This window comes from Microbacterium wangchenii (assembly GCF_004564355.1).
Classification (GTDB): domain Bacteria; phylum Actinomycetota; class Actinomycetes; order Actinomycetales; family Microbacteriaceae; genus Microbacterium; species Microbacterium wangchenii.
In genome coordinates this window covers 3092183-3203162 of record NZ_CP038266.1, presented here as the reverse complement: position 1 = coordinate 3203162, position 110980 = coordinate 3092183, and the positions used below count along the sequence as shown (strand labels likewise).

General features: G+C 70.8%; 117 protein-coding genes and 1 tRNA gene (2 of these 118 cut by a window edge). 77 read left to right on the top strand and 41 right to left on the bottom strand.

Features of this window, described 5'->3' with window-relative positions:
• Positions 1-1136: the 5' portion of an FAD-dependent oxidoreductase gene (locus E4K62_RS15590; RefSeq protein WP_135069054.1), read on the bottom strand. Its footprint begins 382 nt before the window's first position; the window shows 1136 of its 1518 coding nt (coding positions 1-1136); the start codon lies at positions 1134-1136; its stop codon lies off the left edge, out of view.
• A gap of 174 nt (positions 1137-1310) precedes the next feature.
• Between E4K62_RS15590 and E4K62_RS15585 the strand changes: the two genes are divergently transcribed.
• The 4 genes from E4K62_RS15585 (at position 1311) to E4K62_RS15570 (ending at position 4196) form a co-directional block, all read left to right on the top strand.
• Positions 1311-1664: a hypothetical protein gene (locus E4K62_RS15585; RefSeq protein WP_135069051.1), complete on the top strand. Its 354-nt coding sequence runs from the start codon at positions 1311-1313 to the stop codon at positions 1662-1664.
• Between the two features lie 31 nt (positions 1665-1695).
• Complete coding sequence (locus tag E4K62_RS15580; RefSeq protein ID WP_135069048.1) at positions 1696-2271, top strand: TetR/AcrR family transcriptional regulator; 576 nt, start codon at positions 1696-1698, stop codon at positions 2269-2271.
• 96 nt (positions 2272-2367) lie between these two features.
• Entirely contained in the window at positions 2368-3510 is a 1143-nt protein-coding gene (locus tag E4K62_RS15575) for an ABC transporter permease (RefSeq protein WP_135069046.1), read from the top strand.
• Complete coding sequence (locus E4K62_RS15570; protein ID WP_135069043.1) at positions 3507-4196, top strand: ABC transporter ATP-binding protein; 690 nt, start codon at positions 3507-3509, stop codon at positions 4194-4196. The genes E4K62_RS15575 and E4K62_RS15570 overlap by 4 nt, the downstream gene beginning before the upstream one ends.
• Positions 4197-4237: 41 nt before the next feature.
• On the opposite strand, the gene E4K62_RS15565 is transcribed toward E4K62_RS15570, so the two are convergent.
• From E4K62_RS15565 to E4K62_RS15550, 4 genes are all read right to left on the bottom strand, one after another.
• The gene (locus E4K62_RS15565; protein WP_187270475.1) at positions 4238-5458 is read right to left on the bottom strand and encodes an epoxide hydrolase family protein; all 1221 of its coding nucleotides are present in this window, start codon (positions 5456-5458) and stop codon (positions 4238-4240) included.
• Positions 5459-5588: 130 nt separating this feature from the next.
• Positions 5589-6539, bottom strand: coding sequence for a helix-turn-helix transcriptional regulator (locus tag E4K62_RS15560; protein WP_240742719.1), 951 nt, complete (start codon positions 6537-6539; stop codon positions 5589-5591).
• Complete coding sequence (locus E4K62_RS15555; RefSeq protein ID WP_135069040.1) at positions 6526-7158, bottom strand: MEDS domain-containing protein; 633 nt, start codon at positions 7156-7158, stop codon at positions 6526-6528. Before E4K62_RS15555 ends, E4K62_RS15560 begins: the two co-directional genes overlap by 14 nt.
• A 192-nt stretch (positions 7159-7350) precedes the next feature.
• Positions 7351-8361, bottom strand: coding sequence for a redoxin family protein (locus E4K62_RS15550; RefSeq protein WP_240742718.1), 1011 nt, complete (start codon positions 8359-8361; stop codon positions 7351-7353).
• A gap of 198 nt (positions 8362-8559) precedes the next feature.
• Here E4K62_RS15550 and E4K62_RS15545 point away from each other — a divergent pair, with 198 nt between their 5' ends.
• The 5 genes from E4K62_RS15545 to E4K62_RS15525 all read left to right on the top strand — a co-directional run bounded on the left by E4K62_RS15545 (position 8560) and on the right by E4K62_RS15525 (position 11702).
• Positions 8560-9480, top strand: coding sequence for an alpha/beta fold hydrolase (locus E4K62_RS15545; RefSeq protein ID WP_135069033.1), 921 nt, complete (start codon positions 8560-8562; stop codon positions 9478-9480).
• Positions 9481-9605: 125 nt separating this feature from the next.
• Entirely contained in the window at positions 9606-9776 is a 171-nt protein-coding gene (locus E4K62_RS15540; RefSeq protein ID WP_135069030.1) for a CsbD family protein, read from the top strand.
• Between the two features lie 210 nt (positions 9777-9986).
• Positions 9987-10736, top strand: coding sequence for a hypothetical protein (locus tag E4K62_RS15535; protein WP_135069027.1), 750 nt, complete (start codon positions 9987-9989; stop codon positions 10734-10736).
• Entirely contained in the window at positions 10714-11127 is a 414-nt protein-coding gene (locus tag E4K62_RS15530; RefSeq protein ID WP_135069023.1) for a phage holin family protein, read from the top strand. The genes E4K62_RS15535 and E4K62_RS15530 overlap by 23 nt, the downstream gene beginning before the upstream one ends.
• Positions 11124-11702, top strand: coding sequence for a DUF3618 domain-containing protein (locus E4K62_RS15525; protein ID WP_135069020.1), 579 nt, complete (start codon positions 11124-11126; stop codon positions 11700-11702). Before E4K62_RS15530 ends, E4K62_RS15525 begins: the two co-directional genes overlap by 4 nt.
• A gap of 68 nt (positions 11703-11770) precedes the next feature.
• Here E4K62_RS15525 and E4K62_RS15520 read toward each other — a convergent pair whose 3' ends face one another.
• Positions 11771-13219 carry an HNH endonuclease signature motif containing protein gene (locus tag E4K62_RS15520; protein WP_135069017.1) on the bottom strand — a complete coding sequence of 483 codons (1449 nt, stop codon included), beginning with the start codon at positions 13217-13219 and terminating at the stop codon, positions 11771-11773.
• 216 nt (positions 13220-13435) lie between these two features.
• Here E4K62_RS15520 and E4K62_RS15515 point away from each other — a divergent pair, with 216 nt between their 5' ends.
• On the top strand, positions 13436-14314 hold the full coding sequence (locus E4K62_RS15515; RefSeq protein ID WP_135069013.1) for an SMP-30/gluconolactonase/LRE family protein: 879 nt from the start codon (positions 13436-13438) through the stop codon (positions 14312-14314).
• A 37-nt stretch (positions 14315-14351) separates the two neighbouring features.
• Complete coding sequence (locus tag E4K62_RS15510) at positions 14352-14972, top strand: TetR/AcrR family transcriptional regulator (protein WP_135069010.1); 621 nt, start codon at positions 14352-14354, stop codon at positions 14970-14972.
• Between the two features lie 4 nt (positions 14973-14976).
• Here the strand turns inward: E4K62_RS15510 and E4K62_RS15505 are convergent, their stop codons facing one another.
• Together E4K62_RS15505 and E4K62_RS15500 are read right to left on the bottom strand one after the other, a co-directional pair.
• Entirely contained in the window at positions 14977-16296 is a 1320-nt protein-coding gene (locus E4K62_RS15505) for an MFS transporter (protein ID WP_135069007.1), read from the bottom strand.
• Positions 16297-16411: 115 nt separating this feature from the next.
• Complete coding sequence (locus tag E4K62_RS15500; RefSeq protein WP_135069004.1) at positions 16412-16810, bottom strand: PaaI family thioesterase; 399 nt, start codon at positions 16808-16810, stop codon at positions 16412-16414.
• A gap of 153 nt (positions 16811-16963) precedes the next feature.
• Between E4K62_RS15500 and E4K62_RS15495 the strand changes: the two genes are divergently transcribed.
• From E4K62_RS15495 to E4K62_RS15440, 12 genes are all read left to right on the top strand, one after another.
• Positions 16964-17701: an enoyl-CoA hydratase/isomerase family protein gene (locus E4K62_RS15495; RefSeq protein WP_135069001.1), complete on the top strand. Its 738-nt coding sequence runs from the start codon at positions 16964-16966 to the stop codon at positions 17699-17701.
• Positions 17698-18558, top strand: coding sequence for a 3-hydroxyacyl-CoA dehydrogenase family protein (locus tag E4K62_RS15490; RefSeq protein WP_135068999.1), 861 nt, complete (start codon positions 17698-17700; stop codon positions 18556-18558). Before E4K62_RS15495 ends, E4K62_RS15490 begins: the two co-directional genes overlap by 4 nt.
• Positions 18555-20663, top strand: a complete 2109-nt coding sequence (gene paaZ, locus E4K62_RS15485) for a phenylacetic acid degradation bifunctional protein PaaZ (RefSeq protein ID WP_135068996.1) — start codon at positions 18555-18557, stop codon at positions 20661-20663. The genes E4K62_RS15490 and paaZ overlap by 4 nt, the downstream gene beginning before the upstream one ends.
• Positions 20660-21061 carry a hydroxyphenylacetyl-CoA thioesterase PaaI gene (gene paaI, locus E4K62_RS15480; protein WP_135068993.1) on the top strand — a complete coding sequence of 134 codons (402 nt, stop codon included), beginning with the start codon at positions 20660-20662 and terminating at the stop codon, positions 21059-21061. Before paaZ ends, paaI begins: the two co-directional genes overlap by 4 nt.
• A 19-nt stretch (positions 21062-21080) precedes the next feature.
• Complete coding sequence (gene paaK, locus E4K62_RS15475; protein WP_135068991.1) at positions 21081-22400, top strand: phenylacetate--CoA ligase PaaK; 1320 nt, start codon at positions 21081-21083, stop codon at positions 22398-22400.
• Positions 22401-22468: 68 nt separating this feature from the next.
• Positions 22469-23446: a 1,2-phenylacetyl-CoA epoxidase subunit PaaA gene (paaA, locus tag E4K62_RS15470; protein WP_135068987.1), complete on the top strand. Its 978-nt coding sequence runs from the start codon at positions 22469-22471 to the stop codon at positions 23444-23446.
• Positions 23446-23751: a 1,2-phenylacetyl-CoA epoxidase subunit PaaB gene (gene paaB / locus E4K62_RS15465; RefSeq protein ID WP_135068983.1), complete on the top strand. Its 306-nt coding sequence runs from the start codon at positions 23446-23448 to the stop codon at positions 23749-23751. Before paaA ends, paaB begins: the two co-directional genes overlap by 1 nt.
• Complete coding sequence (gene paaC / locus E4K62_RS15460; protein ID WP_135068980.1) at positions 23748-24599, top strand: 1,2-phenylacetyl-CoA epoxidase subunit PaaC; 852 nt, start codon at positions 23748-23750, stop codon at positions 24597-24599. Before paaB ends, paaC begins: the two co-directional genes overlap by 4 nt.
• Positions 24593-25078, top strand: a complete 486-nt coding sequence (paaD, locus tag E4K62_RS15455; protein WP_135068978.1) for a 1,2-phenylacetyl-CoA epoxidase subunit PaaD — start codon at positions 24593-24595, stop codon at positions 25076-25078. The genes paaC and paaD overlap by 7 nt, the downstream gene beginning before the upstream one ends.
• On the top strand, positions 25078-26247 hold the full coding sequence (paaE, locus tag E4K62_RS15450) for a 1,2-phenylacetyl-CoA epoxidase subunit PaaE (RefSeq protein WP_135068976.1): 1170 nt from the start codon (positions 25078-25080) through the stop codon (positions 26245-26247). The genes paaD and paaE overlap by 1 nt, the downstream gene beginning before the upstream one ends.
• Before the next feature lie 8 nt (positions 26248-26255).
• Entirely contained in the window at positions 26256-27026 is a 771-nt protein-coding gene (locus E4K62_RS15445) for an enoyl-CoA hydratase/isomerase family protein (protein ID WP_135068974.1), read from the top strand.
• A 53-nt stretch (positions 27027-27079) separates the two neighbouring features.
• Complete coding sequence (locus E4K62_RS15440; protein WP_135117039.1) at positions 27080-27529, top strand: MarR family winged helix-turn-helix transcriptional regulator; 450 nt, start codon at positions 27080-27082, stop codon at positions 27527-27529.
• Positions 27530-27545: 16 nt separating this feature from the next.
• On the opposite strand, the gene E4K62_RS15435 is transcribed toward E4K62_RS15440, so the two are convergent.
• The 3 genes from E4K62_RS15435 to E4K62_RS15425 form a co-directional block, all read right to left on the bottom strand.
• Positions 27546-28211: a GntR family transcriptional regulator gene (locus E4K62_RS15435; protein ID WP_135068970.1), complete on the bottom strand. Its 666-nt coding sequence runs from the start codon at positions 28209-28211 to the stop codon at positions 27546-27548.
• A gap of 81 nt (positions 28212-28292) precedes the next feature.
• Positions 28293-29468: a 4-hydroxybenzoate 3-monooxygenase gene (locus E4K62_RS15430; RefSeq protein WP_135068968.1), complete on the bottom strand. Its 1176-nt coding sequence runs from the start codon at positions 29466-29468 to the stop codon at positions 28293-28295.
• Between the two features lie 40 nt (positions 29469-29508).
• Positions 29509-30294 carry an IclR family transcriptional regulator gene (locus E4K62_RS15425; RefSeq protein WP_135068966.1) on the bottom strand — a complete coding sequence of 262 codons (786 nt, stop codon included), beginning with the start codon at positions 30292-30294 and terminating at the stop codon, positions 29509-29511.
• 146 nt (positions 30295-30440) lie between these two features.
• Here E4K62_RS15425 and E4K62_RS15420 point away from each other — a divergent pair, with 146 nt between their 5' ends.
• The 6 genes from E4K62_RS15420 (at position 30441) to E4K62_RS15395 (ending at position 36362) form a co-directional block, all read left to right on the top strand.
• Positions 30441-31961, top strand: coding sequence for an MFS transporter (locus tag E4K62_RS15420; protein WP_135068964.1), 1521 nt, complete (start codon positions 30441-30443; stop codon positions 31959-31961).
• A gap of 9 nt (positions 31962-31970) precedes the next feature.
• Complete coding sequence (locus E4K62_RS15415; protein WP_135068962.1) at positions 31971-32741, top strand: IclR family transcriptional regulator; 771 nt, start codon at positions 31971-31973, stop codon at positions 32739-32741.
• A 221-nt stretch (positions 32742-32962) separates the two neighbouring features.
• Positions 32963-33712 carry a 3-oxoacid CoA-transferase subunit A gene (locus tag E4K62_RS15410; RefSeq protein ID WP_135068960.1) on the top strand — a complete coding sequence of 250 codons (750 nt, stop codon included), beginning with the start codon at positions 32963-32965 and terminating at the stop codon, positions 33710-33712.
• Complete coding sequence (locus E4K62_RS15405) at positions 33709-34389, top strand: 3-oxoacid CoA-transferase subunit B (protein WP_135068958.1); 681 nt, start codon at positions 33709-33711, stop codon at positions 34387-34389. Before E4K62_RS15410 ends, E4K62_RS15405 begins: the two co-directional genes overlap by 4 nt.
• Positions 34386-35555: a thiolase family protein gene (locus E4K62_RS15400; protein ID WP_135068956.1), complete on the top strand. Its 1170-nt coding sequence runs from the start codon at positions 34386-34388 to the stop codon at positions 35553-35555. The genes E4K62_RS15405 and E4K62_RS15400 overlap by 4 nt, the downstream gene beginning before the upstream one ends.
• A gap of 21 nt (positions 35556-35576) precedes the next feature.
• The gene (locus E4K62_RS15395; RefSeq protein ID WP_135068954.1) at positions 35577-36362 is read left to right on the top strand and encodes an IclR family transcriptional regulator domain-containing protein; all 786 of its coding nucleotides are present in this window, start codon (positions 35577-35579) and stop codon (positions 36360-36362) included.
• 30 nt (positions 36363-36392) lie between these two features.
• Here the strand turns inward: E4K62_RS15395 and E4K62_RS15390 are convergent, their stop codons facing one another.
• On the bottom strand, positions 36393-37862 hold the full coding sequence (locus tag E4K62_RS15390) for a DHA2 family efflux MFS transporter permease subunit (RefSeq protein WP_135068952.1): 1470 nt from the start codon (positions 37860-37862) through the stop codon (positions 36393-36395).
• A gap of 126 nt (positions 37863-37988) precedes the next feature.
• Between E4K62_RS15390 and E4K62_RS15385 the strand changes: the two genes are divergently transcribed.
• The 4 genes from E4K62_RS15385 (at position 37989) to E4K62_RS15370 (ending at position 40440) form a co-directional block, all read left to right on the top strand.
• The gene (locus E4K62_RS15385; protein WP_135068950.1) at positions 37989-38618 is read left to right on the top strand and encodes a TetR family transcriptional regulator; all 630 of its coding nucleotides are present in this window, start codon (positions 37989-37991) and stop codon (positions 38616-38618) included.
• Complete coding sequence (locus E4K62_RS15380) at positions 38615-39124, top strand: gluconokinase (protein WP_135068948.1); 510 nt, start codon at positions 38615-38617, stop codon at positions 39122-39124. The genes E4K62_RS15385 and E4K62_RS15380 overlap by 4 nt, the downstream gene beginning before the upstream one ends.
• Positions 39125-39129: 5 nt before the next feature.
• A complete protein-coding gene (locus E4K62_RS15375) occupies positions 39130-39624 on the top strand; it encodes a metallophosphoesterase family protein (protein WP_135068946.1) in 495 nt (164 codons plus the stop codon).
• A gap of 108 nt (positions 39625-39732) precedes the next feature.
• Positions 39733-40440, top strand: a complete 708-nt coding sequence (locus E4K62_RS15370; protein ID WP_135068944.1) for an SDR family NAD(P)-dependent oxidoreductase — start codon at positions 39733-39735, stop codon at positions 40438-40440.
• Between the two features lie 16 nt (positions 40441-40456).
• On the opposite strand, the gene E4K62_RS15365 is transcribed toward E4K62_RS15370, so the two are convergent.
• Together E4K62_RS15365 and E4K62_RS15360 are read right to left on the bottom strand one after the other, a co-directional pair.
• A complete protein-coding gene (locus E4K62_RS15365) occupies positions 40457-41836 on the bottom strand; it encodes a dihydrolipoamide acetyltransferase family protein (protein ID WP_135068943.1) in 1380 nt (459 codons plus the stop codon).
• A 1-nt stretch (position 41837) separates the two neighbouring features.
• On the bottom strand, positions 41838-44015 hold the full coding sequence (locus E4K62_RS15360) for an alpha-ketoacid dehydrogenase subunit alpha/beta (RefSeq protein ID WP_135068942.1): 2178 nt from the start codon (positions 44013-44015) through the stop codon (positions 41838-41840).
• A gap of 163 nt (positions 44016-44178) precedes the next feature.
• Between E4K62_RS15360 and E4K62_RS15355 the strand changes: the two genes are divergently transcribed.
• Both E4K62_RS15355 and E4K62_RS15350 read left to right on the top strand, forming a co-directional pair.
• On the top strand, positions 44179-44721 hold the full coding sequence (locus tag E4K62_RS15355; protein ID WP_135068941.1) for a VOC family protein: 543 nt from the start codon (positions 44179-44181) through the stop codon (positions 44719-44721).
• Between the two features lie 14 nt (positions 44722-44735).
• Positions 44736-45410 (top strand): GntR family transcriptional regulator, encoded by a 675-nt coding sequence (locus E4K62_RS15350; protein ID WP_135068940.1) that lies wholly within the window; start codon positions 44736-44738, stop codon positions 45408-45410.
• A gap of 6 nt (positions 45411-45416) precedes the next feature.
• Here the strand turns inward: E4K62_RS15350 and E4K62_RS15345 are convergent, their stop codons facing one another.
• The 3 genes from E4K62_RS15345 to E4K62_RS15335 are packed head-to-tail and all read right to left on the bottom strand — an operon-like array spanning position 45417 to position 48026.
• Positions 45417-46601: an acetyl-CoA C-acetyltransferase gene (locus E4K62_RS15345; RefSeq protein ID WP_135068939.1), complete on the bottom strand. Its 1185-nt coding sequence runs from the start codon at positions 46599-46601 to the stop codon at positions 45417-45419.
• Complete coding sequence (locus tag E4K62_RS15340; protein ID WP_187270403.1) at positions 46598-47251, bottom strand: CoA transferase subunit B; 654 nt, start codon at positions 47249-47251, stop codon at positions 46598-46600. The genes E4K62_RS15345 and E4K62_RS15340 overlap by 4 nt, the downstream gene beginning before the upstream one ends.
• Before the next feature lies 1 nt (position 47252).
• Entirely contained in the window at positions 47253-48026 is a 774-nt protein-coding gene (locus E4K62_RS15335; RefSeq protein WP_135068938.1) for a CoA transferase subunit A, read from the bottom strand.
• Positions 48027-48146: 120 nt separating this feature from the next.
• Between E4K62_RS15335 and E4K62_RS15330 the strand changes: the two genes are divergently transcribed.
• Together E4K62_RS15330 and E4K62_RS15325 are read left to right on the top strand one after the other, a co-directional pair.
• Positions 48147-48935, top strand: coding sequence for an IclR family transcriptional regulator (locus E4K62_RS15330; protein WP_135068937.1), 789 nt, complete (start codon positions 48147-48149; stop codon positions 48933-48935).
• A 115-nt stretch (positions 48936-49050) separates the two neighbouring features.
• The gene (locus E4K62_RS15325) at positions 49051-50619 is read left to right on the top strand and encodes a CoA-acylating methylmalonate-semialdehyde dehydrogenase (protein ID WP_135068936.1); all 1569 of its coding nucleotides are present in this window, start codon (positions 49051-49053) and stop codon (positions 50617-50619) included.
• 21 nt (positions 50620-50640) lie between these two features.
• Here the strand turns inward: E4K62_RS15325 and E4K62_RS15320 are convergent, their stop codons facing one another.
• The 3 genes from E4K62_RS15320 to E4K62_RS15310 form a co-directional block, all read right to left on the bottom strand.
• A complete protein-coding gene (locus tag E4K62_RS15320; protein ID WP_135068934.1) occupies positions 50641-52230 on the bottom strand; it encodes a hypothetical protein in 1590 nt (529 codons plus the stop codon).
• Positions 52212-52955: an ABC transporter ATP-binding protein gene (locus tag E4K62_RS15315; protein ID WP_135071447.1), complete on the bottom strand. Its 744-nt coding sequence runs from the start codon at positions 52953-52955 to the stop codon at positions 52212-52214. Before E4K62_RS15315 ends, E4K62_RS15320 begins: the two co-directional genes overlap by 19 nt.
• Positions 52956-53059: 104 nt before the next feature.
• The gene (locus tag E4K62_RS15310) at positions 53060-53656 is read right to left on the bottom strand and encodes a DnaJ family domain-containing protein (RefSeq protein ID WP_135068931.1); all 597 of its coding nucleotides are present in this window, start codon (positions 53654-53656) and stop codon (positions 53060-53062) included.
• A gap of 120 nt (positions 53657-53776) precedes the next feature.
• Here E4K62_RS15310 and E4K62_RS15305 point away from each other — a divergent pair, with 120 nt between their 5' ends.
• From E4K62_RS15305 to E4K62_RS15290, 4 genes are read left to right on the top strand one after another with little or no spacing between them, the layout of a single operon-like run.
• Positions 53777-54853, top strand: coding sequence for a LacI family DNA-binding transcriptional regulator (locus tag E4K62_RS15305; RefSeq protein ID WP_135068929.1), 1077 nt, complete (start codon positions 53777-53779; stop codon positions 54851-54853).
• Positions 54840-56465 (top strand): xylulokinase, encoded by a 1626-nt coding sequence (locus E4K62_RS15300; RefSeq protein WP_135068927.1) that lies wholly within the window; start codon positions 54840-54842, stop codon positions 56463-56465. The genes E4K62_RS15305 and E4K62_RS15300 overlap by 14 nt, the downstream gene beginning before the upstream one ends.
• 27 nt (positions 56466-56492) lie before the next feature.
• Complete coding sequence (gene araA / locus E4K62_RS15295) at positions 56493-58004, top strand: L-arabinose isomerase (RefSeq protein ID WP_135068924.1); 1512 nt, start codon at positions 56493-56495, stop codon at positions 58002-58004.
• A 1-nt stretch (position 58005) separates the two neighbouring features.
• On the top strand, positions 58006-58959 hold the full coding sequence (locus tag E4K62_RS15290) for an aldose 1-epimerase family protein (protein WP_135068922.1): 954 nt from the start codon (positions 58006-58008) through the stop codon (positions 58957-58959).
• Between the two features lie 6 nt (positions 58960-58965).
• On the opposite strand, the gene E4K62_RS15285 is transcribed toward E4K62_RS15290, so the two are convergent.
• The 3 genes from E4K62_RS15285 to E4K62_RS15275 form a co-directional block, all read right to left on the bottom strand.
• Positions 58966-59538, bottom strand: a complete 573-nt coding sequence (locus E4K62_RS15285) for a hypothetical protein (protein ID WP_135068920.1) — start codon at positions 59536-59538, stop codon at positions 58966-58968.
• A gap of 10 nt (positions 59539-59548) precedes the next feature.
• Positions 59549-59968: a DUF4383 domain-containing protein gene (locus E4K62_RS15280; protein WP_135068918.1), complete on the bottom strand. Its 420-nt coding sequence runs from the start codon at positions 59966-59968 to the stop codon at positions 59549-59551.
• Positions 59969-60091: 123 nt separating this feature from the next.
• Complete coding sequence (locus E4K62_RS15275; RefSeq protein ID WP_135068916.1) at positions 60092-60334, bottom strand: hypothetical protein; 243 nt, start codon at positions 60332-60334, stop codon at positions 60092-60094.
• A gap of 186 nt (positions 60335-60520) precedes the next feature.
• On the opposite strand from E4K62_RS15275, the gene E4K62_RS15270 reads away from it, so the two are divergent.
• The 4 genes from E4K62_RS15270 to E4K62_RS15255 all read left to right on the top strand — a co-directional run bounded on the left by E4K62_RS15270 (position 60521) and on the right by E4K62_RS15255 (position 63186).
• The gene (locus E4K62_RS15270; protein ID WP_135068914.1) at positions 60521-61129 is read left to right on the top strand and encodes an NADPH-dependent F420 reductase; all 609 of its coding nucleotides are present in this window, start codon (positions 60521-60523) and stop codon (positions 61127-61129) included.
• Positions 61130-61151: 22 nt separating this feature from the next.
• Positions 61152-62054 (top strand): alpha/beta hydrolase, encoded by a 903-nt coding sequence (locus E4K62_RS15265; RefSeq protein ID WP_135068912.1) that lies wholly within the window; start codon positions 61152-61154, stop codon positions 62052-62054.
• Between the two features lie 72 nt (positions 62055-62126).
• The gene (locus E4K62_RS15260) at positions 62127-62558 is read left to right on the top strand and encodes a MarR family winged helix-turn-helix transcriptional regulator (RefSeq protein ID WP_240742906.1); all 432 of its coding nucleotides are present in this window, start codon (positions 62127-62129) and stop codon (positions 62556-62558) included.
• A gap of 61 nt (positions 62559-62619) precedes the next feature.
• Positions 62620-63186, top strand: coding sequence for an asparagine synthase (locus E4K62_RS15255; protein WP_135068908.1), 567 nt, complete (start codon positions 62620-62622; stop codon positions 63184-63186).
• Positions 63187-63274: 88 nt separating this feature from the next.
• Here E4K62_RS15255 and E4K62_RS15250 read toward each other — a convergent pair.
• Positions 63275-63347: transfer RNA gene (locus tag E4K62_RS15250), tRNA-Arg, on the bottom strand.
• A gap of 158 nt (positions 63348-63505) precedes the next feature.
• Between E4K62_RS15250 and E4K62_RS15245 the strand changes: the two genes are divergently transcribed.
• Positions 63506-63871: a VOC family protein gene (locus E4K62_RS15245; protein WP_135068906.1), complete on the top strand. Its 366-nt coding sequence runs from the start codon at positions 63506-63508 to the stop codon at positions 63869-63871.
• 25 nt (positions 63872-63896) lie between these two features.
• On the opposite strand, the gene E4K62_RS15240 is transcribed toward E4K62_RS15245, so the two are convergent.
• Complete coding sequence (locus E4K62_RS15240; RefSeq protein WP_135068904.1) at positions 63897-65249, bottom strand: 6-phospho-beta-glucosidase; 1353 nt, start codon at positions 65247-65249, stop codon at positions 63897-63899.
• The gene (locus E4K62_RS15235; RefSeq protein WP_135068902.1) at positions 65246-65995 is read right to left on the bottom strand and encodes a DeoR/GlpR family DNA-binding transcription regulator; all 750 of its coding nucleotides are present in this window, start codon (positions 65993-65995) and stop codon (positions 65246-65248) included. The genes E4K62_RS15240 and E4K62_RS15235 overlap by 4 nt, the downstream gene beginning before the upstream one ends.
• A 108-nt stretch (positions 65996-66103) precedes the next feature.
• Here E4K62_RS15235 and E4K62_RS15230 point away from each other — a divergent pair, with 108 nt between their 5' ends.
• The 5 genes from E4K62_RS15230 to E4K62_RS15210 are packed head-to-tail and all read left to right on the top strand — an operon-like array spanning position 66104 to position 71115.
• Positions 66104-67162, top strand: coding sequence for a carbohydrate kinase family protein (locus E4K62_RS15230; protein WP_135068900.1), 1059 nt, complete (start codon positions 66104-66106; stop codon positions 67160-67162).
• Between the two features lie 54 nt (positions 67163-67216).
• Complete coding sequence (locus tag E4K62_RS15225) at positions 67217-68569, top strand: ABC transporter substrate-binding protein (protein ID WP_135068898.1); 1353 nt, start codon at positions 67217-67219, stop codon at positions 68567-68569.
• Positions 68562-69476: a carbohydrate ABC transporter permease gene (locus E4K62_RS15220; protein WP_135068896.1), complete on the top strand. Its 915-nt coding sequence runs from the start codon at positions 68562-68564 to the stop codon at positions 69474-69476. The genes E4K62_RS15225 and E4K62_RS15220 overlap by 8 nt, the downstream gene beginning before the upstream one ends.
• A gap of 11 nt (positions 69477-69487) precedes the next feature.
• A complete protein-coding gene (locus E4K62_RS15215; RefSeq protein WP_308195151.1) occupies positions 69488-70291 on the top strand; it encodes a carbohydrate ABC transporter permease in 804 nt (267 codons plus the stop codon).
• A 14-nt stretch (positions 70292-70305) separates the two neighbouring features.
• A complete protein-coding gene (locus E4K62_RS15210; protein WP_240742717.1) occupies positions 70306-71115 on the top strand; it encodes a glucosamine-6-phosphate deaminase in 810 nt (269 codons plus the stop codon).
• Positions 71116-71150: 35 nt separating this feature from the next.
• Here E4K62_RS15210 and E4K62_RS15205 read toward each other — a convergent pair whose 3' ends face one another.
• The gene (locus tag E4K62_RS15205) at positions 71151-71597 is read right to left on the bottom strand and encodes a MarR family winged helix-turn-helix transcriptional regulator (RefSeq protein ID WP_135068892.1); all 447 of its coding nucleotides are present in this window, start codon (positions 71595-71597) and stop codon (positions 71151-71153) included.
• A 44-nt stretch (positions 71598-71641) separates the two neighbouring features.
• On the opposite strand from E4K62_RS15205, the gene E4K62_RS15200 reads away from it, so the two are divergent.
• Positions 71642-73474, top strand: coding sequence for a DUF2207 domain-containing protein (locus E4K62_RS15200; protein ID WP_240742716.1), 1833 nt, complete (start codon positions 71642-71644; stop codon positions 73472-73474).
• Between the two features lie 11 nt (positions 73475-73485).
• Here E4K62_RS15200 and E4K62_RS15195 read toward each other — a convergent pair whose 3' ends face one another.
• The gene (locus E4K62_RS15195; protein ID WP_135068890.1) at positions 73486-74922 is read right to left on the bottom strand and encodes an HNH endonuclease signature motif containing protein; all 1437 of its coding nucleotides are present in this window, start codon (positions 74920-74922) and stop codon (positions 73486-73488) included.
• A gap of 136 nt (positions 74923-75058) precedes the next feature.
• Positions 75059-76402, bottom strand: coding sequence for an aminotransferase class I/II-fold pyridoxal phosphate-dependent enzyme (locus tag E4K62_RS15190; RefSeq protein WP_135068888.1), 1344 nt, complete (start codon positions 76400-76402; stop codon positions 75059-75061).
• A gap of 113 nt (positions 76403-76515) precedes the next feature.
• Here E4K62_RS15190 and E4K62_RS15185 point away from each other — a divergent pair, with 113 nt between their 5' ends.
• From E4K62_RS15185 to E4K62_RS15160, 6 genes are all read left to right on the top strand, one after another.
• Positions 76516-77358, top strand: a complete 843-nt coding sequence (locus E4K62_RS15185) for a transporter substrate-binding domain-containing protein (RefSeq protein WP_135068886.1) — start codon at positions 76516-76518, stop codon at positions 77356-77358.
• Between the two features lie 10 nt (positions 77359-77368).
• Positions 77369-78103: an amino acid ABC transporter permease gene (locus E4K62_RS15180; RefSeq protein WP_135068884.1), complete on the top strand. Its 735-nt coding sequence runs from the start codon at positions 77369-77371 to the stop codon at positions 78101-78103.
• Positions 78096-78866, top strand: coding sequence for an amino acid ABC transporter ATP-binding protein (locus E4K62_RS15175; RefSeq protein ID WP_135068882.1), 771 nt, complete (start codon positions 78096-78098; stop codon positions 78864-78866). The genes E4K62_RS15180 and E4K62_RS15175 overlap by 8 nt, the downstream gene beginning before the upstream one ends.
• Positions 78867-78949: 83 nt before the next feature.
• Positions 78950-79951 (top strand): dimethylarginine dimethylaminohydrolase family protein, encoded by a 1002-nt coding sequence (locus E4K62_RS15170; RefSeq protein WP_135068880.1) that lies wholly within the window; start codon positions 78950-78952, stop codon positions 79949-79951.
• Entirely contained in the window at positions 79948-81597 is a 1650-nt protein-coding gene (locus E4K62_RS15165) for a thiamine pyrophosphate-binding protein (protein ID WP_167747810.1), read from the top strand. Before E4K62_RS15170 ends, E4K62_RS15165 begins: the two co-directional genes overlap by 4 nt.
• The gene (locus E4K62_RS15160) at positions 81597-82838 is read left to right on the top strand and encodes a M20 family metallo-hydrolase (RefSeq protein WP_135068876.1); all 1242 of its coding nucleotides are present in this window, start codon (positions 81597-81599) and stop codon (positions 82836-82838) included. Before E4K62_RS15165 ends, E4K62_RS15160 begins: the two co-directional genes overlap by 1 nt.
• Positions 82839-83192: 354 nt before the next feature.
• Here E4K62_RS15160 and zapE read toward each other — a convergent pair whose 3' ends face one another.
• Complete coding sequence (gene zapE / locus E4K62_RS15155; RefSeq protein WP_135068874.1) at positions 83193-84215, bottom strand: cell division protein ZapE; 1023 nt, start codon at positions 84213-84215, stop codon at positions 83193-83195.
• A gap of 61 nt (positions 84216-84276) precedes the next feature.
• Positions 84277-85110, bottom strand: coding sequence for an SgcJ/EcaC family oxidoreductase (locus E4K62_RS15150; RefSeq protein WP_135068872.1), 834 nt, complete (start codon positions 85108-85110; stop codon positions 84277-84279).
• A gap of 31 nt (positions 85111-85141) precedes the next feature.
• Between E4K62_RS15150 and soxR the strand changes: the two genes are divergently transcribed.
• Positions 85142-85609, top strand: a complete 468-nt coding sequence (gene soxR / locus E4K62_RS15145) for a redox-sensitive transcriptional activator SoxR (protein WP_338036956.1) — start codon at positions 85142-85144, stop codon at positions 85607-85609.
• On the opposite strand, the gene E4K62_RS15140 is transcribed toward soxR, so the two are convergent.
• Entirely contained in the window at positions 85599-86180 is a 582-nt protein-coding gene (locus E4K62_RS15140; protein ID WP_135068868.1) for a sugar O-acetyltransferase, read from the bottom strand. The genes soxR and E4K62_RS15140 overlap by 11 nt on opposite strands.
• A 129-nt stretch (positions 86181-86309) precedes the next feature.
• Between E4K62_RS15140 and E4K62_RS15135 the strand changes: the two genes are divergently transcribed.
• The 3 genes from E4K62_RS15135 to E4K62_RS15125 all read left to right on the top strand — a co-directional run bounded on the left by E4K62_RS15135 (position 86310) and on the right by E4K62_RS15125 (position 88206).
• Complete coding sequence (locus E4K62_RS15135; protein ID WP_135068866.1) at positions 86310-86750, top strand: GNAT family N-acetyltransferase; 441 nt, start codon at positions 86310-86312, stop codon at positions 86748-86750.
• Positions 86747-87310 carry a GNAT family N-acetyltransferase gene (locus E4K62_RS15130; protein WP_135068864.1) on the top strand — a complete coding sequence of 188 codons (564 nt, stop codon included), beginning with the start codon at positions 86747-86749 and terminating at the stop codon, positions 87308-87310. The genes E4K62_RS15135 and E4K62_RS15130 overlap by 4 nt, the downstream gene beginning before the upstream one ends.
• A gap of 62 nt (positions 87311-87372) precedes the next feature.
• Positions 87373-88206, top strand: a complete 834-nt coding sequence (locus E4K62_RS15125; protein ID WP_135068862.1) for an aldo/keto reductase — start codon at positions 87373-87375, stop codon at positions 88204-88206.
• 9 nt (positions 88207-88215) lie between these two features.
• On the opposite strand, the gene E4K62_RS15120 is transcribed toward E4K62_RS15125, so the two are convergent.
• Entirely contained in the window at positions 88216-88956 is a 741-nt protein-coding gene (locus E4K62_RS15120; protein ID WP_308195152.1) for an SDR family oxidoreductase, read from the bottom strand.
• Positions 88957-89097: 141 nt separating this feature from the next.
• Here E4K62_RS15120 and sigJ point away from each other — a divergent pair, with 141 nt between their 5' ends.
• A complete protein-coding gene (gene sigJ, locus E4K62_RS15115; protein WP_240742715.1) occupies positions 89098-89979 on the top strand; it encodes an RNA polymerase sigma factor SigJ in 882 nt (293 codons plus the stop codon).
• Here sigJ and E4K62_RS15110 read toward each other — a convergent pair.
• The 6 genes from E4K62_RS15110 to E4K62_RS15085 are packed head-to-tail and all read right to left on the bottom strand — an operon-like array spanning position 89963 to position 93381.
• Complete coding sequence (locus E4K62_RS15110; RefSeq protein WP_167747809.1) at positions 89963-90430, bottom strand: DMT family transporter; 468 nt, start codon at positions 90428-90430, stop codon at positions 89963-89965. The two genes, sigJ and E4K62_RS15110, sit on opposite strands and share 17 nt — an antisense overlap.
• The gene (locus E4K62_RS15105) at positions 90313-90912 is read right to left on the bottom strand and encodes a DMT family transporter (RefSeq protein WP_167747808.1); all 600 of its coding nucleotides are present in this window, start codon (positions 90910-90912) and stop codon (positions 90313-90315) included. The genes E4K62_RS15110 and E4K62_RS15105 overlap by 118 nt, the downstream gene beginning before the upstream one ends.
• A gap of 8 nt (positions 90913-90920) precedes the next feature.
• Positions 90921-91142, bottom strand: a complete 222-nt coding sequence (locus tag E4K62_RS15100) for a hypothetical protein (protein ID WP_135068856.1) — start codon at positions 91140-91142, stop codon at positions 90921-90923.
• 26 nt (positions 91143-91168) lie between these two features.
• On the bottom strand, positions 91169-91582 hold the full coding sequence (locus E4K62_RS15095) for a VOC family protein (protein ID WP_135068854.1): 414 nt from the start codon (positions 91580-91582) through the stop codon (positions 91169-91171).
• Positions 91583-91622: 40 nt separating this feature from the next.
• Entirely contained in the window at positions 91623-92612 is a 990-nt protein-coding gene (locus tag E4K62_RS15090) for a DNA-3-methyladenine glycosylase family protein (RefSeq protein ID WP_135068852.1), read from the bottom strand.
• A gap of 58 nt (positions 92613-92670) precedes the next feature.
• Positions 92671-93381 carry a winged helix-turn-helix domain-containing protein gene (locus E4K62_RS15085; RefSeq protein WP_135068850.1) on the bottom strand — a complete coding sequence of 237 codons (711 nt, stop codon included), beginning with the start codon at positions 93379-93381 and terminating at the stop codon, positions 92671-92673.
• Positions 93382-93907: 526 nt separating this feature from the next.
• On the opposite strand from E4K62_RS15085, the gene E4K62_RS15080 reads away from it, so the two are divergent.
• From E4K62_RS15080 to E4K62_RS15035, 10 genes are all read left to right on the top strand, one after another.
• Positions 93908-94933 (top strand): LacI family DNA-binding transcriptional regulator, encoded by a 1026-nt coding sequence (locus E4K62_RS15080; protein WP_135068848.1) that lies wholly within the window; start codon positions 93908-93910, stop codon positions 94931-94933.
• A 117-nt stretch (positions 94934-95050) separates the two neighbouring features.
• On the top strand, positions 95051-96361 hold the full coding sequence (locus E4K62_RS15075; RefSeq protein WP_135068846.1) for an ABC transporter substrate-binding protein: 1311 nt from the start codon (positions 95051-95053) through the stop codon (positions 96359-96361).
• Positions 96362-96465: 104 nt separating this feature from the next.
• Positions 96466-97437: a carbohydrate ABC transporter permease gene (locus E4K62_RS15070; RefSeq protein ID WP_135068845.1), complete on the top strand. Its 972-nt coding sequence runs from the start codon at positions 96466-96468 to the stop codon at positions 97435-97437.
• Positions 97438-97448: 11 nt separating this feature from the next.
• The gene (locus tag E4K62_RS15065) at positions 97449-98363 is read left to right on the top strand and encodes a carbohydrate ABC transporter permease (RefSeq protein ID WP_135068843.1); all 915 of its coding nucleotides are present in this window, start codon (positions 97449-97451) and stop codon (positions 98361-98363) included.
• A complete protein-coding gene (gene yicI / locus E4K62_RS15060) occupies positions 98363-100594 on the top strand; it encodes an alpha-xylosidase (RefSeq protein WP_135068841.1) in 2232 nt (743 codons plus the stop codon). Before E4K62_RS15065 ends, yicI begins: the two co-directional genes overlap by 1 nt.
• Entirely contained in the window at positions 100591-102027 is a 1437-nt protein-coding gene (locus tag E4K62_RS15055) for a GH1 family beta-glucosidase (RefSeq protein WP_135068839.1), read from the top strand. The genes yicI and E4K62_RS15055 overlap by 4 nt, the downstream gene beginning before the upstream one ends.
• A gap of 21 nt (positions 102028-102048) precedes the next feature.
• Positions 102049-102603: a P-loop NTPase family protein gene (locus E4K62_RS15050; RefSeq protein ID WP_135068837.1), complete on the top strand. Its 555-nt coding sequence runs from the start codon at positions 102049-102051 to the stop codon at positions 102601-102603.
• 107 nt (positions 102604-102710) lie between these two features.
• A complete protein-coding gene (locus E4K62_RS15045) occupies positions 102711-103010 on the top strand; it encodes a GNAT family N-acetyltransferase (RefSeq protein ID WP_135068835.1) in 300 nt (99 codons plus the stop codon).
• Positions 103011-103294: 284 nt separating this feature from the next.
• Positions 103295-103537 (top strand): hypothetical protein, encoded by a 243-nt coding sequence (locus E4K62_RS15040; RefSeq protein WP_135068833.1) that lies wholly within the window; start codon positions 103295-103297, stop codon positions 103535-103537.
• 1 nt (position 103538) lies between these two features.
• Positions 103539-103964, top strand: coding sequence for a hypothetical protein (locus tag E4K62_RS15035; RefSeq protein ID WP_135068831.1), 426 nt, complete (start codon positions 103539-103541; stop codon positions 103962-103964).
• 18 nt (positions 103965-103982) lie between these two features.
• On the opposite strand, the gene E4K62_RS15030 is transcribed toward E4K62_RS15035, so the two are convergent.
• On the bottom strand, positions 103983-104243 hold the full coding sequence (locus tag E4K62_RS15030; RefSeq protein ID WP_205805784.1) for a hypothetical protein: 261 nt from the start codon (positions 104241-104243) through the stop codon (positions 103983-103985).
• A 101-nt stretch (positions 104244-104344) separates the two neighbouring features.
• Positions 104345-105094, bottom strand: a complete 750-nt coding sequence (locus E4K62_RS15025) for an alpha/beta fold hydrolase (protein WP_240742714.1) — start codon at positions 105092-105094, stop codon at positions 104345-104347.
• 56 nt (positions 105095-105150) lie between these two features.
• Between E4K62_RS15025 and E4K62_RS15020 the strand changes: the two genes are divergently transcribed.
• From E4K62_RS15020 to E4K62_RS15005, 4 genes are all read left to right on the top strand, one after another.
• Complete coding sequence (locus E4K62_RS15020; protein WP_135068826.1) at positions 105151-105444, top strand: DUF2277 domain-containing protein; 294 nt, start codon at positions 105151-105153, stop codon at positions 105442-105444.
• A 190-nt stretch (positions 105445-105634) separates the two neighbouring features.
• Positions 105635-106789, top strand: a complete 1155-nt coding sequence (locus E4K62_RS15015) for an exonuclease SbcCD subunit D (RefSeq protein ID WP_135068824.1) — start codon at positions 105635-105637, stop codon at positions 106787-106789.
• Complete coding sequence (locus tag E4K62_RS19000; RefSeq protein ID WP_135068822.1) at positions 106786-109779, top strand: AAA family ATPase; 2994 nt, start codon at positions 106786-106788, stop codon at positions 109777-109779. The genes E4K62_RS15015 and E4K62_RS19000 overlap by 4 nt, the downstream gene beginning before the upstream one ends.
• A 47-nt stretch (positions 109780-109826) precedes the next feature.
• Positions 109827-110980, top strand: partial view of an MFS transporter gene (locus E4K62_RS15005; protein WP_135068820.1) — the 5' portion only. It continues 352 nt past the right edge of the window; only the first 1154 of its 1506 coding nucleotides appear in the window; its start codon is at positions 109827-109829; its stop codon lies beyond the right edge, outside the window.

Below are 110980 nucleotides of genomic sequence, written 5' to 3'. Positions count from 1 at the left end.
CGCGTGAGGGCGCGCTGCGTATGCGGACGGCCGAGGATCCTGGGCGCGACGGTGCGCCGGGCGGCCAGCGCGATCGGATTGCGCAGCAGCGTCATCCGCGTCACGGCCCGCGTGCCCTTCACCAGTCGGGCCGCGACGGGGGCGCGTTCGGCCTCGTAGCTGTCCAGCAGCCCGGCGTGCGCGTCCCCGTGGATGACGTCGGCGAGCTTCCACGCGAGGTTGAACGCGTCCTGGATGCCGGTGTTCATGCCCTGCGCGCCGATCACGGAATGGATGTGCGCCGCGTCGCCCGCGAGGAACACGCGGCCGGAGCGGTGCGCGGCGGCACGGCGCTGATTGATGCGGAACCGCCCGGACTCGCGCACCTCCAGGATCTGCGGGCGACCCGGCACGATCGTGTCCACGGCGGCCTGCAGATCCTCGGTGGGGACGCTGCCGCGCTCCCATCCCTCCTCGCCGGCGGGCCGGGCGATCGCGACGCGGTGCCAGCCGCCGAGCATGGGGAAGAACGCGGCGAACCGTCCCCGGTTCAGGAAGGCGAAGAACTCCGTCGGCGGCCGGTCCCAGTCCACACGGAGATCGGCGACGGCGAAGTGCTCGTCGAACGCGCTGCCGAGGAATCCGACGCCCAGCAGCGAGCGGACGGTGCTGTGCGCGCCGTCGGCGCCGATGATCCACGGGTAGGTCCGCGCGTCGGCGGGGCGCTCGCCGTAGGTCACCGTGGCGGTGACGCCATCGATGCTCGGGGTGAGAGCGGTGAGCTCCACCTCGCGCTCGACCGTCACCCCGAACCGCGCGAGGTCGGCCATGAGGACGTCTTCGACCTCGTTCTGCGGCACCATCAACAGGAAGGGGTACTCCGTCGGCAGTCCGCTGAAATCCGCACGGAGGATGCGGCGGCCCTCGCTGAAGACGTTGAACCGGTCGGCCCGGAGCCCACGTGCGAGGAGCTCGTCCGTGACGCCGGTCCGGGCGAACAGCTCCAGCGTGCGGGCCTGCACCCCCAGCGCTCGTGTCTGGGTGTTGGGAGTCGCCGCCCGGTCGATGATCCGGACGCCGATGCCGCGGCGTGCCAGTTCCAGGGCGGTCGTGAGTCCCGTGGGGCCGGCGCCCACGACCAAGACCTCCGGATCCATCCGGGTCTCCTCTCGCGCACGGGTGTGCTTTCGGATGCCGCGACCGTAGCCGACGGTTTGCTCCGCCGCACCCCCTACGGACTGCCATCCTGCGTCGCGACGGTGCCGAACGGAACCGCGTCGCGATCCGCCGCTCGGCAAATTAGCCGACAGGATGTCGGTAAGCTGGAACGTATGGAGATCCTCAAGAACGTCGTCCTGGCCCTGCACATCATCGGTGTCGCCGCTCTGCTCGGCGGTGTGCTGTACCAGATCGCCGCGATGCGCCAGGGCAAGGCCCGCGTGCTGCCCGCGATGATGCACGGCGCGTGGACCATGCTCGTCACCGGCGTTGTGCTGGTGGGGCTCCAGTATCCGCTGGGCAACGAGGTGAACAACGTCAAGATCAGCGTGAAGCTCGCTGTCCTCGTGGCGATCATCGTGATCGCTCTGATCCACCGCAAGCGCGAGGCCGTCGCGACGTGGGTGCTGCCGGCGATCGGTGGGCTCACCGTGCTCAACGTCGTTCTCGCGACCGTCTGGAAGTAGACCATGCGCGCGCGGCGAGCATAATTGCGAGATGCCGAAGATCTCCGCACCCACCGTCGCCGAGCACCGGGCAGCGCAGCGCGCGGCCCTCGTCCGTGCCGGGGAGGCCCTCCTGGCCGAGTCCGGGCTCGCTGGTGTATCGCCGCGCAGTGTGTGCGAGCGTGCGGGGATGTCGCGGTCGAGCTTCTACGACTACTTCCCCTCGCTCGATGACCTGCTCGTCGCGATCGCGATCGACGCGATCGAGCGGTGGGATGCGGAGATCGACGACGCGCTGGCCGGGGTCGAGCCGGGCCTCGACGAACTCCGCGCTTTCGTGGACGCCACGATGGCCATGACCGCGGATGGCAAGCACGCCATCGCGGGCGCGCTGCGGGATGCGAATCTCAGCCCGAGCCGGTTCGACGATCTCATGGCCCTGCATGATGCCCTCATGCGACCGCTGGTCCGCGTGCTGGACCATCTCGATGTGCCGAACCCGCCTTCTGCGGCCGTGCTCGCCCAGGGAGTGCTCGGTGCGGGGATCCAGTTGATCTCGCATGGGACCGATCACCGTGAGGTGGCACGCGACGTCTTCGGGCTCCTCACGCGAGGTCTCACCGGCTGACCCGGCGTCCGGCGATTTTGCCGTGGGAGGTTTTGGTGACAGACTGCCGGTATGATTCCGACAGTCTGTCGGTAAACCTTTGACGGAAAAGATCTCATGTTCCTCGCTCTGCGCGAACTGCGGTTCGCTCGCGGTCGCTTCGCCCTCATGGGCATCGTGATCGCTCTCATCTCCGTTCTCGTCGTCCTCCTGTCCGGACTCTCCTCGGGGCTTGTGAACGACGGCGTCTCCGGCCTGAAGGCCATGCCCGCCACTGCTTTCGCCTTCGATGAGGGCACCATGAAAGACAACGCGTTCAGTCGATCGGTCGTCGACGACGAGCAGCTGTCGGTCTGGCAGGACGCGGACGGCATCGCCGAGGCGGAGCCGATGGGCGTCAACATCGTCAACGGCGTGACCGACGACGACACCCAGATCGACCTCACCCTCTTCGGTGTCGAACCGCGGGGCTTCCTGTCTCCGCCGGTCTCGGCCGGCGATCCACTCGGCCGGGTGGACGGCATCATCGTGTCGGAGCCCCTCCGTGAGGAGGGCATCGACATCGGGACCGTGGTCACCCTGGACCGGCTGGACGTCGAACTGACCGTCGTCGGTTTCACCGAGGGGCAGGCGACCTTCGGTCACGTGGACGTCGCCTACCTGCCGATCGACACGTGGCGCCTCATGGCCGCGGGGATGGCGGAGCCCGGCGCCCCGACCGCTGCGCAGCTCGACGCGCTCGACTTCCCGTTCGCCAGTGTCGTGGCCCTCCTCGCCCAGCACGATGTCGCGCCCGATTTCGCCGGCATCGATGAGACGGCCGCCACCACGACGATGACCCTGACGGAGTCGTTCAACGCGTCGCCGGGGTACGAAGCCGAGACGCTCACGCTGAGCATGATCCAGGTCTTCCTCTACGCGATCTGCGCCCTGGTCGTCGGTGCGTTCTTCACGGTCTGGACCATCCAGCGCAGCCACGACCTCGCCGTGCTGCGGGCCACCGGAGCATCCAGCGGCTATCTGCTGCGCGACAGCCTCGTGCAGGCCGCCATCCTCCTGGTCGGCTTCACGGCGCTGGGGGTCGCGGCGGGCGTCGGGATGGGCGCGGCGATGCCGGATGCCATGCCGTTCGACCTCGAGCTCGCACCCATCGCCGTCGCCTCCGCACTCACCATCGGCCTGGGCCTGTCGGGCGCGGCGATCGCCGTGCTCCGCATCACCCGAATCGACCCGCTTCGCGCCCTGGGAGGTCAGCGATGAATTCCGCAACCACACCCGCCCTGGATGTCTCGGGCGCAGTCCTCGAACTCGGCGACGGCGATTCCCGCGTGCGCGCCTTGGACGACGTGTCGTTCACCGTCATGCCCGGCGAGTTCGTCGCCATCGTCGGTCCCTCCGGGTCGGGCAAGTCGTCCCTGCTCGCCGTCGCCGGCGCGCTGGCACGTCCCGACCGGGGTGTCGTCCGAGTGCACGGCACCGAGCTCGGGACTCTCTCCAAGAGCGCCGCCACCCGCTTCCGCCTTCGCAACATCGGCTTCGTCTTCCAGTCGGGGAACCTCCTGCCCTCCCTCACGGCAGCCGACCAGCTGCGCCTCGCCGGGCGGCTCGCCGGCAACCGGAAGGTCGATCCGGCCGGGCTGCTTTCCTCGGTGGGGATGGCGCACCGCGCCGGGCATCGTCCCGGTCAGCTCTCCGGTGGCGAGCGTCAGCGCGTGGGCATCGCCCGGGCTCTGGTGAACGACCCCTCGCTGCTCCTCGTCGACGAGCCCACGGCGGCGCTCGACCGCCGCCGCAGCCACGAAGTGGTCGAGCTGCTGGCCGACCGCGCGCACGCCTCCGATGTCGCCGTCGTCATGGTCACGCACGACCGCGACGTTCTGGAGCACTGCGACCGCGTGCTGGAGATGGTGGACGGGCGGCTCGGCGTGCCTGTCACGGCCGGCTAGTCGTCACCGATTCCTGAGCCGCCGCGTCCACACGCGGCGGCTCAGCGCAGTGATCTGAACGCGTCACGCATCTCCTGGGCGAACAGCGCGGGCTGCTCCCATGCCGCGAAGTGCCCTCCGCGATCCAGCCGGTTGTAGTGGATGAGGTTCGGATACGCCTGTTCGGTCCAGCTGCGCGGGGCGGCATAGATCTCATCCGGGAACACGCTCACCGCGACCGGCAGTGTGACGCCCTTGGGAGCGAAGAACGCCAGCTTGCTCTCCCAGTACAGCCGTGCGGATGACACGGCGGTCTCGGTGAGCCAGTAGAGCGTGATGTTGTCCAGGACGTCGTCGCGGGTCAGGCCCTCGGACTGGCCGGCGAAGACCCGCGCGATCAGGTCGTAGCTGCGAGCGTCGTGATCGAGCATCCATGCGGCAAGGCCCACGGGCGAGTCGGCGATCCCGTACAGCGTCTGCGGCCGGTTGGCCATCTCCTGCGCGTAGCCGAGGCCGTGTGCGTAGAAGAACGACAGCTGATCCCAGGCGGTCCGCTCGTCCTCCGACAGTCCCGCGGGCATGTCCGCTCCGCTCGCGAGGGCGTCGGCGATGGCGGCGGGGATCGTGGCGGGCATGTTCGTGTGGATCCCGATCAGCCCCTCGGGCTGCAGAAGCGCCATCTGCTCCGTGACGGCATTGCCCCAGTCGCCCCCCTGCGCGACATATCGGTCATAGCCCAGACGTCGCATGAGTTCGATCCATGCCCGCGCGATGCGGATGGGGTCCCAACCGGTCTCCCGCGGCTTGCCGGAGAACCCGTGTCCGGGCAGCGACGGGATGACCAGGTCGAAGGCGTCGGATGCCGCCGCCTCGTGCGCCGTCGGATCGGTGAGCGGGCCGATGATCTTCATCTGCTCGATGATGGAGCCCGGCCACCCGTGCGTGACGATCATCGGGAGCGCGCCGGGCGAGGACGATCGCACGTGGATGAAGTGGATGTCCAGACCGTCGATGCTCGTGGTGAACTGCGGCAGCGCATTCAGGCGCGCTTGCACGTCACGCCAGTCGTGCTCGTCCTCCCAGTACTCCGCGAGCGCTTTCACGACGTCCAACTGCACGCCCTGCGAGGCGTCGACCACGGTCTCGCGCTCGGGCCATCGCGTGTCATGGATGCGGCGGCGCAGGTTGTGCAGTTCTCGACGGGGCGCGTCGAACCGGAAGGGACGGATGGCGTGGTTCTCACCGGTGGTCTCGACCGCGGATGCGGCTTCTGTCATGGTCATGGGACGGGTCCTTTCGATGCTGCGGCGTCGTGGATGACGTCGTGATCGACGATTCCGCACCGTCGGCCGTACCTCGTCCGGAGGACTCCCCAACCTGTGGGGCCGCTCCGGCGGTGTTGGGGAGAACCCCTCAACCGTGGGCGGCGTCCCCCTCCGCCGACGGGGGAGCGGGATGGCGCAGGGCGAACGCCGTCGCCTCGCTGCGCCTGGCGACCCCGATCTTCCGGTAGAGGCTCGTGATGTGCCGCTCCACGGTGCGATCGCTCAGCCACAGCACACCCGCGATCTCCTTGTTGCTCAGGCCCTGCGCGAGCAGGCCGAGCACCTCCGCCTCGCGCCGGGTGAGCGCGGCCGGCGGCTGCACGATCGCGGCGTTCCGGTCCGCGGCGACCTCCTCCGCCGTGATGTCGGCGGTCTTGCGAGGTGGCGTGGACTCCGTCCGCGAGAGTTCGTGCAGCGCGTCCCGCATCCGGTGCGACAGAGACGCCAGGGCGGGTTCGATGTCGTGGGTCAGTGAGTGCACGAGCGCGTCCCGGCGCTGAAGCGCCGTCTCCGCGGCACGCCGGGCGCGCTGTTCGAGTGCGAGTCGCCGGGCGGTGTGGAAGGCGATCACGGCCTGTCCGACCGCCACCCGCAGCACGTGCGTTTCGGCGGGCGTGGGGAAATCGGGTCGATCGGAGGAGACCAGGACGACCGCGCTCTCCCAGGGCAGCGTGAGGGGCACTCGCGTGACGCGGAGGATCGCGCCGCGCACCTCGACGGCCGTCGTCGTGATTCCCGCTGCCGCTGCCGCCTGAGATTCGTGCGCGGCGGTGAGCTCGGGCGCGATCTGCGGGTCCTCAGGGCGCCAGGCGATGACGGGCGCGTCCGCTCCCGCTCCGTCGAACCGCACGAAGGCTGCGCGCACGTCCAGCATGCCGGTGAGAACGCTCAGCAGACCGGCGCCGATCTCGGCGGGCGTCTGGTCCATCCACATCGCGGGAAGCGCGAACAGTGCCGCCATATCGCGCAGCCATCTGCGCGAGTCGCGGCCGTCCGGGGACCCGGCGCCTCCGCGTCCGGTCGCCTCAGCGGTCGGCACGCGCGCCTCGTTCCTGCAGGAACTCCGAGGGCGCGACGAAGTACGGGTTCTCCTGCAGGACGCCGGCCAGGAGCACCATGGGGTGCGTCCGCAGGATGTCCACGATGAAGGCGCCGTCGAACTTCGCGGTGTCGTACGTGCAGATGACGACGTTGCGATGGTGGGCGTGGATGAAATTGGCTTTGGCCTCGAACTCGATGAGGCTTTCGGCGATGTCGGGCCGACCGACCGCCCACCCCATGTCTGCCCACATCCGCACCGGTGGGGATGGTGTCCCGGCGAGGAGCCTGCGGAGCAGTTCGAGCGTCGCCTGCTGGTCGAATCGGCCTCCGCGGAGGTAGGTCTCCGCCCAGGTCCGCACCTCGCATCGATGGCGGGCGAGCAGGTCGGCGGTGTCGAAGCCGAGGTGGCGCAGACGCCTGATGGGCTCGCCTGCCCGAGTGGCGTCCACGAGGAAGAGCAGCCGGTCGTCCGCCTCCACGCTCTGGGCGAGGAACGGGTCGAGCACGACACTCTCCTCGTCCTCGGAGTTGATGAAGGCGCAGACGTGCCGGTATCTGTCCAGCACTCCGCCGGCGAAGGTGACGGGCGGCGCGTCGCCGCTGGGGGGTGTGTTCATCGATCGCTCGATCCGCCGTGGTGGACCCGTGATGGGGAGGAGCCTCGCGCCGGGTCGAACACTCCTGCGGGACGGAGGTCCGGGCGAGAACGTGGTCCGCTGTCGGGACAGTAACGCACGCCTCCGCCCGGCACAACGGCGTCTGCCGCCGCCCCGGGCGGCCGCGATCCCGATGCGGGGAAGCGGGAGCGCTCACCCGAATGTGACGCAGTAACCGTAGGCGCTGGGCGCGGAGAACTCGATCTCGAAGAGGCCGTCTCCGCGAGTATCCGCCCTGCGGATCAGTTGATAGGTACCCGGCCGGGCCAGCTCGCCCCGGCCGTCCGGACCGAGATCGGTGCCGGCATCCTCGCCGGGGGCTCTGCCGTCCAGCAGAACCCGGAACGGGATCGGCCCGTCGCCGCCCGCGCGCATCACCAGGTTCACGTCACGGGCGCCGAAGCGCATCGCCAGGCGGCCGGCCCGCCCATCCAGCCGCACCCACTCGGCCGACACCGTCCAGTCTCCGTCGAGTCCCCACGCGTTCAGGGGAAGGCGGTCGGGGATCTCGAAGCGGCCGGTCCGACCGAAGGAGGCCACCCCCTCCGAGACGAAACCGGTGCTGCGGTCGAAGCCGAGGTAGGTCTCCGGCGACCGCAGTGTCCGCCAGTCAGCGGCGACTTCGAGCCCTTGCGGCGCCACCTCCACCAGGTCGGCGCCGATCTCCCCTCCCGCATCGGTCAGGAGTCGCTGAATCACCATCTCCGTGGCTGCGTACTCGCCTTCTCCGAAGCGGTGGTACCGGATGCGTCCGGTGGCGTCGGCGACGTAGACGGCGGGCCAGTAGTGGTTGGCGAACTCCTCCCAGACCCCGTAGCGCGCGTCCAGCAGTACCGGATACTCGACGCCCAGACGCCGGCATTCGGCCGCGACGTTGCCAGGGTCGTGCTCGAAGTCGAACTCCGGCGTGTGAACGCCGACCACTGTGAGACCCGCGTCGCGGTACTTCTCCTCCCATGCGCGCAGGTACGGGAAGGTGCGGAGCCAGTTCACGCACGTGAACGTCCAGAAGTCCACCAGGACCACCCGCCCCTGCAGGGTGGCAGGAGACAACGGGCCGGAGCCGAGCCAGCCGGTGCCGCGCTCGAACGAGGGCAACCGTGCTGGACCCTGATCCGGTGGTGGCGCCTGCTCCGGTGGTGGTGCGCTCGCGCGAGTGGACATCGTGGCCTCCTGCATCGAATGTCGGCGCGTGGATGCGGGATGTCAACGGTGGAGCGCGCAGTTGGGGGATTGTCCGCATCCGCCCGCCACCGCGCGGGGGAGTTGGGCGTTTCCACCGACGCCATCGGCTTCCGCACCGCGCACGGTGGGTGTCAGCGGATGCCGCAAGGGCGCCCGCCCTGATGACGGGAGCCGACCATGGACGTCGATTGGGGCCGCTTGCGTCATGTCGATGCCGGTCCGCTGCGCATCGAATTCGTCGAGGCCGGCCCCGCGAGCGGCCCGGCGGTGCTCCTGCTGCACGGATGGCCGTACGACATTCACAGCTTCGCCGAGGTGGCCCCGCAGCTGGCCGCGGCGGGTCACCGCGTCGTCGTCCCGTTCCTGCGCGGGTTCGGCGGCACGCGGTTTCGTTCGGAGGAGACCGTCCGCAACGGTCAGCAGTCGGTCGTCGCCCTCGACGCGATCGGTCTGCTGGATGCTCTCGGGATCGACACGGCCATCGTGGCGGGCTTCGACTGGGGGGCGCGCACCGCGGTGATCCTCGCCGCGCTGTGGCCCGAGCGGTGTGCCGGACTGGTGTCCGTCAGCGGCTACATCGTGGTCGACCTCGAAGCCAATCAGCAGCCGCTCCCCCCGCAGGCCGAGCTCGGATGGTGGTACCAGTACTACTTCGCCACCGAACGCGGGAGGCGCGGGTACGAACGGCACCGCCGGGAGTTCGCGCGACTGATCTGGCGGCAAGCGTCCCCGTTGTGGGCCTTCGACGACGACACGTTCGCCCGCACGGCCGCTTCGTTCGAGAATCCGGATCACGTCGACATCGTCATCCACAACTACCGGTGGCGTCTGGGCTTGGCGCAGGGGGAAGCACAGTACGACGCGGTGGAGGCGAGGCTGTCCGCCCGGCCGCAGATCCCCGTGCCGGCGATCACGATCAGCAGCGACTTCGACGGTGCTGCCGCCGACGGGCGGGCCTACGCCGACCGTTTCACCGGCGCGTACCGGCACCGGATGCTCCCGGGCGTGGGGCACAACGTGCCGCAGGAGGCTCCGCGGCCGTTCGCCGCTGCCATCGCCGAGGTCGCTTCCTGGGCGCGCGGAGACGGCCTCGGATGAGGGGTGGGCAGCGCCCGATAACCCCATTCGCGCGAGAATTCCAGCCCCCCTCCGCACGCAGGAGCGCGCCGTATTCTCGCGGCAGGAGGCCACGGCCTCGACGATCGAGATGGAAGGAGCCCACCATGGGACTCGACGACAAGATCAAGAATGCTGCCGAAGACCTCTCCGGTAAGGCCAAGGAGGGCACCGGGAAGGCGACCGACGACGAGAAGCTGGAAGCGGAGGGCAAGGGCGATCAGACTCGCGCGAGCCTGAAGAAGGCCGGCGAGAACGTCAAGGACGCCTTCAAGTAAATCGTCACGCCGACCGGGATGTGATCCGGTCGTACAGCGCCCCGGCGCCGGCACTCTCCGGCCGCCGGGGCGCTCGTCGTGCGTCGGAGGCTTGCGCCCCGTTCGCTGTATGCACGCCGGAGAGGCCACGTCAACCCGCGCGACAAGAGAGTGCTTCCCCCGTAGACCGGTAAGCCAGCCCGATCCCCCGATCGGAAGTGAGAGGAAGACATGTCGAATATGTATGGAGGAGAGCCTGCCGTCACGTCGACCGCCGAGCCTCAGTCGGGCAAGGTGGACACGGCCAAGAGCGAAGCGGGCGAGGTCGCCGGGTCGGCCAAGGCAGAAGCCGGTCACGTCGTCGAGACGGCCAAGTCGGAGGCGGCGTCCGTCGCCGGCGAGGCGAAGACCCAGGTCAAGGACCTGTATGCGCAGACCCAGCGCGAGCTGAGGGACCAGGCTGCCACGCAGCAGCAGCGCGTGGCCGAGGGGCTGCGGTCAGTGGGTGACGAACTGGGTGCGATGGCGCAGCGTTCCGAGAACCCGGGCGTCGCCACCGACATCGTGTCGCAGGTCTCCACGCGCCTCGACGGCGTCGCATCCTGGATCGCGGATCGTGACCCAGGCTCGCTGCTGGACGAGGTGAAGAGCTACGCGCGCCGCAAGCCCGGTACCTTCATCGCCGTCGCCGCCCTCGCAGGTCTGGCCGCGGGACGCCTCACGCGTGCGCTCGCCGACCAGGCCTCGGATGAGAAGAGCAGCGCCCCGCAGCAGCCCCAGTCTCAGGGGGCCCGGGTGGACGCGGCACCGGCCGCGACCATCGGAGCGGAGAACGTCACCACCGTCCCGCCGGTCATCGGCGGAGCCACTCCCGGCGCGGGCGTCCCCGCCGGAACCCCGGTCTATGACCAGGTCCGCGCAGCCGGCGACGGTCCCGGTGACGGCGGAGGGAGCACGGATGTCCGATCCGACACCCTCTGAGCAGAAGGCCGCGACCACCTCGCTCGGCGAACTGCTCGGGGAGGTCACGAGCGACCTGTCGACGCTCATGCGTCAGGAGCTCGAGCTGGCGAAGGCCGAGCTCCGGCAGTCCGCGACCCGCGCCGGGAAGGGCGCCGGGATGCTCGGGGGCGCAGCCTACGCAGCCATGATGGCGATCTTCTTCCTGTCGGTCGCACTGTGGTGGGCGCTGGCCTACCTGGTGGGATTCGGCTGGTCGGCCGTGATCGTCGCGGTTCTGTGGGGCGTCATCGGCCTCGTGCTGTACCTGAGCGGACGCTCTCAACTGAAGAAGGCCGAGGGTGCGCCGCAAACCGTGGACACGCTCAAGCGCATCCCTGACGCCGTGAAGAGAAATGAGGAGAACCGATGAGTGATTCACCGGAAGCAATCCGCGCCAACATCGACCGCACGCGTGAGGAGCTGGGCCTTGACGTCGACGCTCTCGCCGACAAGGTCACCCCGTCCAAGATCGCCCAGCGGCAGACCGACAAGATCAAGGGAAGGTTCGGATCGTTGCGGGACCGCGTGATGGGTGCAGCCGACGACGCCGGCTCCTCTGTGCAGGGTGCGGGCTCCAGCGCGATGTCGAGTGTGTCCGACGCGGGCCAGACCGTGGTGTCCAAGGCGCAGGGCAACCCCCTCGCCGTCGGGCTGGTCGCCTTCGGCGTGGGCCTGGTTGCGGCATCCCTCATCCCTGCTTCGCAGAGGGAGAAGGACGCAGCCGGAACGATCAAGGAGCAGGCGCAGCCGCTCGTGGATCAGGCGTCGGGCGCCGTGAAGGAGATGGGCGAGCACCTGAAGGAGCCCGCTCAGGAGGCCGCCGCCGCCGTGAAGGACTCTGCGACGTCAGCCGCCTCGACGGTCAAGGAGGAGGCGACCTCCTCCGCTGACACCGTCACCGAGCGCGCCCGCGAGGCCCGGGACACCGTCCGCGACGGAAGCTGATCTGATCGGCCAGGGGATGCGGCGGGCGCACCGCCGCATCCCCTTTCTGCGCCCGTGGCGAGGCCGGCTCAGAACGGTGGTGGGTCTCCGTCGGGGATGAACATGACCCGTGGTGGGGGTTCGTCGGTGTAGGTGTTGCCGAGGGGACTGGTGAACTCCACCGTTCCATCCGGTAACTGCCGCACGGTCCATTCGGTTTCGGTTTTCAGCGTGTGGTGTCGGGTGCAGAAGTGGGCGAGGTTGCTGAGTGCGGTGGGTCCGCCGTCGTGGTGTTCGTGGTTGTGGTCGATCTGACATCGGTGCGCGGGTTGTCGGCATCCGAATCCGCGGCAGTGCTGGTCTCGGGCTTGCAGGTAGCGGCGTTGGTCGGTGCCGGGGGTGTATCGGTCGACTTCGAGCACGGTCCCGGTGATCGGGTGACACAACACCCGGTCCCATCCGGGTGTGGTGCCGGCGAGGTGCCGGGCGGTGTCGGGGTCGATGGGGATCTGCCCGTGCAGGCTGGCACCGGCATCCGTCTTTCCGAGAAGGGTGAGCACGGGGACGACGACCTGGATCTGGGCGTGGATGGCGCCGAGCCCGCCGGGGAGGTGTTCTCCGGTGGTGGGGTCGATCGCGGGGGCGCCGGTGAGCAGCATGTCGGCGGCGACATCCGCGCCGATCTGGACCAGGGTGCGCGTGTCGTCGACGACCGGCTCGTCTTCGGTGCCCGGCGCCGTGCCCTCGACCGTGATGTCGAGCGTCTGACCCGTGAGCTGCTCGCTTCCATCCGTGGGCGACGGCGCACCATTGCCTGACTCGGTGGCGCCGTCCATGGCGGCGGCTTCGTGGGCTCGGCGGGCGCGTTCGGTGTTCGCGGCATCGCGGATGGCGCGGGCTTGCCGGCGGAGCCGGTCGCGGATCCCGTACGCCACCGCCGCGGGCAGCCGCAGCTGCAGCAGCGCCATCCCGTCGTCGAGGTCGATGATCGACACGCCCCGGGTCTCGGCCGCTCGCGCGTGCCGGACGGTCATCCCCTCCGGGTTGACCGCCTCGGCCAGCTGCCGGGCGTAGGCCTTCGTCCGTCCCGGCGCCTGTCGTGCGGCGTACTCCAGGACGGTTTCCTCCCACGCCGCGCGGACCTGGTCATCGGCGATCGGCAGCCCGGCTTCCAGGATCACGTCGACGTGTCTCTTGGAGATCCGGGCGTCCTCCAGCGCGGTGACGGTCGCGGCGAACTGGGTGACGAGGGTGTGGGCGTCGCCGAGTTCTCGTTGCGCGGTCATGTCATGCACCTGCGTGGCGAACGCCACCTCCGCAGCGACGGACCGCATCGGCATCTCCCGCTCCCGGGAGTCCCGCGACGAGAGCCGCGCGACCTGCCCGGTGGCCACCTCGGCGAGGGCGGCAAGGGAACGGATCCGCTGCGCCTGCGCCTTCGCGACGGCCGCGTCAGCGTCCTGCAGCCCGGCGAGACCCGTCCGCATGCGGGTGGCGTCCGCCGTGGTGGTTTCCCCAGGCCAGGAGCTGATTTCCATACCCTCAAACTAGCGAGGGCCACCGACATGGAGCCCGCCCCGACGAGCACCGGCAGAACCGGTGGATAAGTCGAATCGCGGACACCGTGGGGAGGACCGGAGCGTCCAATCGCCGCCCACCATGGAGCACGTCGACCGCCTGCGGCCTGCGCGCCCCACCCCTCTACTAGGCTCGCGGCAGCGCGCACTGGGCGGCAGGGAAACGGGAGGACAGGAATGGCGGTTCCGGCGGAGATCACGGTCCTGGACGAACGGATGGCGGAGACCAAGACCGACACGACGCTCACGCTGCACTTCTCCGACGGCAAGTGGCTGGAGGGCCCATCCCATTCGGTGCAGGGCAGATACGTGCTCTTCAGCGACATCCCCAACGACCGGACGCTGCGGCTGGACGAGATGACCGGGGACGTGTCGGTGTTCGATCAGCCGTCACGCTTCGCCAACGGCCGCACGCACGACGGGATCGGCCGCCTCATCACGTGCCTGCAGGGCGAGCGCGCCGTGGTCCGCCGCGAGCACGACGGACGTGAGACCGTCATCGCCTCGCACATCGCCGGGCGCCGGCTCAACAGCCCCAACGACGTCGTCGCGTCCTCCTCAGGGGAGATCTGGTTCACCGATCCCACCTACGGCCTCAACGAGTACGAGGGTCACGCGGCCGAACCCGAGCTCGACGTGCGCGGTCTGTACCGCTGGTCGGAGGGGATGCCCGAGCCCGAGCTGGTCGCCGGCGATTTCACGCAGCCCAACGGGCTCGCGTTCTCGCCCGACGAATCCACCCTGTATGTCGTGGACAGCGAACAGGGGAGCATCGCCGCGTTCTCGATCGACGAGGCGGGCGTGTCGTCGCGGCGCACCGTCGTGGAGGGGAGCTTCGGCTTCGACGGCATCCGCGTCGACGTGCACGGGCGCATCTGGGCGGCGACCTCCGACGGGGTGAGCTGCTTCGACACCGACGGTGTGGAGATGTGGAAGCTCGCCGTCCCCGAGCCGGTCGCCAATCTGGAGTTCGGGGGACGACAGCGCAACGTCCTGTACCTGACGGCGACCACGAGCCTCTACTCGATCCGCACGTCCGTGCGCGGCCGGGCCTGACGCCGCGCCGCCGGCTCGGAGTGCGAGACTTGTCGGCATGACCTCCGACACCGACGCGGCCGTGACGGTGCCCGCGCGGCGAGGTCGGCCGGGATACGACCGCGACCGCGTGCTCGAGATCGCCGTGCAGCTGTTCAACGAGCAGGGGTACGACGCCACCTCCGTCGCCGACCTGGCCCAGCGGCTGGGGCTGACCAAATCCGCGCTCTACCACCACTTCGCGTCGAAGGAGGAGCTCCTCGCCGTCGCGCTGGACCGGGCCCTCAGCAGCCTCGAGGCGGTGCTCGACGACCCGCGTGCGCATGAGGGACCGGCATCGGATCGGCTGCGCCATGTGATCCGCAGCGCCACCGACGTGCTGGTGGCTCAGTTGCCGTCGGTGACCCTGCTGCTGCGGGTGCGCGGCAACAGCCCCGTGGAGCAGAGTGCGCTCGAGCGCCGGCGTCTGTTCGACCACCGTGTGACGCGCCTGGTCGCGGATGCCCAGCGCGAGGGCGACGTGCGGACGGACGTCGACGCGGCCGTGGTGGCCCGCCTCATCTTCGGCATGATCAACTCCGTCGTGGAGTGGTACCGCCCGGGCGGGCCGGTCGACGGAGACCGCCTCGGGCACGACATCATGACGGTCGCGCTGGACGGGCTCCAATCGCCCCACTGACGCGTCACGCGTGCAGGTCGATGTCCTTCGGCTCCTTGATGAGCGACACCCCGACGAGGGAGATGACGGCGGCCAGGGCGATGTAGGCGCCGATCGTCCACGACATCCCCGTCGCCCCGAACAGCGCCTCGGCGATCATCGGCGCGAACGCCCCGCCGAGGATGGCGCCGAGCGCGTAGCCGATCGAGACGCCGGAGTAGCGGACGTTGGCCGGGAACATCTCGGCGTACAGCGCCGCCTGCGGCCCGTAGGACAGGCCGAGGCCGAACGTCATCACGAACAGCGCGACGAAGTACCAGACGATGTTCGCGGTGTCGATGAGGAACCACATCGGTATCGCCCACAGGGCGAGGAAGAGGTAGCCGATCTGGAACGTGCGGACGCGTCCGAGGCGATCGGAGACCCGCCCGCCCCACAGCGTGAACCCGAGCCAGCCGAAGGAGGCCAGCGTGGTCGCCAGCAGCACCGTGGGGCGGTCCATCCCCAGCACGCCGACGGCGTACGTCGCGAAGAAGGCGATGAGCAGGTAGCCCGCGGCGTTGTTGCCGATGAAGACCACGGCCGTCAGGACGACCTCGCGCCAGTTCTTGCGGAACAGCTGCCCGAGCGGGGCCGAGGACTCCTTGCGGCGGCGCATGAGGTCCTCGAAGACGGGGCTCTCCTCCACCGCGCGCCGGATGACGTAGCCGATCGCGATGAGCACGATCGAGAAGAGGAACGGGATGCGCCAGCCCCACTCCAGGAACGCCTCCGCCGACATCGACGAGGTCAGGATCCACAGGGTGGCGGTCGCGAGGATCATGCCGATCGGCACGCCGATCTGCGGGAACGCGCCGAAGAATCCGCGCCGCCCGGCCGGCGCGTGCTCGACGGACAGCAGAGCTGCGCCGCCCCACTCGCCGCCGGCGGAGAAGCCCTGCAGGATGCGCAGCAGAATGAGCAGGATCGGGGCGACGATGCCCGCCGCGGCATACGTGGGGAGCACGCCGATCAGCGCGGTCGAGGCGCCCATCATGATGAGCGTGAGCACGAGCATCTTCTTGCGGCCGAGGCGGTCGCCGAGGTGTCCGGCGACGACGGCGCCCAGGGGGCGGAAGAGGAAGGAGATCCCGATCGTGGCGAACGAGAGCACCTGCGCCAGCCCCGGATTCGAGGCGGCCAGCGGCGCGAGGAACAGTGGCGCGAGGACGAGCCCTGCCGCCTGCGCGTAGATGAAGAAGTCGTACCACTCGATGGATGTGCCCACGAGGGTGCCGGCCAGGACCTTGCGCTCCTCGCGGGTCACCGCAGCCGAGGGCGTGCGGTCTTGCGTCGTTGACGCCATGGTGAACTCCATTGTTCGGGTGGGGCCGGCCGAGCGGGATTCCTGACCGATCGGTGAGTAAAGCACAACATAGCGGAGGTGACCGCGGCGCGGGAAGTGTCCCGGCGATGGGGGGTCAGTCGGGGTCGACGAGGAGGTTGCTGATCCGGGCGGTGGCCAGGAGTGCGCCATCCTCCCCGGTCACTCGGATGTCGTACGTGGCCATCCGCCGGCCGCGATGCAGTGCCGTCGCGGTGCCGGTGACGACGCCCGAGCGGGCGCCCCGGTGGTGCGTGATGTTGAGGTCCACTCCGACGCACACCTTGCCCAGCGTGCTGGCGTGTATCATCGCGGCCCACGATCCGATGGCTTCGGCCAGGGCCGCCGTGGCGCCGCCGTGGAGGCGCCCGAGCGACTGCGTGTTGCCCGCCACCGGCATGGTCGCCACGACGCGCTCGGGCGACTGCTCGCGCACCTCGATGCCGAGCTTGACGTCGAGGTCGCCCGGGGTGATCCGCCAGGGTATGCCGGTCATCGCTGCCTCTCTCCGCCGTCGGCGCCTTGCCCAACCGGCTGCCCTCTGACACTATTACTGAACGATCGGTCTGCAAAGATGTGGATCTTGCGACGGCGCACGAGAGGATGACGATGTCCGAGGGATTCCTCGTCGGCGGTGTGGAGCGCATCGATGGCTGACTCCCTCCTCATCGAGCGGCATGACGACCGCGTCGTGGCGACGCTGAACCGCCCGGAGGTCCGCAACGCGATCGACCAGGCGATGATCGACCGGCTGCACGTCCTGTGCGCCGAGCTGGAGGCCGCGCCCCGCGTGCTCATCCTCACCGGCGCCGACGGCGTCTTCGCCTCGGGGGCCGACATCGCCCAGCTCCGTGCGCGGCGCGCCGACGACGCGCGAGCGGGAATCAACACGCTCGCCTTCCGGCGCATCCGCGACCTGCCGATGCCGGTGATCGCCGCGATCGACGGCTACGCGCTGGGCGGGGGTGCGGAACTGGCCTACGCCGCCGACCTCCGTCTCGGGAGCCCCGCCGCACGCATCGGCAACCCCGAGACGGGGCTGGGTATCATCGCCGCCGCGGGGGCGACGTGGCGGCTGCCGCAGATCGTGGGGGAGGCCAGAGCCACGGAGCTGCTGCTGACCGGACGCATCCTCGACGCCGAAGAGGCGCTCTTGTGGGGACTGCTGAACGCCGTTCATCCCGCCGAATCCCTCCTGCCGGCCGCGCACGCGATCGCCGACCGCATCGCTGCGAACGATCCCCTCGCCACCCGCTCCACCAAGCGGGCCCTCCTCGCACCGCGCGAGGCCCACCCCGCGATCGAGCTCGACCTGCAGGCCGAGCTGTTCGAAAGCCCGGAGAAGGAGCGGCGCATGACGGCGTTCCTGGAACGGGGCAGGGCATGACCGCGCCGATCCCCTCACACGTCGGGGTGCTGGGCGGAGGCCGCATGGGGGCGGGTATCGCCCACGCGTTCGCGCTGGCCGGCGCCCACGTGGCCGTGGTCGAACGCGACGAGCCGTCGGCGGATGCGGCGACCCGGCGCATCCGCGAGAGCCTGCGCACGTCGGTCGAGCGCGGAGCCACCTCCCGCGGCCTCGCCGAGCTCGAGGCCCTGATCTTCTCCGGCACCGACCTCGCCGCCTTCACCGGTGCCGGGCTGGTGGTCGAGGCGGTGCCGGAGGACAGCGCACTCAAGCTCGACGCCCTGCGGCGGGCCGAGTCCGCACTGCCGCCCGAGGGCGTGCTCGCCTCGAACACGTCGTCGATCTCCATCGACGGGCTCGCCGCGTCGCTGGAGCGGCCGGGCCGCTTCCTCGGGCTCCACTTCTTCAACCCCGTTCCCGCGTCCGGCCTCGTCGAGGTCGTCCTCGGTGCCGCGACCGACCCGGCCGTGGGCGCGGCCGCCGTGGACTGGGTCGACGCCCTCGGCAAGCGCGCCGTCGTGGTCCGCGATTCGCCCGGCTTCGCCTCCAGCCGCCTGGGCGTGGCCCTCGCCCTCGAAGCGATCCGGATGCTCGAGGAGGGCGTCGCCTCGGCGGCCGACATCGACGCGGCGATGGAGCTGGGCTACCGGCATCCGGTCGGCCCGCTGCGCACGACGGATCTCGTGGGCCTGGACGTGCGCCTGGGGATCGCGGAGGAGCTCTCCGCGCAGCTGGGCGACCGGTTCACGCCGCCCCGGCTGCTGCGCGACCTCGTCGCGGGGGGACATCTGGGCCGCAAGAGCGGCCGCGGCTTCTACGAATGGAGTGATCGATGAGCACCATCCTGCCCAGCTATCTGCGCGACGCCTGGTGGACCCCCGACGACGCCTCCGGCGCCACGACGGTGCACGACGCCTCCACGGGTGAAGCGGTCGCCACCGTCAGCGCGCGCGGCGTCGACCTGGACGCGGTGCTCGGCCACGCGCGCACCGTGGGGCAGGCGAGCCTCGGCGAACTGACCTTCCATCAGCGCGCGATGCTGCTCAAGCAGTTCGCGCTGGCGCTGGGGGAGCGCAAAGAGGAGCTCTACGAGCTGTCCCGCCACTCCGGCTCCACCGTGCGCGACTCGCTGAGCGACATCGACGGCGGGATCGGGGTGCTCTTCACGTACTCCTCCAAGGCGCGGCGCGAACTGCCCAACGCGAAGGTCTACCTCGACGGCCCGGTCGAGTCGCTGTCGAAGGACGGCTCCTTCCTCGGCCGGCACGTGTACACGCGTCTTCCCGGTGCGGCCGTGCAGATCAACGCCTTCAACTTCCCCACATGGGGGGCGCTGGAGAAGTTCGCCCCCGCATTCCTCGCCGGAATGCCCTCCGTGATCAAGCCCGCGACGCCGACGGCCTACGTGGCCGAGGCGTGGGTGCGCATCCTCGTCGACACCGGTCTCCTCCCGGCCGGGTCGCTGCAGCTGGTCAGCGGCAGCGTGCCCGACCTCCTGGACCGCCTCGAACTCGGCGACATCGTGGGGTTCACCGGCAGCGCCTCCACCGCCGACCGGCTGCGCCGCCACGACAACGTGCAGTCGGGCCGCGTGCGATTCACGAGCGAGACCGACTCCATCAACGCGTCGGTGCTGGGTCCCGATGCCACCGCGGGCACGCCCGAATTCGATGCGTACGTCAAGCAGCTGCTGGTGGAGCTGACGACCAAGGCGGGACAGAAGTGCACCGCGATCCGCCGGGCGATCGTGCCGGCGGATGCGGTGACCGACGTCGTCGGGGCGCTCAAGGCGAAGATCGACGAGCGCGTCGTGATCGGCGACCCGCACGCCGAATCGGTCACGATGGGACCGGTGGTCTCCCGCGCTCAGCGCGACGAGGTGCTGCGTCAGGTGGAGGTCCTCCGCGACGCCGGCGGAGAACTCCTGCTGGGTTCGACGGAGGCGCCGGAGGTCGTGCGCGCCGACGGCACGGTCGGTCACGCGGAGGAGGGTGCGTTCCTCTCGCCCATGGTCATCGGCTTCGCCGATGCCGCGACCCCCGCCGCGCATGAGATCGAGGCGTTCGGGCCGGTGGCCACGGTGCTGCCCTACCGCACGGTGGCCGAGGCCGCCGAGCTCGTCACGCGGGGTGGCGGGTCTCTCGTCACGAGCGTCGCGACCCACGACGACGAGGTCGCGCGGGAGCTGATGACCCGGATCGGCGCGTACAACGGCCGGGTCCTCTTCCTCAGTCGCGACAATGCGCGCACCTCCACCGGCCACGGATCGCCCGTGCCGCACCTCGTCCACGGCGGGCCGGGGCGCGCCGGCGGCGGGGAGGAGCTCGGCGGCATCCGCGCCGTGCTGCACCACATGCAGCGCACCGCCCTCCAGGGTTCCCCCGAGACCCTGACGGCGCTCACCGGCGTGTGGCACGCCGGCGCCGCATCCGCCGCCGGCGGCCGCCACCCCTTCCGCAAGGCGCTTAGCGAGCTGCGCATCGGCGACCAGGTGGCGTCGGCCTCGCGTGCGGTGACCCTGGACGACATCGAGACCTTCGCCCGCTTCACCGGCGACACCTTCTACGCGCACATGGACGAGGCCTCAGCCGCGGCCAATCCGTTCTTCCCCGGGCGCGTGGCCCACGGCTACCTGCTGGTGTCATGGGCGGCCGGGCTGTTCGTCGATCCCGAACCCGGTCCCGTGCTCGCCAACTACGGCCTGGAGAACCTCCGCTTCGTCACGCCGGTCTCGCCCGGCGATGAGATCCGGGTCGTGCTCACGGCCAAGCAGATCACCCCTCGCGAGACCGACGACTACGGCGAGGTGCGCTGGGATGCGGTCATCCTCAACCAGAACGACGAGCTGGTGGCCTCGTACGACGTCCTGACCCTCGTGGCCAAGACCGAGGGCGAACGCGTCGACACCGGCGCCGTGCGCGAGGAGGTCGGCGCCCGATGAGCGACACGGCACTGCGCGCCATGATGCAGAACGACCGCGCCTCGGCGTCGCTGGGGATGGTCGTCGAACGCGATGAACCGGGCGTCGCGGTGGTGAGCATGCGGGTGCGCGAGGACATGACCAACGGCTTCGCGATCACCCACGGCGGGTTCGTGTTCGCCCTCGCCGACACGGCCTTCGCCATCGCGTGCAACGAGGACGAGCGGGTGACCGTCGCCGCCGGCGCCGACATCACGTTCCTGAAGTCCACCACCGCCGGTCAGACCCTCACCGCCACCGCCGTGCGGCGCACGGTCAGCGGCCGCACCGGCATCTATGACGTCACGGTCGCGGATGAGGCCGGCGACACCGTCGCGGAGTTCCGTGGCCGCTCCCTCACCACCAACCGACCCGTGTGACCCCCCCCAGGGAGCCCCCATGCCCAAGACGACGACACCCGACACGCGCTCCGCGGCGGCGTTCCGCGACACGGCCGCCGAGGTCCTCACGCGCCCGGAGCTCGAGGCGCTGCAGCTGGAGCGCCTGCAGTGGACGGTGCGGCACGCGTACGAGAACGTGCCGCTGTACCGCCGCAAGTTCCACGAGGCCGACGTCACGCCCGACGACATCCGGTCACTCGCCGATGTCCGTCGGCTGCCGTTCACGACGAAGGAGGACCTGCGCGAGACCTACCCGTTCGGGATGTTCGCCGTCCCGATGACGCACGTGCGCCGCATCCACGCCTCCTCCGGCACCACCGGGCGGCCGACCGTCGTGGGGTACACCGAGGGCGACCTCGACCGGTGGGCCGATTGCGTCGCGCGATCTCTGCGGGCAGCCGGTATCGCGCCGGGGATGAAGGTGCACAACGCGTACGGATACGGGCTGTTCACCGGTGGCCTCGGCGCGCACGGGGGGATCGAGAAGCTCGGCGCGACGGTCATCCCGATGTCGGGCGGTCAGACCGCGCGGCAGGTGCAGCTCATCCGCGACTTCGAGCCGGACGCGATCCTGTGCACGCCGAGCTATCTGCTCACGATCGCCGACGCGATGCAGCAGGCCGGCATCGATCCGACCACCACGTCTCTCAAGGTGGCCGTCCTGGGCGCGGAGCCGTGGACCAACGAGATGCGTGCAGAGATCCAGCGGCGCCTGGACATCGACGCCGTCGACATCTACGGGCTCAGCGAAGTCATGGGGCCGGGGGTGGCCAGCGAGAGCGTGCTGACCAAGGACGGCCCGCACGTGTGGGAGGACCACTTCCTGCCCGAGACGATCGACGGCGAGAGCGGGGAACCGGTACCGGACGGAGACCTCGGGGAGCTCGTGTTCACGTCGCTCACGAAGGAGGCCTTCCCCGTCATCCGCTACCGGACGCGCGACCTCACCCGGCTGCTCCCGGGCACCGCGTACCCGGCGATGCGCCGCATCGAGAAGATCACCGGCCGCAACGACGACATGATCATCCTGCGCGGCGTGAACCTCTTCCCCACCCAGATCGAGGAGCTCGTGATGGGGATCGAGACGCTGACCCCGCACTTCATCCTCGAGCTGAGCCGGGCCGGGCGCATGGACGTCATGGCCGTTCGGATCGAGCGGCACCCCGACCTCGACCGGGAGACATGCGAGGCGGCGGCCGAGGTGCTCGCCCAGCGCATCAAGGTGCACATCGGCACGTCGGTGGACGTCGTGGTGGAGGAGCCCGGCACGCTCCCGCGCAGCGAAGGCAAGTACAAGCGCGTCTATGACAACCGATGACCCGCGGTTGCTCGACGGTGAACCCGCGGTTAGACTAACTGAACGATCGTTCTGTTAAGGAGTCGAAGATGACAGCATCCGACGCGGCCGTCCTGGCCGCCGAAGACGAGGCGCAGGCCCGCTTCGACGAGATCATCGCCGCCGACTCCCGTATCGAGCCGCGGGATTGGATGCCCGAGGCGTATCGGAAGACCCTCATCCGGCAGATCTCGCAGCACGCGCACTCCGAGATCATCGGCATGCAGCCCGAGGGCAACTGGATCACGCGTGCGCCGAGCCTCAAGCGCAAGGCGATCCTCCTGGCCAAGGTGCAGGACGAGGCCGGGCACGGACTGTACCTGTACTCCGCGGCCCAGACGCTCGGCATCACACGCGAGGAGATGACGCAGCAGCTCATCGACGGCAAGGCGAAGTACTCCTCGATCTTCAACTACCCGACGCCCACGTGGGCCGACATGGGCGCGATCGGATGGCTCGTGGACGGCGCGGCGATCTGCAACCAGGTGCCGCTGTGCCGTGCGTCGTACGGGCCGTACGGGCGGGCCATGGTGCGCATCTGCAAGGAGGAGTCCTTCCACCAGCGGCAGGGGTTCGAGATCCTCCTCACCCTCATGCGCGGCACCGAGGCGCAGCAGCGGATGGCGCAGGATGCGGTGAACCGCTGGTACTGGCCGAGCCTGATGATGTTCGGGCCCCCCGACGACGAGTCGCCGAACTCGGCGCGGTCCACGGCGTGGAAGATCAAGCGGTTCTCCAATGACGACCTGCGTCAGCGCTTCATCGGGATGCTCGTCCCCCAGGCGGAGGCGCTCGGGGTGACGCTGCCGGACCCCGAGCTGCGCTGGGACGCCGAGAACGAGCGGTGGCACACGAGCGAGATCGACTGGACCGAGTTCGCCGAAGTGCTCGCCGGTCGCGGACCCATGAACGCCGTGCGACTGCAGAACCGCCGGGACGCGCATGAGAGCGGCGCGTGGGTGCGGGAGGCGGCCGCCGCGTACGCGCGCACGCAGGCCGCCCGCGCTGACGGGCGGCAGGTGGCGTGATGTCGGCGCCGGGTGCATCGCCTGCCGAGCAGTGGCCCCTGTGGGAGGTGTTCGTCCGCGCCAAGCGGGGACTGAGTCACGTCCACGTCGGCTCGCTGCACGCCCCCGACGCGGTGCTCGCCGTGCGCAACGCGCGCGACCTGTACACGCGGCGGAATGAGGGCGTGTCGATCTGGGTCGTGCCCGCCGACGCGATCACCACGAGCGATCCCGACGCGAAGGGCGCGTTCTTCGAGAGCCCGGCCGGCAAGAACTACCGGCACGCGTCGTACTACACCGCGTCCGAGGGGGTGCCGCACCTGTGAGCGCCCCCGGACAGCCGCAGCATCCGGTCGAGGCCGACGTGCACGGCGAGGTCACCGTCGACGAGATCGAGCTCTCGGCCGAACTGGCCGGGGAAGATGGCCGCGCCGCGTCGGCGGACGTGGCCGAGTACGCCCTCCGCCTCGGCGATGACGCCCTCATCCTCTCTCAGCAGCTCAGCGCCTGGGTCGCCCATGCCCCCGAGCTGGAGGAGGACGTCGCGCTGGCGAACATCGCCCTCGACCTGCTCGGGCACGCCCGCTCGCTGCTGCGCTACGCCGGCACCGCGGACGGCCGCTCCGAGGACGACCTGGCGTACTGGCGCGACGAGCCGGAGTTCCGCAGTTCGTGGCTCGTGGAGCAGCCCAACGGGGACTTCGCGCACACGATCGCGCGCCAGTTGGTCGCCGCCGGTTACATGTTCGAGCTCTACACGGCCCTCAGCGGGTCGGCGGACCCGTCGCTCGCCGCGATCGCGGCGAAGGCCGTCAAGGAGGTCGACTACCACCGCGACCATGCCGTGACGTGGACGCTGCGGCTGGCCGGCGGAACCGACGAATCGCGGCGACGCATGATCGCGGCGCTGACCGACATGTGGCCCTACGTGGACGAGCTCTTCCGTGACGACGACCTCCTCGAGCGGCTCGAGGGCGTCGCGCCGCGGCCCTCCGCGCTGCGTCCGGGGTTCGACGACGTCATCGCCGCCGTCCTCGCGGAGGCCGGACTCGACGTGCCGTCGGTGCAGCCGTCGAGGGCCGGCGGGCGCGACGGCGCGCACTTCGCCACGCTGGGTCCCCTGCTCGCCGAGATGCAGGTGCTCGCCCGTCAGCATCCGGGGGCGACATGGTGACCGCGCGCAGCCGGGCCTGGGACATCGCCGCCCGGGTGTGCGACCCGGAGGTGCCGGTGCTCACGATCGAAGACCTCGGCATCCTGCGCGACGTGCGCGAGCGGGACGACGGCGTCGTGGTGACGATCACCCCCACGTATTCGGGATGCCCCGCGATGGACACGATCCGGCAGGACCTCGCCCTCGCCTTCTCGGCCGAAGGGTACGACCGGGTCGAGGTCGACCTCGTGCTGGCGCCGGCGTGGACGACGGACTGGATGAGCGATGCTGGCAAGCGGAAGCTCACCGAGTACGGCATCGCCCCGCCCACCGGGCGTGCCGCCGCCCGGGGGCCGGTGCGGCTGCAGCTGGGCGTGAAGTGCCCGCGCTGCGGTTCGCTGAACACGCGCGAGGTCACGCGCTTCGGCTCCACCTCGTGCAAGGCCCTCTACGAATGCCGGGCGTGCCTGGAGCCCTTCGACTTCTTCAAGGTGCACTGATGGCCCCCCCGCCTCCCGTCGCCCGCACCGAGGCGGTCGCCGACGCCCTCCTCCACACCGCCGTGGGCGGTGCCGACCGCGGGCGTCCCCGTGCGCGCTTCCACCCGCTGCGCGTCGCGGAAGTGCGCGCGCTGACGGCGGACTCCGTCGAGGTCACCTTCACCGTCCCCGACGACCTGGCCGCGGAGTACGACTACCTTCCCGGACAGTACGTCGCCCTGCGGGCACGGCTGGACGGACACGAGGTGCGCCGCTCGTACTCGCTGTGCCGGCCACCCGCGCCGGGCTCGGTGAGCGTGGCGATCAAACGCAACTCCGGGGGCTGGTTCTCCGCGTGGGCGCAGACCGGGCTGCATCCCGGCGACGAGATCGACGTCATGAGCCCGCAGGGGACGTTCACCACGACGCTCGCCGACCTGGACGGCGCCCACGTCGCCGGCGTCGCCGCGGGCTCGGGCATCACCCCGGTCATGGCGCTGGCGACCACCGTGCTCGCCCGCTCGGGAACCTCACGCTTCACGCTGGTCTACACCAACCGCTCGACCCTGGATGTCATGTTCCTCGACGAGCTGGCGGACCTGAAGGACCGCTATCCGACCCGGTTCGCGCTGCACCACGTCCTCTCGCGCGAGCAGCGCGCGGCCCCCGTGCTGTCGGGGCGCCTCGACGAAGAGCGGCTCCGCCGCATCCTCGACGGCCTCATCCCGCCGCAGACGATCGACGAGTGGTTCCTGTGCGGACCGTTCGAGCTCGTTCAGCTGTGCCGTGACACCCTCGCCGCCGTCGGCGTGGATCGGGCGCACGTGCGATACGAGCTGTTCACGACAGGGGAGGGGGGCGCGCCCGCGGGTCCGCGGCGACCGGTGCAGGTGCGCGCGGACGAACCGGTGCGCACGATCGAATTCACGCTGGACGGTCAATCGGCGAGCGTCCAGTCGCCCGTGAGCGCCCGCGAATCGATCCTGGATGCGGCGCTGCGCGTGCGCCCCGACACGCCCTTCGCGTGCGCGGGCGGGGTGTGCGGGACGTGCCGGGCCCGCGTCGTGACCGGTTCGGTCGCGATGACGGAGAACTACGCCCTCGAGCCCGACGAGATCGAGCGCGGCTACGTGCTCACGTGCCAGTCGCATCCCACCACCGACCGCGTCGCGGTCGACTACGACAACTGAGGCCGACGATGATCGAACTGCGCATCGACGGTGATGTCGCGCACGTGGTGCTGAACAATCCGGCCAAGCTCAACGCGCTCGACGAGGCGGCCCTGCGCAGCCTCGACACCGCGTACGCCGACGCCGAGGCGGCCGGTGTGCGTGCGCTCGTGCTGCGCGGGGAGGGGCGGGCGTTCTGCGCCGGACGGGACATCTCCGGCGTCGACCCGGCCACCGACGACGTGCGCGGCTACCTCGCGGGGCTTCTCACGCCGCTGCTGAAACGGATGGCCCGCTTTCCCGCGCCCACGTTCGCCGCCGCCCACGGGGCGTGCCTCGGGGTGGGCCTGGGCCTGCTCATCGCCACCGACGTGGTCTATGTCGCCGACACCGCCAAAGTCGGATCGCCGTTCGCGGCTCTGGGTGCGACGCTCGACTCCGGCGGCCACGCGCTGTTCTACGAGCGGCTCGGGGCACACCGCACGCTCGACCTCATCTACTCGGGCGGCCTGCTCTCCGGCGAGGAGGCGGTCCGGCTCGGTCTGTTCTCGCGCAGCGTGCCGGCCGCCGAGGTGCACGAAGCCGTCTCCGCGGCCGCGTTGGCCGCCGCATCCGGCCCCACCGCCGCGTTCGTGGAGAGCAAGCGCATCATCGCGCTCCTCCGCGAAGACCGGGCGGGGCTGTGGGAGACCGTGGCGGCGGAGAACCTCGCGCAGGAGGCTCTGCGCGACACCGCCGACTACCGGGAGGGCTTCGCCGCGTTCCAGGAGAAGAGGCGACCGGATTTCACCGGGCGGTGAGCGAGCACATGCCGGAGCGCCGCATGGGGGTGGGCAGGGACTACTGTCGATGCATGCCGGAGTCGCTCACCCCGCGCGCGCAGCTCAGGGTCACGCTGCGGGAGCTCGCGTGGACGATCCACCGTCGCGCCCCGGGCCGGGCGGGGGTCGGTCCGCTGCCCACGAGCGAGATCGCGCTGCTCAAGCAGGTGCTGGATGGCCCGGGGGCGACGATCGGCGAACTGGCCGCCGCGCTCGGGCTGCAGCAGCCCAATGTCAGCACGGCGGTCCGCCTCCTCCAGCAGCGCGGCTTCGTGGTGAAAGAGACCGACCCCTCCGACGGCCGCATCGTCCGCATCTTCGCCACCGACCGCGGCGCATCCGAGCATCGGGCGATCACCGATGCCTGGACCGAGGGGCTCGCCGCCGCGTTCGACCGGCTCACCCCGGAGCATCAGGACATGCTCGACAACGCCCTGGACGCCCTGCAGGCGCTGAACCGGATCCTGCGCGCCGAGTCCTGACCGGCGGCCTGCCGCTTCAGGCGGCGGAGCCGGAGGCGGCCGCCGCGGCGAGGCTGTGCCACGTCTCGTACGTCAGCCGGGCGGCGGCTTCGGTGTCGCCGGCGGCGCACAGGGCGATGAAGCGTTCGTGCCGCTCGATCGACGCGTGCCCGTCGTCCGAGCCGAACCGCAGTCGCTCGGCTCGCCGGACGACGGGGTGGAACAGCTCCAGCACGGCGGCCAGCGCCCGATTGTGCGCCGCGGCGATCACGACGGCGTGCAGCTCGTCGTCGGCGCGCAGCGCTGCGTCGGTGTCGCCGGCTTCCAGTGCTTCCGCGAAGCGCCGGTTCGCCGCGCGCATCCGCTCGATGTCGTCCGCCTCCAGCTGTGACACGCCCTCGCGGACGGAGAGCTCGTGCATCGCGGCGACGACATCGCGCGCCTCGCGGACGGTGTCGTCGTCGATGGTGCTGACCGTCGTGGAACGCCCCGGCTGCGTCACCACGAGACCACTGGCCGCCAGACGCAGCAAAGCCTCCCGCACGGGGGTGCGGCTCACGCCCAGCCATGCCGCGAGCTCCCCGTCCTTCAGCTGCTCGCCCGGCGCGAACGTGCCGTCGACGATGGCGTCGCGCAGCCGTCCGTAGACGTCGTCCCGGAGGAGCATGCGGTCGAGCGCGGGGACGTCAGGGGGAATCGGCATGCAATATATTGCAGTCGCTCCGCCGTCATGATGCAAGTCGCCGCGCCGTGGCTGCCGATCACCGCCGGCCCCGCGCGCGCGTCAGAGCGGCCAGCCGGTGTAGGCCTCAGCCAGATACGCCCGCCCGTGCTCGGACTCGACGACGCTGCGCAGCTCGCCCACCTGGCGCAGTCGATCGAACTCGGATGCGTCGGGGGCGACGTGCAGCATGTTGGTCATCCACCACGAGAAGTGCTGCGCCTTCCAGATGCGCCGGAGGGCCGTCTGGGCGTACGCGTCAACGAGCCGCTCGTCGCCCTCCTGGAGCAGCGCGCGCAGCGCGCGCTCGAGGACCAGCACGTCCGCGACGGCGAGGTTCATGCCCTTCGCGCCGGTCGGGGGGACGGTGTGCGCGGCGTCTCCGACGAGGGCCACCCTGCCCCGGCGCAGTTCGTGCGCCACGAAGCTGCGGAACCGCAGCACGTCGCGCTGGAAGATGGGGCCCTCCCGCAGGGTCGTGCCCGGAACCCGGGTCTGCAGCGCATCCCACAGCTCCGCCTCGCTGAAGGCGGTGGGGTCGGTCTCCGGATCGCACTGGAAGTACATGCGCTGGATCGTCGCGCTCCGCTGGCTGATGAGCGCGAAACCGTCGGGGGAGTTGCTGTAGATGAGCTCCTCGGCGCTGGGCGGGGCCTCGCACAGGATGCCGAACCACGCGAACGGGTACTCGCGGAAGTATCCGCCGGTGCTCGAGCCCGTGACCGCCTCGCGGGCGACGCTGCGTGAGCCGTCGGCGCCGACGACGAAGTCGGCCTCGATCTCCAGCGGCGCGCCATCCGCGTCGGTCGCGATGACCCGGGGACGGTCGGTGTCGGCGCCCTCGACGCGCTGCGCGCTCACGCCGAAGCGCAGATCCTGCCCGCCCGCCAGACGCGCCGCGATGAGGTCCTTGAGCACCTCGTGCTGCGGGTACAGCCACACCCCTCGCCCGACCAGGCCGGCGAAGTCGATCCGGTGCCCCTCGCCGGCGAAGCGCAGCTCGATGCCGTCATGGCGGTTGCCCGCGCTGCGGACGCGCTCGGAGGCGCCGGTGGCCTCCAGCACCTCGACGGTGCCCTGCTCGAGGATCCCGGCACGGATCGTCGTCTCGATCTCCGCGCGGGTGCGCGAATCGATCACGACCGAATCGATGCCGGCGTCTGCCAGCAGGTGCGAGAGCAGCAGCCCGGCGGGGCCGGCGCCGATGATGGCCACACGGGTGCGGACGGAGGTGGTCATGGGGTCTCCTTCGACGGACGTACTCCCCGATCCTGGAGGATCAGCGCCGCTCAGCGGGGACGGAGACCCGTTCAATGGGAGGCGGATCGAGCGCGACTTCGATGTCCACAGCCGCGCGGCGCAGCTCGGCGAGCGGCTGCTCGATCGGCGCGTCGCGGGGGAGCACGACCGACAGGGCCGCGACGACCTCGCCGGTGCGCTCACGGATGGGCACCGCCACCCCGGTGGACACGCTCTCGATGTACCCGGGTGCGGCGGCATGCCCGAGCCGCCGCACTTCCGCGAGCTTCCGCCGCAGTGTCGCCGGATCGACGAGGGTGTGCGGTGACATCGCCCGCAGCGGCGCGGACAGGACGCGCTCCTGCACGTCCGTCTCGGCGTGGGCGAGCAGGACGAGCCCTGACGATGACGCGTGCAGCGGCAGGCGTCCGGCGATGCGCGTGACGTTCGCGCCGGAGGCGGGGTCGCTCAGCCGCTCCAGGAACAGCGCTTCATCCTGCTCCCGGATGGCCAGCTGCGTGTGCTCGCGGACGCGGGCCTGGACGCGCTCCATGTAGGGCAGGGCGACCTGACGCAGCCGGAGGGCGCGGGAGGAGCGGGTCGCCAGTTCCCACAGGCGCATCCCCACCCGCACGCGCCGGTCATCGTCGCGCTCGAGCAGCCCCGTGGCCACGAGCTCCCCGACGATGCGGTGGGCGGTGGAATCGGGCAGGCCGGCCCGCCGCGCGATCTCCGCGGCGGTCTGCACCGTCCGGGTGGGTGTGAAGGTCTCGAGGATCCGCACCAGCCGGTCGGTCATCGAGTCGCCCGAGGGGGAGTTCGCCACACGCCCAGCCTGCCACGCGCCCCGCTGCGGCTCGCGCCGCGTTTTTACCGTGCCGCCCCGGCCGAGGTCAATACGGAGCGCGGAATCCCCCGCGGGAGTAGAACTGTTGCCCGGAGGCGGTGCCGCCGCCGCAGGAAGGAACGCGGATGTCCTCGTCCAAGGTGCAGGTCAAGGAAGTCAGGTCGCTCGTGCCGGCGCGCATGGACCGCCTGCCGTGGTCGCGATTCCACTGGATGATCGTGGTGGGCCTGGGCTTCTCCTGGATCCTGGACGGCCTGGAGGTCCAGATCGTCGCGGCGAACGGCTACGCCCAGACGCTGGGGATGGACGCCTTCGAGGTCGGTCTGGCCGGCACCTTCTATCTGCTCGGGCAGGTCACGGGCGCTCTCGTGTTCGGGCGGCTGACCGACCGGCTCGGCCGCAAGAAGCTGTTCATCCTGTCCCTCGTGGTCTACCTCGCCGGCAGCGCGATCGCGGGCCTGGCGTTCGCCCCGTGGTTCTTCTACGTCTGGCGGTTCGTCGCCGGCGCGGGGATCGGCGGCGAGTATGCCGCGATCAACTCCGCGATCGACGAGATCATCCCCTCGAAGTACCGCGGTCGCGTCGACATCGCCATCAACGGCACCTACTGGGGCGGGGCGGCCCTCGGCGCCGTGGCGAACATCTTCTTCCTCAACACCGACCTGCTCCCGCAGGACGTGGGCTGGCGTCTCAGCTTCTTCCTCGGCCCGGTCCTGGGCCTGCTGATCATCTGGCTGCGCCGCCACATCCCGGAGAGCCCGCGGTGGCAGATGACGCACGGCCGGGAGGAGGAGGCCGAGCGCAACGTCGACGGGATCGAGGAGCGCATCCGCAACGAGGGCAAGACCATCAGCCCCGTGGACGACTCCAAGGCGATCACCGTGAAGGAGTACGGCCAGGTGCCCTTCCTGGTGATCGCGAAGGTGCTGTTCCGGAAGTACCCCCGGCGCACGCTCGTGGGCGTGACGATGATGGTCACCCAGTCGTTCCTCTACAACGCGATCTTCTTCACGTACGCACTCGTGCTGCAGAACTTCTACGACACCCCGCCGGCCTCCGCGGGGCAGTACTTCATCATCTTCGCCGTCGGGAACCTCGCCGGCGCACTGATCCTGGGCCACTTCTTCGACACGTGGGGACGGCGGCGGATGCTGTTCGGCACCTACGTGCTGGCGGGGCTGATCCTCCTGGTCAGCGCCTTCCTGTTCAACGCGGGCGTCCTTAACGCCGGCACCCACACCGCGTTCTGGTGCGCCTCGTTCTTCTTCGCCTCCGCGGGCGCGTCGGCGGCGTACCTGACCGTCAGCGAGATCTTCCCGCTCGAGCTGCGCAGCCAGGTGATCTCCTACGTGTTCTCGATCGGGCAGCTGGTCGGCTCCATCGCGCCCGCGCTGTACGGCGCCCTCATCGGCGACGGCACCGACCGCGTGCCGCTGTTCTGGGGATACGTGCTCGGATCGGTCGTGATGATCGTCGGCGGTGTCATCTCGGGGGTGTTCGGCGTCAGCGCGGCCGGCAAGTCGCTCGAAGACATCGCCGACCCGCTGTCGCTGGTCGCCGGCGCCGACGGGAAGGTCACGCCCGACGACGACGGCGGGCAGGCGCAGGCCTCCCGCGGCCGGGAGGAGGGGCCATCCCGGCGCTAGGGTGAAGGCATGGGGTCCAGGCCGGACGAGCGGGGCGCGCTCGGGCGGATGCTGCAGGTGCTGGAGTGCTTCGATGAGGACGAGCCGGCGCTGACCGTCGCCGAGATGGCCCGCCGCACCGGCATCCCGCTGTCCTCGCTGCACCGCTGGGTCGCCCTCCTCGCCCGTGAAGGCCTGCTCGCCCGGGGCCCGGGTGCCACCTACGCGATCGGCTCGCGTCTGTGGGAGCTGGGCGAGCTCTCGCCCCTGTCGCTGCGGCTGCGCGAGACGGCGCTGCCGCATCTGGCCCGGCTGTACGAGGCCACCGGCGAGAACGTCCACCTGGGCGTGCTCGACGGCGCATCGCCGGAGACCTCCGCCGTGCTGTTCGTGGGGCGCGTGACGGGCCTCAACTCCATCCCGGTGGTCAGCCGCGCCGGCGGTCGCGGGCCGCTGCACACCACGGGCGTGGGCAAAGCGCTGCTCGCGACCCGCGACGAGCCGTGGCTGCGGCGGTATCTGCGCGCCCCGCGCGAGCTCGAGACGCAGCACTCCGTCGTCGCCGAGGAGGCGCTGCGCGCCGACATCGACCGCGCTCGCGCCCGCGGTTTCGCGACGACGCGCGAGGAGATGACCCTCGGCAACGTCTCCGTCGCGGCGGCGCTGCCGCGCGTCGAGGGGCTTCCGCCGGTCGCGATCGGCCTCGTGGTGCACCTGGACCGTGCGGACGAGCGCCGCCTCGGCCCCCTCGTCGTCCAGACCGCGCGCGACCTGCACGCTGCCCTCCGCGACGCCCGCTGACCCCCCGCGCCCCGCGCCCGCGCCCCGCGACCCGCTGCCCGCGAGACTGCACGCCACCGGCGAGACCCCGACATAATGCCGCTGTCTCGCCGGTGGGGTGCAGTCTCGCGGATGGGGCGGGTCGGATCGGCCGCGACGAGGCCTGGCGCGCGAGGCCGGTGCGGCGTAGAATGGGCGATATACGGACATGTGTTCGCTGTGCGAACGGATAGGGAGCCGGAGTGATCGACAAGACCGTGCCAGACGTCGAAACGGCGATCGCGGGCATCCAGGACGGCGCGACCGTCCTCATCGGCGGATTCGGACGCGCCGGCCAGCCCGTCGAGCTCATCGATGCGCTCATCGCCCACGGCGCGAGCGAGCTGACGATCGTCAACAACAACGCCGGCAACGGCGACACCGGCTTGGCGGCGCTCCTGGCGGCGCGCCGCGTGCGCAAGATCGTGTGCTCCTTCCCGCGGCAGAGCGACTCGTGGGTCTTCGACGGGCTCTACCGCGCGGGCGACATCGAGCTGGAGCTCGTGCCGCAGGGCAACCTCGCCGAACGCATCCGGGCCGCCGGCGCCGGCGTCGGCGCGTTCTTCTCACCGACGGGCGTCGGCACGCAGCTGGCCGAAGGCAAGGAGACCCGCGAGATCGACGGGCGCACATATGTGCTGGAGTACCCGATCCGCGGCGACGTCGCCCTCATCAGCGCCTACCGCGCCGACCGGTGGGGCAACCTCGTCTACCGCGAGACCGCGCGCAACTTCGGTCCGATCATGGCCACGGCCGCCGCCACCACGATCGTGCAGGTGGACGAGATCGTGCCGCTGGGTGCGCTGGACCCCGAGGCCGTCGTGACGCCCGGCCTGTTCGTGGACCGCGTCGTCGCCGTGGGGGAGCGCCGCTGGCTGCGTGAGGGCGAGTTCGTCGGCGGCGTGGACCTGGAAGGGCGGCCGCTGGAGGCTGCGACAGGAGGAGAGCGATGACCACGCGTCTGTCCCGCGACGACCTGGCCCGCCGCATCGCGGCCGACATCCCCGAGGGCGCGTACGTCAACCTCGGCATCGGCGCCCCGACCCTGGTGGCCAACTTCCTGCCCGCCGACGAGGAGATCATCCTCCACACCGAGAACGGGCTGCTCGGCATGGGACCCGCGCCCGAGCCGGGGCGGGTGGACCCCGACCTCATCAACGCCGGCAAGCAGGCCGTGACCGCCCTGGCGGGAGCTGCGTACTTCCACCACGCCGATTCGTTCGCGATGATGCGCGGCGGCCACCTCGATGTGTGCGTGCTGGGCGCCTTCCAGGTGTCTCAGACCGGCGACCTCGCCAACTGGTCCACGGGCGCGCCGGGCGCGATCCCGGCCGTGGGCGGGGCGATGGACCTGGCGATCGGGGCGAAGGACGTCTACGTCATGACCGATCTCCTGACCAAGGACGGCGGCTCCAAGCTCGTCGCCTCCTGCACGTATCCACTCACCGGTGTCGGGTGCGTCTCGCGCGTGTACACCGACCACGCCGTCTTCGACGTCACGGCGGAGGGCTTCGCCGTGCGGGAGCTGTTCGGCGACAACACCGTCGACGAGCTCCGGTCACTGACCGGACTCGACCTGATCGACGCGACGGCGGATGCCGCGGCATCCGCAGAAGGGACCCAGTCATGACCGCCAGTTTCGTCTACGACGCCGTCCGCACCCCCTTCGGCCGTGCCGGCGGGGCGCTCGCCGGAGTGCGGCCGGACGACCTCGCCGCTGTCACGATGCGCGCGATCGTCGAGCGCACGGGGCTCGATCCCGCCCGCATCGATGACGTCGTCTTCGGCGACGCCAACCAGGCCGGCGAGGACAACCGCAACGTCGCCCGGTTCGCCGCGCTCCTGGCGGGCTTCCCCACCAGCGTCACCGGCGTCACGGTGAACCGGCTGTGCGCGTCGTCGCTGGAGGCTGCGATCCAGGCTGCCCGGGCCGTCGAGACCGGAGACGCCGACATCGTTCTCGCCGGTGGCGTGGAGTCGATGAGCCGTGCGCCGTACGTGGTGGAGAAGTCGCCCAAGCCGTGGCCGGCGGTGGGCAACCAGACCCTGTGGAACACCGCCATCGGCTGGCGCATGGTGAACCCGAAGTTCCCCGCCCACTGGACCATCTCCAACGGCGAATCGGCGGAGAAGATCGCGCGCGAGTGGGACATCAGCCGCGAGGCGCAGGACGAGTTCGCCGTGCGCTCGCACCGCTTGGCCGCCGCCGCGTGGGCCGAGGGCGTGTACGACCCCGAGATCGTGCAGGTGCCCGGGGTGGAGCTGACGCGCGACGAGGGCATCCGTGACGACACGTCGGTCGAGAAGCTCGCCGGACTCAAGCCGCTGTTCGCGCAGGACGGCTCGGTCACCGCCGGCAACTCCTCGCCCATCAACGACGGTGCGTCGGCGGTCCTGATCGCCGGCGAGAACGCTCTGCCCGCTGAGCCGCTCGCCCGTATCGCCGGCCGGGCCACGCACGGCGTCGACCCGGATCAGTTCCCCATCGCCCCCATCGAGGCGGCCAACAAGGCCCTCGCACGCGCCGGGCGGACGTGGGCCGACGTCGACGTCGTCGAGCTGAACGAGGCGTTCGCGTCGCAGTCGCTCGCGTGCATCGCCGGCTGGCCGGATCTGGATCCGGAGAAGGTCAACATCCACGGCGGCGCCCTCGCGATGGGGCACCCGCTGGGAGCATCGGGCGGCCGCATCCTCGGACACGCGGCGCACGAGCTGGCCCGTCGTGGCGGCGGGGTCGCCGTCGTGGCGATCTGCATCGGGGTCGGACAGGGCCTGGCCGTCGTCCTCGAGCGCTGAGGCCGTGGGTAGGGTGAGGCGGTGACCGACGAGACCGCACCCGCCCCCGCGTCGGCGGATTTCGTCCAGTCGCTCGCGCGCGGCCTGGCCGTCATCCGCGCGTTCGACGCGGAGCATCCCGCGCTGACCCTGAGTGACGCGGCCCGGCGCGCCGGGCTTCCGCGCGCGGCCGCGCGACGGTTCCTGCACACCCTCGAGACGCTGGGCTACGTGCGATCGGATGCCCGCACGTTCTCCCTCACGCCGCGCGTGCTCGAGCTGGGCTTCAGCTACCTCTCGGCACTGTCTCTCCCCGAGATCGCCCAGCCGCACCTCGAGCGCCTCTCGCGCGAGGTCGACGAGAGCGTCTCGGCGGCCGTGCTCGACGGCCCCGACATCGTGTACGTCGCGCGCGTGCCGACCCGCCGGATCATGAGCGTGCGGATCACGATCGGCACCCGCTTCCCGGCCTATGCCACGAGCATGGGGCGCGTGCTGCTGGCCGCGCTTCCCGAGGAGCAGGCGGCCGACCTCATCGCCGCGGCGCACCCGGAGCCCCTCACGCCGCGCACGCGCACGGATGCGGCGGCCCTGCGGGCCGAGCTGGAGCGGGTGCGGGCGCAGGGGTGGGCGCTCGTGGACGGCGAACTGGAGCCGGGGCTGCGCTCGATCGCCGCGCCCGTGCACGGGCGGAACGGCGCGGTCGTGGCCGCGGTCAACGTCTCCGCCAGCGCCACCGGCCACACCGTCGAGCATCTGCGCGACGCATGCCTTCCGGCGCTGCTGGCAGCGACCGCCGCGATCGACGCGGACATCAGATTGCTCTGAGCCCGGTCTCTCGCGGCGGCCGCCGTCAGGTCAGTGCGTGGCCGGAGCCTCCCGCCGCGGGCGGAGGAAGCACACCGCGACGAAAGCGACCAGTCCGAGGATCCCGCCCACGACGAACGACCCGCGGGTGCCCGCCACGAGCGCATCGCTCGCGCCGGTGCCGCCGTCGGCCGCCAGTGCGGCCCCGATCGTGAGCGCCGCCACGAACAGCGCAGTGCCGGCGGCGCCGGCGAGCTGCTGCAGCGTGTTCACGATCGCGCTTCCGTAGGGGTACTGCTCGCGCGGCAGCGAGCTGAGCGACATCGTCATGAGCACGGGCATGAGCGCCGCCATCCCGGCGCAGAAGACCACGTGCAGCACGACCACGAGCCACAGGGGTGTGTCGGCGCCGATCGTCGCCAGCATCCACTGCCCGCCGGCCAGCAGCACGGCACCGGGGATCAGGACGGGGGCTGCGCCGATGCGGTCGTACAGACGTCCGGCGATGGGGGAGATGATGCCCTGGATGAGGCCGCCGGGCAGCAGCAGAAGGCCTGTCGCCAGGACGCTCACCCCGCGGGCGTCCTGCAGGTAGATGGGCAGGACGATCACGGCGCCCAGCATCGTGGCCATGCACATCATGACCACCAGCACCGCCGTGCGGAAGGTCGGGACGGCGAAGGGGCGCAGGCTCAGCAGCGGCTCACGCGCGCTGCGCGACAGCGCGCCCTGGCGCCGGGCGAACATCACGAGGGCTGCCACGCCGATGACGGCGGCGGCGAGCGGGATCCATGCGCCCTCGAGGACGGCGCCGATGGATGCGAGCGCGTAGACGATCCCGCCGAAGGCGACAGCCGACAGAGCCACCGACCAGACATCCATCCGCGCGCGGGCGGTCTCCCCGTTCGCGCGGAGGGTGAGGGCTCCGGCGACGAGCGTCAGCGCCGCGATGGGCAGCATGACCCAGAAGATGCTGCGCCACCCTGCGAGGTCGACGACGATGCCCGAGAGCGTCGGGCCCACTGCGGGGCCCACGGAGATGACGATCGAGTTCAGGCCCATGATCGTCCCGCGGTGCTGAGGGGCGACCGAGGTGAGGGTCGTGGTCATGAGCAGCGGGAGGATGATCGCGGTGCCGCCGGCCTGCACCACACGCGCGAGGAGCACCAGTGCGAAGCTGGGGGCGAGGGCTGCGACCACCGTGCCGACGAGGAAGAGCGCCAGCGCGGTCACGAACAGGCCGCGAGTGCTGAAGCGGCGGATGAGAAAGCCGGTGGTGGGGATGACGACGGCCATCGTCAGCATGAAACCGGTGGTCAGCCATTGCGCCGTCGTCGCCGGCACCGAGAACTCCTGCATGAGCGGGGGCAGCGCGACGCTCAGGACCGTCTCGTTGAGGATCATGACGAAGGCCGCGATGACGAGCACGGCGATGACGGGACCGACACGTCCGGTGGGGGTGTCTGGTCCGCGCCTCGAGGAGGTGGGGGTCGGAGCGGTCGGGGTGGGGGCGTGCGACATGAAGCCCTTTCGGGTGCGGAGAGGCGGGGGGACGCGGCGACAGCCGACCGTCCATTATGGCACGCAGTGCCAGAGCGGCGTAACGTGCCGTTTCCATCGAAGGCCGATCGTGTTAGGAAGGAGCACATGACCTCCGCCCCGCCCGTCGGCCTGCTGATGCGGCGGAAACTCGACACCGCGCGCGACATCCACCGCGCCGCGCTCGACCTCTTCGAGGAGCAGGGCGTCCGCGACACCACCGTCGCCCAGATCGCCGAGCGGGCGGGAGTGTCCCGCCGGACGTTCTTCCGCTATTTCCCCACGAAGGAGCTGGCAGGGCTCCCCGGCCAGCGGCGCCTGCTCGCCGCCATCGCCGCGCTGCGGGTGACCGATCACTCCGCCGCGGCGATCGCGCGCACGGTCGCGGACGCCGGATCCGCCGCGATCGGGCGCAGCGACGATCCCGAGCTCGACGAACATCGCCGGGTGGCGGCGCTCCTGGCCACCGAACCGCTGCTGCGGGCCGCGGCCTCCGCGCAGGAGCACGACCTGGCGGTGAGCCTGCGGGAGCGGATGGCCGTCCTCGCCCCCGAGCTCGATCCGCTCTCGGCTCACCTCATCGCCGAGACGACGGTCGCCGTGTGGCGCGTCACGTGGGAGCGCTGGGGTGAACTGGCGCGGGAAGGGGTCTCCGCCGACCCCGCGGACATCTACGGCGAGTGCCGGGCGCGGCTCGCCGTCCTCGCCGGCGCGCTCGGTGCGGAGGTGCGCTCATGACCCCGCCCGCCGCGATCGTCGTGATGGGGGTGTCGGCGGCGGGTAAATCCAGCGTCGCCGCCGCGCTCGCGGAGCGTCTGGGCGTCCCGTGGGCGGATGCCGACGGCCTGCACTCGGCTGACAACGTGGCGAAGATGGCCGCGGGGCAGCCGCTCGGCGACGACGACCGCTGGCCGTGGCTGGATGTGGTCGGGCAGACGCTCGCCGACGGTGCGGCGAGCGGCGGCATGATCGTCGCCTGCTCGGCTCTGCGTCGCACCTACCGCGACCGCATCCGCCGCTTCGCCCCGGACGCGGTGTTCGTGCACTTGAGCGCGCCCGAGGAAGTCCTCGCGGCGCGGGCCGCCGCCCGCACCGGGCACTTCATGCCGGCGACGCTGCTGGCATCCCAGCTGGCGATCCTCGAGCCTCTCGGCCCGGACGAGAGCGGCGTCGTGGTGGACGTCACCCCACCCGTCGCCGACGTCGCCGAGCAGGCCGTCCGTGCGCTGTCGGAGAGGAGCTGAACCCGATGGCCACGCGTCTGCTGATCATCTCCGACACGCACGTGCCCGCCCGCGCGCGCACGATCCCGCCGACGGTGCTGCGCGAAGCGGATGCCGCGGACCTGATCGTGCATGCCGGTGACTGGATCGTCGCATCCGTGCTGGACGAGCTGGAGCAGCACGGCGACGTCCTGGGGGTGTGGGGCAACAACGACGGCCCCGACCTGCGTGGACGGCTGCCCGAGATCGCGCGGCGCGAGGTGGACGGTGTCCGGCTCGCGGTGGTCCACGAGACCGGGCAGGCGAAGGGGCGGGAGGTGCGCATGGATGCCGCGTTCCCCGACACGGACGTGCTCGTCTTCGGCCACAGCCACATCCCGTGGGACACGACCACACCTCGGGGCCTGCGGCTGCTCAATCCGGGGTCGCCGACCGACCGGCGCCGCCAGCCCCGGCATACCTACCTCACCGCGGTGGCCGACGCCGGGGTCCTCCGCGACGTGCGACTCGTCGAGCTCTGACCGCTGATCACCGCCACTGCTTGACAGTGGAACGCGTCAGCGTTTACATGAGTGCAGTGTCACTTCACATGCGTGCGGATCACCTGTGTGAGAAGGGGAGACCGAGCCATGAGTGGACGCACGATCCTCGTCGCCGGCGGATCGTCCGGCATCGGCCTGGAGCTCGCCGGCGACCTGATCGCCGGTGGCGATTCGGTCGTCCTCACCAGCCGCAGCCTCGAACGGGCGCAGGAGGTGGCGGCCGGCCTCGGCCCGCAGGCGACCGGGATCGCGTTGGATCTGTCAGAGCCGGAGGGCATCGCTGCGCAGCTGCGCGACGTGCCGGGCCTGGACGGGCTCGTGCTGATGGCGATCGAGCGTGACGCGAACACCATCCGTGATTACGACATCGCCCGTGCGCGCCGGCTCGTGACCCTCAAGCTCGTGGGCTACACCGAGACGGTCCACACGCTCCTGGACCGGCTGGCGCCGTCCGTCGACACGGGCATCGTCCTCTTCGGTGGTCGCGCGAAGGATGCGCCCTACCCGGGTTCGACGACGGTCTCGACGATCAACGGTGGCGTGGAAGGGCTCATGACCACGCTGGCCTGGGAGCTCGCCCCCATCCGCGTCAACTCGCTGCATCCGGGGATCATCGGGAACAGCCCCTTCTGGGCGGGCAAACCCGAGGGGGTGCTCGACGGCTACCGCGAGCGCACACCCGGCGGCGAGCTCGCCACGATGGCGGACGTCGTGGATGCGACGAAATTCCTGCTCTTCAACCGCGGTGTTAGCGCCCACACCCTGTACGTCGACCGGGGCTGGCGCATCGCCTGACCACCCTTGAGCATCCTCAGATGAGGATGCTCAGGGGGTTCTCGATGCGCCGCTGGAACGCGGCGAGCCACTCGGCCGCGATGGCGCCGTCGAGCACGCGGTGATCGGCCGACAGCGTGACGGTCATGACCGAACCCACGGTCAGCTCGCCCTCAGTGCCGACGAGCGGCATGGGGCGCGCGGCGCCCACGGCCAGGATGCCGGACTGCGGCGGGTTCAGGATGGCGCTGAACTGCGTCGTCCCGTACATGCCGAGGTTCGACACCGAGAAGCTCCCGCCCTCCAGTTCGTGCTGGCGGAGCCGCCCGGCGCGGGCGCGGTCGGCGAGGTCGGCGACGGCCGCGCTGATCTGCGACAGCGGCAGGCGGTCGACGCCCCGCACGACCGGCGTCAGCAGTCCGCCGTCGGTGGCGACGGCGACGGCGAGGTCCACGCCGTCGAAGCGGCGGATGCTGTCGCCCAGCCAGATCGCGTTGGCGGCGGGGACATCGACGAGAGCTCCCGCGACGGCCTTCAGCACGAAGTCGTTGACCGAGATCTTGCGCGGCGCCGACTCGTTGACCTGCGTGCGGAGATCCAGGAGCGCGTCCACGCGGCAGTCGGCCACGAGGTAGAAATGCGGCACGGTGGACGTGCTCTCGGTGAGCCGGCGGGCGATGGCGCGCCGCATCCGGTCCACCGGCACGTCTGCGTAGCTGGCTGCGCCCTCGGCCGACGCGGACGGGGACGGTGCGGGGGCGGGCGGCGCAGCCGCCGCATCGGTCGCAGCCGCCGCCTCGGTGCTCGCAGTACCCGCAGGCGCCTGTGTCAGGTGCCGCTCGAGGTCGCGTCGCACGATGCGTCCGTGCGGTCCGGTGCCGGGCACACCGGCCAGGTCGACACCCTGCTCGGCCGCCAGCCGGCGGACGAGTGGGCTGGCGAACAGGCGCCCGCCGGAGGCATGCGGCTCCGCGGGGGCATCGGGGGAGGAGCCGGTGCGCACCCCCGACCCGTCCGCCGGGTCGGGGTCGGGGTCGCCGGGGGCGTCCTCGGCCGGGGGCTGGGCCGCCGTTCCGGCCGACGACGACCCCTCCGGCGCGCTCTCGGCGGGGGAGGCGGCGGGGGAAGCGGCGGCGCCGGCGGCGCGGAGGGCGTCGTCGATGGCCTCCGCGCCCTCGCCGTCGGCCACGAGCACGACGATCACATCGCCGACCGCGACGCTGTCGCCCTCGGCCACCAGGAGGCGACCGATCGTGCCGGCGGTCTCGGCCGGCAGCTCGACCGTGGCCTTGTCGGTCTCGATCTCGGCGAGGGTCTCACCGACGGCGACGGTCGCCCCCTCGGCGACGAGCCACGTCTGGATGGCGGCCTCGGTGGCTCCGGCCATCACCTCGGGCATGCGGACGATCTCAGCCATGTCAGGCTCCGAATCCGGTGCGGACGGCCTCGAGGGCCGCGACGACTTCTTCCGTGCGGGCGATCGCCGCGCGCTCGAGCACGCGGGAGATGCTCGGGGATGCCTCGCCCCCGGTCACGCGCGCGACCGGCTGATCGAGCCAGTCGAAGTACCGGCGCTGGATCTCGTCGGCGAGCCATCCGCCGTACGACGTGCCCTGCGCCCCCTGTTCCACGATGAGCACCGCGTTCGTCTTGCGGATGCTGTCGCCGATCGTGCCCCAGTCGATGGAGGCGCGGTCCAGCCACCGCAGGTCGATCAGCTCGGCGTCGACGCCGGTCTGCTCGATCGCCTCGGCGGCGTGGCCGACCATCGACAGGTAGCTGAGCACCGTGACCTCCGACCCCTCGCGGACGACGGCGGCGCTGCCCGGCGGGATGACGTAGTCGAGGTCGCCCTCGGGCACCTCGTCGGCTTTTCCGTAGAGGTCCACGTGCTCGATCACGAGCACCGGGTCCTCCAGTGCCAGCGCGGCGTTCATGAGCCCGACGTAGTCGGTGGCGTTGGATGCGGCCACGATGCGCCATCCGGGGCTGGTCGCGAAGATCCCGGCCGGATCCATGAGGTGCTGCGATCCGTACCCCGATCCCATCGCGACCTTCGTGCGCAGGACGAGCGGAACGGGGTTCTCGCCGCCGAACATGTGGCGCGCCTTGCCGATCTGGTTGAAGACCTGGTCGGCGGCGACCCACATGAAATCGGGGTACATGAACTCCACGACGGGGCGGAACCGGCCGTCCAGGGCCAGCCCGCCGCCGAGGCCGACGAACGCGTTCTCGCTGATCGGCGTGCCCATGACGCGGTCCGGTCCGTACTTCTTCGCCAGGCCCTTCGTCGCGCCGTTCGTGCCGCCGTTGAGCTTGTGCACGTCCTCGCCCATCACGACGATGCGCGGGTCCTCCTGCATGCGGCGGTCCATGACCTCGGCCACGGCGTCGACGAATTTCACCGGGCGGGTCGCGGCCGAGGCATCCAACTTCGGCAGGCCCTCCAGCTCGCTCGCGTCGCCGCGCACGCCGACGTTGACGAACGTCGTCTCCGGCCACAGCTCGGGGCGGATGCGGCGCTTGCCGGGGCGGTCGGGATCGGCTTCGACGAGTGCCCCCACCGCATCCGTCATGGCCTGCTGCACGCGTGATCGCAGAGCCGCGACGCCCGCGTCGTCGATGAGCCCGCGCTCGCGCATGCGGGTGGCGGTGAGATCCAGCGGGTCGCGCTCGCGCCACTGCGCCTCCTCCTCCTTCGTGCGGTAGCCGAAGGCGGAGCCCGGGTACGGGCCGTTCTGGTGGAAGAAGCGGTAGACCTGCGCCTCGACGATCGCGGGGCCCTCGCCCGATCGCATCCGCTCGGCCGCCTCGGTCATCGCCAGGTGCACCGCGAGGGGGTCCATGCCGTCGACCCGCCACGACGGGATGCCGAAGCCCTGCCCGCGCACCGAGAACCGTGGGTCTGCGGTGATCTCGTCGGCCCGCGTGGACACGCCGTAGAGGTTGTTCTCGATGAAGAAGCACACCGGGAGGCGCCATGCGGCGGCGAGGTTCATCGACTCCAGCACCGAGCCGATCTGCGCGGCGCCGTCGCCGAAGTAGTTGATCGTGAGGTCGGTCGTGCCGCTGTGCTTCTGCGCCCATGCGTTGCCGGTGGCCAGAGGCGCCCCGCCGCCGACGATCGCGTTGGTGCCGAGCGCGCCGGCCTCGAACCACTGCAGGTGCATCGATCCGCCGCGGCCGCGGCAGTAGCCCTGAGCGAGCCCGAGGATCTCCGCGAGAGTGCGCTGCAGCACCGTCTGGATGTCGGCGTCCACGGGGTTCGCCGGGTCGATGGTTCCGCCGCTGACGTGGGTGAGCGCCTTGGCGAGGAACTGGTGGTGGCCCCGGTGCGAGCCGTTGACGCCGTCGGTGGAGCGGAGGCCCACGATCGAGCCCACCGCGCCGCCCTCCTGCCCGATGCTGGAGTGCGCGGGGCCGTGCACGAGACCTTCGCCGGCGAGTTCGAGCACCGACTCCTCGAACGCACGGATGAGGTGCAGCTCGCTGAGCATCGTGCCCAGCAGCGCCGGATCCGCGGCGTCCCAGTCAGCCTTCGTCGTGGACAGTTCGATCCAGTCCACGCCCGTGGACAGTCTCTCGCGCTCCGGCATCGTCGCCTCATCTCATCCGCGGCCCGCGGGGCCGGTCCGATCCCCCGAGCGTAAGGTCACATTTGATCCAATGCAAGGCCCGTTGCGCCGCATGGGGCGGATTATCTGTCGAAAGTGGCTCGCAGTGGATACGATGAGGCGTCGGTCGACAAGGAGGTCGCGCATGAGCACGGGAAGTGGCGGAGGGATCCCCGGACTGCGGGGAGCGGATCACATCGGGATCACGGTGCCCGACCTCGACGAGGCGCATTCTTTCCTCGTCGACGTCCTGGGGGCCGAGCCCGTCTACTCCCTCGGCGAGAAGCGCGCCGACGACGATTGGATGCAGCGGCAGCTCGGTGTCCATCCGCGCACCGTCATCCGGGAGATCCGGTTCTACCGGCTGGGCACCGGGCTGAACATCGAGACGTTCGCGTACGACGCGGCCGACGGGCAGAGCCCGCAGCCGCGCAACAGCGACATCGGCGGGTACCATCTGGCTCTGTACGTGGACGACATGGATGCTGCGGTGGAGTACCTCCGCGCATCCGGCGTCGAAGTGATGGGCGAGCCGGTCGCCAGCCGGCAGGCGGCCCTCGGGCAGCGGTGGATCTACTTCCGCAGCCCCTGGGGGCTGCAGTTCGAGCTCGTCAGCTACCCCGACGGCAAGGCGTACGAGGCCGGCGCGTCGCGCCTGCTGTGGAAGCCGACCGACCCGGCGGCGTGAGGAGAGGATCGGCCATGGCACCTGCGCGTGCGGGCGTGCACGGCGCCACCGGCGCCCGGATCGCCGCGACGCTGCGCGAGGCGATCCTCGACGGCGCGTACGCGCCGGGGGAGCGGATCCGTCAGGACGAACTCGCCGAGCGGCACGGGGCGAGCAGACTCCCCGTGCGCGAGGCGCTGCGGATGCTGGAGGCCGAGGGGCTCGTGACCCTCGTCGCCAACACCGGCGCGTGGGTGTCGACGCTCAGCTCCGGCGAGTGCCAGGAGCTGTACCTCGTGCGCGAGCGGCTCGAGCCGCTCCTGCTGCGGATGAACGTGCCGCTGCTCACGGATGACGAGATCGCGCGCCTCCAGGTGCTCGCCGACCGGATGGAGCGCTCCGCAGACGTCGAGGACTTCCTCCTGATGGACCGGGAGTTCCACCTCTCCGGCGTCGACCACGCCGACACGACCGTGCTCACCGATCTGGTGAAGAGCCTGTGGAACCGGACGCAGCACTACCGGCGGGCGGCGACCCGGCTGTTCTGGAGCGAGGGCGATCGCAGCGTCCACCACGACCACCAGCTCCTCGTGGGTGCACTCCGCCGCCGCGACGCCGACGACGCCGAGACCCTCCTCGCGCAGCACATCCGTCGCAGCCGGCTTGAGCTGTCGCGGCATCCGGAGGTCTTCGACCTCCCCGGCGTGTAGCCGAGGTCAGCGGGTGAGGATGAGGGCGTCGCCCTGACCGCCACCACCGCACAGCGACACCGCGGCGGTGCCGCTGCCGCGACGGATCAGCTCGTGCACGGCGTGGACGACCAGACGGTTGCCGGATGCGCCGATGGGGTGGCCGAGCGCGATCCCGCCGCCGTGGATGTTGACCACGTCGTCGGAGAGGCCGAGCTCCGCCTGCGAGCGGGCGACGACAGCGCCGAACGCCTCGTTGATCTCCACGACGTCGAGGTCGGCGGGGGAGATCCCGGCCTTCTCGCACGCCTGTGCGAGTGCGCGGGCCGGCTGCTCGTGCAGCGAGTTGTCGGGGCCGGCGACCTGGCCGCTCGCGCCGACGACGGCGAGCACATCCCATCCGTTCTCGTCGGCGTGCGACCGTGTCGTCACCACCACGGCGGAGGCGCCGTCGGAGATCTGCGACGAGTTGCCCGCCGTGATCGTGCCGCCCTGCGCGAAGGCCGGGCGCAGGCGCGCGAGGGTTTCGACGGTGGTCTCGGGTCGCACGCCCTCGTCGCGCGTGACCAGGACGGGAGCGCCCTTGCGCTGCGGGATCTCCACCGGCACGATCTCGGCGTCGAAGATGCCGGTCTCCTGGGCGGCGGCGGCGCGCTGGTGCGATCGGGCGGCGACGGCGTCCTGCGCCTCGCGGGAGACCTCGGAGCGCTCGTTGGCGCGCTCCGTGGACGCGCCCATGCTCTCGCGGTCGTACGCATCGGTCAGTCCGTCGAAGGCCATGTGGTCCAGGGCCTCGACCGCGCCGTACGTCCAGCCCTCGCGCGAGCCCATCAGCAGGTGCGGCGCGCGCGTCATCGATTCCATGCCGGCGGCGACCACGACACGCGCGTCGCCGGTGCGGAGCATCCGCGCGGCGTCGATGATGGCGGTCAGGCCCGACAGGCAGACCTTGTTGACGGATGCGGCGTGCACGTCCCATCCGAGGCCTGCCGCCACGGCCGCCTGGCGGGCGGGGTTCTGGCCGACCCCGGCCGGCAGCACCTGACCGACGAGAACGGCGTCGACGGCCTCGGGCGGGATGCCGCCGCGCTCGAGCGCACCGCGGATCGCGATGCCGCCCAGCTGCGGGGCCGGGACCGGCGCGAGCTGGCCCTTGAGCCGGCCCTGCGGTGTGCGGGCGGCGGCGACGAGGACGATGTCGTCGAGGATCATGAGTGCGTCTCCTGGGGGATGCGGACGAGAAGGGGCGGTTCGGTGGCCGCCCGTACATCCTCCACCGTGACGCCGGGAGCGGTCTCCATGAGCACGAGACCCTCCTCGGTGACATCGATCACGGCGAGGTCGGTGATGATCCGGTCGACCACTCCCTTCCCGGTCAGTGGCAGGGAGCAGGTGTCGACGATCTTGGGGCTGCCGTCGCGAGCGACGTGCTCCATGAGGACGATGACGCGGCCGGCGCCGTGGACGAGGTCCATCGCGCCACCGGGGCCCTTGACCATCTTCCCCGGGATCATCCAGTTCGCGATGTCACCGGTTCGCGACACCTGCATCGCCCCGAGGATCGCGGCGTCGATCTTGCCGCCGCGGATCATCCCGAAGCTCAGCGACGAATCGAAGTACGCCGCTCCCGGGAGGGTCGTGACCGTCTCCTTGCCGGCGTTGATGAGGTCGGGATCGACGGCATCCTCGCTCGGGTACGGCCCGACGCCGAGGATGCCGTTCTCGGACTGCAGCACGAGCGCGACGCCGTCGGGCACGTGATTGGGCACGAGCGTGGGCAGTCCGATGCCGAGGTTCACGTACGCGCCGTCGGGAAGCTCTCGTGCCGCGCGCGCGGCCATCTCCTGTCGGTTCAGGGCCATGTCAGTTTCCCTCCGCGCGGACGGTGCGCTTCTCGATGCGCTTTTCGATGCCGGTGCCGACCTCGATGATGCGATGCACGTAGACCCCGGGCAGATGGATGCTGTCGGGGTCGAGTCCGCCGGGTTCGACGAGCTCTTCCACCTGCGCGATGCACACGCGCCCGGCCATGGCGGCGAGCGGGTTGAAGTTGCGGGCGGCCTTGTTGAAGACCAGGTTGCCGTGGCGGTCTCCGCGCAGCGCGTGCACGAGGGCGAAGTCGGTGCGGATCGCCTCCTCCAGGACGAAGTCGCGGTCCTCTCCGTCGACCTCGAAGACGCGGACGTCCTTCGCGGGGGAGGCGAGGGCCACGCCGCCGGAGCCGTCGTAGCGGCGGGGGAGACCTCCCTCGGCGACCTGCGTGCCGACGCCGGTCTGCGTGTAGAAGGCCGCGATGCCCGAACCGCCCGCCCGCAGCTTCTCGGCGAGCGTGCCCTGCGGCGTGAGCTCGAGCTCGAGCTCACCGGAGAGGAACTGGCGCTCGAACTCCTTGTTCTCCCCCACGTACGACGACGTCATCTTGCGGATGCGGCGGGCGTTCAGCAGCACCCCGAGGCCCCAGTCGTCCACCCCGCAGTTGTTCGAGACGACCGAGAGATCCGTCGTGCCCTGCGCCAGGAGCGCCTCGATGAGGCCGATGGGGTTGCCCGAGAGGCCGAAACCGCCGACGGCGAGCGATGCCCCGTCGGGGATGTCGGCGACGGCCTCCGCGGCCGAGGCCCAGGTCTTGTCGATCACGCGTCACTCCTTCGTGCGGCGCGCGGGAAACGCGCGGGTGGTTCCATCCTGGGCGCCGCACTGCCGCTGCGGGGCGGCGTGCGTTGCGATGTGGATGCTGAGCGCCGTAGTGTCCGTATTGTGGACAGCGCAGCCGAACGCGGGGCGGTCCCCGGCGCGCAGGCGATCGCCCGGGCCGCGCATCTGCTGCGCCTGGTGACGGCGGCGGGTACGACGGGTGCGCCCATCGGCGCGCTCGCCGCCGACGCCGATCTGACCCGCCCGACCGTGCACCGGCTGCTCACGGCCCTCCGGCGCGAGGGTCTCGTCGACCGCGACGAGACGACAGGGCGGTGGCTGCCCGGCCCGGAGCTGTACCTGATGGGAACGGTGGCAGCGTCACGCTACGACATCACCGCGACCGCCCGCGACATCGTGCGTTCCCTCGCGGTGCGCACCGAGGAGAGCGCGTTCCTCTCCGTGCGCCGCGGCGACGAGACGGTGTGCCTCCTGCGGGAGGAGGGCAGCTTCCCCATCCGCTCCTTCGTGCTCTCCGAGGGTGTGCGCTTCCCGCTGGGCGTGGCATCCGCGGGCCTGGCCATCCTCGCCTTCCAGGCGCCCCACGATGTGGACGCCTATTTCGAGCGTCACCCCGACCTGGCAGCGACGTGGGGCGCCGCCCACGGCGAGAAGCGCCTGCGCGCGCGCCTGCGCGAGACGCAGGAGCGGGGTTTCGCCGTGAACCCCGGATTGATCGTGGAGGGCAGCTGGGGGATGGGCGCGGCGGTGTTCACGCGCGAGGGTGACCCGCAGTGGGCGCTCAGTCTCACTGGGGTGCAGTTCCGATTCGGTCCCGACCGGATCGCAGAGCTCGGCCGAACGCTCCTCGCCCACGCCCATCAGCTGACCACCCGCGTCGCGCAGCGGTGAGCGTGGACGGCTTCACGGCCTCCCGTTCGGCGGGGATGTGGACTACCGTTCCGAGCGAAGGGCCACCAGCCCGCCGCCGCGAGGCGCGCACCCCGCTGTCAGAGAGGACACCGCCATGAGCACCGTCGCATCCGCCACCGTCACCGCTTCCGCCTCCCCCGAGGTGCCGCGCATCCCGCACTGGATCGACGGCGCCGAGCATCCCTCGAGCGGCACGCGCACCGCGCCCGTCTACAACCCCGCGACCGGCGCCGTGCAGGCCGAGGTGGCCCTGGCCGACGAACAGGACATCGCCGCGGCGCTCGCGTCGGCGGAGCGCGGCTTCGCGGTGTGGAGCGGGTACTCGATCGCGAAGCGGCAGGCGGTGATGTTCGCGTTCCGTGAGCTGCTGAACGCCCGCAAGGGCGAGCTGGCGCACATAATCACGGCCGAGCACGGCAAGGTCGTCTCGGATGCGGTCGGCGAGATCGCCCGCGGACTCGAGGTGGTCGATCTCGCCACCGGCTTCCCGAGCCTGGTGAAGGGTGCCTATTCCGACAACGCCTCCTCCGGGATCGACGTGTACACCCTCAAGCAGCCGCTCGGGGTGGTGGGCATCATCAGCCCGTTCAACTTCCCGGCCATGGTGCCGCTGTGGTTCTTCTCCGTCGCGATCGCCGCGGGCAACGCCGTCGTGCTCAAGCCGAGTGAGAAGGATCCGTCGGCCGCTCTCTGGCTGGCCAGGCTGTGGCAGGAAGCGGGCCTGCCCGACGGCGTGTTCACGGTGCTGCAGGGCGACAAGGTGGCCGTGGACGGTCTGCTGACCTCGCCGGTCGTACAGTCGATCTCGTTCGTCGGCTCCACCCCGATCGCGCAGTACATCTACGAGACCGCGGCGCGCCACGGCAAGCGCGTGCAGGCGCTGGGCGGGGCGAAGAACCACATGCTCGTCCTCCCCGACGCCGATCTCGACCTCGTCGCCGATTCGGCGGTGAACGCCGGCTACGGTGCGGCGGGCGAGCGGTGCATGGCGATCAGCGTGGTCCTGGCCGTCGAGCCGGTCGCCGACGAACTCGTGGCGAAGGTGCGCGACCGGGTCGCCCGGCTGCGCGTGGGGAACGGTGCCGGCGGTGCCGACGGCGAGCCCGACCTGGGGCCGCTCATCACCGACGTGCACCGCGACAAGGTGTCGTCGTACGTCGACATCGCCGAGGCCGACGGCGCGTCGGTGGTCGTGGACGGTCGTGGATTCACTGTCGACGGTCACGAAGACGGGTTCTTCTTCGGGCCCACGCTCCTGGACCACGTCCCCACGACCTCCCGCGCGTACACCGAGGAGATCTTCGGGCCCGTGCTCTCGGTCGTGCGCGTGGCTTCGTTCCAGGAAGGCGTGGACCTCATCAACTCCGGCGACTTCGGCAACGGCACCGCCGTCTTCACCAACGACGGGGGAGCGGCCCGCCGGTTCCAGCGGGAGGTGCAGGTCGGGATGATCGGAGTCAACGTGCCCATCCCGGTGCCCGTGGCCTACCACTCGTTCGGCGGCTGGAAGGCCTCGATGTTCGGCGACGCCAAGGCGTACGGGGTGCACGGGTTCGACTTCTTCACGCGGGAGAAGGCGATCACCGCCCGCTGGCTCGACCCCGCCACGCGTGGTCAGAGCGACCACGGCGGTATCGACCTGGGCTTCCCCCAGCACACCTGAGGGCGCCGCGGCTGCACCCGGTCAGGATGCGGCGAACGCGCGCACCCGCACCAGCAGGGCCGGTGCGGTCCGGTCGAAGATGCGCCCGCCGAGCAGGATGCCGCCGGTCAGGGCGGCCGCGCCCACCACGATCCCCACCGGCAGCGCGATCCACCCGAGCACGGACGAGCCGGTGATCCCGGCGGCGATCGCCAGCCCCAGCGCGGGGGAGGCGATCACCAGGGCCACGACCCAGCAGGCGATGTAGGCGAGGAACATCAGGAAGGTCTGCCCGGGGACGCGCTGGAAGGGATTGGCCCCCGGCGCGGCCACGGGGACCACGACGAGAGCCGAGCTGACCGCGCACACGCCATAGCCGGCCAGGAGCATGCCGAGGGCCCCGCCCACGGCGGCCGGGGTCAGATCCCAGCGTCCCGATATCGCGGCGGTGATGACGATCACCGCGAGGACGACCGGCACGCCGACGGATGCTGCCGCCAGCATCCGTCCGGCACGGTCGGCCCGGCCGCGGATGCCCGTCTGCAGCACTGTCGCGAAGGCCGTGTTGTCGTAGGACACGTCGGAGTAGGGCAGCACGCCCAGGAAGAACGCCACCAGCAGGGCGGAGAGGGCGAAGAGGGGCCCGTCGACGTCGCCGCGGCTCCAGATCAGGGTCAGCACCGGCCACAGCGGGACGATGAGCAGCTGCTGCAGGTAGCGCAGGTCTTTCAGCCAGTACGTGAGTGAGCGCGCCCAGGAGGCGCCCGTCCCTCCGGTGGGCAGGATGCCGAACCAGCCCAGCGCGCCCGCGCGGGCGCGTCGGCCCGACGACTGGGTGGGCGGGGCGACGAGGGACGCGGACAGGCTCCGGTGCCACAGCAGCCACACCGCGGCGACGGAGGCCGCCGCGATCGCGAGCTTGAGGGCCCCGGTCAGGAGGTGTCCGGCGGCGAGGTCCCCCGGCACGGCCCACGCGGCGGCGACCGGCGTCCACGACAGGCCCTCCACGAGCGCGACGAGCTGCTCGCCGTCGGCACCGGCCGATTCGAGCACCGCGATCAGGCCGAGGATGAGGGGGCTGGCGAAGATGATGAGGGCGAAGGCGAGCAGGCCGATGAGCTCGCGCACGCGCCGTCGGCCGCCGAGCCCCTGCGCGAAGGATGCGACGGCGCGCGACGCGAGGATGCACAGGGCGAAGCCCAGCGGTATCGCGATCACCGCCGCGGCGGCGGCGATCGGCCATCGCCACCACACCGCGAACGTCGCCAGAGCACCGAGGGCGGTCGTGATCCCCGGTATCCCGGTGGCGCCGCCGGCCGTGATCGCCACCATCATCTTCGTCGTGGACATCGGGAAGGGTGCGAGCTTGGCGGGATCCAGCGTCGTGTCCACGCCGGCGGCGAAGACGGGGCCGATGACCCAGCCGAGGGTCAGCACGGCCCCTGCGGCGGTGACCGCGTAGCGGGCGGGGTCCAGGCCGAAGCCGCCGATGAGGAACAGCCCGAGGGTCGCGAGCCCCAGCATCCACACCCCGGAGAGCGCGCCGAGGAGGAAGCCGACGAGCTGCCAGGGGCTGCGTGCGAGGGTGTTGCCGAGGACCCGGAACCGGATCTTCAGGACTGTCGCAACCACTGCGGCCCCTCCGAACGGTGCCGGCCGCCGACCAGTTCGACGAACCGGTCCTGCAGCGTCTGCGTGCCGCGGACCTCGTCGATGGTGCCCGCGGCAAGCAGGCGGCCCTGCGCGATGATGGCGACGTGGTCGCACATGCGCTGCACGAGGTCCATCGAGTGGCTCGAGACGATGACGGTGCCGCCGCCGGCGGTGTAGCCGCGGAGGATGTCCTCGATGTTGGCGGCCGAAACCGGGTCGACCGATTCGAAGGGCTCGTCGAGCACGAGCAGGCGCGGCGCGTGGACGAGTGCGCACGCCAGGGCGACCTTCTTGGTCATGCCTGCGGAGTAGTCCACGACGGGGGTCCCGGCGGCCTCGGTGAGGTCCATGATGCGCAGCAGGTCCGCCGTGCGCGCCGTGACCTCTTCGCGGGCGAGCCCGAACATCATGCCGGTGTAGACGACCAGCTGCTCGCCGGTGAGCCGGTCGAACAGGCGCACGCCGTCGGCGAGGTTGCCGATCATCGCCTTCGCCCGCACCGGGTCGGCCCACATGTCCACGCCGTGGATGACGGCGTTCCCCGCATCCGGACGGAGCAGGCCCGTGGCCATGGACAGGGTCGTGGTCTTACCCGCGCCGTTGGGCCCGACCAGGCCGAAGAACGACCCCGCCGGCACCGTGAGGTCGAGCGCGTTGACGGCCGTCTTGTCGCCGAAGCGCTTGACGAGGCCGGTCAGGGCCATCGCCGGGAGCGAGTCGGTGCGCGGGGGCGCGGACACGGGGAGAGCACCGGGGTTCTCTGTCACCCCTCGAACCTATCGGCCCGCGCGCCTGCCCTACGAGTGCCTCACGAGCGGCGGCGGGGGCGCAGGAGACGCCGTCGCCGGCGGGGCTCGGGCGGCGGGGCGGATGCGGCGGCCGCCTCGCGCACGGCGCGTCGCTCCTCCCACGCCGCCACCTCCGCCGTCACGTCGAGGGTCGGGGTGATCACCGGGGGCCCGCCCAGCAGCTGCCGGCGCGCCTCGATCACGCGGCGATTGAAGTCCTCGACCGCCTCGCGGACGTCGTCGCGGCGGTTCAGCTCATCCAGGCGCCGGTGCATCTCGGCGTGCTCGACGCGCAGGGTCAACGCGGGCGGGCCGAGCCCGGTGAGCTGTTCGGCGGCGATCTTCCGCCGGATCCACCAGTCCGGGTCGTGGCTCTCGCCGAGGTCGGGGAGAGGCTTGCCGGCGCCCGGCAGGCCGTCGAAGTCGCCGCGGCGGATGGCCTGCTGGATCGAGGTCTCCACGAACGCCGCCCGTTCGGCCGCCGTCGATCCACGCTCTGGCGCGTCACGGGCGCGCTCCTCCGCCAGGGCTGCCGCATCCTCGGGCGACAGGCGTCCCGCGCGCGCTTCCCGCTCGAGGCGATATCGCGCGGCCGCCTGCCTCGGGTCCTCGCTCATCAGCACCTCCGCAGGGGTCTGCCTTCGAGCCTACGACGGCCTGCGGCCCCCGGCGCCGGAGATCCACCATCGCGCTAGGGTGGCCGCGCGGCTCCTCGGGGGCCCGGGCGGAGGGATGCGATGGGCGAGGAGACTCCCACGTTCCCGCCGGAGCGCGGAGCCCGCGTCGGGGTCCGCGATGTCGCCCGAGCCGCGGGGGTGTCACCGCAGACGGTGTCGCGCGTGCTGAACGGCCACGCGAACATCCGCGACGACACGCGAGCCCGCGTGCGCGAGGCCGTCTCCGCGCTCGGCTACCGCATGAACAACGCCGCCCGTGCGCTGGGCACGGCCACGACCCGCACGCTCGGCGTCGTGGCATCGGCCCCGGCCCTCTACGGGCCGTCGGCCGGGATCGCCGCGATCGAGGCCGCCGCGCGCGCCCGGGGACGATGGGTCGCCACCGCGTACGCCGATGCCGCCGATGCCGCATCGGTCGTCGCTGCGGTGCACCACCTGCTCTCCCAGGGGGTGGATGGCATCGTCCTGGTCGCCGCCCACGCCCTCACCCGCGACGCGGTCGCGCAGGCCCGTCCGGGGGTCCCGGTCGTCGTCCTGCACGACGGGTCGGGGGCGCGCCGGCAGGAGGAGGGCGCCGCGCTCGCCGTGCGCCATCTCGTCGGCCTGGGCCACCGCCGCATCGCGGAACTGGCCGGGCCGGAGGACTGGACCGAGGCGGCTGCGCGCTCCCGCGGCGTCGCTTGCGCGCTGGGTGCGGAGGGGCTGGCGGCGGCCGCATCGTGGACCGGCGACTGGAGCGCTGCGGCCGGCTTCGCCGTCGCGACCGCCGTGGCCGCGGCGGTGGCGACGGCGGACGGGCCGACGGCCGTGGTCGCGGCGAACGACCAGATGGCGCTGGGACTGATGGCCGGGCTGCACGCGCGAGGGGTGGACGTGCCGGGACGCGTCAGCGTCACGGGTTTCGACGACAATCCGGATGCCGCGTTCTACCGACCCGCGCTGACCACCGTGCGCCTCGACCTCGACGGGGAGGCGCACCGGGTCGTCGCCGACGTGGTCGGCGATCCGCCGGCGCCTCCGGCACCGCCGCGCCTCGTGCGGCGCGCCTCGACCGCCCCGCCGCCTCGTTCGCGAACCGGCGATGAGACCGGTAACATTCCGCGAGAACCCCCCGCCCCAGCCGATGAAGCACTGTGAGGACATCCCCGTGAGCGCCGCCGACGACCGCATCCGGGACCAGCTCGAGAACGGGCGCACGTCGCTCGGCATCGAACTCGGTTCGACCCGCATCAAGGCCTGCCTCGTGGGGGAGGACCCGGCCGACGTGATCGCCGTCGGCAGTGCCGCGTGGGAGAACGAATACGTCGACCGCACGTGGACGTACTCCCTGGATGCGGTGGAGTCGGGGCTTCGCGCGGCGTACGCCGACCTCGTGGCAGACGTGGAGCGCCGATACGGCGTGCAGCCGGCGACCTTCGGGGCGATCGGCGTCTCGGGGATGATGCACGGCTACCTCGCCTTCGACGCCGACGGCGAGCTGCTTGTGCCGTTCCGCACATGGCGGAACACCTCCACCGGCGCGGCCGCCGCCGAGCTCACGGAGCTGTTCGGGGTCAACATCCCGCTGCGCTGGTCGATCGCCCACCTCCACCAGGCGGTGCGGGACGGTGAGGCGCACGTGCCCCGCGTCCACGCGATCACGACCCTCGCCGGCTACGTCCATGAGCGCCTGACCGGACGCCGCGTGCTCGGGGTCGGCGATGCCTCCGGGATGTTCCCGATCGACCCGGTGACGCGCGATTACGACGCGGCTCTGGTGGCCCGTTACGACGAGCTCATCGCCCCGTCGCCGCTGAGTCGTCCTCTCGCCGAGCTCCTGCCCGAGGTGCGGGTGGCGGGTCAGCCCGCGGGGGAGCTCACCCCCGAGGGTGCCGCGTGGCTCGACCCGACGGGCCGGCTGTGCCCCGGCATCCCGATGTGCCCGCCGGAGGGCGACGCCGGGACGGGGATGGTCGCGACCAACTCCGTCGCGCCGCGCACCGGCAACGTCAGTGCGGGCACCAGCATCTTCGCGATGGTCGTCCTGGAGCGCCCGCTGCCGCGCGTGCACGAGGAGATCGATCTCGTCACGACGCCCGCGGGCGACCTCGTCGCGATGGTCCACTGCAACAACGGCGCGAGCGAACTGGCGGCGTGGGCCGAGGTCTTCGGCCGGTTCGCGGCCGCCTCGGGCTCGCCTGCCGATTCCGACGCGGTGTTCGCCACGCTCCTCACCGAGGCCCTCTCCGGGGAGCCGGATGCGGGGGGTGTGCTCGCGTACAACCACCTCGCCGGGGAGCCCATCGTGGGGCTCGCGGAGGGGCGTCCGCTCGTCGTCCGCACACCCGGGAGCAGGCTCACCCTCGCGAACCTCATGCGGGCCCAGGTGTACGGCGTGTTCGCCACGCTGAGCATCGGGATGCGCATCCTCGCCGAGGAGGGTGCCGCGCTGGATGAGATGTATGCGCATGGTGGCATCTTCCGCACCGCTGGAGTCGCCCAGCGCTTCCTCGCCGGCGCGCTGGGTGCCCCCGTCACCGTCGCGGAGACGGCCTCCGAGGGTGGCGCCTGGGGGATCGCGGTCCTGGCGTCGTACCTCTCCGAAGCGGGCCGGATCGACCTCGACGGGTATCTCCGCGAGCGCGTGTTCGCCGACGCGGCGTTCGCGACGGCTGCCCCCGACGCCGGCGACGTCGCCGGGTACGCCGACTATCTCCAGCGCTACCGTGCGGGCATCGCGGCCGAGGCCGCCGCCGCAGCCGCTCTCTGATCCGACCCCTGTTCCGAAGGACGCCTCATGACCCGCACCCCGCTGTCCACCTCGCTCGATGCGTTCGAGATCTGGTTCGTCACCGGCAGTCAGGGCCTGTACGGCGAGGAGACCCTCCGCCAGGTCGCCGAGCAGTCCCAGGCCGTCGTCGGCGGGCTCGACGGTCTTCCGGTGAAGGTCGTGTGGAAGCCGGTGCTCACGGATGCCGACAGCATCCGTCGCCTCGCACTCGACGTCAACGCGCGCGACGAGGTGATCGGCCTGATCGCCTGGATGCACACGTTCAGCCCGGCGAAGATGTGGATCGGCGGGCTGGACGCGCTGCAGAAGCCCCTCCTGCACCTGCACACCCAGGCGAACGTCGAGCTGCCGTGGTCGGAGATCGACTTCGACTTCATGAACCTGAACCAGGCCGCGCACGGCGACCGCGAGTTCGGCTACATCCAGACGCGGCTCGGCGTGGCGCGCAAGACGGTGGTCGGACACGTCTCGAACCCCGCCGTCCGGCAGCAGATCGAGGACTGGCAGCGCGCGGCGGCCGGATGGGCGGCCGCGCGCTCGCTCAAGCTCGCGCGCTTCGGCGACAACATGCGCTACGTCGCCGTGACCGAGGGTGACAAGACCGAGGCCGAGCTGCGCTTCGGCGTGCAGGTGAACACGTGGGGCGTCAACGATCTCGCCGATGCCGTCGCCGCGGCATCCGAGGCGGAGATCGACGCGCTCGTGGCCGAGTACGAAGAGCTCTACGACGTCGCGCCGGAGCTGCGCGCCGGCGGCGAGCGGCACTCGTCGCTGCGCGACGGCGCCGCCATCGAGCTCGGGCTGCGGGCCTTCCTCGAGGAGGGCGGGTTCGGGGCGTTCACGACGAGCTTCGAAGACCTCGGTGCCCTCCGGCAGCTGCCGGGGCTCGCCGTGCAGCGACTGATGGCGGAAGGGTACGGCTTCGGCGCCGAAGGCGACTGGAAGACCGCGATCCTCGTCCGTGTCGCCAACGTCATGGGCGCGGGTCTCCCCGGCGGCGCGAGCCTCATGGAGGACTACACGTACGACCTCGTTCCGGGCGACGAGAAGATCCTCGGTGCGCACATGCTCGAGGTGTCGCCCTCGCTGACGACCGCGAAGCCCCGCCTGGAGATCCACCCGCTCGGCATCGGCGGCAAGGACGATCCGGTGCGTCTGGTCTTCACCGCCGATCCGGGTCCGGCACTCGTCGTGGCGATGAGCGACATGCGCGACCGCTTCCGCCTCACCGCGAACGTCGTCGAGAACATCGAGGCGCCCGATCTGCCGAAGCTGCCGGTGGGGCGTGCCGTGTGGAAGCCGCAGCCGGACTTCGCCACATCGGCCGCGTGCTGGCTCGCCGCAGGAGCGGCCCACCACACCGTCATGACCACGGCGGTGGGCATCGAGGTGTTCCACGACTTCGCCGAGATCGCCGCGACCGAGCTCGTCGTGATCGATGCCGACACCACCGTCCGCGGGTTCCAGCACGAGCTGCGCTGGAACCAGGCGTACTACCGGCTCGCGCAGGGGTTCTGACATGGCACGCACCCCACTCTCGGGCACTCAGCACTGCCTGCGCGCCGGTGATGCACAAGCGATCATCGCGGGGGTGGGAGCCTCCCTGCGCGCGTACGAGCACGAGGGTCGGCCCCTCGTGCTCGGCTTCGAGGCGGATGAGGTGCGTCCCGGCTACCGCGGCGCGACCCTGGCTCCGTGGCCCAACCGCGTCGTGGACGGGCGTTACCGGTTCGCCGATGCCGATCAGCTCCTGCCGCTGACCGAGCGCAGCCGGTCGCACGCGCTGCACGGTCTGCTCGCGTGGACCGAGTATGCCGTGACCGACAAGGGCCCGAGTCATGTCACCCTCGCCGCGACCGTCGAGCCGCAGACCGGCTACCCGTGGCGCGTGCATGTGGAGACGAGCTTCGTGCTCGCCGCGGACGGTCTCACCCAGACCGTCCGGGCCCACACCGAGGGTGACTCCGCAGCGCCGTGGGGAACCGGCCCGCACCCCTACCTCGTCGCGGGGGAGGGCCGTGTCGACGACTGGATGCTGCACCTGCCGGCGTCACGGGTACTTGAGGTGACGCCGGACCGGCTCGTCCCCACGCGCCTGGCCGATGTGACGACCGACCCGGAGCGCTTCGATTTCCGCGCGGCGCGCCGCGTCGGCAGCGTCGAGATCGACCACGCCTTCACCGGCCTGGACCGCACCGCCGACGGGACGACGACGGTCGCGGTGACCGACAGCACCGGGCGGGGAGCGGCGATCACATGGTCCCTCGACTGCCCGTGGGTGCAGGTGCACACCGCGGACCAGCCGGAGGGCGAGGCGTCGCCGGCGCATCGCACCGGGCTGGCGGTCGAGCCCATGACGTGCGCCCCCGACGCCTTCAATGCCGGCAGCTACGACTTCGACACCGGCCTGCTGCTGCTGGAGCCGGGTGGCGAGCCGGTCGCCGCGGGCTGGACGATCCACCCCGTCGGCTGAGCGTCGTCAGTGCCCGTCGTGCGTGACGACGGGCACCGTGCCGTCCTCTCGCAGCAGTACCGCGTCCCGCGATGCGGTCAGGGCGGGCGTCACGACGACCGAGAGCACGGCTGCGGCGAGCACGAGTCCCCACACGCTCATGGCTCGGGCGGGGCGCTCGTCGTGGGGCCGCCGGAGTGCACCCGCGGTGCACAGGGCGACCGCCAGGAGGAGGCCCATCGCCGTCCCGACGGCGAAGACGCTCGTGTGCGCCGGCGAGAGCACCAGCAGAGCTGCCAGCAGCAGCATCCCGGTGACCGCGCCGCCGGCCACGGCGCGCGGGGCCGGGATGCGCCCACGCGAGAGGGCCGCGGTTCCCCAGGCGAGCCAGGCAAGGCCCAGGGAGAAGACGAGGAAACCCACCGCGCGTGACGGCCCCGAGCCGTTCGGACCGGCGATGGCCCCTGCGCCCAGGCCCGCCACGACCAGGCCGGCTCCCCACGCTCCCACGGCCGGCCATGATCCGGTGAACGCGACCGGCGCCGCCCCCGCACGCGGATCACGTGCGGGGGCGGCGCGGGTCGCGGTGAGCACCGGCATGCAGAGTCCCTTACGCGGCGCGCGTGCGGGTGGTGCTGTTGCGGACTTCCCGGTCGGCGGCCAGGCCGACACCCAGGAGGATGATCGCCGTGGCCAGGTGGAGGAAGTGGTCGGCGACGTTGAGCGCCAGGAAGTTGGCGGGTCCGTCGAGGAAGAAGCCGACGATGCCCAGCAGCAGGTACGCCGCACCGACGATGATGTTGACCGTCTTGGCGGCGCGGACGCCGGCGATGCCGCCGACCAGGAGGGCCAGGCCGATCAGCAGGTGCACGATGTTGTGCAGCGGGTTCACCTGGAAGATCCCCAGGAGGAGCTCGCCGTCGGGTCCGGCGAATTCGACGGCGCCGGTCACGGTGAACCCGAGCAGGCCGACGAGGGCGTAGACGGCTCCGAAGATGACGGCGACGAGACGGTTGGGTGATGAGCCCATGGATACCTCCGTGTGTGTGGTGCGGTGGGACGCCCCTGGCTGGGGCGCAGGGGGAAGGCCTCGGGATGATCGCCGAGGCCCTCCATTCGTGCGCGCAGTCGCGGGCGCGGCCGCGCGCGCGGGTCAGGGGTCGCGGCGCAGCTGCTCGCCCATTTCGTTCTGGTGCTGAGCGTTCCCGCTTTCGGCATCCGCTCTGCGGGTGTCGGCGGCGGGCTGACTGTTGTCGCCGGTCGCCGGCGTTTCCTTCGTGCGCCCGGCAGCCGTGCCGTGCGTGTCGGGATGATCGTCGTTCTTGTCGGTGATGTCCTCCCACGCATCCTTGGCCTTGCGCGCGGCTTCTTCTGCCGCACGCTTCGCGTCGTCCATGAATCCCATGTCTTCCTCCTTCCGGAAGAGATGTCTCGACGCTAGGTCCCGGGGAACGGATCCCTCGACGGGGTTGCGCCACGCGGCTCATCGCGGTATCGCGATTCTGGTTGATTCCAACTGGAACTATGTGTAACGTCGCAGGTCGTTCCACTTGGAACTATTAGCCCACCGATCGAGGAGATCATGAACATCACCATCCTGGGCACCGGCCACATGGCCCGGACCCTCGGAGCAGGACTGCTTCGCTCCGGACATTCCGTCGTCTTCGGCTCCCGCGACCCGGGGGCGGTCACCGATCTGCCCGCGCCGGTCCTCGGTCATGCCGACGCCATCGCACGGGGCGAGATCGTGCTGAGCGCGGTGGCGGCCGCCCACTCGCTGGAGACCCTCACCGCCCTGGCAGGCGACATCGGGGATCGCGTGCTGATCGACATCGGCAACGCGGTCGATCAGCACCTCGAACTCCTCTACCCCGACGGGAGCCTCGGCGAGCGGCTGCAGCAGGCGCTTCCGGATGCGCGCGTCGTGAAGACCCTGAACACCCTCGCCGGGACCCTGGCGGTCGATCCGTCGGGCCTGCCCGTCCCCACCACGGTGTTCCTCTCCGGTGACGATGCCCAGGCCAAGGCCACCGTCGCCGACATCCTGCGGACCCTCGGGTGGGCCGACGAGCAGCAGATCGACCTCGGCGGGATCGCGACCGCGCGAGCGGTCGAGCATTACTTCCTGCTGTTCGCCGCGATGATGATGGGGCTGCGAAGCGAGCGCTTCAACGTCGCCGTCATCCGCTGACGGTGCGGAGAGGATCGCTCACATGACCGAGCAGCAGCGGATCGCGCTGGACGAGATGCTCCGTTCCCTACCCCTCGACCTCGGCGGCGACGTGGCCGAGCAGCGCCAGCTCTTCGCACACATGATGGAATCGATCCCCCTCGCCGGCGATGTCGTCACCGGGAGCGGGCGACTCGGTGGCGTCCCGGTGGTCACCGTCGGCATCGAGGGGGTCCGCCCACGCGGGACGATCCTGTACTTCCATGGCGGCGCCTACACGATCGGGGCGGCGGAGCTCTCCGCGGGTCTGGCCTCCGAGCTGGCACGCCGCTCGCGGACCCGGGTCGTCTCCGTGGAGTACGCGCTGGCTCCCGAGTCGCCCCACCCGGCGGCGGTGGAAGATGCCGTGGCGGCCTACCGCGGGTTGCTGGACAGCGGCGTGCCCGGCCACGACATCGTCCTGGCGGGGGAGTCGGCCGGCGGCGGACTGGCGGTGGCGGCGGCGATGGCGATCCGCGCGGCGGGGATGCCGGGGCCCGCGGCGATCTACGCCGCATCGCCGTGGGTCGATCTGACCCTCTCCGGGCGGAGTGCGGCAGCCAAGGCGGCGGCGGATCCATCGGTGACGGCCGAAGGGCTGATGCGCCGGGCACGGGATTACGCCGGTGAGGCGGATCTGCGCGATCCGCTGATCAGCCCGCTGTTCGGGGATCTGACGGGGCTGCCGCCGCTTCTGGTGCAGGTCGGAGGCAATGAAGTGCTGCTCGACGATGCCACACGGCTGGCGGCGCATGCCGCCGCGCAGGACGTCAGCGTGCGACTGGAAGTCACGCCGGGCGTCCCGCACGTTTTCGTGGGTTTCGCCGCGATGCTCGACGAAGCCGATGTCGCGCTCGGCAATGCCGGGAACTTCATCCGCGCCGCCCTGGACACGCAGCCGGGATGACCGCATCCCCCCTGCACCGCGGGGCGCACCTACGGTTCGGTACCCTACGAGGGCGGGAAGGACACGCCCTTGGTGGACCAGCAGATCAGTCGCGACGAGCTCTCGGCGTACTTCGCGCTTCGTGCAGCGGGGGACCGCCTGCAGCGCGCGGTGGCGACGCAGCTGCGCGAACACGGACTGACGGAGGCGCAGTTCACCGTGCTCGCGCAGCTGCAGGATGCCGGCGAGCTGCGGATGAGCGACCTGGCCCACGTGGTCGTCGCGTCGAAGAACGGGCTGACCTATCAGGCCACGCAGCTGGAGAACCGCGGGCTCGTGAGCCGTCGCGCGAGCGAGGAGGACGCCCGCGCCGTGCTCATCCGGCTGGAGCCGGCCGGCGCGGAGCTGCTCGCGCAGGCCCTTCCCGGCCACATCGCGCTGGTCAGACGGCTCTTCCTGGACCGTGTCAGTTCCGCCGAACTGGCCGCCATCAGCCAGGGCTTGGCGAAGGTCGCGACGAACTGACGCGAAGTGCGGCCGGTGGGGTGGGCGGGAGCCGCTAGCCTCGGTGCGAGGGAGGTCTGTGGTGGGGCGAACGTCGGAAGCGGTGGCGGAGGGCGTGTCGATCGCCTCTGCAGCTGCTCGATTGACCGTGCGGAACCACATCCTGGTTGAAACGATCTCCGCCGGTGCCGCTTTCGATCGCGACAGGCTCGCCGGGTTCGCCCGTGACACGATCCTCGCCCTGGCGGAGGAGCAGGAGCGGGCGGCTCAGCGCATGCGCGATCTGCGGCGCGGCGCGTGGGGCAAGTTCTCCACCTCCAGCGGCACCCACGACTACCGGGAGCGCGACATGCGCAACCTGCGCCGCCGGCGGAAGCAGTACGAGGGTGTCGCCAAGGAGCTGCGCGCATGGGCCGATGACCCCGAGCGGGTCTACCAGCTGGTCGACACCGCTCGGGAGGCGGCGTGGGGTGACGTCGAGGCCAACCTGCAGCGGCGCCTCAAGGTCGAGGGGATGACTCCCGACGCGGACCCCGACTACGAACGCATGCGCAAGGCGCGGATGGACGCGTTGCGCATGGTGGATCTCGCACGCCTGGCGGCGCACACGCAGCGCAGACGCCAATCCGCGGAGGCCGCCGAATCCTGACCGTGCGTCGTCGCGGCCGCGGGCGGGATGCAGAAATCCCCCGCTCTCCGAGGAGAGCGGGGGATTTCGTTACTGTCTCAACACAGTGCGCGCCCGAAGGGACTCGAACCCCTAACCTTCTGATCCGTAGTCAGATGCTCTATCCATTGAGCTACGGGCGCACGGCCCCCGCGCGAAACGGCGCGTGGGCCTCCTAGAGAATACCCCACACTGAGCCGCACCGACGAATCGGTGCCGCCGCCATATCCGCAGGTCCGTGATTGCGGCCTCGGACGGGTCGGGTGAGACTGGGGGCACCACGGCAAGGCGACGGAGGAACATGCGACTGGTGCAGGTGGCGCAGCGTGCCGAGGATCTTGATCGGGCAGCGGACTTCTATACGGTGCTGCTCGAGGCCGGGCCTGTCGCGCGGTTCGACGATCCGGGGCTCGTGTTCTTCGATCTCGACGGCGTGCGCCTCGTGCTCGACCGCAACGCGCCCTCGGCTCTGGTGTATCTGCATGTCGACAATGTGCATGAGGCGATCGAGCGGCTGCAGGGTGTGGCGGAGGTCGTCACGCGTCCGCATGTGATCTTCACCCATGACGGCGATGTGCTCGGGCCGGCGCGGCATGAGGAATGGCATGCCTTCGTGCGCGACACCGAGGGGAACCTCGTCGGGCTCGTCGCCTTCCAGCGGGTGTGAGGCGGCGGCCGTCCACATCGTCACCTCACGTGAGGAGGCGTCCGAGATCAGTGAATCGCTGCTGGTAGCCGTCCAGGAGTCTGCGGGCGACGGTGACGGAGTCCACGAGCGGATGCGCGGCGAATGCTCGCCATGCGAGTTCTCTGGAGCCGGTGCGCGCCGCTTCGATCGTCAGCTGCTCGGCGGACTTGACCTGAGTCATGAGGCCGAGCATCTCACCGCGGACCGGGGCGATCGGCCAGGGGTGCACGCCGTCCGCGTCGACGACGCATCCCACTTCGATCACCGAATCCGCTGGGAGGGAGGGGATGAGGTCGCCGTTGCGGACGTTCAGGATCATCGTCGCCGGTCGGTCTGAGGCGATCGCCGCCATCAGCTCGAGGGCCACGGTCTGGTAGCCGCCGCCGCCGCCGTCGACGTCGCTCGTCTCACGCGATTCGCCGTCCTGCCGGCTCTCGGCCATGTAGCTCGACTCGCGCTCCCGCCGGGTGCGCAGCCACGCGTCGAGGGGGTCGTGACCGGGCGCGGAGAAGAAACCGCCCTGCTGGCGGTCCAGAAACTCTCCGCGGGTGGTTTCCGCCGAGCGGATCCGCTCGGTCGCCTCGCGAGTGAAGTAGTAGTAGTACAGGTATTCGTTGGGGAGGGCGCCCAGGGCGCGCACCCAGTCGAACCCCATGAGCCGGGCCTCCTCGATCGTTGTGAGCGCACGATCGTCGGCGAGGAGCCGCGGCAGCTGGTCGACGCCGTCGATCTGGACGCTGCGCAACCATCCGAGGTGGTTCAGCCCCACGTAATCGAAGTGCAGCCCGCCCGCACCCGGCCCTGAGGAGGGAGTCGCGCCGACCGCCGAGACGGCGCGACGCATCAGGCCGATGGGGGTGTCGCAGATGCCGACGACGCGATCGCCCAGGACGGCGCGCATCGCCTCGGTGACCATGCCAGCGGGGTTGGTGAAGTTGATCACCCACGCGTCGGGTGCCACCTCGCGCACGACGTGGGCGAGGTTCACCATGAAGGGGATGGTGCGCAGGGCGTACGAGATGCCGCCGGGCCCGACGGTCTCCTGCCCGAGCACGCCGAGCTCCAGCGCCGTACGCTCGTCGACCACCCGTCCGGCGGTGCCGCCGATGCGCACGGCCGCGAACACGAAGTCGGCACCGCGCAGGGCTTCGGCGAGGTCTTCGGTGACGGTGATCGTGGGGACGTGCGCACTGGTCTCCGACATCCGGTCGATGACGGATCGGATGATCGCGAGGCGCGAGTGTGAGACATCGAACAGCGCCAGTTCGTCGATGCGCACGGGTGCGTCCTCCGAGGACACCGCTTCGAACACCTGAGGCACACGGAAGCCGCCGCCTCCGACGATGGTCAGTTTCACGCCGTCATCACCTCGATGTCATTGCTGCGGAAGACGTCGAGGGTCGCCTCGTCCGCTCCCTCGTTCGTCACGACGCCCCACAGCTGCTCCGGGCCGCAGACGTTCAGCAGTCCGACGCCGGGGAACTTGGAGGCATCCGCCAAGACGACCGAGCGGACGGAAGAAGCGATCATGGCCCGTTTGATAGGGACCTCCATGCCGGTCGTGTCGGCGATGGTGCCGTCCGGTCGGATGCCACTCGTCCCGAGGAAGCATGTGGTCGCGCGGATCTGCGCGAGGGCCTGTTCGGTCAAAGTGCCGACCATCGAGTTGTAGTTGTTGCGGACGACTCCGCCCAGGACGATCAGCTCGACTCCGTCGTCGGAGCGCAGTTCGTCGATCACGGCGAGGCTCGAGGTGATCACCGTGATGCGACGTCCGCGCAGCTCGCGTGCGAACAGTGCGGTGGTGGTTCCGATGTCGACCAGGATCACGTCGCCGTCGGAGACCAGCTCGGCCGCCCGCCGCGCGATGCGGAGCTTCTCCGGCTGCTGCTGACGGGATACGTCGGAGAACGGGATGCGGTCCGGCTCGATGTTGCCGCCGCCGCGCACCCGTTTGAGGAGGCCCTCTGCGCTCAGCGCGTTCAGATCGCGCCGGATCGTCGAGGCCGATACGCCCAGCTGGTCGGCGAGGTCTTCCACGCGCACCTCGCCGTCTGAGCGGAGGGAATCGAGGATTCGAGCTTGCCGCGTCGAAGTGAGCATGCGAGCGAGCATATCAGTCAGCTTCGAGCATCTATTGTGCATATTCGAGCAGTTCTGGAGTATGTTCTAGCAAACGCTGTCGCCGTGGACGCCCCTGAGAGGAGCGAGATGACCTCCGCCGATGCTCACGCCGATGTGGACGTCGTGCTCACCGGGCCACTGTTCCTGGACTTCGTCTTCACTGGACTCGATGGCCGCCCTGCCGCCGGCACCGAAGTGCGCGCCAAGGAGTTCGGAATCAGCCCGGGAGGCATCGCGAATCTTGCCGTCGCGACAACGCGGCTCGGGCTTCGCTCCTCGCTGGCATCCGTCTTCGGCGACGACGTTCATGGCCGCTGGAGCTGGGAGGTGCTCGGCGAGCACGAGGGAATCGACCTCTCCCGATCGCGCATGATCTCCGGCTTCACGACCGCCGTCACGGTGGCCATCGAGCAGGACGCGGATCGCAGCATGGTGACGTACGACCAGGAGTGGCCGGTGTCCGTCGACGAGCTCCTCAGCGGCCCTCTGCGCGCCCGTACCGCACTGGCCGATCTCAACGCTCTGCGCGAGGAGCGCGATCCCGATTCCTGGTGGAAGCGGGCGTCGCGAGCCGGCACCCGGATCTTCGCCGACATCGGCTGGGACTCCAGCGAACGGTGGGATCCGCGTGATCTCGATCCGCTCGCGTACTGCCACGCGTTCACGCCCAACTCGCGGGAGGCGTCGGCATACACTCGGGCGGACGAGCCGCGCGAGGCCGCCCGACGGCTGGCTGAGCAGGTTCCCCTGGTCGTTGTGACCTGTGGCGCCGCTGGCGCCGTTGCGATCGACGCCGCCACCGGTGAAGAGGCTGCCGTTCCTTCGATCCGGACTGATTTCGTCGACGCCACCGGCGCCGGGGACGTATTCGGTGCGGCGCTGGTCGCCGGCACGCTTGCCGAGTGGCCTCTGGCCCAGAGGCTCGCCTTCGCGGCCCTGTGCTCCGGGCTCTCGGTAGGCCAGCTCGGCGGATCCTTCGGCGCTCCCGGCTGGGCGGAGATCGGGCAGTGGTGGGAGCGGACCCTGGCGGGTGGCGATGAGGACCTCGTGCGGCGCTATGGGTTCCTGAGCGACGTCCTGCCCGCCGACGCCCCGCCCCCGGTGCGCCGTGCCGGCCCCGGCTTGTACTTGGCTCGCACCTCGTGAGCCACCGGTGAACCACCCAAGCCTCTTGCACCACTGGAAACCGAAAGGGAAATCATGCAACGACACACACGGCTCGCCGCGCTGGCGGGCGGCGCCGCCCTCCTGCTGGGCGTCACCGCATGCGCGCCTGGCGCGGGAACTCCCGAGAACGCTCCCTCCGGCGGGGCGATCAGCACCGACATCTCCGAAGTGGGAGAGATGACGCTGACAGTCTGGGACCAGGAGGTCCGCGGGGGTCAGAACGAGGAGATCGAACGCCTGAACGCGGCGTTCGAGGAGAAGTATCCGAACATCACCATAGAACGCGTGTCGCAGGCGTTCGAGGATCTCAACACCACCCTCCGTCTCGCGCTCACGGACAAGGACGCCCCCGACGTCGTGCAGGCCAACAACGGCCGCAACACGATGGGTGCCTTCGTCGAGGCGGGACAGCTTCGTCCTCTCGATGACTACGCCGACGCATACGGCTGGCTCGAGCGCTACTCGCCCTCGGTGCTGCAGTACTCCACGTACAGCGAGGACGCGGCGGTCTTCGGCGACGGCAACCTCTACGGCCTCCCGCAGATGGGCGAGGTCGTGGGTGTCTTCTATTCCAAGTCGAAGCTCGAGGGGCTCGGGCTGGAGGTGCCCGGAACGTGGGATGAGTTCGACGCCGCCCTGGCCGCCGCGAAGGAGGCGGGGGAGATCCCGCTTCAGCTCGGCAACATCGAGCAATGGCCGGCAGGACACGTTTTCGGGCCGCTGCAGGGTGCGTACGTCGACCCGGAATCGATCACGTCGCTCGGCCTGGGCAATCCCGGCGCGAGCTGGACCACGCCGGAGAACGAGGCGGCCGCCGCCGCACTGCAGGGCTGGGTGGACAGCGGCTACTTCAACGACGGCGTGAATGGGACCGATTACGACGACGCCTGGCAGGCGCTGGCCGACGGTCAGGGCGTGTTCCTCCTCGGCGGCTCGTGGCTCTCGGCTGATCTCGAAGACGCCATGGGCGAGGACGTGGGCTTCTTCGTTCCGGCGACCGAGTCGGGGTCGGTGGCCACGACGGGCGGCACGAGCCTGCCCTTCGCCATCACCTCAGCCGCGGAGAACACTGACGTCGCGGCGGCGTACATCGACTTCCTCACGAGCGATGACGCGATGGACATCATCGTGGAGACGGGGAATCTGCCGGTCAACCGCACCGCCGAACTGGCTCCGTCCTCCGGTGTGCTCGCGGACGTGTTCGCCGTCTTCGGCGAGGTCACGACAGACGGTGATCTCCTGCCCTACCTCGACTACGCCACGCCCACGGCCGGCGAGACGCTCGGGCGGGCGCTGCAGGGGTTGCTGGCCGGAGAGATGACGCCCACGGCCTTCACTGAGCAGCTGGAGGCCGACTACTCGGAGTTCGTCGCAGCGAATGAGTGACCCAGTCGTCGGCGTGACCGACCGGAGGGCCTCGAGGCGCTCCGGTCGGTCACGCGCGGCGTGGGTTCCCCTCGCCTATCTGGCACCGGCTGCGCTGCTGTACGGGGCTTTCCTGTTATTCCCGCTCGGCCGGGCCGCGCAGTTCTCCTTCTTCGAGTGGGACGGACTCGGGCAGTCCACCTTCGTCGGCTTCGGCAATTACATCGCGCTCGTCCAGGACGAGCAGCTGCGTGAGGCGTTCCTGCACGCATTCGTGCTCATCTTCTTCTACGCTGTGCTTCCGCTGGCCATCGGGCTGCTGCTGGCGGCGCTACTGACACGGGCGCAGGTGCGCGGTCTCGGCTTCTTCCGGACCATCATCTTCCTTCCCCAGGTCATCGCGATGGTCGTCGTCGCCGTCACCTGGCGGCAGATCTACGCGCCGGACGGCCCTCTGAACGGGTTCCTGCGCGCGATCGGCCTGGGCGATCTCGCCCGCCCGTGGCTCGGCGACTACACCTTCACGCTCCCCGCGGTCGGGCTCATCGGCAGCTGGGTCAGCCTCGGGCTGGTCACTGTGCTGCTCATGGCAGGAATGAGCCGCATCCCGCCGGAACTGTACGAGTCCGCGCGCATCGACGGGGCGGGTCCGTTCCAGGAGTTCTTCGCCATCACGCTTCCCTCGGTGCGGGGCGAGATCACCGTGGCCCTCACGCTCACGATCGTGGCGGCGCTCAAGACCTTCGATCTCATCTATGTCACCACCAGCGGAGGACCGGGCACCTCCACGACAGTGCCCAGCTACGAGGTTTATCGGCGCGCGTTCCAACTCGGTGAAGTGGGCGCGGCGACGGCCGTGGGTGTCGCGCTGACCATCGTCGTCTTCGCCATCAACTTCGTCGTGAACAGGATCGGGGACAAGAAGTGAAGACCTCGGCGGTGGAGAGGACCGCGAACTATGTCATCCTCATCGTGTTCGCTCTGGTGATCCTGGGACCGGTCGGCGTGATCCTCTCGCTGGCGCTCGGCCCCGAGAGCGCGTCGGTCGCACGCGAAGGCCGGCTGTTCCACTGGGAGAACTTCGCCGAGGCGTGGGAAGTCGGCCGGTTCGGCCAGTACATGGCCACCTCGGTCGTCGTGGCCGTTGTCGTCGTGATCGTCGCCGTGACCGCCTCCATCCTCGCCGGGTACGCGCTGGGGACGATGAGGTTCCGCTTCGCCGATGTCATCTTCTACGTGTTCCTCCTGGGCATCATGGTGCCGACGGAGGCGATCATCGTTCCGCTGTACTTCGATCTGCGCACGATCGGGCTGACCAACACCGTCTGGGGCGTGGCGTTCCCGCAGATCGCGATGTCGATCGCGTTCGGCACGTACTGGATGCGCACCTACTTCCGCACGACCAATCGCGCCATGATCGAGGCGGCCCAGCTCGATGGCGCGAGTTCGTTCCGGATCCTGTGGCAGATCCTCGTCCCGATCGGGCGCCCGGCGATCCTCACGCTCGTGCTGCTGGTGTTCATGTGGACCTGGAACGAGTTCCTCGTCCCGCTCGTGATGTCGCCCAACGGCAGCGTGCGCACCGCCCCGTTGGGGCTGGCCTTCTTCCAGGGCCAGTACACCCAGGGAACCGCCCTGCTCGCCGCCGGCGCCGTGATGGTCGCCCTTCCCGTCGTCGCGCTGTACATCTTCCTGCAGCGGTACTTCATCAAAGGCATGCTCCAGGGAGCGGTGCGCGAATGATCGAGGTGCACGTGATGCCCGACCCCAGGGCGATCGGTGCGGAGGCGGCGAACCGCTTCGACGAGGTCGTCGGAGGCGGCGCGCGCGTGCTCGGGCTCGCCACGGGGTCGTCGCCCGATCAGGTCTACGCCGAGCTCGTCAACCGCCACGCCGCCTTCCCTGGTGCCTACCGTGCGTGCCGGGTCTTCCTGCTCGACGAGTACGTCGGGCTTCCCCAGGGGCATCCGGAGCGATACGCCGCGGTCATCCGCCGCACGGTGACCGATCCGCTGGGCATTCCGCGGGATCGCGTGCACGCCCCCGATGTCGATGCCCGCGACCTTGCGGCGGCGGGCGAGAGATATGACGAAGCCATCGCGGCAGCGGGCGGCGTTGACCTCCAACTCCTCGGCGTGGGAACCAATGGACACATCGCCTTCAACGAGCCGGGGGCGACTCTGGCCCGAGGAACGCACGTCACACGGCTCACCGATCGGACACGGCAGGACAATGCACGCTTCTTCGGCGGCCGTGTGGACGCGGTGCCCCGGGCGGCGATGACGCAGGGCATCGGGACCATCCTCCGCGCCCGACGCCTTCTGCTGATCGCGACCGGCGCCGCGAAGGCGGATGCGATCGCGGGCCTGGTGAGCCGCCCGGCCGATCCGGAGCTGCCGGTCACCGCACTGCACCGTCATCCGGCGGTGACAGTCTTGGTCGACCCGGCAGCCGCCTCCGGCATCTCCGAGGCCGACCTCCTTCCGGACGTGCGGATGCGGGACCATGATGACGAGCGGGTCGACCGGATGATCGGCGCGCATGCGGATGATCGGATCCGCTTGTAGCCCTCCGGGTGTGCAACCGCCGGTGACAGGGCCGGTCAGCAGTCGGTGACGGGCTTCGGCCGGCGCAGCTTGGCGGTGAGATCGCGAAGCAGCGCCAGTTCGTCGTCGCTGAGGCACGACATCTGCTCGGCGATGTTGGCGGCATGCTCGGACGCCAGGCGGCGGAACGCCGCCGCCCCGGCCTCGGTGGCGCGGACCAGTGCGCCCCGGCCGTCGTCGGGATCGGGGCACTTGCTGATCAGGCCGCGCGCGACCATCCGGTCGACCAGCCGCGAGACGCTCGGCTGGCTGATGAGCATGTTCGCCGTGACGTCGCGCAGACGCGCCGTCATCTCCGGCGCACGCGTGACGGTCAGCAGAACGTCGTACTCCGCCTGCGACAGATCCGTCTCGGTGAAGTCGACCCTGAGCTGCTCGAAGACCTCGTGCTGCGCACGGAACAGGCTCTCCCACGCATCGACGGCGAGGTGGCGGTCGGTCATACCGACAAGAGTAAGGCGCACGGGCGCCGCATAGGCTGAGCGGCATGAAGTGGATGCGACGCACCCTGGCAGCCCTGGTGATCGCCCTCGCCTCGGTGGGTGCGGGGGTCGTCGTCGCGCCGGCTGCGTCGGGTGCGTCCACCGTGCCGGGCGCCGCTGCATCCGTGGTGCGCGCCGACGTCAACGACTTCACGTTCGCGAGCATGGACGCCGACTACACCCTCACCCGCGCCGAGGACGGGGCCAGCGAGCTGCGGGTGGTGGAGACGTTCGTGGCGGAGTTCCCCGACGCGGATCAGAACCGCGGGATGCAGCGGCTGCTGCCCGAGAAGTATCTCGGCGCGCCGCTGGAGGTCGATCTGATCTCCGTCACCGACGCCGACGGGAATCCCCGCGAGGTCGAGACCGAGAGCGACGACGGGTACCTGTTGGTCACCTCGCGGGCCGACGATTACGTGCACGGGGAGCAGACGTACGTCTTCACCTACACGATGCGCAACGTCGTGCGCTTCTTCGACGACACCGACGCCGACGAGTTCTACTGGAACGTCAACGGACTGGACTGGGAGCAGCCGTTCGATCGCGTCACCGCCGCCCTGCACGTGGATGAGGCGCTCGCCGCAGAGCTGACCGGCTCGGAGGCCTGTTATGCCGGCGCGCGCGATTCGACGGCCGAGTGCCCGATCGCGAGCGAGAAGGCCCCGGACGGCGCCGTCACCGTCCGCGCGGAGGCGACGGGCCTCGGCGCGCACGAGACGCTGACGGTGGCGGTCGGTTTCGCCTCGGGCACGTTCACGCCCTTCAACCCGTCGTTCTTCGCTTCGCCGTGGGGCTGGCTCCAGCTCGTGGGCGTGCTGATCGTCCTGGCCGCGCTGGCGTGGGCGATCGTGGTCAGGGTCCGCCTGCTCTCCGATGCCGAGGGTCGTCCGACGATCGTCGCGGAATTCACTCCCCCCGCGGCCGTGGACGCCCTCGAGAGCGCCGTGCTGCTGGGGAAGACGACGAAGGCGATCCCCGCCGAGGTGCTCGAGCAGGCCGTGGTGGGCAGCATCCGCATCGTCGAGGGTGAGCGGCGCCGCTTCGGGGGCGTGCAGCTGGAGGCGCACCTGGTCGATCCTGAACGCGCCGACGGGGACGGGCGGATGCTGCTGAAGGGCCTGTTCGGCGAAGACGCCGCACCCGGCGCGGTCTTCACGTTCGGGCGGCAGGACACCAGGCTCTCGACCGCGGCTCGGGCGATCCTGGCCGACGCGGGGAAGGAGCTCGTGCGGCGGGGTCTGCGCCGGGAGGTGCCGCTGGGGCCCCGCATGTGGCCGGGGGTGCTGATGCTCGCGGGGATGGCGGTGTCGGCTGTCTTCGGCGTGCTCGCGCTGGCGGGGAGCGTCACCCCGCTCCTGCCCATCGTGCTGTTGATCGTCAGCGCCTTGGTGATGGTCTTCGGAATCGGTCTGCTGGCCCACAAGCCGCTCACGCCGCTGGGCGCGGACACACGCGACCATCTGGCGGGGCTGAAGGTGTTCATCGACTGGGCGGAGGCGGACCGCATCCGGATGCTGCAGTCTCCGGGCGGTGCCGAGCGCATCGCCGTGGACGCCAGCGACCCGCGGCAGATGCTCCGCATCTACGAGTCCCTGCTGCCGTACGCCGTGGTGTTCGGGCAGGAGAAGCAGTGGTCGGAGCGGCTCGGGGTGCTGTACGAGTCCACCGGGACGCCGGGGTGGTACGTGGGCGCTGCGGGCTTCAACGCCGGGGCGTTCGCGTCGGGGATCGGCTCGCTCTCGGCGAGTGCGACGTCGTCGTCGTCCACGTCGGGCGGGTCGACCGGTGGTGGTTCCGCCGGCGGGGGCGGGGGAGGCGGAGGCGGCGGCGGCGTCTGACCCGGGGCCGCTCACGGCGGCGCGGCCTGGAGGAGCGCGTCGTGCCGGCGGTGGACCGAACCTGTGGCGGGTCGCCATCGTCGCGCGGAATCGAGCCATCCCGGGGCCCGGAGCCACGGCGCCCCACGGACCATGCGGATCTCCCACCCGCTCGTCTCGATCGTGCGGTGGTGGAACCAGCACAAGAGCACACCGTTGTCGGTGTGGGTGGGGCCGCCACGGGCGGCTTCCTGCACATGGTGCACTTCGCACCAGGCGGCGGGGACGTGGCACCCCGGGATGATGCATTCGCCGTCCCTCGTGGCGATCGCGCGGCGCTGATGTGCGGTGTAGAGACGCTGCGGGGTGCCGAGATCGACGATCCGCCCCGCGGGATCGAAGACGATCCGCTGGATCTGTCCGGCGCAGCCGGCATGCCGGGCAACGGAAGCGGGTACCGCTCCGGTGTCGCCGGGGCCGGTGGGAGGGACGAAGGCCACTCCTGACGCCTGATCGAGTTGATCCGCGCCGACGGTGACCACGAGCGTCGGGGCCGATCCGCCGAGGCTGGGGATGCCGTCCATGCCGGCGGCGACGGAGAGGACACCTGCGAACGCGTCGTGCCGGCGCTGGGTGGTCGTGCGCGGGTCGGCCGGCACATCCTCGCCGCTCTCATCGGTTTCCGCTTCGTCCGCGAAGCGCGGGCCGGGAGCGCCCGGCGCCTTCGGGTTGAGGAAGGCGTCGAGCAACCGCTGCAACTCGGCGGCGACGTCGGGAAGCAGTGCGCCCTGCACGCCGACGACGCCCGCCCTCTCCCGCCCGAGCGTCAGCCCGCGCGCCTTCATCGCACGTTCCCCGTCGGGGAGTGCCCCATCCGGGTCGAGGAAGAGCGCCCACGTGTTGGCCATGATCGCGACCTCATCCGCACCCGCGGGCAGTGCGTCGCCTTCTCCCGTGGCGGCATCGACGAGCGCCTGCTCCGCCGCTGCGAACGCGTCCGCCTCACACGCGGCGCCGCGCTCGCGGATCGAGGCGAGCGCTGTCACGATCGCGGAGGCGGCATCCACCCCGAGTGCACCTGACGCCACGGCGCCGGCGACCACGGGGAACGCCGGCGGCAGCGGCTCGCCGGTGAGCGCGACGCGAGCTCGGAGCGGCGTCGCGGCGCGTATGCGTGCCCGTGCGGTCGAACCCGAAACGAGCGTGACGCGTTCGAGGAGCTCCCCGGGGGTGCGGCAACCGCGGGTAACCGTCAGCCGCTCGCTGCCCAGGTCGGTTCGACTGCGGTGCGCGACCTCTCCGGCGAGCGTCACGCGGGCCGCGTCCAGTAGTCGGCCGAGGGCTTCCACGTCGGCCACGTGCCGCAGGAGCTCGTCATCGGATGCGGCCGCAGCATCCAGCCCGTCGACCATCGCCTGCAGACCTGCGCGGAGGGAGGTCGTGAGGGCGGTGCGATCGCTGTCGAACATGAGGCGATTCTCGCAGGGGCCACCGACATCCGGATGGTCTTCACCCCAGGTCAGGCGCTATTTCTGTGGATAACTCCGCAGGGCGGTGCGCTGGGGAGGAGAGGTGTGCGCGGCGCGCGCCATTGCTGAGCGAGGTTCAGTAGACCGAACTCGGCGTGGCCAGCGCGGCGCGCAGGAAGCGTTCGCTCAGGAAGTCGCTGTCGGCCCCCATGGTGCCGAGGGAGGCGTGCAGGTGCGGCGTGGTCATGGCGCGGCCGATCGCGAATGCCGAGCCGCGTGCGGCGGCGATTCCGTCCACGGCCAAATGTAGGAGGGCTTCCTTCTCGTCGCGCACGGGGATCCACAGGTTGATCCCCGCATCCGAGGCGATGGTGAGGCCGGCTGACGCGAACCGGTCGCGGAACAGCATCCGGCGCCGGGCGTACTCGTCGCGCGCGTGAGCGACGATGGTCGCCACCTCCGGATCGGACAAGCATGCCTCCAGGACCGCCCGGTTGATCGAGCTCACCCATTCCCCGCCCGCTCGCCAGGCCGATACGCGCTCGAGCACCGCCCGCGGCCCCGCGATCGCGGCGACGCGGACGTCGGGATGGATCTCCTTGGCGAACGAGAGCAGCGCGACGACGCGTTCAGGGGCGAGAGACGCCAGCCGTACATCGCTCTCCGGCTCCAGTGCGCCGTGGTGGTCTATTTCGATAGCCGTGGCGTCGAACTTGCGCAGCAACTCCGCGATCGCGGCGAGATTCTCCGTCGGCACGCGACGGCCCGTCGGATTATGCACGCGGGTCTGCACGAGCACCGCCCGCGCCCCTGAGCGCAACACCCGCTCCAGGTCGACCTCGTCGTACCGGCCGGTGAATGTCACCGCTGCGGGGTTCATGCCGAGCTGACGGATGATGGCGGGATACAGCGGGAACTCCGGGTTGCTCACACCGATCGACGCGCCGCGGTGACTCACCGCCTGCAGGACGCGCGGCAGCGCACCGATCACCTCGGTGTCCAGGAGCAGCGCCTCCGGTTCGTACCCGAGCCGTCTGAGGAGGGCCTCCCGCAAGCCGGGGCTGATGTCGTCCTTGCCGGGGTAGCCCGGAAACTCCGCGCGGTCGGCCACCTGGTGCAGGATCCGGCGCAAATCCGGTTGGAGCGCGGGGTCCGGGTACCCGGCCGCCAGACGGTACCGGAATCGTGCGTCGGTCTGGCCTCGGGCGCGATAAGAGGTCGCCGCCACCGGTCGCGCGACGTGAGTGCCACCACGCCGGTTGGTCTCGATGACGCCCATCTGCACGAGGCTCTTCCACGCCAGGCTGACGGTGGAGTTGGACAAACCCAGCGATCGCGCGAGCGTGGCGATCGTCGGGAGGCGCGCCCCGACGGTCAGATCCCCGCTGCGCGCCGTCAGCAGCACGGCATCGACGAGCGAGTCGGCGTCGAATCTCTGCATCCGTGAGCGCAGTAAGTCGAGCGCGTCTTTATCATTCACGCATTAACGATATTGCGCCGAAATATTCGACCACAGTGCGGAAACAAATCTCCGGGATGCTGGACGAGTCCCGCCCGAAGGGACATCCCCACTTCCGATGAGGAGCACCTTCTATGCGTCGTTCTGCCGTCACACTCGCCAGTTCACTGGCAGCCGCCAGCGCCGTCGTCCTCTCCCTCGCCGGGTGCGCTGCGGAAGCGGACACCTCCGCGGAGTCGTCGTCTTCGCTGTCGCTGGTCAACGGCGACACGCTCACGGTCTGCATCTCGAAGAACGCCTACGCTCCGCTGTACTGGAACGACGGCGGAACTCTGACCGGGTTCGATGTCGACTCGATCACCGCCATCGCCGATGAGCTGGGCGTGCCCGTCGCCTTCAACGAGATGGCGTTCGACGGGCTTCTGCCGGCACTGGTCTCGGAACGGTGCGACGTGATGCGCTCCGGGCTCTACATCAATGAGGAGCGCACGGCGAAGGCCGACGCCATCCCCTATCTGGAGACGGGCCCGGCATTGGTGGCCGCCGTCGCGAGCGGGCTCGAGATCGAGAGTTCCGACGACCTCGCTGGACTGCGCATTGCGGTGCAGGCGGCCTCGGCGAACGAGAAGATCCTGCAGGAGCTGAACGCTGACTTCGCCTCCCGCGGGCTGTCCGCGATGGAGCTCTCCAGCTACCCCGAGATGCCGGAGACAATGGCGGCGTTGCGTAACGGACGCGTCGATGCCGTCATCGAGACCGACGTGGCGGCCATGCAGGCCGCAGAGACTCTCGGCGATGAGTACGAGCTGCTCACGGGTGCCTTCGATGCCGACACCTCCTTCGGCATGTACCTCCCCAAGGGGAGCGAACTGACCGAGAAGGTGCGCGAGGTCGCCGCGCAACTCACGGCCGATGGGACGTTCGCCGCCCTCGCCGAGGAGTACGGACTGCTGCCCGAGCGTATCTCGGCTCCGTGAGCGTCGCACGATGACGTTCGATCCCGGCCTCTTCTTCGAGGCGCTCTTCTCCCCGGCCTATTTGCGCGGAGCGATCACAGCGATCACCCTCGCCGCGCTCGTGCAGGCTGCAGCGATTGTCCTCGGATTCTTCCTCGCTCTCGCCAGGGAGAGCCGGCGGCGGTGGCTGCGGGTAGGGGGAGCGGCCTATGTCTGGCTGTTCCGTGCCATCCCTGCCCTGCTGATCCTGCTGCTGATCTGGAACGCCCTCCCTCAGGTCGTGCCGATGCTGAAGGAGTCGTGGTTCACGCCCTACATCGCCGCCTTCGTCGGCCTGACGCTGCTCGAGACGGCACTGATGGCCGAGATCCTGCGGTCGGCGTTGGCGTCCATCCCGCCCGGTCAGGGTTTGGCCGCCAAAGCGCTGGGGCTCAAGCCGTGGAGCGCGATCTGGCATGTGCAGATCCCGCAGATGATCCGGGTGGCGATCCCGCCGACAGGAAACCAGTTCATCAACATGGTCAAGATGACCAGCCTCGCCTCCGTCATCTCCCTGCAAGAACTGCTGTACACGGCCGCGCAGGACGTATCGCGCACGTTCAGCTACGCGGAGTACTACTCGGCGGCCGCCATGTACTACCTCGTGCTCGTGTCGCTGTTCATGCTCGCGCAGGGCGCACTGGAGCGGAAGTTCGCGTGGAAGAGCACCCCGGTCAAGCGTCGCCCGATGGGTGCGACCCGACGCAAGGAGACGGCTGATGTCTGAGTCCACGCCACTTCTGCAGGCCAGCGCGGTCACGAAGCTGTACGGCGATCACCCGGCCGTGAACGACGTGTCGTTCTCGACGACGCGGGGACAGGTCACCGCGATCCTCGGTCCCTCCGGTTCGGGCAAGTCGACCTTCCTCCGCTCGGTCGCCCTCCTCGAACCGATCGACGGCGGCGAGATCCGCTTCGAGGGTCGCCTCGTCGGCCAGCGCCAGCGCGGCGGGCGCCTGGTCGCCGCATCCGAGCGTCAACTCGCCGGCGACCGCAGCATGGTCGGGATGGTGTTCCAGAACTTCAACCTCTTCCCGCACATGTCGGTGCTGAGGAACATCGCCCTGGCACTCGGAGTGCATCGCCGCGGCACGAAGGCCGAGAACGCGGATCGCGCGCGGGACATGCTGCAGCGCGTCGGACTCGACGGCTTCGCAGAGAAGTTCCCCACCGAGCTGTCGGGGGGACAGCAGCAGCGCGTCGCCATCGCGCGGGCGCTCGTGCTGAACCCGAAGATCATGCTTTTCGACGAGCCGACATCTGCGCTGGATCCCGAACTCGTGCGCGAGGTGCTGCGCGTCATGGAGTCCCTCGCCGAACAAGGGATGACGATGATCGTGGTGACGCACGAGGTCGGCTTCGCGCGGAACGTCGCCGACCGGGTGATGCTCTTCGACCGTGGGCGCATCGTCGACGACGCAGCGCCTGACCGCTTCTTCTCAGATGCCGCCTCTGAGCGCACGCACGCCTTCCTCGAGCACGTGCTCTGAAACCTTCCCTCCTCCCCTCGGCCCGTATCCGGACGGGCCGCTCCATGGCGTGCCCGCGTACGCCCTCCCCGAAAGGACTTCCCATGGCCAACGGCGACTTCTACGGTCCCGCAGAGAACTACTTCCACAAGCTGCTCGGCCCCGAGCCCGAGCCGGGCTTCAGCGTCCCCGAGGAGTTGGAGCGCAACTGGGGCCGCCGCTGGGGCCGCGGCGATGAGACGAGCGTGCTGCGCACCGTCCTGGTCCGCCGTCCCAACCCCGGCATGGGCGACATCCGCGCCGATGCGTGGAGCGACGAGGCGCAAGCCCTCGTCGACCCCGACCGGAACTGGTACTACAAGCGCGCGACCCCGCCGGACATGTCGAGGGTCTACGAACAGCACGACCAGCTGATCGCCGCACTGGAGGCCGAAGGGGTCGAGGTGATCATCGCCCCCGAGCTGCCACGCACCTTCACCAAATCCGTCTACGCCCGCGACCCGCTGCTGACCGTCCCCGGCGGTGCCATCATCGGCCGCCTCGCCCCTCGCATGCGGCGCGGTGAAGAGGCCTCGGTGACACAGTCCATCGCTGCCCTCGGGATGCCGATCCTCGGCACGATCACCGGCACCGGACTGCTGGAGGGTGGCTCCTTCCACATGCTGCGCAAGGACCTTGCGGTATATGGCACCTCCATCCGGTGCAACGAGGAAGGTGCGCGCCAGCTGGAGAGCCTGCTGAAGCCGCTCGGGATCACGCTCATCACGGTCCCCCTGCCCGGGTACACCATTCACACCGACGGCCAATTCATGGTGCTCGACGATCACACCGTCATGGCGAACCCGCACCGCCTGCCGTATCAGTTCATCGCCCAGCTCGGTGAGCTCGGGTACGACATCGTGCACCCGCACCCCGACGAGCAGAACTCGTGCAATTCCCTCATGGTTCGACCCGGACGCATCATCATGGCCTCCATCTACCCCCACACCGCCGAGATGTTGCGCCGCCGCGGTTTCGAGATCGTGATGATCGACTACGACGAGATCATCAACAACGGCGGCAACATCCACTGCTCCACCACCGAACTCGTTCGCGACTGGCAGTGAGCATCGCCGAAAGAGGGGCTTCCGAGAGCGGCGGCCTCACCGAGACCATCGGGGAGTTCGCGGTCCGGTGCCTGCGCGCCAACGGTGTGGAGCAGGTGTTCGGCATCCCCGGGACGCACAACATCGAGCTGTACCGCGGGCTGCGCCGGTACGGCATCGCGCACGCGCTCACCCGCCACGAGCAGGGGGCCGCCTATGCGGCGGACGGATACGCGCGAGTCAGTGGGCGGCCGGGCGTCGTGATCGCGACCAGCGGCCCCGGCGCGACCAACTGCATCACCGGCATCGCCAATGCGTACGCGGACAGCGTTCCCCTGCTCGTGATCTCGCCGGGCGCCCCGCGCGGCGCCGAGCGGCGCGATCTGGGCTTGCTCCACGAGGCGAAGGATCAGCGCGCAGGGCTGGACGCCTTCGCCGCTCGCAGCGTGCGCGTCGAGTCCCAGGCGGCGGTCGTCGAGGCCATCAACCAGGCGTTCCTCGACTGGCGTACGGCGCGTCCCCGCCCCGTCCACATCGAGATCCCCACCGATCTCATGGGCGAAGTGGTGCCGACCATCGAGGTGGTCTCGTGGTCGGGTGGACCTGGCCAGGCGTCGATGGACGACATCGGGCAGATCGTCGCGCTGTTGTCCGGAGCGCAACGTCCCCTCGTGATCGCCGGCGGCGGGTCGATCGGCGCCTCGGCCGAGCTCACCCGGTTCGCCGAGCACACGCGGGTACCTGTCGTCACCACGCTCGCCGGCAAAGGTGTCCTGGATGAGCGGAGCGAGCTGTCGGCCGGGGCCTTCGCGGGCGGGTCCGGCGGCTACCCGCCGGGCACGCGTGCGGACGTGGTCATCGCGCTGGGCACCGAGCTCAAGCATGCCGGGATCGCGGAGAGCGCCCGCGTCGTGCGGGTGGACCTGGATGCAGCGCAGCTGCACAAGCATCGGGCGGCCGACGTGCCGATCCTCGGCGACGTGCGCGCCGTCCTGTCCGCGCTCCTCGCGATGGAGGAGATCGACGGGGTGCGGGCGTCCGAGGAGTGGCTCGCCGAGGTGCGGGCGGGATCGGCGGCACGAGGCCGTGCAGCGCGGCGGGAGTGGGCGGTGCTCCACCGTGCCGTCGTCGCGGGCACGGGTGACCGCCCCGCGGTCCTCACCGGCGACAGCTCGCAGATCTCATGGCTCGGAACGGTGCAGACGGCGGTGCTCGACGCCCCGCGCCGATTCCTCACCACCGACGGCTACGCGACGCTCGGCTACGGGCTGCCCGCGGCCATCGGTGCCTCCCTCGCTGCGCCGGGCGCGGGCGTGGTCGCACTCCTGGGGGACGGGGCGCTGATGTTCAGCATCCAGGAGCTCGCCACGGCGCGGGCACTGCGACTCGGCCTTCCCGTCGTCGTGTTCGACAACGGTGGCTATGCCGAGATCCGCGCCAACATGGAGGCGGCGGGTGTGGAACCGATCGCCGTCGACCTGGACGCGCCGGACTACGCAGCGCTCGCCGCGGGATTCCACTGCGCCTACGCCGCCGTCCGGACGCCGGACGAACTGACGGCGGCAGTCGCCGACGCTCTCACCCGGGACGCACCGACGGTCATCCGTATCGCGGCGGAGGACTTCCGGGCCCTCGAGTGGCGCGAGGCCGCAGAAGGAGATCGGTGATGGGCGTGTCGCATGAAGAGGCCTTCCTCGACGACTGGAGCGCACTGAGCGCTTTCGGCGCCGTGGCCGGAACGACGGGGGTCGACCGTCAGGCTGCGACGGAGCCCGACGGCGAGCAACGGCGATGGCTCGATGCGCTGCTGACATCGGAAGGTTTCACGGTGCACCGCGATGCGATCGGCAACCAGTTCGCCCTGTGCGAGCTCGTCCCCGGCGCTCCGTATGTGCTCACTGGCTCGCACCTGGACTCGCAGCCCACCGCGGGACGGTTCGACGGGGCCTACGGTGTGCTGGCCTCCGCCCACGCCGCGATTCGCACGGCGTGCTCGCTTCGGGAGACGGGAGAGGCCACGCGCAACATCGCGGTCGTCAACTGGTTCAACGAGGAGGGTTCGCGTTTCAAACCTTCGATGATGGGCAGCTCCGTGTTCACCGGCAAGCTCAGTCTCGAAGACGCGCTGGCGACCGTCGACAGGCATGGGGTGACCGTACGGGAGGCCCTCGAGGGAATCGGCGAACGCGGCGACGCGGTCGCGCCGGAAGTCGCGTCGTACCTGGAGATCCACGTCGAGCAGGGCCGGGCGATGGCTGAGAACGGCATCACGATCGGTCTGGTCGAAGCGACGTGGGGCGCGCACAAGTTCGAGATCCGCGTGACGGGTGAGCAGGCCCACAGCGGGTCCGCGCTGATGCGCGACCGCCGTGACGCGCTGCTGGCGGCCTCTCGCCTCGTCGTGGCCGCTCGCGACCTGGTCGAGCGGTTCCCCGAGGGGATGCTGCACACCGCCGTCGGCGAGCTGCACGTCTACCCGAACTCCCCGGTCGTGGTGGCCAGTGAGGCGCGCCTGTTGCTCGATCTGCGTTCGGAGAGCGCCGAGGTGCTCGCCGCTGCGACTGCCGCCCTGATGGCCGAGATGGAGCGCATCGCGGCGAAGGACCGGGTCGGCATCGAGATCGTCGCCGAGCACGCGTGGGACCGGAACCCGTACGGTGAGGCGGGGCTGGCGCTCGCCCGATCGGTCGCGTCAGAGATGGGGCTTCCGCACGCTCGCGTCCTGACGATCGCCGGGCACGACTCCACCAACATGAAGGACATCGCCCCGACGGTGATGCTCTTCGTCCCGAGCGTCGACGGCGTCTCGCACAATGTCAACGAGTACACCACCGACGCCGACCTGCTCGCAGGCGTCGAGGCGACCACGGAGGTGTTGCGTCGCCTGGTCTGTGGAGCCCTGAGCTGAGACGCGCGGTCGGGCAAGAGTAAGGGCCGGTCGGAGAGGCTTCCGACCGGCCCTGTTCCCTTGCACCAAGAGTGTCCTGCAATCACATGTCCGGTAGCTGCCACAGCAAAACAACTACCGTGCGAGCACTCTATAACGAGAAGATAACGGGAGGGAAGACCCCGCCGTTATCTTTCTGTGATTCTTTCGACGGGGTGATGATGCCCCGAGGTGCGAGGGGAAGTGCCCGCCGCGGTCGCTCACGTCAGTCCACCGGGTGATGGTGTTCCCCCGTGTGCTGGCTCAAGTGAGCCACACCACGAGGACGCTAGGAACGAACGAGGACATGACCTGTCCCCGGCCGAGAATGAGCGGTCAGGCGCGCGATCGGGAAGCGGTGTCGAGGAGTTGGAGGCGGCTTGCCATTCGGATGGCATCGGGCCGTCTGGATGCGTCCGCGAGGAAACCGGACAGATCGACCGTCGACGAGAAACGCACGGGTATGTCGGCGTCCACCAGCACGTCGATGAGGTTGATGAAGCGCTGCTGAGCCTCGGCGTCGACTGCTCCGAAGGGCGGTATGTCGGTGATGACCCACCGGGAGAAGCATCGCGCCCAGTCCAGGTACTCGACCGTCGACGTCGTTGTCGAGCACAGCTGGTCGAATGATGCGACCAGCTCGCCGCCGTCGACTGACGTCACCGTGAATGATCGCCCCTTGACGATGGCGAGGGCCCGCTGTTCAGGTGCACCGGAACCGGCGGGCTCCGGTGTCCAGGTGCCGGCGGCGAAGCCGCGGCCGTGCTGTCGATTGACAGTGCGGTAGTCGATGGGACCCGTGAGGTTCCACACGTCCATGTGCGTCTTGATGAGCGCGATGCCCGGCTCGAAGATGTGGTGCCAGATCGGATTCGGGAGCAGATCGTCCGGGGCGTAGTTCGACGTCGCGAGAACGGCAAGACCGCGCTGGAAGACGTGATCGAGCAAGCGGGTGAGGAGCCGTGCGTCGCCGGAGTCGTGGACGTGGAGCTCGTCGAAGAAGAGCAGGCGGCTGTTCCCGGTGATGTCGTCGATCGCGCGTTCGACGGCGTCTCTTTCGCTTCGGTGACCGTGGATGCTGCGGTGCAGCTCGTCGAAGAACCCATGGAAATGCACGCGCGTCTTCTGAGCCAGCGGGAGCTCCGCAAAGAAGGCGTCAGCGAGCCAGGACTTGCCTCGCCCAGCGTCCCCGTGAATGTAGAGGCTGCGCGGCGACGATCGCCGCAAGGGGCCGCGATCGACATCTGCGCCGAGAGTCGCCAACCGCTCGAGTAACGCCCGTTGAGCTGCATCCAGAGCGAAGCCACCACGCTCTGCCGCGTTCTCGACGCCCGCAACGAGCGCGTTCTCCGGTCGCACTCGTTGAGCGTGCCATGCGACCAGCGGTTCGGCCGAATCGTCGCTGGGTCGCCCGCCGGATTCACGCGGCGGCGACGAGCGTGTTCTGCCGGCGGAGGATCCACCAGCGGCCGTCGCGCCGGGCGAAGACATAGAGGGCCGTCATCTCGGGGGCATCGCCACGGTCTGCGGCTTCCGCGGTCGACCACGCCCGCTTGTGCGCCACCGCCACGTCGGGCGCGAGCAGCACGATCCCGTCCAGGCGGTAGTGCGCCGTCGCGTCGCGCAGATGCGCCCGCAGGAGGGCCTTCCGGGTGGACGTCTCGATCTCCTCGCGTCCGATGAGCTCCGCGCCGACCGCGTTGACGATCCGTGCATCCGGTGCGATGTCGCGGATCAAGAGCTCGGCATCGTTCTCATTGAAGCCCCTCTCGACGTTCGCGACGATGTCGCGGAGGGTGGCCGCGTCCCCGGGCGCGATCGTTTCGTCGGCCGGCTGGATCACGCCGGTGTTCTGCCCGTGCACGATGCGCCAGTCCCCGTCCCGCCGCGCCCACACGTAGGTCGGCCTTCCTTCGCGCCGGGGCGAGAACGACTGCCCATCGGCGGTCAGGTACTCCTGATCCACGCTCGCGATGGCGACGTCCGGTGCGGGGAAGCGCACATCGGTGACGTCGTAGCGGACCGACTGCCCGGCCATCCCGCCGGGCAGCGCCTTCCGGGTGAAGTCGGCGATCTCCTCGACCCCGAGCAGGCGCCCGCCGGCCCCATTCACCCACACGGCGTCGGTCGCGAACAGGGCGAGGAAGCCGTCGACGTCCTCCGCCCGCTGCGTGCGCTGGATGGCGGCGACGAGCTCGGTGAGGCGGTCGGCGTCCCTGGATGCTGCGGTCGCGGGTGACTCGATCGGGCTCATGTCCTAGAGTCCACTTCATCAAGTCCACTTGATGTCAAGGGAAGATATGGCGCACATCCCGGAAGACGCTGTCTGGCTGAGACCAGGACAAGTGGCCCAGCGCGCGGGCGTCGCGGTCTCGACGCTGCACTACTACGAGCGCCTCGGGCTCATCACCAGCCGGCGCACCGCCGGCGACCGCCGCGAGTACCGCCGCGACACGCTGCGCGTCATCGGCTTCATCCGCGCATCCCAGACCCTCGGCATCCCGCTCGCGACGATCAAGCAGGCCCTTGACGAGCTGCCCCACGAGCAGCCGCCCACCAAACGCGATTGGGCCCGGATCGCCCGGATGTGGCGTGCCGACCTGGATCAGCGCATCGAGCGCCTCGAGGCGCTGCGTGACAACCTCGCGAACTGCATCGGCTGCGGGTGTCTCTCCCTCACAGCCTGCCCGTACACGAATCCGGGTGATGCGATGGGGGAGCAGGGGCCGGGCGCCCGGCGTCTCATCCCGTGACCTGATCGGTCAGCACGCGGACCACTCGCGCCGGCGAGCCCACGGCGATCGAGTTCTCGGCTACGTCCTTCGTCACAACGGATGCCGCGCCCACGACGGCGTTGTCCCCGATGGTGACGCCGGGCAGGACGGTGACGTTCGCGCCGAGCCAGACGTTGCGGCCGACGACGATCCGTGACGGGTGCATGTCTGCTCGACGGCTCGGATCGAGGTCGTGGTTGAGCGTGGCGAACACGACGTTGTGCCCGATGAGGCAGTCGTCTCCCACGAACACGCCGCCCTGGTCCTGGAATCGGCATCCGGAGTTGATGAACACGCGCCTGCCCAGCGTGATGTTCTTGCCGAAGTCGGCGGAGAATGGCGGGAACACCGTCACCGACTCGTCGACGTCCTTCCCCGTCAGCTGCGACAGCAGTTCGCGTACCCGTGCCGGTTCGTGGTAGCCGCTGTTGAGCTCCCCGGTGATCCGCAGCGCTTCCTGACTGACGTCGTGCATGACGCGGTGCAGTGGCGAGTCGCCGGTGATGGTGGTGCCGGCATCGAGCGCCTCGAGAAGGTCGTGGAGTTCCATGGGGGGATTCTCACCCACGACCGACTCATTCAGACACGGCCTTCATCGGATTCCACCGGCGATGACGGTGAATGTGCCCACCCCCATCCGCGGCGCGCGGCGCCCGCGTGAGGCCGGTAATGTCATCGGGTGCCTCAGATCCACCGAGCAGCCGTCGCCGACATCGACCCGATCACGCTCTACCGCATCCTGTGGCTGCGGGTGAGCGTCTTCGTCGTCGAGCAGGAGGCCGCCTATCCCGAGATCGACGGGCGCGACATCGAGCGGGGAGCCGAACTCATGTGGATCGCGGAGGGACCGGAGGTCGCCGCGACACTGCGGATCCTCCGCGACGAGGGCGGAATGCGCATCGGGCGGGTGGCCACCGCCGCGCCGGCGCGGGGGCGCGGGTACGCCGGCGACCTCATGCGCGCCGCCGTGGCACGGTGCGCCGAGCTCGCGCCGGACCTGCCCATCGCCCTGGACGCGCAGATGCAGCTCGAGGACTGGTACGCCCGCTTCGGCTTCGTCCGCTCGGGCGAGCCGTTCGAGGAGGACGGCATCCCGCACATCCCGATGAGGAGATCATGACCCCGGTGCAGACCGCGCGGCTGACGCTGCGCCCGTTCACGACGGATGCGGACGATCTCGCGTTCGTCTTCGACATGTACTCGCGGATGGAGGTCCAGCGCTACCTCGGACGGAATCCGCGCGTGCTGACCGACCCGGCTGAGGCTCGCGCCCTGGTCGGCAGGTGGGCGAGCTTGGAGGACGGCGCGCTCGGGGTCCGGGCGATCACGACCCACCGCGGTGACCGGCTGGGGGTCCTGCTGCTCAAGCGCATCCCCTGGTCTGCGGATGCTGCGGCACCGGGAAAGCCCGAAGACATCGAGATCGGCTGGCACCTGCATCCCGACGCGTGGGGCTCCGGGTACGCTGCGGAAGCCGCCGCCGCGGTGCTGGCGGAGGCGTGGGCGGCCGGGATCCCGCGCATCGTCGCGGTGACGAACCCCGCCAACGTCGCCTCGCAGGGCGTGTGCCGCCGCATCGGGATGCGCGCGCTCGGCCCGACCGACCGGTACTACGACACGACGTGCGAGCTGTTCGAGCTCGTGGCGCCGGCAGCCGGAGGCGCACGCGCTGACGGCTAGCGGCTCGGCCCCGGGGGCGCAACCGCGGCGCGCCCGTGTCGTACCCGGGGGAGGATGGGCGCATGCCAGGCATCCCCAGCGTTCCCCTCAACGACGGCACCGCCTTCCCCGAGCTCGGGCTTGGCACCTACAACCTGCGCGGCGAAGCGGGCGTGACCGCGATGGTCTCCGCGCTGGAGGCGGGCTACCGCCTGCTCGATTCGGCCGTGAACTACGAGAACGAGGCCGAGGTGGGCGAGGCGGTCCGCCGCAGCGGCATCCCGCGCGATGAGATCCTCGTCACGACCAAGATCCCCGGCCGTGACCACGGCTACGACGAGGCGACGGCCAGCGCACGGCGGTCCCTGGACGCGATGGGCCTGGATCGCATCGACCTGTACCTCATCCACTGGCCGAACCCCAGCGTCGACAAGTACGTCGACACCTGGCGGGCGATGATCGACCTGCGGGCAGCGGGGTCGGTGCGCTCGATCGGGGTCTCGAACTTCACCGAGCCGATGCTGCGCCGCCTCGTCGAGGAGACCGGCGTCGTGCCGGCGGTGAACCAGGTGGAGCTGCATCCGTACTTCCCGCAAGACCAGCTGCGCGCCGTGCACGCCGAACTCGGCATCCGCACCGAGAGCTGGAGCCCGCTCGCGCGCCGCAGCGAGCTGCTCGGCGAATCGGTCGTGAAAGAGGTCGCCGAGGCCCACGGCGTGACGCCCACCCAGGCGGTGCTGCGGTGGCACGTGCAGGCGGGCTCCACGCCCATCCCCAAATCGGGCGACGCGCAGCGGCAACGGGAGAACGCCGACGTGTTCGGCTTCGAGCTCACCGCCGACGAGGTCGACGCCCTCTCCGGGCTGCGCCGGGGCCGCCTGTGGGACGCCGACCCAGACACGCACGAGGAGATGTAGCCCCTCGCCTCACCTGGGCGGGCGGAGCCCGGCGAGCCACTGATCGAACGTCTCGCGTCCGAGCGTGGCGGAGGCGTCGGGCAGGAGCGATCCGTCGCGCTGCGCGCGGCCGAAGGCCCCAGGCACCGGCACCGCGGGGATCCACCCGTGCGAACCGATCGCGCGGGCGTAAGCCCGCACCATGCGCACAAGGCTCTCCTCACGCGGGCCGGCGAGATCAGGAACCCGCCCCGCCGGGCTCGCGACCGCGATCGCAGCCAGGGCGTCACCGACCTCGCGCGCGGCGACCGGCTGCGTCCGCATCCGCGGCGCGACGCGCAGCGGTCCGACCTTCGCGCGGTCATACATCTGCGCGGCGAATTCGTGGAATTGCGCCGCCCGGAGGATCGTCCACGGGATCTCGCCGACTCCGACGAGCTCCTCCTGCGCGACCTTTCCGGCGTAGTACCCGAACGGGGCGTGGTCGATCGCGACGATGGAGAGGGCCACGTGATGCCCCACTCCCGCCCGTGCCTCTGCGGCGAGGAGGTTCTGCGTCGTCTCGCGGAAGAACTCCACCGACTCCGCGCCGTCCAGCGTCTCGACGCTGAGCGCATCGATCACCGCATCCACGCCCTCCAGCGCCGCATCCAGCCCTGCGGTGCTCCGCACGTCGACGCCCCTGCCGCGCGAGATCACCACCGGCTCGTGTCCGGCCGCACGCAACGCCGCGACGGCATGGCGTCCGACCGCGCCGGTACCCCCGGCCACCGCGATCCTCACCGCTGTCCGCTCCTCTCCCGCACGATCCGACCTGTCTGCTGCACGATCCGGTTCATACCCTCCCGACGATGCAGCATGCGCGAACGTGAGGTTCGCGCTGCCCTACGCTGAGGCGGGGAGGCGCGGGACGTGTTCGACGTGGAGACGGAGCGGTCGCAACTGACGGCGATGGCGTACCGGATGCTGGGCACCGTCGCCGACGCCGAAGACGCCGTGCAGGAGACCTATGCGCGCTGGTTCCGGATGCCCGAGGACGACCGGGCCGCGATCCGCTCTCCCGGCGCGTGGCTCGGGCGCACGGTCGGCCGCGTGTGCCTGGACGTGCTCGGCTCTGCGCGCATGCGGCACGAGCACTACGTCGGGGAGTGGCTGCCCGAGCCGGTGCCGGCGCACTCGGATCTGGTGACGGGGGCCCGCTCGGGCGAAGACCCACTGGACGTGTCGGTGCGCAACGACGCCGTGAGCACGGCGCTGCTGCTGGTGCTGGAGGCCCTGACCCCCGCCGAACGCGTGGCTTTCGTGCTGCACGACGTGTTCGATCTGAGCTTCGCCGAGATCGCCGCCGCCATCGGCCGATCCGAGGCGGCCACGCGCCAGCTGGCGTCCTCCGCACGGCGTCACATCCGGGACAGGCGCGCGCGGATGGCCTCGCGCGAACACCACGACGCCCTCGTGCAGGCGTTCGCGGTGGCGTCGCTGACCGGCGATTACCACGCCGTCGTGAGCGTGCTGGCCCCCGATGTCGTGCTGCACTCCGACGGCGGCGGAGTCGTGTCGGCGGCGCGGCGACCCGTGCTCGGCGCTGACCGGGTGGCCCGGTTCCTGCTCGGGCTCCCGCATCTTCAGCCCGGGACCGTCCTCGAGCCGGTCGCGACGCCGGACGGCCTCGGGTTCCTCGCGCGCACGGCGAGCGGGCAGGTGCACAGCGTGTGGACGGCGGGCGTCGAAGGCGGCCGGGTCACCGACGTGTGGATCATGGTCAACCCCGCGAAGCTCACCCTCTGGGCGTGACGTCCGGTTCGTCCGGGGCCAGCTCGGCGGGTTCGGGCAATCCCGATCCGGGTGGACTCGGTTCCGCCCCGGGCGTCGCGAGTGTCGCGATGACCACCCCGGCGAGGGCCACGGCGCCGCCGATCGCCTTGACCGGGTCCAGCGGCTCGCCCAGGACGAGGGCGAAAGCGTACCCGAACGCCGGGATGGCAGCGGTCGAGACGCCGGAGATGGCAGCGGGCACCCTCTCGGCGCCGTAGTTGAACAGCACCAGCGTGGGCGCGGTGACCACGAGCGCGAGGATGAGGATGCTGAGGAGTCCGCGTGCATCAGAGGGCACGGCGATCGTGCCCGTCACCGCCTCCCAGCCCAGCCAGGGCAGCATGAGCGCGGTGCCCCACACGCCGGTGGCGGTGGCCAGCGACAGCGCGTCCGGAGCATCCGGTCGCCCCCCGTCGCGACGCAGCAGCACCGTGTAGACGGCGTAACTGCCAGCGCCCCGATGTTCAACACGACGCCGAGGTCGAAGCGGAATCCGGATGCGGCGACGAGGGCGACGCCGAGGGAGGCCAGGATCAGGCCGATGACCGTACGCAACGACAGCCGTTCCCCGATCATCACGACGGCGGCGATCGCCGTGAGCACCGGCAGCAGCGAGACCACGAGCGCCGCCGTGCCGGGGGTCGTGAAGAGCAGGCCGATGTTGGCGAGGGAGTAGTAGAGCGTGACGCCGGTGAGGCCCAGCAGGATCGTGCGGGGTTGACGCAGCGTGCGCACGAAGGCGGGGCGCCGCACGGCGAGAGGAATGAGCACGACGAGTGCGAGACCGAAGCGACTCACCGACAGGACGGCGGGCGATCCGGTCTCCAGGGCCCAGCCCGACAGCACGTAGGCGAACGACCACAGGATCACCGACGCCCCGATCGCCGCGATCGGCCACCCGCGCGCCGCCACCGGCGGGCTCAGAGTTCGACGCCGCGGTCGGGGTCGTTGACGCCGGAATTGCGTCCGCGCCACGACTCGTACGCGAGGAGCCAGCCGATCGAGATGACGGCGCTCAGGACGACGCCCAGCCACACGTTCCCGAACACCATCCCGAAGAGCACGCCCAGGGCCACGAGCAGGATCGTGCCCAGGATCCACTGGGTGCGGCCGCGTGGCCAGCCGGTGCGGGGTTCGGACATACGGTCAGCCTAGAGCCTGCGCCGGGTCAGTTCCGCGGTGCGATCGAGACCATCCAGTCGACGCCGAAGCGGTCGGTAAGCATGCCGAATCGGCCGCCCCACGGCGGCGTCTCGAGCGGCATCGTGATCGCGCCGCCGTCGCTGAGCGCATGCCAGTAGCCCTCGAGCTCCGAGTCGTCGTCCCCGCTGAGCGACACCGCGAACCCTGCCGGAGGAGCGTAGGGCAGCGACCGCGGCGTGTCCGAGGCCATGAGGGTGAACCCCCCGGGGGTGTCCAGCTGGGCGTGCATCACCAGATCGTTCTCGGCGGGGTCCTGACCCATGTCGTACGCCGCGAAGGTGTCGATCGCGAGCTCGCCGCCGAAGACGGAGCGGTAGAACTCCATCGCAGCGCGCGCGGTGTCGCGGAAGGACAGGTAGGGGTTCAGTGTCGTGGACATGAGGGCAGTGTGCTCCGGGGTGCCGACATCCGCCCCGCGGTCATCGGGCCCGGTGGTCCTCGGGGTGCACGCGCGGCCCGCGCCGCGGCTCGATGACGCCACTGGCGTAGATGAGGCGGATGGCCCGCTGACGCTGCCCCGCCCAGGGGGCGAGGAGCTCGAGCATCCCGTCGTCGTCCACGCGGTGGCCGGTCAGGGCGTATCCGACGTGGTGCGCGAGGTGGTAATCGCCCACGCTCACCGCGTCCGGGTCGCCGAACGCGCGGATGCGGGTCTCGGCGCTCGTCCACACCCCCACGCCGCGCACACTCGTAAGCACCGCCTCGCGGGCCGCTGCGTCGGCGGCGGCGATGCTCGCGCGTTCGAGGGAGTCCGCCCGGGCGGCGGCGTCGACGATCGTGCGCGACTGCGGGGGCTCGAGGCCCGCGCGGTGCCACGTCCAGGAGGGGATGCGGCGCCAGCCGTCCAGGTCCGGCGGCGCGAACATCGGGCGGGGCGTCGGGCCCGGCGCGCGCTCGCCGCACCACGTGAGGATGCGGCGCCACGCCGAGAAGGCCTGCAGTGCGGTGACCTTCTGCTCCATGACCGCGCTCGCCAGGGAATCGAAGACGCGGTCGGTGCGACCGATCCGCAGTCCGGGGTGGCGGTGGTGGGCCTCGGCGATGAGCGCGTGGCGCGACGGGTCGAAGTCGCCCGGGTCGTCCCGGGCTCCGCAGAGGTCGGGGAGCTGGGCGAGGGCCCACTCGGCGCCCGGGCCCCACGCCGCACCGCGCACGGTGCCGCCGGGACCCTCGCGCAACGCCAGGGTCGCGATGCCCTCCGGTGTCCGGCTCGCGCGCCAGATGACGCCGCCGGCCGTCGTCATGGCGGGATCGTGCGCGCCGTGGCGCTGCGCGAGCACCGCGCGCGCCAGGTCGAGCGGGTGACGCGGACGGTAGACCGTCTCCCGTGGCGCGGGGGAGGACGGACGCGGATCGCGCGGGGCGCGCGGTGGGGCGGACGCCCGTACGCGCACTCCTGTCGGCCTCATGCCGCCACCCTACGTCGTGCTCTCGACATCCTCCTGGGTGCCTGGCCCGCGTCGCGGGTCAGACCCGGTCGGGGGAGGGGGTGCCATGGCCGAAGCGGATCGTGACGTCGGCGTGCCGGTCGAAGCGGTAGCCGACGCCACGGACGGTGCGCACGATGTCTTCGAAGCGCCCGAGCTTGGCGCGCAGCCGTCGGACGTGCACATCGATGGTGCGCTCGCCGGGTGCGTCGTCGTCGGCGGGGTTCTGCCACAGGGACGCGACCAGCTCGCTGCGGTCGATCGTGCGGCCTTCGCGCAGGACGAGGTACTGCAGCAACTCGAACTCCTTGAAGGTGAAGGCGGCCGATTCGCCGTCGATGAGCACGCGCTTGCGGGAGATGTCCACCACGACGCCGCCGGCGAGGTCATCGGCGTCCTCGGGCTCCTGCTTGGTGCGGGCGACCGCCGAGGGCTCGTGCAGGGCGAGGCGCACGACGTCGACGTCCCGTCCGCCGGCCCCGGTGGGGGCCAGCGCGACCGTGGCGTAGGTCTGGGCGCTGGGGGCGAGGTCGGCGAGCGTGCGGCGGAGGGCCTCGACGAGGACGCCCAGGCTCACGCCATCGGCTGCCGCCTTGGCTTCGTCGATGCCGACGTACAGGGCGAATCCGCGCGGCGCGGTGCCCGGGGGGAGGTGTCGCGCCGCGCCGGGGGCGGGCTCGGGTGCGGGAGTGGGGACCGCACGGAGGTGGCGGGTGGGAGCGGGACGGTCGAGCAGGGCGGGAGTAGACATGATGATGGCTGTCCTCAGAAGGGGGAACCGGCGCGGGAAGAGCGCGGTTCGAATGCGGGAGAGCGGGCCGCGATGGCCAGGGATGGAGCATCCGGGGACGCGTGATCGACGCGGGTGCCGGGATGCTGGGGACGCGTGCTCGCGCGCTCAGAAGCGCAAGCGGGCGTCGGGCGGGGTCACCGAGTCAGCGACACATTCGACACGAGGTCGCGCGGCCGGCCATCATCATGCCGGCAGTCCCGTTCGCCTCCCAGGCGGACAGAGAACGCGCGTGATCCGTCATGGGGCCGATTATGTCCGAATGCGTCGCCGTGCGTCAAATGTGTCGCCGTGCGGGCGCGAATATGACGTCGTGTGACCGCTCAGCCGCTGCGTGGCGCAGGCGAGGGTCCCGCCTTTTTGTTGCGATCTCCAGCAAAGGTCTTGCCCTCGCGCGATCGAGTCCTTTACTGTGTCGGTCGAAGCGCTTCCCGAAAGCGCTTCGACACGCGAAGCCGCGGCGGCAGCCGCTGACGATGGAGTCCGGATGGCGAAGATCGACGAGGTGGCGAAAGCCGCCGGCGTTTCCATCAGCACCGTCTCCTACGCGCTCAGCGGCAAGCGCCCGGTCGCCAAGGACACGCGCGAGCGGATCGAGAAGGCCGTGCGTGAGCTCGGCTACAGCCCCAACGCGGGCGCGCGCATGCTCGCCGGCGACCGCACCCACATCTTCGCCCTGACCGAGCCGCTGCGCACCGACACCCACGCTCCCACGCACATGGCCTTCGTGCTGGCCACCGCCGTCGCGGCGCGGCGCCAGGGGTACGACATCCTTCTCCTCACCGACGAAGAAGCCCGAGCCGGCATGAGCAGGGTCGCCTCCAGCGGCCTGGTGGACGCCATCCTGGTGCTGGATGTCGCTCCCGACGACCCCCGCGTTCCCCTGGCGCGCGCCATCGCGACGCCCTCCGTGTTCATCGGCGTTCCCGACGACAATGACGGGCTGGTGTGCGTCGATCTCGACTTCGAGACGGCAGCCGCCATGGCGGTGGACGCGCTCGCCGACGCCGGACACGAGCGCATCGCCCTCGTCGGTCAGACCGATATCGCCTATCGGTCCTCCAACTTCCCGCCGCGCGTCCGCGTCGCGGCCGAGCGACGCGCCGCCGAACGGTCGCTGTCGCTGATGTTCCGCTCCTCCGGCGCCGTGATGGTCGACCCGGCTGCCACGCGCCGCGGCGTGCGGGAGCTCGTGGACGCCGGGGTCACCGGGCTCATCCTGCACTGCGCGCAGGAAGCCCACGCAGCGGCGCTGGACGAACTGGCCGAGCGGGGCCTGTCGGTCCCCACCGACATCTCCGTCGTGGCGGTCGGATCGAGTTTCGACACCGCCGCCCTGCCCACCGCGGTGGACACCATTCCGCTGATCCCGCAGGCGTCGTGCGACCTCGCCGTCGAGCTCGCGATGCGCTCGCTCGGCGCCGACCGCCCCGAGCCGGGGCTCCACCTCATCCCTCCCACCTATGTCGGCCACGGGTCGCTGCGTCGCCCGGCTGGTCCCGCCTCCTCCTGATCCGTTCCCTGAACCGGCCGTCCCATGTCCGTTATCGAAGCGCTTCGACAGCACCACCCTCCGCAGTTCCCGATCACCGGCCCGATCACTCGGGCTCTCAAGAAAGGAGTGCCGACGATGGCACGAAACATCCGAAAGACACGACGCGTCGCTGCGGCCGTCGGCACCGCGACGATCGCGGCGCTCGCCCTCTCCGCGTGCTCCGGCGGCGGCTCGGGCGGGGGAGGCGACGGCGACACCCTGACGCTGTGGCACTACGAGGGCGACAACAGCGCGATGGGCATCGCGTGGGCCGAAGCGATCGAGGTCTTCGAGGAGGAGACCGGCGCGACGGTCGAGTTCGAGGAGCGCAGCTTCGAGCAGATCCGCTCCACCGCCAGCCAGGTGCTCAACTCCGATGAGGCCCCCGACCTCATGGAGTTCAACAAGGGCAACGCCACGGCCGGCTTCCTCGCCAGTCAGGGCCTGCTCGCCGACATCAGCGACGCCGTGGACGAACACGGATGGGACGACATGCTCGCCCCCGCGCTGCAGACCACCGCGCGCTACGACGAGGACGGCGTGATGGGTTCGGGCGCGTGGTACGGCGTGCCGAACTACGGCGAGTTCGTCACGGTCTACTACAACAAGGACGCCTTCGCCTCCGCTGGGCTCGAGGTTCCGGAGACCTATGACGAGTTCATCGCCGTGCTGGACGCCTTCCAGGCGCAGGGCATCACGCCGCTGGCCGAAGCGGGCCTCGAGTACCCCCTCGGACAGCTGTGGTATCAGCTGGCACTGAGCCAGGCCGACCGGCAGTGGGTCAACGACTACCAGCTGTACGAGAACCCCGTCGACTGGGCCGGCGACGAGGTCTCCTACGCGACCGAGACGGTGCTGGAGTACGCCGACAAGGGCTACTTCTCCCCGGACGTCACCGGCCAGAAGGCCGAGGATGCGGGCGTGTCCTTCATCAACGGCACCGCCCCGATCTTCGTCTCCGGCAGCTGGTGGTACGGGCGATTCGTCGACGAGATCGAGGGCTTCGACTTCGGTCTGTTCCCCTTCCCCGGCAGCGACCTGAGCCTGGGCTCGTCCGGCAACCTGTGGGTCGTCCCCGAGCGGGCTCAGAACAAGGACCTCGCCTACGAGTTCATCGACATCACGATGCGGCCGGAGATCCAGGCGCTCATCGGCAACAACGGCGGCCTGCCCGTCGCCGCGGATGAGGCCGACATCACCGACGAGAAGAGCCTCGAGCTCATTCAGGCCTTCAACGCGGTCAACGAGCAGGACGGTCTGGCGTTCTACCCCGACTGGCCCACGCCGACCTTCTACGACGCCCTCGTGGCCGAGTTGCAGGAGCTCGTCAACGGGACCAAGTCGGCCGCCGAGGTCCAGGAGGCCCTCGGCGCGGAGTACGACTCCTACGTCGACGACTTCCGCTGACCGACACGGGTGGCCCGCCGTCACGGCGGAGGGCCACCCGCACCACCCGGGCTCACGCCCTCCACGCCGCGATCGCGGCACCACCCACGTCCGAGGAGCCGGCGATGTCCGCTGTTCCCTTCGTCCGCCCCGCGCGGACCAAACTCCCGCCCGAGGAGCCCCTGATCCCGCAGCGCCGCGGCGGCACCGCGGGCTACTGGCTCTACCTCGTGCCCGGGCTGGTCCTGGCCACCGTCATCATCGTCATCCCACTGGTGTGGAACATCTACCTGAGCTTCACCGACTGGCGCGGCATCCGTCCCCCCGAGTTCATCGGTCTGGAGAACTGGATCGAGCTGCTGGGCGACGGCAAGTTCTGGACCTCGTTCGGGAACAGCATCTGGATGATCGTCGCGATGGTGGTCTTCCCGACCCTCATCGGGCTCGTCCTGGCCGCGCTGCTGTTCGACGTGATCGGGCGCAAGTTCGGCGGCCGGCTGGCCAGCTTCCTGCGCGCGACGTACTACCTGCCGCAGATCCTTCCCGCCGCCATCGCCGGCATCGTCATCGGGTGGATCCTGCGCCCGCAGGACGGCGCGCTCAACTCCATCCTGGAAGGCGCCGGCCTGGGGTTCCTCACCCACAACTGGCTCGGCTCGCCCGACACCGCGCTGGGGGCGATCATGGTCGTCCTCGTCTGGATCCAGATCGGCTACCCCGTCGTGGTGTTCATGGCCGCGCTGCAGCGCGTCGATCCGGAACTGTATGAGGCGGCCGAACTCGACGGCGCGAACTGGCTCCAGCGTTTCCGAGCCATCACCGTCAGCATCATCCGCCCCGAGATCTACGTCGTCACCCTCACGTGCACGATCGCCGCCCTGAAGGTCTTCGGCCCGGTGTACGTCCTGACCCGCGGCGGGCCGGGCACCTCGACGATCGTGCCCGCGTACTACGCCTACAGCGAGTTCTTCCAGTCCCAGCAGGTGGGCTACGGCGCGACGATCGCCACGGCGCTGACGATCGTCATCGCGATCGTGTCGATTCTGTTCATCCGCGCGCAGAACCGCGCGGAGCGCAAGGAAAGGGCGGGACTGTGAGAGCCGCCACGATGACCGTGACCACGGCGACGAAGGGCCGCCCCGCAGACCTCGAGGGAGGCGGCGTCCGGCGCCGCGGCGCAAAGGGGCGCGGCGGCATGACGAAGAGGCGGGGTGTGGACTGGCTGCTGCTGGCCTTCGCGATCGTGGCAGCCATCGTCATCATCGCGCCGTTCTACCTGATCCTCATCAACTCGTTCAAATCGCCCGCTGACTACTCCAACGGCGGGCCGCTGGCCCTGCCGACCGCGCTGAACTTCGACGGCATCATCGCGTTCTGGGAGCGCGTGAACTTCCCGCAGAAGGTGTGGAACTCCTTCTTCATCGCCGGGATGGTGGCGCTCCTGGCGGTGCTCATCTCGGTGCTCAACGCGTTCGCCATCGGGATCGGGCGGGTGCGCGGGCGCTCGTGGATCGTCCTGCTGTTCCTCCTGGCCAACCTGCTCCCGCAGGAGGCGCTGCTGTACCCGCTCTACTACATGTTCCGCGAGGTCGGGCTGTACAACAACGTGTGGTCGGTGATCATCGTCTTCACCGTCATCCAGGCGGCCTTCGGCACCTACCTGCTGTCCTCGGTGTACGGCACCTTCCCCCGAGAGGTGCTCGAGGCCGCCGCGATCGACGGCGCGACCCGCTGGCAGATCCTGTGGCGCGTGATCTTCCCGATCAGCCGTCCCACGCTCTCGGTCCTGGTCATCTTCTTCTTCATCTGGACGTGGAACGAGTTCCTCATCCCGCTGACCTTCCTGGTCTCCAACGAGAACCAGACCGTGCCGGTGGCCATCAGCGTCCTGCAAGGGGACCGCCTGATGGATGTGACGACCACCAGCGCGTCGGCGCTGCTGGGCCTCATCCCCACCCTTCTCTTCTTCCTCATCTTCCAGCGCACCCTCACGCGCGGCATCACCGCAGGAGCAGTCAAGTAATGAAGTTCACCGATGGTTTCTGGCAGCTGCGACCGGGCGTCACCGCCCTGTACTCGCAAGAGGCCTATGACATCCGCGAGACCGGCACGGTCGATGGGACCGGCATCCGGGTGATCGCCCCGACGAAGGTCATCGAGCGGCGGGGCGACACCCTCAACCGCCCCGTGCTCACGGTGACGCTCTCCTCTCCGCTGGAGGGAGTCGTGCGCGTGCGGATCGAGCACCACTCCGGCGCCGGCCGCGGACTGTCGTTCGCGCTCCCGGGTACGGTCGCAGGCGCGGCATCCTTCTCCATCGACGACGCGGGCGCGCGGCTTCGCACCGGCTCGCTCGAGGCGCACGTGACCCCGGGCGCCCCGTGGTCGCTGTCCTTCCGCTCGGACGGGCGCCCGCTCACCGCGAGCGGCCACAAGTCGCAGGGGTACATCACGCTCACCCCCGACGCGCAGGTGGATCCCGGCATCGTCGGCAACGCGCGCACGGGGAGTCCCGCCGGGCGCTCGCGCACCTTCGTGCACGAGCAGCTCGACCTCGGTGTGGGCGAGCTCGTCTACGGACTGGGGGAGCGGTTCGGTCCCCTCGTGAAGAACGGCCAGACCGTCGACATCTGGAACGCCGACGGCGGCACCTCCAGCGAGCAGGCGTACAAGAACGTGCCCTTCTACCTGTCCGACCGCGGCTACGGCGTGCTCGTGAACGATCCGGGTCACGTGTCGTTCGAAGTGGGCTCCGAAGCGGTCGAGCGCGTGCAGTTCTCCGTGCCCGGCGAAGCGCTGGAGTACTTCGTCATCGACGGCCCGACTCCCAAGGACGTGCTCTCGCGGTACACGGAGCTGACCGGCCGCGCCCCCGTCGTGCCGGCGTGGTCGTACGGGCTCTGGCTGTCCACGAGCTTCACGACCGACTACGACGAGGCCACCGTTTCATCGTTCCTGGACGAGATGGCCGCCCGCGAGCTGCCGCTGTCGGTGTTCCACTTCGACTGCTTCTGGATGCGGGAGTTCCAGTGGTGCGATTTCGAGTGGGATCCGCGGGTCTTCCCCGACCCCGACGGGATGCTGCAGCGCCTGCACGAGCGCGATCTGCGCGTCAGCGTGTGGATCAACCCCTACATCGGCCAGGCGTCGCCGCTGTTCGCCGAGGCGGCGGAGCAGGGATTCCTGGTTCAGCGCGCTGACGGATCGGTGTGGCAGTGGGACCTGTGGCAGGCGGGCATGGGCCTGGTGGATTTCACCAACCCCGGCGCCACGCGCTGGTACCAGGACAAGCTGCGCGCCCTCGTGGCGCAGGGCGTGGACTGCTTCAAGACCGATTTCGGCGAGCGCATCCCGCTGGACGTCGTCTACGCCGACGGCAGCGCCCCCGACCGCATGCACAACCTGTACACCCACCTGTACAACCAGGCCGTGTACGACGTGCTCGTCGAGGCGCGCGGAGAGGGCGAGGCGGTGCTGTTCGCCCGGTCGGCGACAGCGGGGGGTCAGACGATGCCGGTGCACTGGGGCGGCGACTCCACGTCGACCTTCGCGTCGATGGCCGAGACGCTGCGCGGTGGCCTGTCGCTGGCGATGAGCGGGTTCGCGCACTGGAGCCACGACATCGGCGGATTCGAGGGCACCCCCGACCCCGCCGTGTTCAAGCGCTGGACCGCGTTCGGCCTGCTCGGCACCCACAGCCGACTCCACGGATCGCAGTCGTACCGGGTGCCGTGGCAGTTCGACGAGGAGGCCGTGGAGGTCACCCGCACCTTCACGCACCTCAAGATGCGCCTCATGCCCTACCTGTATCAAGCAGGCCTGGATGCGACCGAGACGGGGGTGCCCGTCATGCGCCCGATGGCCTTGGAGTTCCCGCACGACCCGGCGGCGGCATACCTCGACCGGCAGTACATGCTCGGCTCCGACCTCCTCGTGGCGCCGGTGTTCTCCGCCGACGGCGACGTCGAGTTCTACCTGCCGGAGGGCGAATGGACGCAGCTGCTCATCGGTGAGACCGTGACCGGCGGACGCTGGCGTCGCGAGCGTCACGGATTCGACAGCATCCCGGTGTACGTTCGTCCCGGTGCCGTGATCCCCTGGGGAGCGCGCACCGACCGGCCCGACTACGACTACCTCGACGGTCTGCGTCTCCGGGTGTTCCCCGGCGGCGAAGGCATCGCCGAGGTGCGCGTCACGACCCCCGACGGCCGGAGCGTCCTCCTGACCGCCGACCGTTCGGAGATCACCCGATGAGCACGTCCACCGGCAACGCCGACTACCGCGACAGCGGCCTGGTCTTCCCCGAGGGCTTCACCTTCGGCTCCGCCACGGCGTCGTATCAGGTCGAAGGCGCCGCGGCCGAGGACGGTCGCCTGCCCTCCATCTGGGACACGTTCAGCAAGACCCCGGGCAAGGTCTGGAACGGCGACACGGGTGACGTCGCGTGCGACCACTACCACCGGTGGGAGGCCGACCTCGACCTCATGAGCGGCCTCGGGCTGGGCGCGTACCGCTTCTCGATCGCGTGGCCGCGCATCATGCCGACCGGAACCGGGCCGGTGAACCAGGCGGGCCTCGACTTCTACTCCCGCCTGGTCGACGGACTGCTCGAACGCGGCATCCGCCCCGTCGCGACGCTGTACCACTGGGACCTGCCGCAGACGCTGGAGGACGCCGGTGGATGGCCCGTGCGCGCGACCGCGGATGCGTTCGAACGCTACGCGGAGGTGGTCGGCGCGGCGCTCGGTGACCGCATCCACACCTGGACCACCCTCAACGAGCCCTGGTGCTCGGCCTACCTCGGCTACGGGCAGGGCGGGCACGCGCCCGGGCGGCACGAACCCGCCGCGGCGCTGGCCGCCGTCCACCACCTCAACCTCGCGCACGGCCGCGCCCTCCAAGCGCTGCGGGCGACCTCCACGGGAGACCCGGAGTACTCCGTGACGCTCAACTTCCACGTGCCGCGGGGCAGGGGCGACCAGGCCGCCGAGGCGATCCGTCGCGTCGACGCCCTCGCCAACCGCGCCTTCACCGGCCCGATGCTGCGCGGGGAGTACCCTGCGGACCTGCTCGAGGACACCGCATCCGTCACCGACTGGTCGTTCGTGAAGGACGGGGACCTCGGCGCCATCCACCAGCCGATCGACGTGCTCGGGGTGAACTACTACTCGACCGTCACGGTGCAGATGTGGGACGGCGTCTCCCCGAAGCAGAACAACGACGGGCACAAGGCCGCCGACGGCGGCACCGCGTGGCCGGGCAGCGACGGGGTCGTGGAGTTCCTCGAGCAGCCCGGGCCGTACACCGCGATGGGGTGGAACATCGCCCCCGAGGGCCTGGAGGAGCTGCTGCTCTCGCTGCGCGACCAGTTCCCCGGCCAGGCGCTCATGGTGACCGAGAACGGCGCCGCGTTCGACGACGTCGTCGCCGAGGACGGCTCCGTGCCCGATCCCGATCGCCTGGACTACCTGCGCCGCCACTTCACCGCCGCCCACCGGGCGATGGCTCAGGGCGTGGACCTGCGGGGATACTTCGTGTGGTCGCTGCTGGACAACTTCGAGTGGGGCTACGGCTACTCCAAGCGGTTCGGGATCGTGCGCGTGGACTTCGATTCCCTCGAGCGCACAGTGAAGGACAGCGGCCGCTGGTACTCCGAGCTCGCCCGCACGGGCGTGCTGCCGGACTGAGGTCCCTGCCACACTGGGCCCGTGAAGCTGCGGATCGTGGGGGTCTCCGGCGCGGGGAAGACCCGCCTCGCCCGGGAGGCCGGAGCCCGGCTGGGCGTTCCGGTGCTCGAGCTGGACGCCGTCTTCTGGGATGCGGGCTGGCAGCATCGTGACCTGGGCGAGGCGCTCGGGCTCGTGCGCGGGTTCGTGACGGAGCATCCGGACGGGTGGGTGATCGAGGGCAACTGGTCGTCGCGGCTGAACGGGCTGCTGGATCCGGGGACGACCGGCGGGGCGGACGCGTTCGTGTGGCTCGACCACCCGCGACCGGTCGTCATGCGGCGCGTCGTCGCGCGTACGCTGCGCCGCGGGCTCACCCGGCAGGAGCTGTGGCACGGCAATCGCGAGACCCCGGCCAACTGGATCCGGTGGACCCCCGAGGAGAACATCGTGCGGTGGGCGTGGACGCAGCATCCGGTGACGCGCGAACGGATGCAGCGCAGGATCGCCGCCGGGATGCCGGTGGTGCGCCTGGCCGGTCAGCGGCAGGTGGACGCGTGGCTGGCCGCCCTGCCGTCCAGAATTCAGGAGAACTGAGGGCTGCGGCCCCGCCGGCGGTGGTCGGATCGGCGTGTCTCCTGAGTTTTGCGCGGGCGTGGCGCGGATGCGGCGACGCCGGGCCGGACCAGGCGTACCCTGTCGGGGTGACCGGACTGCGATTCACCGACGAGAAGGACGCCTCGCGTTACACGCTGCACCGTGGCGACGACCTCGTGAGCGTGCTGGACTACCGCGACGACGGGCGCACCGTGGCGATGACGCGGGCGTACACGATCCCGACCTTCCGCGGACACGGCTACGCCGGCGAACTGGTCGCCCGGGCCGTGGCGCACCTCGAGGCGGCCGGCGACCGCGAGGTGATCCCGGTGTGCTGGTACGTCGCCGAGTGGTTCGACGCCCACCCCGAACACGCCGGCATCCTCCGCACCGCCCGCTCCGCCTGACCGTACCGCCGCCCGCCGCGCCGCGCCCGCCGCCCGCCGCGGCCGCCCGCCGCCCGCCGCGCCGCGCAAATGCGCCGCGCAAATCCGCGAGACTGCTGCGCACCGGCGAGACCGAGGCTTTATGTCGCGGTCTCGCCGGTGGCGTGCTGTCTCGCGGAACCGGGGGTGGGGTGGGGCGGGGCGGGGGTCGGGGCGGGCGGGGTAGTCGGCGTCGGTGGGCGCGTCAAGCCCTCGCGAGCCGGAGGGGCGGCGCGGGAGGGTGGAAGGGACGGAAGGAACACGCCATGGATGATCGCGATCTGCCCGAGGGCGTCATCGACGCCGACCCGCCCGGCGGCTGGGAGAGCGGCGCAGCCGCCGACGGTGAGACGGCCGAGCAGAGCCGCGCGGCCCAGGGGTCGTCGCGCCTGAGTGACGCGGGCCTGCCGGGCGAGTCATCCGGGGGCACCAGCCCCGATGCGCCGATCGAGAGCGACGAGCCGTCCCAGGCGGCGGACCCCGATCTGTCCAACGACGAGGAGAGCTGAGATGTCGGGTACGACGAACGAGTTCGACGAACCGGGCGGGAACTACCCCGACCGCTACGACGAGAAGCCGGTCGAGCCTTCGCAGGCGGATGATCGCCGCGGTGACGGTGAGGCGACCGTGCAGCACGGGGAGGCGACGCAGGACGTGCAGGGCGGCGCCGTCGCTCACGATGCCAAGGCCCCGGACGCCGACCCCGACACGAGCTCGAGCGCGGCATCGGGCACGCAGAACGCCCCGGCGATGGATATGCACTCCACGACCAACGAGGACCGCGTCGAAGGCATCGTGGCGCAGACGCGTCAGGACGTCGGCGACGCCTCCGAGGAGCGCATCGCCGACGTGCTGCGCCAGCGCTTTTCGGAGACCGGCACCGACATCGGCGACGACCGCATCCGGGCGCTGGCCGCGGAGATCGCCCAGCGCTGAATCAGCACCCGCCCCGGCTCACACCGTGCACGTGTGCGGCCGGAAGGCGGCGTCGGACGCGCGCGGACGGAAGCCCGCGTCGGAGCCCGGCGGGACCGCGACCGGGCGCGGCCACACGCCGCGGAACGCGCGGCGCGGCGCGGCCGGAGGGTCGAGCGGCCGGAGCACGCGCTCCGGAATGAGACGCTCCGCCCGCAGTGCTCGGCGGCGCAGCGCGCGATCGCGCTCGGCGCTGTCGTGCTGGAACTGGACTTCTGCGGCATAGATCCCGAACATCATCGCTCCTGTGGGTCAGTCGTTGCCTCACGAGCGAACGTACGCGCGGCCGCCGACATTGCCGTCGACGCCGACGCTGGCAGGAAAACGTCCTGCCATGGCGGTCAGGCGGCGAAGAGCAGGATGCGTGCGACAGCGGGCGCCGCATCCCGGATCATCGTCTCGTGCCCGCGATCGGGGATCTCCTCCAGGCGGCCGTCGGGCAGGGAATCCGCGACGAACCGGCACCACGCCCGGGGGGAGACGGGGTCCTCCTCCCCGCGCAGCACGAGCACCGGTACGCGCACGCGATCGAGAGAGTCCTCCGGGGCATGCGCGAGCATCGCGCGGAACTTCCGGCGCAGCCATGGCCCCGCGCGCAGATACTCCCGCGCGCCGGCGAGGATCACCTTGGGATGCTCGTCGGTGAGGTCGCGCAGCAGCCGCCACATCTGCGGCAGCGCGCGACGCGCACGAGCATCCACCGTGGGGGCCGCCAGCACGAGCCGGGCGACGGTGGCCGGATGGCGTGCGGCGACCTCGATGGCCACCTGCGAGCCCATCGAATGCCCGACCAGCACGACGCGCCCCGGCGCCCGCTCGACGATGAAGGCCGCCACGAGGTCTGCCAGCCGCTCGATGGCGGGCGTGCGCGCGGGCTCGGGAGCCTCGCCGTAGCCGGGCAGGTCGATCGCGATCACGCGGCCGTGGCGGCGGAGGAGCTTCACGGCGTGGGCGAACACCGTCCGTCCCATCCCGATCCCGTGCACGAGCAGGAACACCGTCTCCCCGTGCCCCTGGGTCTCGGCCACGAGCGTGCAGCCGGCCGCGGTGAACGTGCTCACCGAGACGTCGTCGGTCGGCTCGGGATCCACGCTCCGACGCTACCGGGTCTGGATGCGGCACCCCGACCGGGCGTACCGTGGGCGGCATGTGCCGGAACATCCACACCCTCCACAACTTCGCGCCCGCCGCGACCACCGAGGAGATCCAGGCGGCCGCCCTGCAGTACGTGCGCAAGATCGCCGGGACCACCAAGCCCTCGCGTGCGAACCAGGCGGCCTTCGATCGTGCGGTGGCCGACATCGCCCACGCCACGGCGCACCTGCTCGACGACCTCGTCGCCGTGGCTCCGCCGAAGGACCGCGCCGAAGAAGCGGCGAAGGCCCGCGCCAGGGCGGAGCGCTCCGGACGCTACGAACCGCGCGTCGCCGCCGCATCCTGAGCCGCGCAGCGGCGTCGGAGGATCGCACGGACGTCGGAGGATGCGCAGCTCATCCTCCGACCTGGGTGCGGTCCCCCGACATCGTTACGGCGCGCGGGAGGTGCGGGACGGGCGGATCCGCCCGCTCGCTGTCGGCGAACCTCCTGAGCGCCTTCGCGGGGATGTCGGAGGCTCGACGTAGCGTGCTGGTATGCGCATCCTGCACACCTCCGACTGGCACATCGGGCGGTCCTTCCACGGACATGCGACCTTCGATGCGCTGCGCGGCGTCCTGGAGGCGCTCGTCGCTCAGGTGGCGGAGCTGCGCGTGGACGTCGTCGTCCTCGCCGGAGACGTGTTCGACTCGGCCGCACCGGCACCGGCCTGTTACGCGCTGCTGACCGACACCCTCGCCGCGATCTCCGACGCCGGCGCCCGCATCATCGTCACGAGCGGCAACCACGACTCCGCCGCGCGGCTGGGCTTCCAGTCCGCGCTGCTGAGGGAGGGCATCACGGTGCTCACCGACCCCGCCGCGGTCGGCACGCCCGTCACCGTCTCCGACGCCCACGGGCCGGTGCACTTCTACGGCATCCCGTACCTGGAGCCGGCGATCGTGCGCCACCGGTGGGAGGGGGTCGAACTGCGCAGCCAGGCGCAGACGATGAACCATGCGCTCGGGCTCGTCCGCGCCGACCTCGCCGCGCGCGGGGGCCGGTCGGTGGCGATCGCGCACTGCTTCGCGGCGGGGGTCGAGGCGACGCCAGGCGTGGAGCGGGAGATCCGCCAGGGCGGCCTGGACGTCGTGCCCCTCCCGGCCTTCGACGGGCCCGATTACGTCGCGCTCGGCCACATCCACGGCCGTCAGCAGCTGTCCGAGCGCGTGCGCTACGCCGGCGCTCCGCTGCACTACAGCTTCGGCGAGGCCGACAAGCCGCGCGGATCGTGGCTGGTCGAGCTGGATGCGGCGGGCCTGACGAACGTGGAATGGATCCCCCTGCCCGTGCCTCGGCGGCTCGTGACGCTGCGGGGGACGATCGCGGAGCTGCTGGAGGATGCCCGCTTCGCGGCCGACGAAGACGCGTGGGTCTGCGCGCAGTACACCGACCTGACGCCGCAGATCGAGCCGATGCGCCGCCTGCAGCGCCGCTTCCCGTTCTGCGCGACCGTGGTGCACACCCCCGTCGGCACGCCCGCCGCGGACGGGCTGGACTACTCCGGCCGCGTGCGCGCCGCCCGCGACGACGCCGAGCTGTTCGATGCCTTCCTCACCCACGTGCGCGCGGGGGAGGGTGCCACCGACGCGGAGCGCGCCCTCATCCGCGACGTCGTCGATGCGCGCACCGTCGCGGAGGCCCGCGCGTGAAGCTGCATCGCCTCGAGCTCGCCGGCTTCGGTCCCTTCCGGGATCGTCAGGTCGTCGATTTCGACGCGTTCGCCGACGACGGGATCTTCCTCATCTCCGGTCGCACCGGGGCGGGGAAATCGAGCGTCCTGGACGGGGTCTGCTACGCCCTGTTCGGCGGGGTGCCGCGCTATGACGGGAGCGAGCGGCGGCTGCGCAGCGACCACTGCGACCCCGAGGACCCGACGCAGGTGGTGCTGGAGTTCACCGCCGGCGAGCGGCGCTGGCGCGTCACCCGCTCGCCGGAGTACGAGCGCCCGAAGCTGCGCGGCGGGGGCTTCACGACCGAACCGCACCGCGCGATGCTCGAGGAGTTCGACGGCGTCGAGTGGACGGGTGTCGCGGCACGCCCCGTCGACGTGGCCGCGCACCTCGACGAGATCGTCGGCCTCACCCAGCAGCAGTTCCTGCAGGTCATCCTGCTCGCCCAGAACCGGTTCGCGCGCTTCCTCCTCGCCCGCAATGACGAGCGTCAGGCGCTGCTGCGCACCCTCTTCGGCACACGCACGTACGAGCAGTACGCCGAGATCCTCGAGGGCATGCGCAAAGACGCCGAAGCCGCACTGCTGTCCGAGGGCGAGAACGTGCGGATGCTGCTGGAGGAGGCCGAGCGCGTCGCTCGCGACGCCGACGTGCTTCCCGTGGAAGACCCCGCGCCCGCCGACATCCCCGCGCGATTGAGCGCCGTGGTCCGGGCCGCCGAGCGCGCCGCCTACCGTGCCGAGGTCGCCGCCCAGGAGCAGCGCACCGCCGAGACGGGACTGGACGGCGCCCTGGAGCGGGAGCGCGACGCGCGCGAGCTGGCCGAGCGGCAGCGCCAGCGGCTCGAGCTGCGCGAACGCCTGGCCCGCCTGACCGAGGATGCGCCGGCCGTCGACGCCGAGCGCGAGGTGCTCGCACGGGCGCGTGCGGGGGAGGAGCTGCGTGCGGCTCTCGAGGCCGCCGATCGGGCGGAGCGCGACGCCGCCGTCAGTGCCGAGCGCGCTGCCGCTGCAACCGTCGCGTGGGCGGCGGCGGGGGAGACCGCGTCCACCCCGGCGCAGCTGCGCTCTCGCGAGGACGAGCTCGCGGCGGTGCTGGCCGCGTGCGCGGACGCCCTGGCCGCCGAAACCGAACTGGCCGAGGCCGAGCGCGAGGTGGAGCAGGCGGCGGCCGCCGCCGCGGATGCCGAGCGTGCCGTCGCCGCCCTCGACGCCCAGCGCGCGGCGGTGCCGGCGCTCCTGCGCGACCTGGACGACAAGCTCGAGGCACTCGCCGCGGCGCCGGCCGAACGCGCGACGGCGGAGGCGCGGCTGAGCGAGGCCGAACGCCGCCGGGATGCCGCGCGGGAGGCTCACGCCCTGGTCGATCCGCTGCGCGCCGCCGAACGCCGCGCGGTGGCCTGCGGCATCGCGCTGGCGGAGGCCACGGCACATCACACGTCGCTGCTGCAGCGTCGCCTGGCGTCGGCGGCGGGCGACCTGGCCGCCGGCCTGGTGCAGGGCGAACCCTGTCCGGTGTGCGGAGGCACGGAGCATCCGCACCCCGCGTCGCCGTCGGACGAACCGGTCAGCGATGCCGCCATCGAGGATGCGGCGCTCGCGAAGGAGACCGCCCTCGCCGAGGATCGTCGTGCCGCCGAGGCACTCCGCGATGCGGGCGCCGCACATGCGGCCGCGGTCGCATGCGCGGGCGGCACCGGGCCCGAGGAGACCGAGGCGGACTGCGACGCCGCGCGGGCCGCGCGGGATGCGGCCGAGGAACGCGTCGCCACCGCCGAGCGGCTCGCCGCCGAGCGGGCCGGGCTCGCCGCGGCCGATGCCGACGCCGCGGCCGGGCGCGAGGCGCTCGTGGCCGAAGCGGCGCAGGGCCGGCAGGATGCAGCGCTGGCCACCCAGCGTGCGCACGCGCTGCGCGCCCGCGTCGACGGCGCGCGAGGGGATGCGGCGACGGTCGCCGAGCGTCGCGACGATGCCGAGCGGCGCCGCGAGCTGCTGCGCGCCCTGACCGACTCCGCCGCCGACAGCGTGGTGCGCGCCGAAGTGCTCTCCGGCGCCGCCGCCCACCGGGACGAGCGGCTGGCCGCGTCGATCTTCGACGATGCCGACGCCGCCCGCGCCGCGCTGCGCTCTGCTGGGGAGCGCGCCGCGATGGAGGACCGCGTACGTGCACACGACGACGCCGAGCGGTCGGCCCGCCAGCGTCTGCTCGAACTGGAGCTGGTGCTCGTCGACCAGCCCGAGCAGCCGGCCGACCTGGGACCGGTGCAGGCGGAGCTGGCGCACGCGCGTGCCCGCGTCACCGCCGCCGCCGCCGCCACGGCCGAGGCGAACGCCATCCTCACGCGGCTGCGCGACCTGGCGGAGCGGGCCGACGCCGCCCACCGTGCCATCGCCGACACCGCAGCGCGCGCCGCCGTGGTCGGGCGCCTCGCGCACACCGTCGCCGGCCGCGCGCCCAATACGCGCCGGATGACGCTGGAGACGTTCGTCCTGGCGGCCGAACTCGAGGAGATCGTCGCCGCCGCGAACCTCCGCCTGGCCGACATGTCCGCGGGCCGGTACCGCCTGCAGCACTCCGACGCGCTCGCGGCGCGAGGTGCAGCATCCGGCCTGGGGCTGGAGGTGCTCGACTCCTACACCGGGCAGGCGCGGCCGCCGCAGTCGCTGTCCGGCGGGGAGACCTTCCTGGCCTCCCTGGCCCTGGCGCTGGGCCTGGCCGAGGTGGTCACGGCGCGGGCGGGCGGCATCCGTCTCGACACGCTCTTCATCGATGAGGGCTTCGGTTCGCTCGATGACGACACGCTCGAACTGGCAATGCGCGCCCTCGACGAACTGCGCCAGGGCGGGCGCACCGTCGGAGTGATCAGCCACGTCGCAGCGATGAAGGAGCAGCTGCCCGCCCAGCTCCTGGTGGAGGCGGGGCCGCAGGGGGCGAGCGTCATCCGTCAGGGAGCAGCCGTCGGCAGCTGACCGCAAGGCCTGCGGAGTCCGAGCGCGCGGCGAGTAGCGTGGGCGGAATGTCACCCCCGTCCGGGCATCCGCCCACGCGCGATATCGAGCTTCCGCCGTCGCATCGGTGGCGGGCGTACTGGATCGCCGTGTCGGTGGCGGCGCTCACCATCCTGGATCTGACGAAGGTCAACGTCGCACTTCCGGCGATCGAGACGGCCCTGGGCGCCGATCCCACGCAGGTGCAGCTGATCGTGTCGGGGTTCATCCTCACCTTCGGGCTCGTGCTCGTGCCGGCCGGTCGCCTGGGTGACCAGCGGTCGCGGCGTGTGCTGTTCCTGGTGGGGCTGTCGCTGTACCTGCTGACGAGTCTGGGCTGCGCCCTCGCCCCGGATGCGACGCTGCTGCTGGTGTTCCGCCTGCTGCAGGGGGTCGCCGCCGGTATCCAGATGCCGCAGGTGCTGGGACTCATCCAGCAGCTGTTCGTCGGCGCCGAGCGCGGCCGGGCGTTCGGGCTGTTCGGTGCCACGATCAGCATCTCCACGGCGTTCGGTCCGACCCTGGGAGGCCTGCTGATCGCCGTCGGCGGCGAGGCCGACGGATGGCGGCTGATCTTCTGGATGAACGTGCCGCTGGTGATTATCGTCATGGCGCTGGCGGCGTGGCTGCTCCCTGACACGCGCACGCGGTCGCACCGCCCGCTCGACCTCGACCCGGTCGGCGTGGTGCTGTTCGGGCTGAGCGTGCTGGCGTTCCTGTGGCCCTTCCTGTTCACCACGGGCTCGCCCGACGACGACCCCCGCCGCTGGTGGCTGCTCGTGGTCTGCGTCTTCTTCGTCGCGATGTTCCTGCTGTGGGAGCACCGGTACGCCGCCCGCGGGCGGGTGCCGCTGATCCCGTTCTCGGTGTTCCAGCGGGTGTCCTACCGCAACGGGGTGCTCGTGTCGACGGCGTACTTCGCGGGAGCCCCGGCGATGTTCCTCCTCGGGACGCTGTACCTGCAGTTCGGGCTCAAGATCGCGCCGGTGTTCGCCGGCATGGTGACGATCGGCTTCGCCGCCGCATCCGCCCTGTCCTCGTGGGTGGGGGGCGTGTACGTCAGCCGGATCGGCCGGCCCCTGGTGGTGTGGGGACTGGTCGGGCTGCTGGTGAGTGTCGGCGGGCTCGTGCTGGCGGTGCTGTTCACGCCGGCTGAGTGGACCCCGTGGGCCATGGCCGCCGT

Excerpts from the sequence above, each read along its gene's own strand:
- E4K62_RS15020 (WP_135068826.1), top strand. The coding sequence starts at position 105,151 with ATGTGCCGGAACATCCACACCCTCCACAACTTCGCGCCCGCCGCGACC.
- E4K62_RS15390 (WP_135068952.1), bottom strand. The coding sequence starts at position 37,862 with ATGTCGCACGCCCCCACCCCGACCGCTCCGACCCCCACCTCCTCGAGG.
- E4K62_RS15140 (WP_135068868.1), bottom strand. The coding sequence starts at position 86,180 with ATGGAACTCCACGACCTTCTCGAGGCGCTCGATGCCGGCACCACCATC.
- E4K62_RS15315 (WP_135071447.1), bottom strand. The coding sequence starts at position 52,955 with ATGGCCCTGACCGGCCTCGTCAAGCGCTTCGGCGACAAGACGGCCGTC.
- E4K62_RS15130 (WP_135068864.1), top strand. The coding sequence starts at position 86,747 with ATGACCCCGGTGCAGACCGCGCGGCTGACGCTGCGCCCGTTCACGACG.
- E4K62_RS15510 (WP_135069010.1), top strand. The coding sequence starts at position 14,352 with ATGACCTCCGACACCGACGCGGCCGTGACGGTGCCCGCGCGGCGAGGT.
- E4K62_RS15355 (WP_135068941.1), top strand. The coding sequence starts at position 44,179 with ATGAGCACGGGAAGTGGCGGAGGGATCCCCGGACTGCGGGGAGCGGAT.
- E4K62_RS15180 (WP_135068884.1), top strand. The coding sequence starts at position 77,369 with ATGACGTTCGATCCCGGCCTCTTCTTCGAGGCGCTCTTCTCCCCGGCC.
- E4K62_RS15210 (WP_240742717.1), top strand. The coding sequence starts at position 70,306 with ATGCCCGACCCCAGGGCGATCGGTGCGGAGGCGGCGAACCGCTTCGAC.
- E4K62_RS15345 (WP_135068939.1), bottom strand. The coding sequence starts at position 46,601 with ATGATCCTCGACGACATCGTCCTCGTCGCCGCCGCCCGCACACCGCAG.
- E4K62_RS15375 (WP_135068946.1), top strand. The coding sequence starts at position 39,130 with ATGGCCACGCGTCTGCTGATCATCTCCGACACGCACGTGCCCGCCCGC.
- E4K62_RS15535 (WP_135069027.1), top strand. The coding sequence starts at position 9,987 with ATGTCGAATATGTATGGAGGAGAGCCTGCCGTCACGTCGACCGCCGAG.
- E4K62_RS15125 (WP_135068862.1), top strand. The coding sequence starts at position 87,373 with ATGCCAGGCATCCCCAGCGTTCCCCTCAACGACGGCACCGCCTTCCCC.
- E4K62_RS15090 (WP_135068852.1), bottom strand. The coding sequence starts at position 92,612 with ATGAGGCCGACAGGAGTGCGCGTACGGGCGTCCGCCCCACCGCGCGCC.
- E4K62_RS15400 (WP_135068956.1), top strand. The coding sequence starts at position 34,386 with ATGACCGCCAGTTTCGTCTACGACGCCGTCCGCACCCCCTTCGGCCGT.
- E4K62_RS15350 (WP_135068940.1), top strand. The coding sequence starts at position 44,736 with ATGGCACCTGCGCGTGCGGGCGTGCACGGCGCCACCGGCGCCCGGATC.
- E4K62_RS15185 (WP_135068886.1), top strand. The coding sequence starts at position 76,516 with ATGCGTCGTTCTGCCGTCACACTCGCCAGTTCACTGGCAGCCGCCAGC.
- E4K62_RS15325 (WP_135068936.1), top strand. The coding sequence starts at position 49,051 with ATGAGCACCGTCGCATCCGCCACCGTCACCGCTTCCGCCTCCCCCGAG.
- E4K62_RS15170 (WP_135068880.1), top strand. The coding sequence starts at position 78,950 with ATGGCCAACGGCGACTTCTACGGTCCCGCAGAGAACTACTTCCACAAG.
- E4K62_RS15500 (WP_135069004.1), bottom strand. The coding sequence starts at position 16,810 with ATGACCGGCATACCCTGGCGGATCACCCCGGGCGACCTCGACGTCAAG.
- E4K62_RS15030 (WP_205805784.1), bottom strand. The coding sequence starts at position 104,243 with ATGATGTTCGGGATCTATGCCGCAGAAGTCCAGTTCCAGCACGACAGC.
- E4K62_RS15495 (WP_135069001.1), top strand. The coding sequence starts at position 16,964 with ATGGCTGACTCCCTCCTCATCGAGCGGCATGACGACCGCGTCGTGGCG.
- paaD (WP_135068978.1), top strand. The coding sequence starts at position 24,593 with ATGGTGACCGCGCGCAGCCGGGCCTGGGACATCGCCGCCCGGGTGTGC.
- E4K62_RS15490 (WP_135068999.1), top strand. The coding sequence starts at position 17,698 with ATGACCGCGCCGATCCCCTCACACGTCGGGGTGCTGGGCGGAGGCCGC.
- E4K62_RS15385 (WP_135068950.1), top strand. The coding sequence starts at position 37,989 with ATGACCTCCGCCCCGCCCGTCGGCCTGCTGATGCGGCGGAAACTCGAC.
- E4K62_RS15275 (WP_135068916.1), bottom strand. The coding sequence starts at position 60,334 with ATGGACGACGCGAAGCGTGCGGCAGAAGAAGCCGCGCGCAAGGCCAAG.
- E4K62_RS15380 (WP_135068948.1), top strand. The coding sequence starts at position 38,615 with ATGACCCCGCCCGCCGCGATCGTCGTGATGGGGGTGTCGGCGGCGGGT.
- E4K62_RS15360 (WP_135068942.1), bottom strand. The coding sequence starts at position 44,015 with ATGCCGGAGCGCGAGAGACTGTCCACGGGCGTGGACTGGATCGAACTG.
- E4K62_RS15415 (WP_135068962.1), top strand. The coding sequence starts at position 31,971 with ATGGGGTCCAGGCCGGACGAGCGGGGCGCGCTCGGGCGGATGCTGCAG.
- E4K62_RS15365 (WP_135068943.1), bottom strand. The coding sequence starts at position 41,836 with ATGGCTGAGATCGTCCGCATGCCCGAGGTGATGGCCGGAGCCACCGAG.
- paaE (WP_135068976.1), top strand. The coding sequence starts at position 25,078 with ATGGCCCCCCCGCCTCCCGTCGCCCGCACCGAGGCGGTCGCCGACGCC.
- E4K62_RS15205 (WP_135068892.1), bottom strand. The coding sequence starts at position 71,597 with ATGACCGACCGCCACCTCGCCGTCGATGCGTGGGAGAGCCTGTTCCGT.
- E4K62_RS15540 (WP_135069030.1), top strand. The coding sequence starts at position 9,606 with ATGGGACTCGACGACAAGATCAAGAATGCTGCCGAAGACCTCTCCGGT.
- E4K62_RS15530 (WP_135069023.1), top strand. The coding sequence starts at position 10,714 with ATGTCCGATCCGACACCCTCTGAGCAGAAGGCCGCGACCACCTCGCTC.
- E4K62_RS15575 (WP_135069046.1), top strand. The coding sequence starts at position 2,368 with ATGTTCCTCGCTCTGCGCGAACTGCGGTTCGCTCGCGGTCGCTTCGCC.
- E4K62_RS15200 (WP_240742716.1), top strand. The coding sequence starts at position 71,642 with ATGAAGTGGATGCGACGCACCCTGGCAGCCCTGGTGATCGCCCTCGCC.
- E4K62_RS15245 (WP_135068906.1), top strand. The coding sequence starts at position 63,506 with ATGCGACTGGTGCAGGTGGCGCAGCGTGCCGAGGATCTTGATCGGGCA.
- E4K62_RS15580 (WP_135069048.1), top strand. The coding sequence starts at position 1,696 with ATGCCGAAGATCTCCGCACCCACCGTCGCCGAGCACCGGGCAGCGCAG.
- E4K62_RS15160 (WP_135068876.1), top strand. The coding sequence starts at position 81,597 with ATGGGCGTGTCGCATGAAGAGGCCTTCCTCGACGACTGGAGCGCACTG.
- E4K62_RS15435 (WP_135068970.1), bottom strand. The coding sequence starts at position 28,211 with ATGCCGATTCCCCCTGACGTCCCCGCGCTCGACCGCATGCTCCTCCGG.
- E4K62_RS15555 (WP_135069040.1), bottom strand. The coding sequence starts at position 7,158 with ATGAACACACCCCCCAGCGGCGACGCGCCGCCCGTCACCTTCGCCGGC.
- E4K62_RS15080 (WP_135068848.1), top strand. The coding sequence starts at position 93,908 with ATGGCGAAGATCGACGAGGTGGCGAAAGCCGCCGGCGTTTCCATCAGC.
- E4K62_RS15370 (WP_135068944.1), top strand. The coding sequence starts at position 39,733 with ATGAGTGGACGCACGATCCTCGTCGCCGGCGGATCGTCCGGCATCGGC.
- E4K62_RS15095 (WP_135068854.1), bottom strand. The coding sequence starts at position 91,582 with ATGTCCACGACACTGAACCCCTACCTGTCCTTCCGCGACACCGCGCGC.
- E4K62_RS15300 (WP_135068927.1), top strand. The coding sequence starts at position 54,840 with ATGAAGCACTGTGAGGACATCCCCGTGAGCGCCGCCGACGACCGCATC.
- E4K62_RS15225 (WP_135068898.1), top strand. The coding sequence starts at position 67,217 with ATGCAACGACACACACGGCTCGCCGCGCTGGCGGGCGGCGCCGCCCTC.
- E4K62_RS15305 (WP_135068929.1), top strand. The coding sequence starts at position 53,777 with ATGGGCGAGGAGACTCCCACGTTCCCGCCGGAGCGCGGAGCCCGCGTC.
- E4K62_RS15230 (WP_135068900.1), top strand. The coding sequence starts at position 66,104 with ATGACCTCCGCCGATGCTCACGCCGATGTGGACGTCGTGCTCACCGGG.
- E4K62_RS15035 (WP_135068831.1), top strand. The coding sequence starts at position 103,539 with ATGTCGGGTACGACGAACGAGTTCGACGAACCGGGCGGGAACTACCCC.
- E4K62_RS15340 (WP_187270403.1), bottom strand. The coding sequence starts at position 47,251 with ATGGCCCTGAACCGACAGGAGATGGCCGCGCGCGCGGCACGAGAGCTT.
- E4K62_RS15570 (WP_135069043.1), top strand. The coding sequence starts at position 3,507 with ATGAATTCCGCAACCACACCCGCCCTGGATGTCTCGGGCGCAGTCCTC.
- E4K62_RS15055 (WP_135068839.1), top strand. The coding sequence starts at position 100,591 with ATGAGCACGTCCACCGGCAACGCCGACTACCGCGACAGCGGCCTGGTC.
- E4K62_RS15405 (WP_135068958.1), top strand. The coding sequence starts at position 33,709 with ATGACCACGCGTCTGTCCCGCGACGACCTGGCCCGCCGCATCGCGGCC.
- E4K62_RS15065 (WP_135068843.1), top strand. The coding sequence starts at position 97,449 with ATGACCGTGACCACGGCGACGAAGGGCCGCCCCGCAGACCTCGAGGGA.
- E4K62_RS15015 (WP_135068824.1), top strand. The coding sequence starts at position 105,635 with ATGCGCATCCTGCACACCTCCGACTGGCACATCGGGCGGTCCTTCCAC.
- E4K62_RS15220 (WP_135068896.1), top strand. The coding sequence starts at position 68,562 with ATGAGTGACCCAGTCGTCGGCGTGACCGACCGGAGGGCCTCGAGGCGC.
- E4K62_RS15075 (WP_135068846.1), top strand. The coding sequence starts at position 95,051 with ATGGCACGAAACATCCGAAAGACACGACGCGTCGCTGCGGCCGTCGGC.
- E4K62_RS15150 (WP_135068872.1), bottom strand. The coding sequence starts at position 85,110 with ATGAGCCCGATCGAGTCACCCGCGACCGCAGCATCCAGGGACGCCGAC.
- paaA (WP_135068987.1), top strand. The coding sequence starts at position 22,469 with ATGACAGCATCCGACGCGGCCGTCCTGGCCGCCGAAGACGAGGCGCAG.
- yicI (WP_135068841.1), top strand. The coding sequence starts at position 98,363 with ATGAAGTTCACCGATGGTTTCTGGCAGCTGCGACCGGGCGTCACCGCC.
- E4K62_RS15565 (WP_187270475.1), bottom strand. The coding sequence starts at position 5,458 with ATGACCATGACAGAAGCCGCATCCGCGGTCGAGACCACCGGTGAGAAC.
- E4K62_RS15070 (WP_135068845.1), top strand. The coding sequence starts at position 96,466 with ATGTCCGCTGTTCCCTTCGTCCGCCCCGCGCGGACCAAACTCCCGCCC.
- paaB (WP_135068983.1), top strand. The coding sequence starts at position 23,446 with ATGTCGGCGCCGGGTGCATCGCCTGCCGAGCAGTGGCCCCTGTGGGAG.
- E4K62_RS15310 (WP_135068931.1), bottom strand. The coding sequence starts at position 53,656 with ATGAGCGAGGACCCGAGGCAGGCGGCCGCGCGATATCGCCTCGAGCGG.
- E4K62_RS15270 (WP_135068914.1), top strand. The coding sequence starts at position 60,521 with ATGAACATCACCATCCTGGGCACCGGCCACATGGCCCGGACCCTCGGA.
- paaK (WP_135068991.1), top strand. The coding sequence starts at position 21,081 with ATGCCCAAGACGACGACACCCGACACGCGCTCCGCGGCGGCGTTCCGC.
- E4K62_RS15290 (WP_135068922.1), top strand. The coding sequence starts at position 58,006 with ATGGCACGCACCCCACTCTCGGGCACTCAGCACTGCCTGCGCGCCGGT.
- E4K62_RS15235 (WP_135068902.1), bottom strand. The coding sequence starts at position 65,995 with ATGCTCACTTCGACGCGGCAAGCTCGAATCCTCGATTCCCTCCGCTCA.
- soxR (WP_338036956.1), top strand. The coding sequence starts at position 85,142 with ATGTCAAGGGAAGATATGGCGCACATCCCGGAAGACGCTGTCTGGCTG.
- E4K62_RS15525 (WP_135069020.1), top strand. The coding sequence starts at position 11,124 with ATGAGTGATTCACCGGAAGCAATCCGCGCCAACATCGACCGCACGCGT.
- E4K62_RS15100 (WP_135068856.1), bottom strand. The coding sequence starts at position 91,142 with ATGTCCGAACCCCGCACCGGCTGGCCACGCGGCCGCACCCAGTGGATC.
- E4K62_RS15505 (WP_135069007.1), bottom strand. The coding sequence starts at position 16,296 with ATGGCGTCAACGACGCAAGACCGCACGCCCTCGGCTGCGGTGACCCGC.
- E4K62_RS15585 (WP_135069051.1), top strand. The coding sequence starts at position 1,311 with ATGGAGATCCTCAAGAACGTCGTCCTGGCCCTGCACATCATCGGTGTC.
- paaI (WP_135068993.1), top strand. The coding sequence starts at position 20,660 with ATGAGCGACACGGCACTGCGCGCCATGATGCAGAACGACCGCGCCTCG.
- E4K62_RS15085 (WP_135068850.1), bottom strand. The coding sequence starts at position 93,381 with ATGTCTACTCCCGCCCTGCTCGACCGTCCCGCTCCCACCCGCCACCTC.
- E4K62_RS15520 (WP_135069017.1), bottom strand. The coding sequence starts at position 13,219 with ATGGAAATCAGCTCCTGGCCTGGGGAAACCACCACGGCGGACGCCACC.
- E4K62_RS15420 (WP_135068964.1), top strand. The coding sequence starts at position 30,441 with ATGTCCTCGTCCAAGGTGCAGGTCAAGGAAGTCAGGTCGCTCGTGCCG.
- E4K62_RS15515 (WP_135069013.1), top strand. The coding sequence starts at position 13,436 with ATGGCGGTTCCGGCGGAGATCACGGTCCTGGACGAACGGATGGCGGAG.
- paaZ (WP_135068996.1), top strand. The coding sequence starts at position 18,555 with ATGAGCACCATCCTGCCCAGCTATCTGCGCGACGCCTGGTGGACCCCC.
- E4K62_RS15040 (WP_135068833.1), top strand. The coding sequence starts at position 103,295 with ATGGATGATCGCGATCTGCCCGAGGGCGTCATCGACGCCGACCCGCCC.
- E4K62_RS15550 (WP_240742718.1), bottom strand. The coding sequence starts at position 8,361 with ATGTCCACTCGCGCGAGCGCACCACCACCGGAGCAGGCGCCACCACCG.
- araA (WP_135068924.1), top strand. The coding sequence starts at position 56,493 with ATGACCCGCACCCCGCTGTCCACCTCGCTCGATGCGTTCGAGATCTGG.
- E4K62_RS15440 (WP_135117039.1), top strand. The coding sequence starts at position 27,080 with ATGCCGGAGTCGCTCACCCCGCGCGCGCAGCTCAGGGTCACGCTGCGG.
- E4K62_RS15280 (WP_135068918.1), bottom strand. The coding sequence starts at position 59,968 with ATGGGCTCATCACCCAACCGTCTCGTCGCCGTCATCTTCGGAGCCGTC.
- E4K62_RS15175 (WP_135068882.1), top strand. The coding sequence starts at position 78,096 with ATGTCTGAGTCCACGCCACTTCTGCAGGCCAGCGCGGTCACGAAGCTG.
- E4K62_RS15265 (WP_135068912.1), top strand. The coding sequence starts at position 61,152 with ATGACCGAGCAGCAGCGGATCGCGCTGGACGAGATGCTCCGTTCCCTA.
- E4K62_RS15285 (WP_135068920.1), bottom strand. The coding sequence starts at position 59,538 with ATGCCGGTGCTCACCGCGACCCGCGCCGCCCCCGCACGTGATCCGCGT.
- E4K62_RS15545 (WP_135069033.1), top strand. The coding sequence starts at position 8,560 with ATGGACGTCGATTGGGGCCGCTTGCGTCATGTCGATGCCGGTCCGCTG.
- E4K62_RS15430 (WP_135068968.1), bottom strand. The coding sequence starts at position 29,468 with ATGACCACCTCCGTCCGCACCCGTGTGGCCATCATCGGCGCCGGCCCC.
- E4K62_RS15445 (WP_135068974.1), top strand. The coding sequence starts at position 26,256 with ATGATCGAACTGCGCATCGACGGTGATGTCGCGCACGTGGTGCTGAAC.
- E4K62_RS15195 (WP_135068890.1), bottom strand. The coding sequence starts at position 74,922 with ATGTTCGACAGCGATCGCACCGCCCTCACGACCTCCCTCCGCGCAGGT.